We start from the raw sequence: 115,343 nt of genomic DNA, 5'->3' as shown, positions 1-115,343 counted from the left end.
TTGCCCAGAAAAACAAACATGAACAATTAGGATTTTACACAAAAGAACTGCAGCGATTTAAGGACAGCTTAAAAAGCAATTAGCATACATTACCGAACAAACTCAGCCATCTCAATAATATGGGATGGCTTTTTATATGCCTTCCAAGGAGTTAAAACTATAATAACAATACCATTCCGGCTATATCCCTTGGCTCGTATAAACCTATAAATATCACTATTACAACCTCAATCCCATAAACAGCACATCATCAACCTGCTCCAGTTCACCCATCCAATTCATGAAGTTATCCCTAACCAATTCCCCTTGTTTTTCCATTGGCTTTTGATGGATTTCTTCAAGCAACCTTTTCACACCAACCTTCATCATTTTCTTTCCTTTCGCACCTCCAAACTGATCTGGATAGCCATCAGAAAACAAATAGATAGAATCACCTTTTGAACATTCATACTCATAATTTACAAACGTTGTTTCTGAGGCCAGCTCATCGTCGCCAATACTCCTACGAGTTCCATTATAAACTGTCAGTTCATTATTAATAAACAAATAAACCGGACGCTTAGCTGAAGCGAGCACCACTTTCCCGGTAGACATATTAATCTGGATCACCGAAATATCCATACCATCTTTAGCTTGATCATCACCTTCGGTTTGAAGCAAAATACGAATATCATTATCAAGCCTTTCTAGTATATCGGCAGGTGTGTTAACATCCTCAAGTTTATAAATATCATTTAATAAAGTAGATCCAATCATTGACATAAATGCCCCAGGAACCCCATGTCCTGTACAATCTGCACAACATAAGGTAAACAAATCTTTGCTCCGGTTAAACCAATAAAAATCACCACTTACAATGTCCCGCGGTGCAAAAAATATAAACGACTCAGGAAACGTGGTTTTTAAGGTATCAACCTGTGGCAATATTGATTTCTGGATACGTTTAGCATAATTAATACTAGCGGTAATATCCTGGTTTTTCTTTTCCAATTCATTCTTTTGCGATCGAATTTCAACAGTTTGGGCAGCAACCTCCCTGGCAAGAGCTTCATTTCTCTTTCTAAGAGCCCTCATCCTGAATTTCATTATCAGATAAAACAGGATTACACAAAGGACTATACAGACTAAAATGAACCAGGCTTTTCTCCAAAAAGGATACTTAATTTCAATTGACACAGAGATAGGCTTTGTATTTACAACCCCATCGGCATTAAACGCTCTCAACTGCAATTTATATTTACCCGAAGGAAGAAACTCATACTCACGATAATTAGTATACCCCAGATCAACCCATTCATTATTATCCTCTTCTCCCTCCTCAATCATCTTATATTGATAAGTAACCGCCAAAGGATCCTTAAAACTAATACCTGTAAACTCAAAACGGAACCTATAATTAGGAATTCGATATGGATAATCCAGAACAATTGGCTTGTTTAGAGGGTACTCTACACCAGCAATTTTAATGTTCGTGAAGTTTAACATAGGGGCAACATCATTCTTTCTATCCCTGTCAGGAAAATATTTTACCACCCCATGGCTGGATGCAAACCAGATGCTTTTCTCCTTATCCTCCCATAAACGGTAAAAATCTCCACCCATTTTATCTTTAAAACCCATATTCTTAATCTGCATGGTGTTCAGATCTATTGAGCTTATCCCTGGCTGATGACAAACCCATAGGCGGTTATTTTTATCACAAATAATATCGTAACAATAGTTTTTGGCTAATCCCTCACTAACATCAATCTGCTTGATAGAGTCAGTGTATTCAATAATTCCTTTTCCTACTGTTGATAGCCAAATATTCCCATCTGCATCTTCCGTCATCCCGGAGACATTGATAGGCGCACGAGAAATTTTGTGAACCTCAATATTTGCTGAATCAAGCATGCAAATACCACTGGATTTTGGACCGATCCAAACTTTATTATTTCGGTCTATATATACAAAATTAATATTGTTATGAGGCAACCTATCTTCTGTTGTATAACGAGTTACCTTATCTGTTTTTGAATCCAGCACATAAAAACCTCCACTAGTAGCAAGATATATTTTAGACTCCAATATGGCCATATCATTGATACGATTACCAATAATAGATTTTGAGTAATTATATCTTTTAAACCTTAAATCATTAGGTTTTCGATAATACAAACCCTTGTTTGCAGAAGCAACCCACAAAACACCATCATCATCATATTCAAAACTATTAATCCTGTCGGTTGGAATACCCAGCTCTTCATCATAAAACTCATGATCAGCAAAACAAAATTGATCTGTCCGTAAAATCCCGTTATCTAATCCAATCCAAAGATTATTATTAAGGGTTAATACAGAAACCGCCTTACTCTGTTTAAAGCCAATATTTTCAAGATCATAATGAATAAAGCACTCATTAAGCAAAACAGATACGCCCCCTCCATAAGTAGCAAACCAATAATTATTTTCCCTGTCGGCCAATATTTTTTTTATAAAATCATGGTTAAGGCCATTCTCTGTTGAAAAATTAAACGACTCCGTAAAGCTTTGCGTGGCATCATCCCAAAACAATTTGATTACCCCGCTCCCCCATGTTGCCAACATAAGGTTTCCGTCCCTCTCTTCAAAAATATCCAGGATATTTTCATGGTCTACATCAAACTGGATGCAAAGCTTGTTGTTGGCAAAATGCTTTGCTTCTTTACTATCATAGGTAAACAAATAAAAGCCCTCATCCTCAGTAGCAATCCAATACTCACCCTCAATAGCCCTGCGTTTTATAACTGAATTAATAGCAGTTGGTGGTACATCTTCGACTTCTGTCATAGAAACGGCTTCACTTTCAGGGCTCACCCTTAAAATAAACAACCCATCTGAAGTCCCCAACAACACATGAAACTGATCAATACTTTCAAGAGAATAATAATTCTTATCCCCAAACAAATCCCTGTCGAAAAACGTCGTAATCTTTTTGTTTTCTGATATTTTCAGCACCCCATTATTTTGTACTGTAGCCCATATATTACCAACTTCATCCTGGCATATATCCTTGATCCAACTAGTAGCTCTCTCCTCCGGTATCACCTTATGAAAACCGTCAGCATCGCGATAGGACAAAGTTCCATTTTCATGCCCCACCCACAAAGTACCTTGGGTATCTACGTAAAGAGAATGAACAAAATCAGATGCTAAAGAATCATTTTGGGTATAAGTAACAAAGTTAATCCCATCGTATCGAACAAGTCCTTCGCCAGTTCCAATCCACAAATATCCATTGTGATCCTGTGTTAAACAGTAAACAAAGTTCTGTGGCAGGCCCATGTCTGAGTCAAAACTCTTAAAATCGAAAGATTGCGCATTGACAAGGCTAAAAACTTGAAAAAATAATACTATGAATAATAAATGCAGGCGTTTAATTTTATCTAAAACCATAAAATATCAATAATTTGAGCTTCCGGTAAACTATTAACAGGGGGTTAAGCAATAAACAACTAAGGCTTTATACCTATACTATATTTATACTTTGGGATACCCCCAATAGGAACACTATAAAACGGCATCAGCTCGTCATATTGATTTTTCAAAAATATCACAACATTATTACTCTTGATCTTTGCTGTTTTCTTTTTAATTAACTGAATATCATACGACGTATTCTTTTCATTAGGATGCACTTCATGCAAACTTTCACTCCAGTCATTATCTCCAGAAACCTTTAGGAATTCCCCATTTTTTGCTACTGATATGATCCGGATAAAGCCATCGTTATCCCAGTCGAAATTAGTTTGCTTAATTGCCAAAACATTTTCATCTATAAAAGGATAGATATGCGAGATTTCATTTACATCATCATGCAACCTGAATTTATACCTGAAATAAAAGGCAAAAGCCCCTTCAACCTGTTGGTTTTCGGTAGGCAGCTGGCTCATGAACAGACGGTACAAATTCCCGTCATCACCATCAACGCCCTCTATAACTACCTTTATAATATAACCTCCATAATCCGGCAAATACTCGCCTTCAGTAGGATTGAACGGACCAAAAGTATACCATTTACCATCATACCTTTCGTTTTCGGTAAAAGATTTGGTTCCTAACAAAGTGCCACTTTTAAAATTACCACTTAGGTTAATCTTTTTGGCATCATCATTCGAACAAGCTCCTTCACCTCCATAAATACTGTATTTCATACGGCTGTCCCACTCTCCCTTTTGCTCATCAACAGTTCCGCCTACATCAGGATCAAATACCCTAATATAGATAGGTTCGGTATGATCTTTAGGTACAGAATAAAAAATAATTTGAGTAAAATCATTATCCCCCCAGGCCTTATCTCCTTCTTTTCCGAAAGTAACCAGGTGCGGAATATTTTCATCCACCGCAGGTACCGGTTGGGCAATTAATTTTAATGAAGACAGTACCAAAAAAAACAATAGAATGTTGCGTTGCATATAGTTCGTTTTATTTATTCTTTTACTACAATTTGACGTGTGGAAGCCATTTTTTCGGTATGATCATCTACAGAAATTACTCCACACTCAATATTATATATTCCCTTTTTTCGAAAAACATAGTTAATTGTTACACCTTTTGCCCGATTATTCTCACCTAAACTCCAATAATATTGCGCCGGCTTAAAATCTTTGAGTACAGAATTAGCTGCAGAAAAAGTAACCGGAGTATTAATCTGTACGGTGTCGGGGCAGGAAATATAAACTTGTTGTGTTTGTTTTAACTCTAGTTCATATTGGGCAACAGTAAATAAATCTACCTTTGCCAAGGTATCTACTACGCTTAAATGGACATTGTACATCCCGGCTCCGGGAAAACAGTGTCGCACTTCCAGACCATCAGCTGATTCTCCATCTCCAAAATACCATTTATACTTATAGGGCAAAGTGTCAGATTTAAACGGCCCATTCTCAAACAAAGTAAAGCAGTAATTATCATCCACCTGGGTTTTGGCATTCGGGAAAGTAGGATAGGGATTAGAGAATTGGAAGATATCATCTGTCCCATTTCTATCTGACGCAAAAAAACCTTCGGTTTCGCCCGGATAAATATAACAGGAAAAATCATTTTTGGTCGAATTTATAGGTTCATCGAGTTGAACCGGCTCCGACCATTCATTCCCATTCCATGAAGTATAGAAAATGTCTAAACCTCCAATTGAATTATGCTCATCTGATGAGAAATATAGTTTGCCAGAATGGTGATAAAAAGGAAATAGTTCATTTCCTGAAGTATTCACTTTTTCACCCAGGTTCACCGGTTCTGTCCACTCCCCATCCTTAAATGTTGACTGATATATATCTGTTTTTCCATATCCGCCATCCTGGTTTGACACATAAAAAATAGTGTTCCCATCAGGAGAGGCAGTTACTTGCCCATTGGAGAAACTCCTTCGTGAATTGTATGGAAATGATGAAGGCCGCCCCCATTTTCCATCATTATTTTCAATTACAAATATTCCCAACAGGTTTTCTCTTCCTTTACTACGCTGAATTGTTGTATACTGATTCTGCGTAATAAATATCCGGCTTTTATCTTCACTAAAGCAAATGGATGATGTGTTTAACTTGCACAGTTTTTCAGAATTAACGACTTCTTCTTTTCCAAAATCATCATTTAGCAGTACATCCGATTCATAGATACGATACAACCCTTCGTTGTTTTGGTCGAGATAAGTTTTAATTAATTCATGTTTTCTGTTACTTGCAAAATACAAACAGGAATCAATAACAAATGGCGCAAAATCATTTTTAAGCTCACTGTTAGTAGGAAGCGGTTTTACTTCAACTTGTTGTGCAGTTCCATTCTGCATTACAAACAAACTAACAAATGCTATTATAAAATTTGAAATCTGCTTCATATCCTAAAAGAATTTTGGGTTTGGAGAATTAATCTTATAACCAAAGTCGAACTGCAACGCTACCTCATGTGTGCCATTATTATAGGAACCAATTGACTCAACGCTATAATCCAGGCTATAGGTAAAACGGAACTGAGGAGTGATCTGATAACCCAATATTCCTACAATATCACCTACCGTTCTATAGGAAGCTCCAATCATTAAAGAACGTAACAAAATGGCTGTAGCACTAACATCAACAAAGGTTTCCTGGTCTAAATTAACCCTAAGCAAGGCAGAAGGCTGTACCGAAACATTTTCTGACAACTCAAACAAATACCCGGCAGTTACCAAATAATCTATTTTATTAAAATCAACTGAATTGTCTCCTGTTATAAACCTATCGTGATACAAAAAGGTAGGAACTGACACACCTGCAAAGAATTTTGAATCATAAAGTGCAGCCCCAAAACCAAATAGTGGAGCAGATGTTTGCTCGGTCGCAGCAAAGGCGGGATCCTGCATATCAACTACATCTGCCTCTCCCCAGTTTGACTTATAGTTTATATATCCAGCAGAAACACCTAACGCTAATTTCTTATTATTCTTTAAACCCAAACGATAAGCATACGAAATATTAAATCCTGTATTAGAAGCAATAGCATAACTCTCATTAAATATCTGCGCTCCCAATCCAACTTTTTCATTCTTCAAGGGAGAATGAATTGTAAACAACGCACTTGCCGGTGATTCTTCAAATCCCATCCATTGTTTTCTATAAGAGCCAAATACCGACATAACATCATGGGATCCTCCGAATGCAGGATTTATATTATAGCGATTATACATATACTGACTCATTATTATTTCCCGTTGTGCATCAATGGAAAATGTAACAAGTAAGCAAATTGCAATAAAAAAATACTTCATATATAGTGTGTGTTTAATACTTAATAACCAAATACTTTTTAACAGGCTCGCTCAATTCATCTGCATCGAAAATATAATAGTAAACCCCTTGTGTCAATTTCGAACCTCCTTTATCAATTCCATTCCAATTGTTCTGATAGTTTTCGACACTATAAACCTCTTTCCCGTACCTGTCAAACACTGTCAATTTTGTATTGGTTAAGTTTTCAGCACCAAGAATCTTAAAGGTTTCATTTAGGGCATCTCCATTAGGTGAAAATCCTGAAGTTTGAAACAACTCCCTCATTGTAATTTCAACCTCTTTTGTTTCTGGATCACAATTCCCTTCTGTAGGGGTTGCTGACCATAAAAACCTGTACAGCCCCGGTTTCATCCCCGAAACAACAGACTTCGGATCTTCCGGATTTTCAATATTAGCTTCTCCTTCCAACAAAGACCAAACCCCAGTACCTTCTGTTAAAGGAGTTGCATATAACTGCATATTATCCATAGCATATATGGTGGTATCACGACCTGCTTCTACTGGAAATGGGGAAGGCAATACCTCAAGCGAAACCTCATCTATAGAACTACATTGCCCATTTGTTTCAACCCATTTTAGGTTATATATTTTTGATTCATAAGCTGTAAAAGTGGTATAGGGATCAGCACTATCTAAAAATTCGCCATCCATATCAGGCTCCCAATTCCCAACACCTATTGACGGTTCTGCATCGAGCATAATTTCTCTTTCGCACAAATCAACAAGATCAATACCTGCATTTGGTGAAGGCATTTTGTCGATATAAACATTGTAAACCACATCAGAATAACTAGCTTCACAACCATAGGTTCCTGTTATCCGGGAAAATTTATATTCTGTAAGGCTTTGCAAATTGGAACCCGTATTAAACTCAGGAGATAATTCAAGAGTTTTATTTCCTTCAGCCAAACCTCCTTCCGTAAACAAATTTACTCCATCGTTGTAATCTACTATTAATGGTTCATTACCACTAACTTCATAATTCAATATAGTTGAACTACCTTCACAGATCACATCCTCTGTATCATTTAATAACAAGGCTGGAGGTTCTGCAAATCGAATTGTAACTTCAGCAGAACTTACACAACTCATTTCATTACTTGTTTCCGTCCATGTTAAATTAGCCACTTGAAAATCCGCAGAAGTTACAACTGCATTAGGGTTTATTTCTTGTCCATCACCAAAACTAACTCCGGGTGTAATAGTTGACCAGACCCCTGTTGCACCAACAGAAGCAGTAGCCTCAAGCGCAAAATCCTTACCACAAGCCACATCATTATCCCCGGCAAAGGTATTTGGTTTTAGGTCTGTAACTACTTGTTCTCCGCTTATACTACTTGCCTCACATCCATAAACATCAGTTACTTTTGTTAGCGCTAGTGTTTGTGTGGTGCTCACAGGATACTCAACTGCATAATCTGATACTGCAGAAGTTTTTTCTGCATCGCTATTTATCGTATAATCAAACGGGGCGTTACCAGTAAACTCAATAGTAAAACTGGCATTATCTTCTATGCCATCAGTTGAACAAAACTTATACTCACCCCCCGAAACAATAGCTGCCGTAGGACTCCCAAGAAAATCCACCACAACATCATCTGTGGCGATACAAGCTCCGTTTTGTTCTGTTAAGATAAAAGTTAATCGACCTTCTAATGTTTTTGTAAAAATAGGCGTTGGAGAAGTTATATCGTCATAAGTTCCCTCTCCTGACAATAGATTCCATGAAATATCGTGATTCACCTCATCGGACACAATCCCCTGTAATTGATATTCATACCCACAAATCCCGTTGTTATTTTCAATTATTTTATCAGGCCCTGCATTAGGAGAGGGCATTTGAAATATTTCAATATTCATTGAGCCAAATACTTGATCTGAACCAGAGTTTAACTTAGTGGAGTGATTCTGCGGATCTATCTGATAATTATTATCATAAACTCTTAAAATATTCACATCATCGGTTGTACTCTGAGTTACCGAGAAAGAATAATCATAAGTCGATATTGTCTGTAAACCCGTGCTTTCATTAAATCCCACAGGCTGGTAATCCCCTCCTATTTCATAATACAAGGCAAAAGGAGGTGTTCCTGTAAACTCAACCTCTACATTAGCTGTTCCACTCTCACAATACTCAGCATTCTCACTAACAATAGTAACTGTAGGAGGATCTTGAGCAAATACAAGGTTCGAAGAAAATAAGAACAAAAAGAGTACGACGTGAGGTAATATTTTCATAGACTATGGTATAGCAAAATTCAAACTATACAAACATAATCATTTTGCAGGAGAAAATTACGCCCTTACATCTACACAAAACACTAATTAACGCAATGATTTTACCCATTTATCAAAAAAAATAATACAGCTATTGATTTCAAGGCTTATTTACCAATACATATATTATGCTTCTGTATTACAAATCATAAATGGTACGAGCCTTAGGCTTGTCCTTCCTCATTTTTTTATAGCGCCACTCGTTGTACGTTTCAGAAAACATGGGCGCAAAGTTTTCTTCAGGGGCAGGAGCAGGTGCAAAAACCAGATTTCCTTCCGGATCGATAAGGTAGTAAGTAGGAAATGCTTTAATATCATAATCGAGCAGCACCTTGGCATTATGCGAAAAATGCAGGAATGTCCATTTGTACTTATTCTTCCTCACAAACTCATAAGCTTTATCAGGATCTTCATCCGTTAAAACCGTAACTATAACCATGTCACGCTTATACATCTCGGCAAACTGACTCAGGATCTGAAAATCTTTTTTACAGGCAAAATTCTCTGTATTTGCAAAATTCAGGTAGATAAACTTACCATTAAAATCTTTCAGCTCCCTACTTTTACCTGACAAGGTGGTTAAGGTAAACCCCGGAGCAAGTACCCCTACCCGCAGTTTGGTAAACTTATGAAATATATTTCCAGCAATTTCTTTATTCTCTTCACCTTCACATTCCTCTGTAGCCCTTTTCATCAGGGTAATAATTTTTTCTTTATTATAATTGCCTGAATAAAAGCTGTCATACAAGCCCTTAATAACCACAAGTTCAGTAAGCGTCCGGTTATAAAAAAGCGAATCTTTGCCAAAAGCTACAGCCAAACTATCAAAAGATTCCACATTGGGCCAGATTGCTTTTACATTCTCTCCTTGTTTGGAATTGAAATATGAATAAAAGAAATTGGAAAATACCTGGTTAAAAGCATCCCAGTAGGGATCTAAAGTATATTGTACAGGCTTGTTGCTGAAGTTCTCATCTATCAGTTTTCTTTTATTACTCGAATCAATAAAATTCCTAAGGTTAATATAGCTATAGTTTTTATATTTCTGAAACCAGCTATCTTCTGAAGCTGGAAACTGTTCTTCAGACTCTTCAATAATTTGATAGGCTAGTTTTTTATTATTGGTCAGTACAATCTTTTTTATATTATCGGCAAACTTCTGATTGTAATACAAATCAAAATTCTGCACATTTCTATTAATATCCACCCCACTATTATCTTTTACACCTAACAAAACCGGCTCTGGCATAAAAAACGGATTCATTTTATTCTCTTCTCGCAAAGGTTTATAATGTGGCAAAACAACATTATAGGCCTGTCCCGGCTCAACAAGCAGGTGCCCTTGCATTTCTCCCAGGTTGATATATATCCTGGTAACATCTTTAACTTCAAATGAAACAGAAAAATCCCCAGTCTTTTGAACCCTAAAAGTCCTTAAATCTTTAAAGTCACGTGTAATATAATTACTCTGATATTGTACAGTAAGGTTCATACTTGCGTACTCCGGAGCATTTCCATAAATAGTAACGCTATCTATTCTTTCTGCCCCAACCCACTGTGCAACCGCAAACAAAAAAAAGACAATTATATATCTCATTACTTATGATCCAACTTATAATTATCCATCTTTTCCCTGATCTTTTCAGGAATGAATTTACTGGCATCTCCATTATGCCTGATAATATCCCTCACAATAGATGAGTTAACGGGTGTATGCTCCGGTGTGGTCAGCAAAAAAACCGACTCAATACCACTCATTGCTTTATTCACCTGTGCTATGGCTCTTTCGTATTCAAAATCTGCAGCAGTACGTATCCCTCGCAAAATATAGCCTGCATCAAGCTTTTTAGCAAAGTCAACTGTCAGCCCCTCATATTTATCCACTTTTACTTTAGGTTCATCATTAAACAAATACTCAACCCATTCAACCCTTTTCTCAACAGGGTAAAAATCCTTTTTTTGAGCATTATATCCAATGCCAATAATAATTTCATCAAACAAGTCTACTGCCCTGTGGACAATATTTTCATGACCAATAGTAAACGGATCAAACGATCCAGGAAATATCGCAACACGCTTCATTCTCTCAAATATTATTTAGCCCAGGGCTAAAATTCAAATCAGGCCTTAAAGTTGTAAAAATACTTTCAGCACACAAAACCCAGACTACCAAAACTTAATTTTTAATGCCGCAAAAGATGCCATACGGAGTAATATCAGCCCATGCTTAAACCGGCTTATATTAGTGTCTCCATACTTTCGCTCCCGATATCGAATCGGCAAATCGATAATTTTCAGATTTAGCTTATAGGCTCCAAACAACAAATCAAAATCTCCAAAAGGATCAAACTCCCCAAAGAATTTCCTGTTGACAGCCAATTTTTCATAATCACGCCTAAACATAACCTTAGTTCCGCAAAGCGTATCCTTGATAGGCCGCTCAAGAATATAGCTGAACAATTTACTAAAAAAGTGATTCCCTATCATATTAAGAGGCCTCATGGCATTCTTCTCCATTGGATAAACCAGTCGAACACCATTTATAAATTCCCCCTTCCCGGTGGTTATGGCATTATAAAACTTAGGTAAGTCCTCAGGTGGCACTGTTAAATCCGCATCCAGGATCATCAAAATATCGCCAGTAGCAGCCGCATATCCCTTACGTACTGCATCCCCTTTCCCTTTGCCATCCTGCTGCATTATTTTAATATTGTGCGTATCCTTATATTTTTCCCGGATTTTTTGGATGGTTTCCCAGGTATCATCAGTCGAATTTCCCTCTACAAAAATTATTTCCAACCCTTTACCAAATTGGGGCATTCTTAATATGGCCTGTTCTATATTTCCGCTTTCATTCCTGGCAGGAATAACAACTGAAGTTGTATACTTTGAATCAGCTTGTTCCGGAGTTAATGTTTCAGGAATAGGACGGGCAAAAACGAAATGATTTAACCCAAGTCTGTTCAACAACGGCAACCTGCTTACAAAACGATTGACAAAGCCTGACACCATCGGAATATTATAGGGCAGAAACATATTCCTGTTCTCCTTATAGGTTTCAAAACCTGCCAGATAAAGTAAATTTTGTATATCCTGACTCGACAACCAGTTTTGCACTGGTGATTTTCGCTTGATCCTAATAAATTCGGCAAATCGTATAACAGGCTCCCACATTCTATTATAATAAGTTACAATAAGCCTCGTTTTCTCATGAGAAACACCATGTAACTTATTCAACACCTGCTCTATATCAGACAGCACCCCAATCAGGTTCGACATCACAATCACATCAAACTTCTGATCCAGCTCAATTTCTTCGGCTGCCATTTCAAAAAATGAAATATCTGGAAAACGTTTTTTCGCAAGCGCTATCATTGCAGGAGAAAAGTCGACCCCCGTTTTAGCCCTGCCCTTGATTGAGTCCAACAAATCACCACTCCCACACCCGACTTCCAGGATAGAACTTTCAGGATGAATAAAATAATTACAATACTTAGATATAAAATTCCAGTAGTAAGATCGTTTCTTTCTGTACTTAACCCACTTATGGGCAAATGCTTCCCAATATTCTTTTATTTCGGCACTATATAATTGCATGATCTATTTTCCTTCAACTGTTGAATTTAATTCCAACTGGTTATCTAATTGCGAATAATCAATTTTAAACAAATAACATGGTTCCTCATCTCCATACATTTTTTCTAATTTAAAAATTTCAGGGTACTCATTTACCACTACTGACATATATCTTTTTATGGTATTAATAGTCTCTCCTGTGTACTGCTGAGGAGTTTTTCGCAAACTCGCCATCATTATATGGGTAATTTTATTTCTTTTAAGGTGACGAACCAACTCCACAGCATCTCCCTCGGGTATCCGGTACACTCCATAAAACTTTCTACCCTTGCCATAAATTCTTGCAATATTAGGTTTCCGACAGGCTACATAGATACTATCCTCACCCAAATTTCTTTCCACATAATCAACCATCTGCAAATAACTTACCCAATCCGGAGTAAAACCGGCAAGCTTGTCTCCTCTAATATTTTTCGACAATGTTTCAAGATCAATTGTTTCAACTCCCCTCTTTAAACTGAATCCCAAAGAAACACATAAAAACAATGGCAATATCCAAATAATAATCTTGTTGTTTTTTTCTTTTGAAACCTGAAACACAACACTCACAAGAAACAACAAGACAAAGGGTACAAGGGGAATAATTAACCGGCACTGATCCCATAGCCGTTGGAGAGAAAAAAAGGTAATCCCCAACATTATTGCCAGATACACTGCTGTAAAAAACAAATATTTATTCCTCTTGGGAAACCAAAAAAACCCTAATAAGAAAACAACATACAACATGATGGTTATTGCGGGGTTTATGGTGTTTTTACTAATCGCCTTAAAACCAACAATACGCATAAAATGCTTCGATAGATAGAGGTTTGAATTATCCTTAAACCGTTGTACAAAACCTGCAACATCCTCTTTCCCCTTACTGCTATCATAAGGATTTTTATTAAGCAATTGAGCAGTTTGCATCCCTTTATTACTTGGCAAATCCCAAAAAACACTTTTTATCCCCACAAACAACATAACCAATAAAACAAAACCCAATAAAACAACAACAGCCCGTTTATATTGCCCATACACAAGAAAAAATATTACCAAGGCCAAAACTGCACCAAAACCGATTGTCCTTGTAATAAACATCAACCCGGCAAACAGAACAATTAACCCAACATCCTGTATTTCATGTTTTGAATACTTCAGATCAGCACCCTGATTCTTATCCACATACTTAAAAACCAATACAAAAAAGAAAGCCTGCAGCATCATAAAAAATGCCTCAGAAAATGTTTGACTGGAAAAGAAAAGAAAATAGTTGCTAACACTTAAAATCCCTAACGCATAAAACAAACTTGTATACGAAACCCGTCCCTTATACGCTTTAAAAAAAAGAACAAAAGCTATAAAATTAAATATGAGGCTAGATATTTTCAACACAATTAAATTCATCCCAAACAGCCCAACAAACAAAGAAAGAACCATAGGATATAAAGGCCCTTGGTACGTAGGGAATTTTCCTGTTTGCCAAAAGTTTAACGCCCTTGTGATATAAGTTGAATCATCGCCGGCAATACTCGCTCTCGCATTAAAATATAATAAACTAAAAATCAAGAATCCTGCTGCCAATACATAAAAGATGGCCCTTGCCCATTTCTCCAACCAACCTTCCAGGGATATGCCCTGTAATAATATTTTCTTTTGACTTTTGCCCTGTATCATCTACTAAAAATTATTCAATTTCCTTTTTACGATATGCATTTACAAACAAGATATTGCCCATATTATCATATTTTGTAAAACGTTCTGTTCCATTCTTGATATCTTCTGACGAAAAACCAATTATAGTTAAATCTGCATCATGACTCTGTTTTTTAATGATACTTTCTTTATTGTCCCCTTCACTAAAAGGAACCATCTGCACATTACCCGGAGCAATAGGCAACCTTCCGGACTTAATCCTGTCTAACCATTTCTTCCTCTCTTCATTGCCCTCTTTAGCAGGAACCAGGGAATAGATTTTAATAAACCCTTTTTGCCAATCGGGATGACCTAATATTATATATGCCAACAATACCATTAGGTTTGCATTATGAAAATCATGACGCCCAATCCATACATGAATCTCCTTTTTATAACCAAACCCTTTTATGGAAGTATTTAAAAAACAGACATCCATTTTACATGAATCAAACAACATATAATTATCCAGAGCATTTTTTAAGGACTCTGGTTTATCGCTCGGAAACTCAAACAATATCAAGTTACTGCCCTTACCTGAAATACCAGATAACTGTATTACCTGTGCAATTGCCGAAGTATAAGAAGGGCTTATTATTGTATCTATATACACACGGGTATTACTGCCCTTGGCACGGCTAATCAACCTCTCCAAAGTTTTTTTTGAATGATAATATGTTTGGGTATTCAAAAAACCTTCAACATAGTGAATGTAGGTGCCAAATCCATATTTATGTGATATCCATCCAAGTAAATCAAATGCACTCTGGCGTTCAAACGAATCTGCACTAACACAAACAGCAAAGGGCCGCCAGTTATATCCCTGCTCTTCTTTATTTGCCTGCTGAACAAATATTTGTATCTGTCTGCTTAATTGAAAAACCACACCTTTAAACAGTTTTTCCAAGCCTCTCTTCTCCGGCCTGTATTTACTTATAATCAAATAAATAACACCCATAATCACTACAGAAACAAAAGCATATGTCAAATTCATTTTAAACATCAGCCAAAAAGAAAGCACAGCACCAGCAAGGGAATAATACCATTTATTATGCTTAAAAGTAGGACGATAGGAAGGGTCTGCCGCAAAATTTTCCAAAAAACTTATTAAGCAAATAGCCCCATATGTCACCATAAAAAACATGGATATTATTTGCGCCACAAAGTTAACATCACCAATAATTACAAAAAAATAGGCAATTACAATGGTAACCAGACTTCCATTTACGGGATCATTATCCTTTTCTTTGCCCTTTGCAAACCATTTATTAATATGGGGATAAGGCAAAATATTATCGAAACCAATTGCCTGCAAAGTTCTAGGCGCTACTAAAATAGACCCTATGGCTGAAGATAACGTGGCAGCAGCCAAACCAATAGGAATAATTGGACCCCACAAAGCTATTCGCTGCATTATCAACTGGTCTCCAGCCAGTTCTTCAGGCGTAGCCGAAATGGTTAGTTTATATGCAATTCCAACATAAACAACCATTCCTATCAATGTTGCCCATAAGGTTCCCTTAGGTATAGATTTTTTGGGATCTTTTAAATCGCCGGACAAACCCAACCCCGCAGCTATACCTGTAAAAGCAGGAAAAATTATAGTAAACACATAAAAGAAACCTTCTGAATTTTCGGCTGTGTGATTCAATAACAATGTATGTGGTTCTGTATCTGCAGATCCCATAAAAAAGAGGATTATTGAAAGAAACAAAATGGCAACAACAACATACAAGGCTTTCATTCCAATGTTAGCTCCTCTGATTACTACAATAATGCTCAATAAGGTCATCATAATTAAGGTGACCACCTTTTTAAAAAGCAGAGGATCTATTTCATATGACAGGTAAGGCAACACAGCATCAAAAGCCTCTCCAAATGCAATAATATAAAAAGCCACACTAATTGCTTGCGACAAATACAAGGCTATACCAATTGCACCTCCGATATTAAGCCCAAAAGACCTGGATATAATATAATACGCTCCGCCCCCTTGTACTTTTTGATTAGTAGCAATTTCTGCAACAGCAAATGCGGTTGGTATGGTAACCAGATGCCCAACAATAATGATGGTTAACACACCCCAAAAACCAACATTACCAACAGCCCACCCAAAGCGAAGAAATAATATAGCCCCCAAAATGGTTGAAATAGCTGTCATAAAAACAGGCATTGAACCAAATGTTGCATTGGGGTTTGAAAGTGTTTTTTGCATTATTCTGATGTTATATTTAGATTCTCAAATGTATAAAATTATAACAAGAATTGCATTTCATTATTTATAACACCGGTACGGCCTTATCAAAAACTTGACAAAATTCATCTATTTCACCATTGATCAATTAATTAATAATCCTTATCTTGTAAATATTCTTAATAGGTTTAGATTTTACAGAAATCTTTGAGGAAGCCGGAAAAATAGGGGTGTTTTTCCGGCTTTTTTAATAATCTCCCATCCCCTATTTAAGCATTTGTTTTCCTAATTGTGAGTCGTAAAATTTACAGCCATGTATTATTTTACTATTTTTGCCCAAACCCAAATATTTTAACATGAATACAAGAACACAATTATCTAATTCCAAACAGATTCTGTTGGGAGTTCAGTTTCTCTTTGTGGCATTTGGAGCCACCGTATTAGTTCCTCTACTGGTTGGCATCAATCCGTCAATCGCACTATTTTCAGCAGGAGTAGGAACCTTAATATTCCACATGATTACCAAAGGAAAAGTCCCTGTCTTTTTAGGCAGTAGCTTTGCATTCATTGCCCCTATCACAGCCGCCACTGAAAAATTTGGTTTTGCGGGAACCCTATCTGGTATTATTGCGGTTGGAATAGTATACTCTGTTGTTTCATTTTTAATCAAACTCCGAGGAGTTAATTTTATTAAAACATTTTTTCCTTCAGTGGTTGTAGGCCCTGTAATCATGGTTATAGGTTTATCACTTGCTCCTGTAGCTGTAGACATGGCTAAGAACAACTGGATTATTGCCGGAATTTCTTTACTATCGGCAATCATTGCTGTTGTGTACTTTAAGGGAATAATAAGATTAATTCCTGTATTTATTGGCATAGTTGTTGGCTATTTATTGTCGCTTGCCATGGGCAAGGTTGACTTTTCACCGATAGCAGAAGCTGCATGGTTTCAACTGCCATCTTTTACCCTTCCTGAATTCAGTTGGGAAGCTGTATTATTTATGATTCCGGTTGCCATAGCCCCATTAATTGAACACGTTGGTGATATATATGCCATTGGTGCTGTTGCAGAAAAAGATTTTATGAAAGATCCCGGACTAAACAGGACCATGCTTGGAGACGGTATTGCCACAAGTTTTGCCGGTCTGGTGGGAAGTGTTCCCAACACTACTTATTCTGAAGTAACAGGAGCCATTGAACTTACCAAAGTAACAAACCCAAGGATACTTAGGATCTCAGCCATTACTGCAATTCTTTTTTCTGTTATCGGTAAAATCAGCGGCATACTTAAATCCATCCCCACAGAAGTCCTGGGAGGAATCATGCTTTTGCTTTTTGGAATGATTGCCAGTGTTGGTGTAAAAACACTTATTGAATCAAAGGCTGATTTTCATAAAACAAGGAACATGGTTATTGTTTCTGTTATTTTAACCATTGGAATAGGTGGAGCCTCTATCGACTTTGGATCTTTTTCGTTAGCAGGAATTGGTTTAGCTTCCGTAGTAGGTGTTATCTTAAATTTAATACTGCCTGGAAAGTCAAAAGAAGTACATATTGAAGGTTCAGAAGAAGAAACCGATGTAAATTAAAGCCATAACTTATAAGTTAAAATCCCCCAACAAACACGATGGGGGATTTTAACCTGGTATTATTTTAATTTTAAATTATCCAAATCTCTCAATGGTCTGATCCATATATCCTTAAAATAACCATCAGCCACTAACTTTTTCTTAATTTTCAGCGACTCCCGATAACCATTAAATTCTCCAAGTATATAACGGGTAAATCCATCAACACATTTCACCTCCACAACCCCATTAACTCCACGTCTGGTAAAGAAGCTCATATCTTTTAACGGCCCTTTTTCAAGTGCTAAAATCTGTATTGTATAGCCGGGACGTGTACTGATAACAAAATTATCATCCCTTTCAACTATCATAACCGGCACAACAGTTTTAGGTTTCACAACTGCATTAGAAACTGTAGAGGTATTGTTTTCTGTTTCCATTACTATTTCAACTTGTGATATACCAACATCCTCCCTCTCCGGTCTACGTTCAGCACCAACCCCCTTATCCTCTGCAACACCTTCAACAGACGGCTCATTTATTACCACATTTTCTCCCTCAACCACACCTTTCACCTCATGCTCAATTGCATCTTGTCCCGGGTCAGTTACAACTTCAACATCGGCCTTAGTAAGAGGCGCATCCATAGCCACATCAGTAAAAACAACCGGCGTCCGCTTATCCAAATAACTCATATCCGGGGTAGCATTTACATATGACACCTTCTCTTTCTCCTGCTGCGAATTTGTTTCTTTTATTTCATACTCATAACCAACCTCAAGAAACAACATATAATTTCCGTTAGTAGGATTTGGGCGATAATCTCCAACCAGCCTCTTATCCTTGCGCCTGGTTACCAAAATCCTCATATCATTCATATTAGTACCTAAGGTCTCGTCAATCCTACCCTCCACAACTGCCAGTTCGGTATTATCATCAGTTTCAAACTTCACATGATATATATCTGAACCTCCATAATTATCATCAAATTTAGAGGAAGCATAATATGCATGGCTTTTATTCACCGTTGGAACGAAAAAGAAATCATCATCCGGGGTATTAATTGGATACCCCAGGTTCACTGGTCGCCCCCATGTTGAATCAGCATTCATTTGGGCGTAAAAAACATCCAGCCTCCCCATTGAATTATGTCCTTCCGAAGAAAAATACAATGTTTTTCCATCATAATGAATCATCGGGGTTTCTTCATCATACTCAGTATTAATATTTGCACCAAGGTTGATAGGATTACCCCAAACCCCTTTGGCATTTTTTTTTGACATATAAATATCGATACCTCCAAAACCACCTTCCCTGTCTGAAGTAAAAAACAAGGTACTCTTATCTGCAGATAATGACCCATGCGTTTCCTGAGCAAAACTATTTATGGGAAATGGAAGCTTTTCGGGTTCCGACCAATTATCACCATCAAAATGGCTGATGTACAAACTCTTTCCATGCTCATCATTTCTAAACAAAACAATATCATCCCCATCGGGAGATAGAGAAGCTGCTGCTTCGTGCTCATTTTGACGGAAAAACACCTTTAGCAAACGGGCACTTTCCCAGTTCTTAGCAGATAACGGTACAGAGTAAATCTTTTCAGCATATTGTCCATCAGGAAGAAGCGATAGTTTAATCCAATTCCGGCGGGAAGTAAAAAACAATTGATTCTCGCTTACACCAACCAAGGGACTATGGTCATCGTACATTGAGTTTACTTCACTACCCATATTCTCTACAACTATATCAATGGGATGCTCCAGAAAAAAATTAGCATTATGGCAAACCTGTATCTCGCGTTCTAATTCTTTTTGCACCAAGGTATCCTCATCTCCAAGGTGCACCAACAGATCTTCATAAATCTCAACAGCTTTTAACGGCTTCAGCAAAACCTGATAGGCCTTACCAATAGACATCCCAAACTCCCGCCCAAAATAACCGGTCTTTTGTTCATCTGTAAGAACATCCATCCCTTTGTTAAAATATATCAAAGCAGTATCAGCCCCATCAGAAGTATTCAAATAACATAAACCAATATTAAACAGGGCATCTAAATCTTTGGGATCACTATGCAAAATAACCTTCAAACTACTGATTGCATCCTTATAATTACCCTCATCGGCAAGATGCAAAGCCCGCTTGAACAACTTAGCATTTCTTTTTCCATCTGAATTCTGGGAAAATGTAAGACAAAAAACAAAAAAGAAACATCCTAGGACAAACAACGCTTTGTTAAACACCATTTTCATGCGTAAAATTTTTAATTCAACATGAATTATATCAAAACCATCCTTTTTTTGTTAAACGAAATAAAAAGGATTCGATCTTTCCACCCGACTAAAATAAATACCAAACAACTGATTTAAAGTGCAATGTATAAATTTTAAGTAGCATTCTAAAAAACCACCATGCAGCAAAACAGCTAAAAAATCTCAAACCACTTATATTAACATAAAGTTACTTGTTTATAACCTCTCCAAAATCCCCATACTTAGCGGTATATCTGCACTTTATACATTTTCCATTTTTTGGAACAATATGTATAACTTTTGAATATTTTTTGAAACAAAACGCAGAAACAGACTACAAAAGCCATTAAACATCTTTTAGAACGAAGCCAACTGTAGGTACATTTTCAATATTGATACATGAATCTGCTTTTAAATATTTTCTCAGTTTTGCAATAAAAACATCGAGACTCCTGCTATTAAAATAATCATTATCGCCCCAAAGGCTATTTAAGATATCGTCACGCTTGACCAATTCATTTTTTGAAGCCGCCAACATTTTCAGCACTTCATTTTCCTTATAAGTGAGCCGCTTTGATTCTTCCTTAATTTTTAGAAGCTGGTTTTTATAATCAAATACAAATCCCCCTATTGTATATTCATCTGCACAATAAACCGGCTGAACCACGGGATCACATCGACTCATAATGGCCCTTATACGACACAGCAGCTCATCTTCATCAAAAGGCTTCACAACATAATCATCAACACCTAAGTTAAAACCCTTTATTTTATCTTCCTTAAACGTTTTCGCTGTTAAAAAAATTACAGGTATCTCCTTATCCTTTTCCCTTATTTTTTCAGCAATAGAAAATCCATCAAGGCCAGGCAACATCACATCCAATATGCAAAAATCAAATTTATAACTATTAAAAGCATTTAATCCCTGTAAACCATCCTTATACAGTTTAACATCAAAACCATTTGATTCTAAAAACTCAACCAAAAGGAAACCCATACTGGTATCATCTTCAACTAATAATATTTTCTTTGGATTCACGTCCATAATATCTCATTAACAAAATAAAAGGCACCAAACTAATTGTCTACTTTTTAACTGAACAATCCAGTTTCAACTCAATAATCACCATTGTACCTTTATTAACCTCACTTTTAATTTTCACTGCCCCTTTATACTTATCCACAACATTTTTAACAAAATTAAGCCCCAGGCCAAATCCTTTAATATCATGAATATTTCCGGTTGAAACACGATAGTATTTTTCAAAAACTTTATCGAGCTCAGCAGACGGTATTCCAACCCCGTTATCTTTTACTGAAACAACAAGTTTACCCCTTTTGTTTATGGTTTCTATTGTTATATATGGAGCCTGTTTGGTATATTTTATTGAATTATCAATAACATTACTAAAAACATGCTTAATATGTGTTGCATCCCCTTTCACCACAAAATCACCTGCACAAAAATCAACCTTTATCTCCCCATGTTTCCGTTCTACATCAGTACGGAATGACTCGACGCAGGCATTCAGAACTTGACGCACATCCACCTTTTCATTCCCTTTTTTATCTGAATATAAGGATACCACTTTAAGAATATCATCCACATGCCCCCTGAGTTTTTCGTTCTCATCCTGAATCAATTGCGTGTACTGAAGAACCTTTTCACGCTCATCGCTTGCGTTCACCTTTTTTTTGATCAGTCCTGAAGCAAACTTAACATTTGCCAAAGGCGTTTGAAACTCATGAACCATATTATCAATAAAATACTTTGTATTTGATAATATAGATTGCTCTTTGGTAAACAACCTATAAATGATAACAAAAGAAATCATGACAAATAATATAGATGCAATAGAGATGTAAAACAGCGTACCTAACTGAGCAAAAACAAACTTACTATTATCTGGAAATTCTATTAATAACTTAATACCATTTTGGGCAAGCAAACCATTTAATGACTGTTCGTAACAAGTAACACATATTTTATCTTTGACACTATCATTTTCATTGATGAACTCAAATTTATATTCCAGATGGATTTTATGTATGTATAAATTTGACTGTATAATACTATCTACCTTCTGAAAATTAATATACTGCATATCTGTAGAACACTGGTTGCCACAAACATAACTATGCATATTATTACACATATTGGCCTCCCGGGCAATTTCGTTTCGGGCTTCCCTAAGAGCCAGTACCACCCTATGGTTAAAATGCTTTTCCTCGAGCCTTGCGGACTTCACCAAAAACAAAACCTGAATGATCACCAGACATAAAAGCACCAAAAAAGTTACTATTGCCAGCCACCATTGTTTTACAATTTTTCTCCCCATTAAACTTTTTCCTTACAATCTATGTTACTATATTCGAAACCAATACAAAAATAGAAATAATAGGCAATGCCCAAATACAAATTAACAAGCTGTTAACACGGATTAACAGTACGATAACAAAAAGAATTGATTATTCATTTAATCTTTGTAAAAGACAACAATTAATAACAATTAAATTTACACATTATGAAAAAATCAATCGCAGTTTCATTCCTTTTTATGTTTATGGTAGCAATTGCTTCACCAATAGTAGCTAATGATGCTATTCAGGAACCACAAAAAACCGAAAAAAAATGCTGCAACAAAGAAGCGAAGAAAGAATGTTGCTCTAAAGAGAAAAAAGAATGCTGCTCTAAAGAGAAAAAGGCTGAGTGCAAAAAAGAATGTAGTAAAGGCGAAAAAAAATAACAAGCCCCAATACAAAACAATTTACCATAGCTGTACATACAACATGTACAGCTTTTTTTATACTACGCCCACAATAAAAAACAAAATTGCGTACTTTCTCACACCACTTTTAATCAATTAATCTTAATTTTGTTGTTTAAGAGATTATTATCGGACACACCGATAAAACTTTAAAAGAGTATTAATACTCTATACAGGAATAGATACACAACTATGCTTAAACAAAGTTTACAACAAAAGCTCCTACAAAAATTATCACCTCTGCAAATACAGGTAATAAAACTGCTTGAAATCCCGGCAGCACAACTGGAGCAACGCATAAAAAAAGAGATAGAGGAGAATCCTGTACTTGAACTTGACGGAGAAGGAAGAAACAACGATGACAACGATGAACCAGAAGTAAAAGAATCCGAGGTTGAGAAGGATGAACTTTCCATAGATGAATATATTCAAAACGAAGATATTCCAGCCTATAAGTTGCAAGCCAGAAATTTTTCGAAAGATGACAAACATGAAGACATCCCCTTTTCAGAAGGTACTACTTTTCATGAGTTTTTAACAGACCAGCTCGGACTCAGGATATTAGATGATCGCCAAAGATTGATGGCCGAACATATTGTTGGTAACATCGACGAAGATGGATATTTACGCCGCGAAATTGATGAAATAATTGATGACATTGCGTTTAGCCAGAATATTGAATTTGACGAACGTGAGGCACTGGATGTTCTGGATATTGTTCAGGACTTTGATCCTCCGGGAGTAGGGGCTCGTGACCTTCAGGAATGCCTCCTGCTGCAACTGGACAAAAAAGACCGTTCATTCCCGGCAATAAACGATGCCTTCAACATCATCAAGCATCACTTTGAAGAATTTACCAAAAAACATTATGAAAAGATAACCAAACGTCTTCACCTGGAAGAAGATGACGTTAGAGAGGCCCTGGAAGAGATTTTAAAGCTAAACCCTAAACCAGGAAGCTCATACAGCAACCCTATGACAAAAACAGTACAGCACATCATTCCTGATTTTATTCTGGAAATTAAAAACGGGAAACCGGAGCTGTCATTAAACACACGAAATGTTCCTGAGCTTAGAATCAGCCAAACATACTCAAATATGTTAGAAGATTATGCAGGCAACAAAAAAAACCAGACCAAGGACAAGAAAGATGCTGTAATATTTGTGAAACAAAAACTGGATTCAGCCAAATGGTTTATTGATGCCATCAAACAGCGCCAAAACACCTTGATGAATACCATGCATGCTATTTTGGAATACCAGAAAGAATATTTTGAAGAAGGTGATGAGACCAAGTTAAAACCAATGATCTTAAAAGACATTGCAGAAAAAACAAATCTTGATATATCAACTATATCAAGGGTTTCAAACAGCAAGTATATACAAACCCACTTTGGTATCTTCCCGTTAAAATCTTTCTTTTCTGAAGGAATGCAAACCGATTCCGGCGAAGAAGTTTCTACACGCGAAATTAAGAAGATACTATCAGAGTGCATTGAAAATGAAGACAAGCGCAAACCTTTAACCGATGATAAACTATCGCAAATATTAAAGGAAAAATCATACAACATTGCACGAAGAACGGTTGCTAAATACCGCGAACAGTTAAACATTCCTGTTGCCAGGCTAAGAAAAGAACTATAGCCATATTATTTTTATAACACAAAACCGAGTATCAGGATTCCATCATTCCTCAATTCGTGTAACTTATTATTTTGCCATGCTAAAAAAAATAGCTTCAATTATATCCACCATCCTTCACCCTTTATTGATGCCCACAATAGGCATTCTGGTAATTTTCAGCACAGAAAGTCATATTACTTTCATCCCTTTTGAGTTCAGAAGGTTAGTAACTATTATTGTTTTTGTGAGCACCTGCATCTTGCCTTTAAGTGCGATACCTATTTTTCTTCAAACGGGCATTATTAAATCCATACACATGGAAACCCCACGCGAAAGAATCTTGCCCTTGCTAACAACAGGTTTCTTCTTTATCCTGGGTTATTATTTCCTCAAAAAATTTCAGCTCCCTGCATTTATCCCTCTATTTTTTTTAGGGACACTGGTAGCAGTAATAATTTCAATGTGTATCTCATTTTTTTGGAAAATCAGTATTCACATGATTGGTGTAGGAGGTTTATTCGGCGCCTTAATTTCTATGACTTTGAAATATGGAGTGGACACCAATATATGGATCATGGTAACAATCGCCATTTCAGGATTACTTGGCTCAAGCAGACTGGGGGCTAATGCACATTCCCCAGCTCAAGTATACTCAGGCTTTTTTCTTGGCTGCGGAACTATTTGTTCAATTGTAATGATTTAACTAAAACCTTCGCCCTATAATTAATATATCATCTATTTGCTCCAATTCACCTTTCCATTCATCAAGTTCCAACGACAATAATTCCTTTTGCTCGTCGACTGGCAGAGAACTAATTTTTACCATAAGTTTTTTCAGGGCACTGGCTTTATATTTTTTCCCTTTAGGACCACCAAACTGATCTGCATACCCATCTGAAAACAGATATACCATATCACCTTTCTCCAACTGCACTTCATGATTGGTAAAAACCTTATCAACACCTGTAGTCCTTCCGATTGCAAAACGATTGGCCTTTATTTCAATCAGTTCCCCCAGGCGCACAATCCACACTGCATTATAAGCTCCGGCATATTCCATTATGCGCGTTGCACTATCATAACTAATCAACGACAAATCCATCCCATCATTCACTTCCTCTTCCTCTCGCTGATTCAGCCGCAAAATAATCTCCCTGTTCAACTGATCCAATATTTCAGCAGGTTTCATAATCCCCTTTTCAACAATAATTTTACTAAGAGAAGTATAACCAATTACCGACATAAATGCACCCGGAACCCCATGACCGGTGCAATCAATAGCTGAAAGATATTCTTTACCATTGTGGGTTGAAGCCCAATAAAAATCTCCACTCACCACATCTTTAGGTTTAAAAAACACAAATGTATCATCAAAAGGAATATCAATCTGGGTTATAGCAGATTGTATCCGCCTTGCATAACGGATACTATCCATAATATCATTATTACGATCCTCCAGTTTTATTTTGGCATTATTGAGTTCCTTTGTACGTTCCGCCACCTTTTCTGCCAATAGTTTTTTATCCCGCTTTAAATTCCTTTCCCTTAAACGTACAACAACAACAGTTACTCCAATTATAAAAACAACCATCAACATTATAAACCACGGACGCTTATAAAGAGGCGCCAGAATAATAAAACCAACAGACACTGGTTCTTTAGCAGACAGTCCGTGTGAATTAAAAGCCATAACCTTAAACTCATAACTGCCTGGCGGCAAGGCCCTATAATTAGCCGTCCTTTGCTGATCTGTGCTCTCCCAATCTTCATCGGCTCCCTCCAACATAATATGATAAGTAACCGAAGAAGGATCATATACAGAAATACTGCTATAGTGAAATAAAATATTGTTTTTATAAGATGGAAACACCTTCTTTCTATTCACATCTATTTCTTCACCATTAACCATAAAAGCAGTAATATGTGTTATTGGAATCTCGGGGGCAGATTGATCTATTGATGGATCATAACAGGTTAATCCGCCAACCGTTCCAAACCACAACCTCCCAACATTATCTTTGAAACACGCATTGGCTTTTGCTTCAATACCAACAAATCCATTCCGTTCAGAGTACGATAATACAACATCCTTACCATGCAATATCTTATTCAATCCAATCGTGGTTCCCACATAAATATTATCAAAGCCATCGGTTATCACAAACCTTGAGTTATTGGTATAAAGACCATCACTAATGGTATATTGACTTACTACACGATTTCCATCCAACACGTATACACCATGAGCTTCCGTACCCACTATTAAATGCCCTAGTGAATTTTCCGTAATTGAATTTGGCGTAATTTTATCGGGGAGGTCAATATTTCTGAAATATCCATCATTAAAAAAAGAGACCCCTCCATTTTGCGTCCCAACCCATAAAGTGCCTTTATGATCACAGAATAGGGACTTTATTTCATTTGCAGGCAGACTATCAATCCTGCCATACGTTTTTACATACTTTTTGCTAGTGATATCATAAGCACACAAACCAGCTGGGGTTCCCATCCATAATATATTATTCTTATCAATCTCCATAGCCCAAACAGCTTTTGAAAAACGCGGCAGATGCTGATTAACATATGGCTGACTAACAAAACGCTTTTTCCTGACATCATATAGTTCCACTCCCTGATCTTCTGTACCAATCCAAATATTATTGTTCAAATCGCGTTTAAAAAACCTGATCTGATTGCTGATCTGGTTATTGTCCTGATTGTATTTATTTAGATTTCCTTTTTCGACATTGCCATACGATATTCCCTTATTTGTACCAATCCAGAAATCACCACCGGTTAATTGCAGGACTGAGTTTATATGGTTGTCCGCCAATCCATTTTTAGAGGTAAATGACACAAAGCGTTCCCCTTTAAAAATATCCAACCCATGCTCTGTAGTTCCTATTAAAATATTTCCTTCAATATCCTCTGCAAGGCACCATATTTTATTGTCATGTAGCCCATTTTCTTTATCAAATACTTTTAAAGATCCATCCGGGGAAATCTTGGTAACACCACCTCGACTGCCCATATCCCAATGACTTATCCAGATGTTACTATTTCTATCTTCAATAATTCCTGTTATCCAATTAGAAGCCAACCCATCCTTGATGTCATAGTATTGTACCTCACCACTTAAAGCATCCTGTTTGTATAGCCCACCATTAAATGTGCCATACCACATATTGCCCTTACTATCCTCAAACAAAACCGAAAATTGAAAATAAGTATCAAGATTCCTGGGGTTATACCTTTTAAATTCAGCCTTATCAATATCATAAAACTGGATATCAACATCTGTTATCAAAAACACCCCCTGTTTTTTTGACATGTAGGAATTGAACACCACATTACTTACATTCTTGCTTGTAACAGGAACCACTTTTAAAAGGTCCAGGGGAGCATTAGTATTTTCAATCTTAAAAACACCGTTTCCAAGAGTTGTTACCCAAATCTCCTGCTCATTAACCTGACAAAACGAAGTAATATTATTAGAAATTCCGGGAACTTCAATTACTTCAAAATGATTGTTAAAATAACGGCTTATCTGGCCCCCTTCGTGCCCAATCCACAGTACATTGTTCACATCTCGAAACAACTCCCTGACTCCACCTTTCCCAAGGTTATTTTTTATGGTATAATTTTTAAACTGCAGCCCATCAAATCTCGACAAACCTATATCCGTCCCCAGCCATATAAACCCATCCTCCATTTGACAAATGGAATAAACCTTTGAAGATTCCATCCCATCTGTTGTTTTATAATTATCAAAAAAATAAGTTTGAGCAGAAACTACACCTATACAAAACCAACATGTGTATATAATAATCAGTATAACAATAGACTTGACACACCTCATAAAACCTATTCTTTATTAATAAAGAAGAAAGTTCCATCTTCATCCGACAAACCAGCAATTTTACCGAATTTAGGTTCCTGGGAATTATTTTGCGATACCACCTCTGTAACTTTTTTAACTATTGACTCGATAGGAATACAAGCGTCCGGATTATTGGCCAACATATTTGCAAAAGTTTTGGTGAACTGAGAATTATCAATTGCCAGCTCGTACCCTGCAGAAGTAAACACCTGAGAAGATTTTAACTTGGTAGCTTCCCAATCGCCACAATTTCGCTCCTCTACATTGCCCCTCATTGCCTGATAAAAAGTGGGCCCTGATTCACAGGCATCACTCACAACCAGGGTATGGCTAAGCAGGTCATTATACGATTGCAACGAAGCCTTTAGGTTATTAATACTAAAATAGCTAAACTCATCATCCCTGTTGGCATCGATTGGAATCCAGTATCCCATCTCGTTTACAAACTTACCATGTCCGGCATACCATATCAGTACTGACTTAATGTTATTGCCCCTGACAATATCCCTAAGTTCAATAGCAAAAAAGCGCTCAAGCTCCTGCTTCGAAAGGTTTCTTTTATGTAATATATTATGAATATCATATCCAGAAAGCGCACTTCGCATTAAATCCACATCTCGTGCTGGTCCATCCAGGCTGGGGAAACTTGTATAATCCGAGTTCTCAATAAAAATAGCCCAGGTTTTACCCATCGGGTTATTCTCTGATATTGAAATACCTTCCCGGTTTATATCAAAGGTCTGTACTGTTTGGTTTCCATAAACATCTGTAACACTCACGGAGAATTTACTTTTATTAGCAATATCTATTGTGGCCACAAACTTTGGATTGAGTTCATCGACTTTATAACTGGCAGTTACGCCATCAATAAAAATACTATTGATCAGGCTCTCGTCAGAAACACTCCCCTCAAGATACAAAGATGGAGATTCCTTATCCAAAAAAACCTCATTGTTATCTGAAGCATAAGGAGATAAAAGTTTTACAACAGGCAGGTTTATCTCAGTACGTTCAATATGGTAATGCATTTCCTTTTCATTATTATACACATCCTTTGCTATAACACTAAAAGAATCTATTCCATCAATATTTATCTTTGCTGAGAACTCTGCATTCTTCCCACTTTTCTCAAAAGGAACATCAACCGAGTTTACCTGAATAGATTGAATATCACTTTCATCAATTACTACTCCACTAATGTTAACTTCCTTTTTGTCCTTGGCAATAGGAACCGTATTCCCATTAATCGAGGCAGGATCTGCCACAACAATTTGAGGCTTATTACTTTCCCTGTTTAATTCATACAACCTATCATTTGCTTTGGCCAGTAACTCCTGGGCTTTCCCATCATATTCAGACAGTTTGTTTATCACGCAATAATCCTCAATAGCTTTCTCATAATTGGCAATTTGCTCAAATGAGTACGCCCTCTTATAAAACGCATGTACATACTCGGCATCGAGCATAATAGCCTTAGTAAAATCGTTTATGGCATTTTGGTGCTGCGTAAAATCCTGGTAGTACACCCCCCTTTGAAAAAAAAGTTCTTTATTTTCAGAGTCCAACATCAGGGCGCTTGACATATCATTAATAGCCTTGCCATACTCCATCTGCCCCACATATACCTTTGCTCTTAAAACAAATGCCCCGGCATTTCTCCTGTCAATATCGAGTAGTTTATTTGAATTAATCATTGCATCCGTATATTTCTGAGTACGAAGCAATAGTTTAACCAGTGAAGTCAGGGTTTCTACATCCGATGGATCTTTTTGGATAGCAATATAATACTCCTTTTCTGCGAGTTCATCATTATTCAAGTTTTCATATGCTTTCCCGTTTATAAAATGATGCAGGGCATGATCTTCTACAGACATAGCAACACTAACAGCATCAAGGGCATCAGAATATCTCTCCTGAGCCATAAATACCCTTCCCATCAAGGTAAATACCTCATACTTTTGCTTGGAAACATCTCTCAAGAGTTCCAAAAAGCTTAACGACTCATCATGTTTCTTTAATTTATAACATACGTTAGCAGCAGCATAGCAGTAATCCTCAACGTTTGCATTTAATGCTTTCAACTTATTATAATCGATTAAGGCCTTTTCCAACGCTCCCGTTTCAACATAACAGGCTGCCCTTGATATATATGCCTTTTGAAATTCTGGTTTTAATACAAGAGCCTGTGTATACTGGTCGATAGCACTCTCCCATTGCCCACCAACCTTAAACTTTTCTCCGGTTTTGTACATTTTACCAACCGACTGGGCATTTAACGAGCCATCAAAAACAAAAAACAGTATTAGAACAAGGGTGATATAATACTTCATAGACACATCTTTTATTTCAACTACCATACCTATAGGAGTAAACAAATTATTTTATACTTACAAAGAAATAAAAAGTTATGAAATTTTTACACCGCTACCTCAACTTAGATGCGTGATCATTCACAATTTTAGACAAATCAAGAGAATATCAAGACTAACGAACTCCCCATAACTGTAAGTTGATCTCCAAGCCATTTTTTTCATTAAAACATATTAACCTCAACGCCAACTACCCATAATTTTATTCTTTTTTCTTTGATAAACTACCTATAAAAAACCATCCAAAAAGCTAACTTTGCAAGTCTGCAGAGCAGCAATGGCAAATAATTATAAAGAATTGATTGATAATGTTTTTAGTATTTGATACCGAAACCACAGGATTACCAAAGAATTGGAAAGCACCCATTACCGACACCGACAACTGGCCCAGAATGGTTCAGCTGGCATGGCAGTGTCATGATATTGAAGGGAACTTCCTTTTTGCAAAAAACCATGTTATAACTCCCGATGGCTACACCATTCCGGATGACGTGGTTGCAGTCCATGGTATCACTACCGAAATAGCCCATGAAAAAGGTATCCCGCTAAAAGATGCGCTGGAAGACTTCATGAGTGATGTAGCTAAAAGTAAGTTCATTATCGGTCATAATGTAAACTTTGACATCAATATTGTTGGCTGCGAACTAGTGCGATGCGAAATGGACGAACAGGCACTGGTTCAGGCTTCCATGCTTGATACGATGACAGGGAGTAAGGAGTTTTGTGACCTACGAAAAAACGGCCAATTAAAGAACCCAACACTTACAGAACTTCACATTAAGTTATTTGGAGTTGCCTTTGAAGAAGCCCATAATGCTGCAGCCGATGTTGAATCTACAACAAGATGCTTCCTTGAACTAGTCAGGGTTGGAGGATTGTCCCTGGAAATGCTGCAAATGTCAGAGGCAGAAATACAGGCTTTCAGAATAAACAATCCGGATGTTATTGATCCTGTAGGTATTGAATTTGAATCTTTCAAAGAAGACACCCTGGGCCACATTTCCATTGAGGAAGAAGAAGCCAAGCTGAAAGAAGCGGCTCAAAATGCAGGCAAGACTCCTTTTGTTCACCTCCATGTTCATACTCAATACTCCATTCTCGATGGAGCCAATAAAACTGCAGTCATTGCCAACAAAGCCAAAGAAGATGGCATGACCGCACTGGCCATTACTGACCATGGCGGCATGTTTGGAGCAAAGGAATTCCATGTGGCTTGTTCTAAGGCAGGAATCAAGCCTATACTTGGCGTAGAAGCATATGTTGCAAGAAGAGGCCACCTCATTAAAGAAGATAAATCAGATGGCTCCGGTCATCACTTAATTATCCTGGCTAAAAACGAAACCGGATATGTAAACCTGCTAAAATTAACTTCAATTGCCCATACAGAAGGTTTCTACTACAAACCCCGTATCGATAAAGAACTTCTTGAAAAATACCATGAGGGGCTAATCATTAGTAGCGCCTGTCTTGGTGGTGAAGTTGCCCAACATATTATGAACGGCAACATGGACAAAGCCAAAGAAACTATCCTTTGGTATAAAGGTATATTTGGCGACGACTATTACCTTGAGGTCATGCGTCACCCAACAAATGATCCCATGTTGCGCAAGGATGTTTATGAAAACCAGGTTAAAGTAAACACGGTAATCTTTGAACTGGCTGAAGAACTGGAAGTAAAGGTTATTGCTACAAACGATACTCACTTTACCAACGAAGAGGACGCTGAGGCCCACGACTTATTGGTTTGTTTAAGTACAGGCAGGGATTATGACGATCCCACCCGTATGAGATATACTAAACAGGAATGGTTCAAATCTACAGAGGAAATGAACCAACTATTTGCTGATAAACCGGAAGCTTTGCGCAACACAGTTGAAATAGCAGATAAAGTTGAAGCCTTCAAATTGGATTCCAGTCCGATTATGCCTCCTTTTGAAATACCTTCTGATTTTGGAACCATTGAAGAATACAGGGAGAAGTTCTCAGAAGAGACACTGATTGAAGAGTTTACAGAGGATGGATTTCATAGAATCGGAGGATACGACAAAGTTATCCAAATTAAGCTGGAGGCAGATTACCTGGAACACCTAACCTTTGAAGGAGCCAGGGAACGATATGGTGATGTGCTTGAAGACCATGTGAAAGATCGGCTGGATTTTGAGTTGATGACTATCAAAACCATGGGTTTTCCGGGATATTTCCTTATAGTACAAGACTTTATCAACTGGGCAAAAGATAACGGGGTACTCGTAGGACCAGGAAGGGGTTCTGCTGCAGGAGCGGCTGTGGCCTACTGCGTAAAAATTACAGATGTCGATCCCATTAAATACGATTTGCTGTTTGAGCGTTTCCTGAATCCGGATCGTATTTCCATGCCCGATGTCGACATCGACTTTGATGATGACGGACGCCAGGATGTACTGGATTACGTAACACATAAATACGGACAAGAAAAGGTTGCCCACATATGCACCTTCGGAACCATGGCAACCAAGAGTTCCATTAAAGATGTGGCCAGGGTACTAAAACTCGATTTAGCCGAGGCCAACCGCCTGGCTAAGATGGTACCGGAGGCCCCAAAAATGAATTTTAAAAAGGCCTTTAAAGAAGTTCCTGAACTAGAAGAAGAAAAGAATTCACCCAACCCGCTTATCGCACAAACCATGAAGTTTGCCGAGGCTTTGGAAGGTGCTGTCAGGCAAACCGGGGTACACGCCTGTGGGGTTTTGATTGGTAAAAACCCGCTCGACCAGCACTTACCGGTTATGCCAACAAAAGGAGAGGAACTTTTAACCACACAGTACGATGGCCGCTTTGTTGAAGATATTGGTCTGCTAAAAATGGACTTCCTAGGACTGAAAACCCTGTCTATTTTTAAGGAAGTATTAGCAAACATCAAACTATCCAAAGGGATAGATGTGGATTTAGCAAATATTCCATTGGATGACGAAGTTGCTTTTAAATTATTTGGTAACGGCGAAACCACTGCGGTATTCCAGTTTGAGTCACCCGGTATGAAAAAGCACCTTAGAGCACTAAAACCAGACCGCTTTGAGGATTTGGTTGCCATGAATGCCTTGTATCGTCCAGGTCCGATGGAATACATCCCATCATTTATTGAACGTAAACACGGTAGAGAAGAAATCAAATACGACCACCCACTAATGGAACCTTACCTGAAGGACACCTATGGTATTACCGTATATCAGGAGCAGGTGATGCTCCAGTCCAGAGCATTAGGTGGTTTTACCCGAGGCGACTCCGACTCCCTCCGTAAAGCCATGGGTAAGAAAATTATGGCCATGATGGACAAACTTAAAACCAAGTTTATCGATGGCTGTTTATCCAGTGAAGAGTTTGTTAATGCCTGTAAAGAGGGAAAAACAGACATTGCCAAGCCAGAAGATTTGATTGACAAGATCTGGAGCGACTGGGAAGCCTTTGCCAGCTATGCTTTTAATAAATCCCACTCTGTATGCTATGCCTACGTAGCCTACCAGTCGGGTTACTTAAAAGCCCACTACCCTGCAGAATTTATGGCAGGTGTACTTTCACGTAACCTTAGCGACATCACTAAGATTACCACCTTTATGGAAGAGTGCAAGCGAATGGACATGCCTGTACTTGGACCCGATGTAAATGAAAGTTACAACAAGTTTACTGTAAACAAAAAAGGCGAAATCCGCTTTGGTATGGCCGGGGTAAAAGGCGTGGGAGCAGGAGCTGTGGAAGAGGTTATCCGTGTACGCGAGAAAGATGGTCCATACAAAGACGTCTATGATTTTGTTGAACGCGTTAACCTACAAACAGTAAATAAAAAGAACCTGGAAGCCTTAGCTGCTGCAGGAGGCTTCGATGGCTTTAAGGGAATTCACAGGGCACAGTATTTTACCTCTCACCCAGGAGAAGAAACAACCTTTATTGAAAATTTAATACGATATGGAAACCTATATCAAAACGATAAGGCCACAGCTGCAAATTCATTGTTTGGTGCAGCCGGTGCCGGAGCTGCTATTACCAAACCCGCACCACCGGTTAGCGAAGAATTCTCTATTCTTGAAAAACTAAATAGGGAGAAAGATTTAATCGGAATTTATTTATCTGCGCATCCTTTAGACGTATATAAATTAGAGATCACTCATTTTTGCAATACCCAATTATCAGCATTTGATGATTTAGAGAAAATGAAAGGCAGAGATGTTACCATTGGCGGTATGATAACAGCATCCCGATCAGGTACCACAAAAAAAGGCAATCCCTATGGAATCATGACCCTTCAGGATTATTCCGGCTCATACGAATTTGCTTTCTTTGGCAGGGACTATCCGGAATTTGCCAGATATTTGGTTGAAGGATACTACATCATGTGCAACGGCAAAGTACAAGAGAAACAATGGACAAAAAACGGTGAGCTGGAAGTAAAAATCCACAAAATTGAAATGCTTGATGGCATAAGGGAATCCAGGGTTTCCGGAATTAACATTTCCATTCCTCTACAAAGCATCAATGAAGAACTGGTTACAGAAATGGGTACATTAACACAGGAAGAGGATGGCAATGTAGCCTTGCGTTTCAGCATATACGATAAAGAAGACAACATGAACAAAGCGCAGTTCTTAGCACGTTCATCAAAAATAAAGTTAACAGATGAAATTGTTGAATACCTTGAAAATCACCCTGAGATATCATTTACATTAACATGATGGTCCAGGCCGGTTATAATAAACTATAAGTTGTTATGTATTTATATGCCAGATAATCTATCAATTACAACAACAATATTTTAATTAAACACTAATATTGCCTGCTGTAAAAACCTGATTTATATCTCATATCTAAAATCTAACCACCTATTAGCATTAGCATATCTAAAAAAATGAATATATTTGGTATCCATGAAAGTAGTTTTTACTTTTGCTAAGATTGAAAATCGAATTAAAGTATAAATCTTAAAATATTATTTTATGACTATAGATGTTACAGATGCAACCTTTGAGGAAGTTGTATTAAACTCAGACAAGCCTGTGTTAGTTGATTTTTGGGCAGAGTGGTGCGGACCTTGTAGAATGGTTACTCCAATTGTAAAAGAATTAGCCGAAGATTATGGAGACAAGGCAGTTATAACCAAAATGGATGTTGACAGCAACCCGGGAACATCAGTAAAATACGGCATCAGGAATATCCCTACTATCCTTTTCTTTAAAGGTGGAGAAGTAGTTGACAAACAGGTTGGTGCTGTACCCAAAACAATTCTGGCATCAAAACTCGATGCTCTAATGTAAGAAATTATCAATCTAATTACTAAAAGAGCAGTTACTTACGGTTTCTGCTCTTTTTTTGTAAGGTAACCAATACCCAAATGCGATTAAATACACTAATTAATATGGGAATTAAAGAAGTTTTGAGATAATTTTTTAACTTTAGGATTCTTATAAATAAACCATATGGACGATTTAGGAAATCTCTTATATATATTATTTGCCATCGTTGCAGTTGTTTTCAACATCTGGAAAAAAGGGAAGCAGGTAAAACCCAACACCCCACCACCAACAGATAATAACGATCCTTTTGAAGAGGTACTTCCCGACTTTGAGCAATTATTTGGCAGAAAGGAGAAAGTCAAAACAGAGCCAGATATACACCAAGAGGTTCCTGCTCCAAAAAAAGAAGTTATAAACAAAAGTCAGGACGAATGGAAAAAGAGGCTCCAACAAGCAGAAGACAGGCTGAAAAGAGTCGCAAAGAAAGAACCCATTTCCCTGCAGGTAGAATCAGAAAGCAAAAACAGTTCCGGATGGTTTGATGCCCGTAAAGCCATAATCTATTCTGAGATCTTAAAACGTCCTGATTTTTAGTTTCAATAAACACCGAAGTTTTTAAAATATTCACATATTTATTATATTTGTATCAAAGAGTTCCGGCTTCCGGGATTCTTTATTTTTTTATATAGTAACCATAAAGGAGGAAGAAAGATGTCAAACGTAAGTTATCTTACCGAAGAGGGTTTGAAAAAATTAAAAGAAGAACTACACCAGTTAGAATCGGTGGAAAGGCCAAGTATATCAGCACAGATTGCTGAAGCACGTGATAAGGGCGACTTATCTGAGAATGCAGAATATGATGCTGCCAAAGAAGCTCAGGGATTGCTTGAAATGAAGATTGCTAAACTCAAAAACATTTTAGCAAATTCAAGAATCATCGACGAATCAAAAATTGACACCTCAAAGGTTCAGCTTTTAAACAAAGTAAAGCTCAAAAACTTAAAAAACAATGCTGTAATGACATACACATTGGTTCCTGAAAGCGAAGCCAATTTAAAAGAAGGAAAGATCTCCATCTCCACACCTATTGCAAAAGGATTGCTTGGAAAAAAAGTTGGAGACCAGGCCGAGATAAAAGTTCCATCAGGAATCATGACTTTTGAAATTATAGAAATATCTATTTAACATCAAAATTTACAGATTATGCCAAGCATATTTTCAAAAATTGTAAACGGAGAAATTCCCTCATATAAAATTGCAGAGGATGAAAACTACTTTGCTTTTTTAGACATTAATCCTTTACAGGAAGGCCATACACTTGTCATTCCCAAAAAAGAAGTAGATTATATTTTTGATATTGAAGATGACCTACTTGCAGGGATGATGGTTTTTGCCAGGAAAATTGCAAAGGCACTAGACAAAGCAATTCCTTCAAAAAGGGTTGGAGTAGCGGTTTTAGGCTTGGAGGTTCCTCATGCTCACATTCACTTGATTCCTCTTCAAAGTGAGGGTGACATTAACTTTTCCAATCCCAAACTCAAGTTTACAAACGAAGAATTTATGGCAATTGCCGACAAAATAAAAAAGGAGCTTTAAGCTCCTTTTATTTTTTCACCCTACCAGGATTCTTATTTATAAACTCCTTCCAACTTTTTACGTTTTTCTGCTTAGTCACATTTTTATTTTGAAAAAAATGACACAAAGCTGCCGCCACACCATCTGTGGCATCCAAATATTTAGGCTCTGTTTCAATTTTTAAATACCTTGCCAAAAAGGCTGCAACCTGCTCTTTACTGGCCCCACCATTACCGGTTATGGCCATTTTTATCTTCAAGGGTGCATATTCGAACACCGGCAACTCTCTCGACAGGGCTGCCGCCATGGCAACTCCCTGAGCCCTTCCCAGCTTCAGCATCGACTGTACATTTTTACCAAAAAATGGTGCCTCAATGGCCAGCTCATCAGGATGGTAATGATCTACCAGGCGAACAACCGTATCAAATATCTTTTTCAGCTTTAAATAATGATCATTATACTTCTGCAACTCAAGAACCCCCATTGAAACCAAGGAAGGTTTATTTCCTGTCACTTTCAATATCCCATACCCCATAACGGTAGTTCCGGGGTCAATACCAAGTATAATGCGCTCCTTAACCAAAATTTACAACGATTTTAGGATGGAACTAAAATATAGGATTTCATTCCCAAAATCCGAACTCATCTGGCCCAAAACAACAGGAGACTGCCTGTTGATCACCTCCAGCTCTGTAGGCGTGGCCACTTTCCACTGAACAGAAATCGTTTTCTCCTCAGGATTCTCAGTAGACATTACTTCAAAGATCCCCACTTCGCTTGCAGGAACAATGTTTTTAATCAATGGAGTATAGGTGTTTTTTAACCACACCAGCCACTTATCAAATTTGGATTGACTAACAACAAAGGTTGTATTGAATATAAACATCAGAATACTTTTTATTTAAAACAATAAACCCTGCAAGGGTGCAGGGTTATATCTTACTTAATATAAAATTATCTATTTGATCATATCAAAACCACAATAAGGAACCAGCACATCAGGAATTCGAATTCCTTCAGGAGTTTGATTATTCTCCAACAAAGCAGCTAAAATACGCGGCAATGCCAAAGCACTACCATTTAAGGTATGAGCCAACTCCGGCTTTTTCATATCTTTGCCTTTATAACGACACTTCAGACGGTTAGCCTGATAACTTTCAAAGTTTGAAACAGAACTAACCTCTAACCAACGCTCCTGAGCAGCAGAATACACCTCAAAATCAAAAGTCAATGCCGAAGTAAAACTAATATCACCACCACAAAGACGTAAGATCCGATAAGGCAATCCCAGTTTATTAACGAGGCTCTCAACATGAGCTACCATACCATCAAGCACTTCATACGATTTTTCAGGATGTGCAATCTGCACAATTTCAACTTTATCAAACTGATGCAACCTGTTCAACCCACGCACATGAGCGCCCCACGATCCAGCTTCACGACGGAAACATGGAGTATAAGCCATATTTTTTAATGGAAGATCCTCTTCCTTAACCACCACATCGCGATAAATATTGGTAACAGGCACCTCAGCCGTTGGAATAAGATATAAATTATCAGCTGTAGCATGGTACATCATTCCTTCTTTATCGGGCAGCTGGCCCGTACCAAAACCGGAATCCTCATTCACTACAATCGGAGGCAACACCTCATTATACCCGGCTTTTTCACCTTCATCCAGAAAGAAATTAATCAAAGCACGCTGCAAACGTGCTCCTTTTCCTTTATAAACCGGAAATCCGGCACCGGTAATTTTAGTTCCCAGCTCAAAATCTATGATATCATACTTCTTAATCAATTCCCAATGAGGCAGCTTTTCTCCATCAATATCCTTAACCTCTCCTCCTTCTTTTACCATCTCATTATCTTCTTCGCTATTTCCTTCAGGAACAGATAGATGAGGAATGTTTGGCAATTTAACCACTTCACTGTCAAGCTGAGCCGTTATATCATTAAGCTGAACATTTAAGTCTTTAATTGTATCCTTTAGTTCAGCTGTTTTAGCTTTAGCCTCATTTGCTTCCTGAGCTTTACCTTGCTTAAACAACATGCCAATTTCTTTTGAAAGACTATTCATTTCAGCTTGCTTGCTATCAACTTCCGTTTGCGTCGATTTCCTTTTATTGTCAAGCTCTATAATAGTTTCAACAACTCCGGCAGCATCAAATCGCTTAACTTTCAAGCGCTCGATCACCTCTTCTTTATTTTCCTGAATAAATTTTAGCGTAAGCATTATATATGATATTCTAATTTGTTGATATATGGATAAAAAAAATCTCCTGATTTGTGCTACGAAAGTAACAAAAACAGGAGACTCTTAAAATCTTTTCAAATCTTTTTATTCAGCAGCAAAAGGCTCAACTGATACATAAGATTTGTCATTTCTTTTCTTACGGAAAGTTACAGTACCATCAATAAGAGCGAATAATGTATGATCTTTACCGATTCCTACATTTTCACCTGGATGATGCTGAGTTCCTCTCTGACGTACTAAGATGTTACCTGCTTTAGCAGCTTGTCCACCAAAAATTTTAACGCCTAATCGTTTACTTTCGGACTCTCTACCGTTTTTCGAACTACCGACTCCTTTTTTATGTGCCATCTTATTCTAATTTTTTTAATTATCCAACTAAAATGTCTTCTATCTGAATTTGAGAAAATTGTTGACGATGACCGTTTTTCTTCTTGTAACCTTTTCTTCTTTTCTTTTTGAAAATGATTACCTTGTCACCTTTTACATGAGAAAGTACTTTAGCAGTTACTTTAGCTCCTTCGATCAAAGGAGCACCTACTTGTACATTTCCTTCGTTGTCAACCAACATTACTTTTTCAAACTCAACAGCAGCTCCTTCTTCCTGAGCAAGACGATGAACATAAATTTTGCTGTCTTTTTCTACTTTAAACTGTTGTCCTGCAATATCTACAATCGCGTACATCACAATTATATTTTAAAATTATATCCAGGAGGCGGGCTTTCAATCTCATTATCAGCCACTTTACCTTGCCTCACAAGAAGTATCGGAGTGCAAAAGTATAAAATATTTCAATAACAGCAAAATAATCCGTGTTAATTCAATGAATTTCAATGATGTTGTACAAACAACGAATATATTCTGCTCTTCATATCATGCTGGTTTTAATTCCTAAATTTTAAGGTATTCATTAATTACCAACTGCAGGATAATACATCTAATAATGAATGTTGTTAAAAACAATTTGTTATATTTGTTCTATTGGAAATACATACAACTACTACTTCGAAACACGAAGAGATTTTATGAGCAAGAAAAAAGTAAAACTTAATATACTAGGTCTGTCATATAGCCAAACGCAATCAGGCGCTTATGCCTTGGTTTTGGCTGAAGAAGAAGGAGAGAGAAGAATCCCAATTATCATCGGTGGAGTTGAAGCTCAATCCATCGCAATAAAACTCGAAGGACTTGAACCACCCCGCCCCCTTACGCATGACCTATTCCTGAATTTTTCAAAAGCCTTTAATATTGATATCATTGAAGTTATTATATACAAGCTTGAGGAAGGCATATTTTATTCTGAATTGGTTTGCATTAAAGATGGCCAGGAACTAAGGATTGACTCCAGAACTTCGGATGCCGTGGCTTTATCGTTACGATTCAACTGCCCTATTTATACTTACGAAGCAATTATTGACAGTGCCGGAATTGTATTGGACACCAATACAGAAAACGAAGTAGAGATAGATACAGAAGAAAAATCGACAGAAGGTGGAGAATCAAAATATTCAACACTCCCTATTGAAGAACTAAATAAACTGCTCGAGGAAGCTATCAGTAAAGAGGACTACGAAAAAGCTTCTGAGATCAGAGATGAAATACAAAAAAGGAGTGCTTCATAACCCCTGCCTCCCCAAAACACCCATTATCCCCAATTCATGACAAAAAAGATTCCAGGTGCACTATTATTATTAGCACTATGCCCAGAAAACACGTTTGCCGCTTCAGGCATCATTGAACAAACTTCGGCCGGACTAACCTTTACTGGCTTATCAAGAGGCATAATTGGAATGGCTGTTTTAATTGGTATTGCATGGCTTTTTAGTGCAAACAAAAAGGCTATAAACTGGCGAGTTGTAGGGACCGGGTTGGCCATTCAACTTTTTTTGGCCATTTCAATATTAAACATACCATTTGTACAGGGCTTTTTTGAATTTATAAGTAAGCTTTTTGTGCAAGTTCTAAATTTTACTGAAGCTGGCACCTCATTTCTTTTTAAAAGCTTTGGTGCAGGAGAAATAGAATCGCCCCTGTTAAATTTTGCAGTCACTATTTTACCAACCATTATATTTTTCTCAGCTCTTACCAGCCTGCTTTTTTATTATGGCATCATCCAAAAAGTGGTATACATATTGGCGTTGGCCATGACAAAATTGATGAAGTTATCCGGTGCCGAGAGCTTATCTGTAGCTGGAAACATTTTTCTTGGACAAACAGAATCACCCTTAATGATTAAAGCATACCTTGAAAAAATGAACCGCTCCGAGATGCTATTGGTGATGTCAGGTGGCATGGCCACCCTTGCCGGAGGCGTGTTAGCTGTTTATATAAAGATTTTAGGAGGGGGAATCCCTTCGCAGGAAATACTATATGCAAAGCACTTATTGGCAGCCTCAATTATGGCGGCCCCTGGTGTTGTTGTTATCTCTAAAATCCTTTTACCCCAAACTGACAAGATCAACAATGAGGTTGTTATTACCAAAGAAAAAATTGGTAAAAATGCACTTGATGCTATTTCAAATGGCACTTCAGAAGGTTTAAAACTTGCAGTTAATGTAGGAGCCATGCTATTGGTGTTTATTTCTTTTATAGCTATGGCCAATTTTATTTTTTCAAAAGCGGGTCACTACTCCGGATTAAACAGTGTAATTGCAAGTGCCACTTCCGGCGAATACAAAGAACTAAACCTCCAGTTTATTTTAGGATATGCCTTTTCTCCACTAATGTGGCTAATTGGTGTGTGCAGTGAAGATATAGACCTGGTTGGCCGTGTGTTGGGAGAAAAAATAATAATGACAGAATTTATAGGTTATGTAAGTCTTGGTGAATTAAAAGAAGCAGGTGCTTTTGCCCAACAAAAATCTGCTATCATTGCAACCTACGTTTTATGCGGTTTTGCCAACTTTGCTTCTATTGGAATCCAGATTGGAGGCATTGGCGCCATTGCCCCCGGCCAAAGAATCACACTTACCCAACTCGGCATGAGAGCTCTGCTGGCCGGAACACTGGCATCCCTTCTTTCAGCAACTATTGTTGGAATGATATTAGGCTGAATATTATAATTTTAAGCCAGAAAAATTTCCTTACACCTGTAACTTTAAAACCGGAGTATGCGTCTCATCTTTGTGTTTAATTAAAATCCCAAAGAAGATGAAGACATTTTTATCGCTCACTCTGGCTGTATTTACACTAAATAGCTGTATCATCAACAATGCCACGGGTCAACAAACCATAATTGACAAGGCAGAAAAAAACTTTGACAACATTGCATCCATCGATGTTAAAGGAGCATTCTGCCATGTAGACATTACAAGTCATCCAGACTCAAATGTATCCTTTAAAGGAGAGATAAGAAGTAAAAAAGAGAGAGATGACATTAAAATCAAATATAAAATAAATGGAAACACCCTGGAAGTATGGATTGAACACCCAAACAACCTTTGGGGTTCTTTTAGCGGAGACCTAAACTTCCAGGTGCCAGAAAACACCAATATTAACGTAAGAAACTCGTCAGGCGGCATCGACATATCCAACATAGGACAAAGCACTGTTGATTTAGTTTCAAGCTCAGGAAGCATTACTGCTAAATACATTGATAGCAATCTGAAAGCAACAGCCAGCTCCGGGAGTTTAAATATTTCAGACATTGGTGGCAACGTTAAAGCCACATGCTCATCCGGAAGCCATAAAATTGAAAGGGTGAAAGGGAATGTAAGCGCAACAGCATCCTCAGGAACCATTAGAATCAGCGACATTAAGGGCTCTGTAAAAAGCACTTCCTCATCTGGATCGCAAATTCTAACCAACATTGAATCTGACATTCACGCCACAGGCAGCTCCGGCAGCATAAAGATGGAAAATATCAATGGCAGCATAACGGCAAGAGTGAGCTCTGGAAGCATAAGAATAACCAACGCAAAAGGGGTGCTTGACCTGATATCTTCAAGTGGTAGCCAAAGTGGCATTGGTATTACTCTTAACGGAAATTCATCATTCAAAAGCTCTTCTGGTAGCATTAAAATGGAACTAACCAATAGTGCCAAAGATTTATCATTTAACCTGGCTGCCTCCTCTGGAAGCTTAAACGCCAAGGGTGCTGAAGGGAAAAAGAAACTAATTATTGAAAAGGGCAATATCAAAGTTCACGGAATAAGTTCCTCAGGAAGTCAATCTTATAGATAAATTGACTATTAAAAAAGGGTGTCCCTACAACAGACACCCTTCTCTTAATTCCAGATATTTTATAATACAACCAGGATTATTTTTTAATAACCTTAATTGTTTGACTAATACCATTACCTCTAACCCGAAGAATATACACTCCTTCTTGCAAATCCGCCATATTTAATTCATACTCTGAACCCCGTGCCATTTGCTGACATACCATACGTCCACTCAAACTAAACAAAGCCAACTGACATTCAGCCTCTGGTAAATTTACTCTAAGAATATCCTTCACCGGATTAGGATAGACAAAAATATAACATCATTAACAATAATTTCGCATAGAGAAACCAAACCTTATACACATTTTGACCAACAGCACAAATTTCATGACACATTACTACTTCTATAAAGAAAAAACGTAGAACTTAGCCAAAACAAAAGAATATTTACACTCTTTATTTTTGGATAAATAAAAAGATATTTAATATCTTGTAATTAAGCTTCGGGAGAAACACACAATAACAAGTCACCACCAACTTCAAGTTAAACCTAAATTTTATACACGTATGGACTCATTCGATTATACCATAAATTATTTTATGCAATCTGACCTTGACAATGAAAATCCGGACAGGTATGTAAATAATTATGAAGCTGAGATAATGGTGTACAAGCCATCTGGAGAATATATAAAAATTGGGAGATTAGTTTTTAGCATTATACTCATAAATCAAATCATTGAACAAAATTATGACCTTTTCCATGTTTTTGATGCTTCAAAACCCATCCTTGATTTTGGGATGAAGTTTATTGATTTTGAAAATGGCGAATTCAACGAAAATTTTATGAATCTTGCCGATAAAGATATGTATCTGGACGACCTATGTATTATAACAGATTATGAATTGTTGCCCGGCTTTAGAGGGAAAAGACTCGGCTCAAAAATATTAAAGGACTTGTATACCAGATTTAACAATTGCACCGGTGCCATTATAATAAAGGCAATCCCTTTTCAGCAAACTATTAATGAAAAAGTAAAATCCGGGAATTATGAAGAAGATGCATTTACAAGGGCTATGAATTTTGAAGATGCTGAATTTGACGAAGAAACAGCCCAACTAAAACTAAATGCGTTTTTTCAGAGATCCGGATTTAAATACCTGGCAAATAATTACTTCTACATCAACACTCATTTTAAACAGCCTAAACTTATGGCCGCTGAGTGGTAGTAGCAAATATAGATGTCAATTCTCTAAGCTTAAAGCTTTCACCGGCAACAATGCCTTTGTCATTCATTTCAAGACAACAGCATTCATTATATAAATCATGTTCAAAAAACATGATGTAGTCATTTTCACAAGCTTCCTGAAGAAACATTCTTTTTTCAGACATAGATACCATTGGGTTGGTATCGTATGCTGAAACCCAGGCTTCAGGGATGCTTGCCTTAAGGGGAATGAAATCTGCCATATAAACTATGGTCTTCCCATTATTACTAATAAAAGGGATTATCTGCCCAAGAGTATGCCCGTTAAAAAGCCTTAGTTTAATACCAGGACACAATTCCATATCTTCTTTAACCAGCTTCAGCTTACCTGACTCTAAAACCGGCACAATATTCTCTTTAAAATACACACTCCCTTCCCGAACATTTGGCTGATGAAAATTTTCCCATTGAGATTCAGCAACCCAACAGGTTGCATTTGGAAAAGTTAACGATAAAACACCATCCTGATCCTTACTGACAACACCTCCACAATGATCAAAATGGAGGTGGGTAAGAACCACATCTGTAACCTGATCTAATGAAACCCCAGTATCATCAAACGACTTACAAAGAGAATCATCACCATTCAAGTGCTGGTACGAAAAAAACTTTTCACTTTGCTTATCCCCGGCCCCTGTATCAATCAACACAATTCTATCACCCGTTTTTACTAACAAGCACCGCATAGACAAGTTACAATAGTTATCATTATTACACGGATACTGCTTAACCCACATTACTTTAGGAACAACACCAAACACAGCTCCCCCATCGGCCATAAAATTGCCGGTTTCTATCTTAATTAATTCCATTAAAACTATCCATTATCAATCCTGAATTGCCTTCACAAAGTCCGTAACTTCCCATGTCGACCCATCGGCAATAACCTGCGCTTTAGAATAAAACGGCTCTCTTTCCTTAAGTTTTTCAGAGATAAAAGCCAACAACTCCTCCTTACTTTTATTTGCAACCAGCGGTCGCTGTGCCTTGGCACCCTTAAGCCGATCATTTAAAACCTCCGGAGTCAGCTTAATATATATCGTCACCCCTGTGGCATTCATCACATCCATATTATCAAAGTAACACGGGGTACCACCACCTGCACCAACAATTACCTTCTCAAAATCCCCAATTTCTCTCAGGCACCTGGCTTCCATCTCCCTAAATCCATCCTCACCTTTCTCCTCAAAAATCTGGGTTATGGTTTTGTGATACTTGTTTTCAATAAAATGGTCCATATCAACAAAGGTCCACCCCATTTCATCCGAAAGCCAACGCCCCATGGTCGACTTTCCACTTCCCATAAAACCGATTAAATAAACCCTTTTAACCATTAAAACAACGACATTTGATCCTTATCATTTTCTGTTTCCTCACTCTCTTGTTCAGGCTCTTCGGGCTCCTCCCTTTTTATAATGGGCTCCAGTTCATTGATTTTTGAAACCTGATAAGTAGTTAACCTCTTTCCTCTGGCTTTATAGCTTTTTACACCAATAAACTCATCCACTTCAACTATCATTTTGTCTTTCTCCTTATCCTCACCACCAAATTTCACCTCTAATCTAGGGTAATCAACGGTTGTTACCCTAACCAGATACGATTTCGAATGCTCTCCTATAAATCGCTGAGGCTTAGCTGATGGCTCAAGTTGAAAGCGTTTCAGGTAAAAATACTTTTGGTCACCATCATAATAAGCTACCGACCAAACCTTATCAGAAACATATTTTTCTATAATCAAAATATTATCTTCGTAATGATTGGCCAAATCAAAATTTGTGTGGTAAAAATTCCCGTCTTTTGTGATGACCAGGATCTGATCATCGGCATGGAATTCACCAAGATATTCTCCACGACCATCAGAGTTAAGCCTTAAAACATCTTTATCAAACCATATTTTTCTTCCCCCAAGTGTCGAAACACCTTTCTTACGCAGAGCTACTTTCTGCACCTCATATTTAGTAAGAATATTTCCCATGGCACCGCGACCTTTGATAGCAAGTGTAGCCATATCAAAATCAAAAATCAAATTACGCACACGAGCCTTTGGTCTCAACACAATTTTAAGCACCTCAGCCTCCCCGTTAGGATTGGCACTAAAATATAACACATCAGAACCTTTGGTTCCTTTGGTTACATCATATTCTTTATCTCTTGTAATTCCTGTTACTGCAAATCTTTTTACATAAACGGTTCCGGCTTTTCCATCCCTGTAAACCACATTATATATAGTTCTTGTATCAGACTTTTTAAATACCGCAAGATGAATTACCCCTTTGCCAATAAAAGCTTTATCCGATACTTTAGTTATCAGATACCTACCATCTTTATAAAAAATAATAATATCATCAATATCAGAACAGTCACAAACAAACTCATCCCTGCGAAGCGAAGTTCCCATAAAACCTTCGCTACGGTTGATATACAGTTTTTCGTTTTTAACAACTACTTTACTTGCTTCAATATTTTCAAAACTCCTGATTTCCGTTTGACGAGGGAAATTTTTGCCATACGACTTTTTGATATGCTTAAAATAGTTAATTGAATAAGGAATAATATTTTCAAGATTATAAGCAATCTGTTCCATTTCCTCTTCTAGAGAAGCAATATATTCATCAGCCTTATGAGCATCAAAACGAGAAATTCTCTTAATCTTAATCTCTGTTAGTTTCAGGATATCGTCCCTCGTTACTTCCCTGCGAAGGTTCTTTTTAAAAGGCTCAAGACCATGATCAATAGTTTGAATAATTGCCTCCATGGTCTCACATTCCTCGATTTTCTGATATATTTTATTCTCTATAAAAATCCTTTCCAGTGAAGCAAAATGCCATGCTTCTTCCAGTTCACCCCTCCTGATCTCTAATTCTCTGGTCAACAAGTGGACTGTATGCTCAGTATTCTTAACCAAAACCTCAGAAACCCCGATAAACCTCGGGATATTATCTTCAATCAAACAGCAGTTTGGCGAAATAGAAACCTCGCAATCGGTAAAAGCATAAAGTGCATCTATGGTTTTATCCGTAGACACACCGTTAGGCAGATGGATCAGGATTTCAACATTTTCGGCAGTATTATCATCAATCTTCTTTATCTTAATCTTTCCTTTTTCATTGGCTTTAAGGATAGAATCAATCAAAGAAGATGTGTTTTTACCATAAGGGATATCTGTAATATTTAGCGTCCTGTTATCCTGCTTAACAATTTTTGCCCTCACTTTTACAGCACCACCTCTTATCCCATCGTTATAACGGGATACATCCACCATTCCTCCTGCCGGAAAATCAGGAAATAATTCAAAATTCCTCCCTTCAAGATGCGCGATTGAAGCATCAATCAGTTCGTTAAAGTTATGGGGGAGAATTTTAGATGCCAGACCAACAGCAATACCCTCAACCCCTTGAGCAAGCAACAAGGGAAATTTAACCGGAAGTGTAATAGGTTCTTTATTACGCCCATCATAACTCATTTTCCACAGGGTGGTTTTTGGGTTAAATACTACTTCCTGAGCAAACTTTGTTAACCGGGCTTCAATATAACGCGGAGCAGCTGCACCATCACCCGTAGCTACATTACCCCAGTTTCCCTGGGTATCAATTAGCAAATTCTTTTGTCCCAGCTGAACCAATGCATCCCCAATTGATGCATCCCCATGTGGGTGAAATTGCATGGTAAAACCAATAATGTTAGCCACTTTATTATACCTACCATCATCCATTCTTCGCATGGCATGTAATATACGGCGCTGAACAGGCTTTAATCCATCATTAATATGCGGAACGGCACGCTCCAGGATAACATACGAAGCATAATCTAGAAACCACCCTTTGAACATACCTCCTAAGTGAGATATTTTCACATCTGAGGGTTGATTTTCAGCGGACTTGTTCTGATCCTCCATATTTTGATTATCTTCAGGGGTTAGGTTAGTTTCTTCTTCGCTTGGAGTGTTAATATCTTCGCTCATGCTTATTATGGCAATTAATAATGTTTATATTATGCAGGATCTTCCTCTACTACCAGATTATCAATAATAAAATTCTGACGGTCGGGTGTATTTTTACCCATATAAAAAGAAAGCAGTTGGGATACGGCGTCTTCTTTTCTCATCCTGACTGGTTCCAACCTTACATCCTTTCCGATAAAATGCTTGAACTCATCCGGGCTAATCTCTCCCAATCCTTTAAAGCGGGTAATTTCAGGATTTGCTCCCAAGGATTTTATCGCCTTATCTTTTTCCTCATCCGAATAACAGTATATAGTCTTCTTTTTATTACGCACCCTAAACAAAGGGGTTTGTAAAATATAAAGATGCCCGTTCTTTACCAATTCAGGAAAAAATTGTAAAAAGAAAGTAATTAAAAGTAACCGGATATGCATTCCATCAACATCAGCATCTGTAGCTATGATAACATGGTTGTATCTTAAGGTTTCTAAGCCGTCTTCAATATTTAATGCTGCCTGCAAAAGGTTAAACTCCTCGTTTTCATATACCACTTTACGGGTTAAACCATACGAATTCAGCGGCTTCCCTTTTAAACTAAATACCGCCTGCGTATTAACGCTACGAGCCTTTGTTATAGAGCCACTGGCAGAATCTCCCTCGGTAATAAAGATAGACGAATTTGGTGCATCCTCATTATTTGAACTATAGTGCACACGGCAATCACGCAATTTTTTATTGTGAAGGCTCACCTTTTTGGCCCTTTCTTTGGCCAACTTCTGAATTCCTGAAATGGCTTTCCTTTCCTTTTCAGATTCCAGAATTTTCCTCATCAACAATTCAGCAGTTTCTGTATTCCTATGAAGGAAATTATCTAATTCTTTTTTTATAAAGTCAGATACATAATTTCTTACGGAAGGACCATTGGGACCCATATCTTTTGATCCCAGCTTTGTTTTGGTTTGAGATTCAAAAACAGGTTCTTCAATTTTTATACTAATGGCAGCAATAACACCCGTCCTGATATCGGATACATCAAAGTTTTTATTATAAAACTCCCTGACTGTTTTAACCAATGCCTCACGAAAAGCAATTTGATGTGTACCCCCCTGAGTAGTATGCTGACCGTTTACAAAGGTGTAATACTCTTCTCCATACTGATTACCATGGGTTAACGCTACCTCAAAATCTTCAGCTTGTAAATGAATCAATGGGTAAATACCTGGCGAAGTCATGTTTTCATTTAACAAATCCAGCAATCCATTTTTCGACTTATATGTCTTCCCATTATAATTAATTGCCAAACCTGCATTCAGGTAGGTATAATTTCTTAAAAGAGGTTCAATATACTCGTCCCTGAAATTATATTTCTCAAAAATCTCCGCATCGGGACAAAAGGATACAAAGGTTCCATTTTCTTCCGAAGTAGGCTCAATCTCATAATCCTTGATAACATCCCCTTTTGAGAACTCAACTTTTTTACATTCACCATCACGAAATGCAGTAACAGTAAATATAGTTGAGAGCGCATTTACAGCTTTGATACCGACACCATTCAATCCCACAGATTTTTTAAACACTTTGGAATCGTATTTAGCGCCCGTATTCATTTTTGATGCAACATCAATCACTTTCCCCAATGGGATCCCTCTACCAAAATCCCTTATGGTAACCTGCCCATCTTGCACTGTTACATCAATCTTTTTTCCAAACCCCATCATGTACTCATCGATAGAATTATCCATTACTTCTTTTAGTAACACATAAATACCATCATCTTGATACGAACCATCACCAAGTTTCCCGATATACATCCCCGGCCTTCTTCGAATATGCTCTTTCCAGTCTAAGGTTCTGATGGCATCTTCTGAATACTGTTGCGACATAATATAAGCGTGTTTAAATATATTTTTATCCGGTAAGCCGATACATATAATATGCATCAAATGAACTCATAAAAATCCAACCCCAAATACAGTTGAAAAAATTCCCTCAAATATAACGAAAACCGTTTTTTTTTGGTAATCATTTTATCAACAATCTCCCAACCGCCACCACTTATAAATATAATTCACAGTATATAAAGCCCATAAATTTTCTTACAACAAAAAAAACGGACCCATTTTATGAATCCGTTTATTGCAAATTTGTGAACCAATTATTACTACATTCTTGACTTTTAGACTTAACAACTGCATCAGAGCAGCCCTAATACTCATAAAAGCCTGCATAAAAAAAATAAAAATTTTCTGAAAACATAGTGTTTATCAGGTTTTTTTGACTAAAAACACAAAAAAAATTACATTCAAATAAATCACCCATCGATAATTCCCATTTTTTTCATTAGGAACGATGCGTTGTGATTTTGCGTAACTCCCTTATAAAGTTTATAATCAAAATGGAGAACATCATTATCATTAGTCACTTCAAAGCACAAATTGCTAATCCTGCCCCCTGTTTCTTCCTCAAGTATCTCAAGCTCCAAATCGTGGGTTGCAATCATTCCAAACACATTATAATTTAACAGCTTCCTGAGTAAGGCCATACTGCCAAATGTTTTATCCTTTGAGTTAGTACCTTTCAATATCTCGTCAAGAATAATAAACAATTTCTCCCCCGCATATAGTTTATCTATTATAAATTTCAACCTTTTTAGCTCTGCAAAAAAATAAGACTCATTTTTCATCAGAGAATCAGTTGTACGCATATTAGTAACCAGTTTAATAGGAGAATACAACATTTTTTCGGCACAAACTACAGCACCACAATTTGCCAACACCAAATTCAATCCAACACTCCTCAAAAAGGTACTCTTACCAGACATATTTGCACCCGTAATTAAGGCAAAAACCGATTGATCGAAGTCAAAATCATTACATACCCTAACTTTTCTATCCAACAAAGGATGCCCAAGTTTTCTGGCCTCATAAACTGCACTATCTTGCAATTCAGGAAAAACAAAGTCAGGATGATTATATACATAACCTGCAAGACTATTCAAAGCATCCATTTCATGTACTACATCCATCCAGGCAAAAAGGTGGTGCAAGTGCTTTTCAAACCAGTTTTCAATTTTCAGAATATAGATATAATCCCAAAGAAAAAACCCATTCAATAAAACCCCTGCCAACATCCCATTACGCTGGTCAAAATGGTTCATATAAGTACTTAATTTTTTGATTGCTCCAGAGGCATTATGTTCTTTTGCCACCAGTAAATCTTTTAAAACATTTAATTTATCGGATGAAAACTGTTGTTTGGCTATTAAATCTGTTAATTCAGAATACTTTTGAAGTATATTGGAAAGGACAGAATAACGGGAATTTAACTTATTGATAGACTTAAAATTAACACCCACCACATTCAAATTTACCAGAAATATAAAAATGGGCAACCAAGCTAAATAACCAAACGAAGCAAGAACTACAGAAAGAACAAACAACAACCACATTCCCTTGATTAAATATTGAAAAACAATATTTTTATTTTTCAACCATGGAACATATTCTTTAAAGGAAGAAATCCTATTCAAATCCTCCTGAGACTCATCTAAAAACTTACCTTTAGCATAAAACAATTGCCGGAAAGACAACATCTTTGATAGTTCATTGAGCACTTCTTGCTGTGTCTTTATCCCACTAATCCCTTCTTCCAACTCGCCAAGGGTAAGCTTGTTCTTCAGGTTAATTTCCCCTGCAATAGTCACACAACGATTAATATACTGAAAGAAAGAACCTTGACCAAACAAATCAAGATCATGAGAAAAATTATGGAAAGGATCAATAAACTTTTCACCAGAAGCAAAGCAGCTCCAATTGCCATTCAATGCAGAAGATTCATTTTTATTTAGTTCCTGAAGATGTAAATTTTGTTCTTTAAAGCGCTTGTACCGGTTAAACTTTTTAATTATAAAAACAAAACCACCAACAGCCGTAAAAAAGGCGATTACAGAAACAAAGATAGATATATTAAGAAAGTAAACAGGCACTCCAATCGTCAAAACAAAAAGCAAAACCCTGGCCCATCCCGTTTTTATGATCTTTTGGGAGTAGAGTTTTGCCTCAGCACCATACTTATTTTGGAGCTTATCATACTCTGTTATCAGCTCATCATATCTTTGTTGGATTCCTCCAGTGCTTTCCATATCATATCCTTTAGTTCAGTAATGCCATTATTGGCCACCGAAGATATAAAAGTATATGGAATATCAGGAAGTTCGTGCTTTATTTCAGCAATCAATTCGTCATCAAGCAAATCACTTTTTGATATGGCCAACAAACGCTGTTTATCGAGCAATTCGGGGTTATAGCTTTTCAGCTCATTCAACAATACCTGATATTCTTTTGCAATATCATCAGCATCTGCAGGCACCAGGAACAACAGGATAGAGTTTCGCTCAATATGACGCAAAAACCTCAACCCAAGACCTTTACCTTCACTTGCTCCTTCAATAATGCCCGGAATATCAGCCATTACGAAAGATTTATATCCCCGATAATTCACAATCCCCAAATTGGGAACCAATGTGGTAAAAGGATAATCCGCAATCTCCGGTTTAGCAGCTGAAACCACTGAAAGCAATGTTGACTTACCTGCATTGGGAAAACCAACCAACCCAACATCTGCCAACACTTTTAACTCAAGTATTACAGCCAGCTCAATTCCTTCCTGACCAGGTTGGGCATATCGGGGAGTTTGATTCACAGAGGTTTTAAAATGCATATTGCCTCTTCCTCCCATACCACCTTTGGCCAAAACAAACTCCTGATCCTCCTCTGTAATTTCACAGATAACTTCTCCAGTCTCTGCGTTTTTGGCAACAGTTCCCAATGGCACAAAAATAGTTCTATCTTCACCTTGGGCACCAAAACTTCCCTGGCCACTCCCACTCATTCCATGCCCTGCAAATACATGCCGCTGAAATTTCAGGTGCAGAAGAGTCCAGTGGTTACGGCTTCCTTTCACAATCACATGTCCACCTCTACCGCCATCTCCACCATCAGGACCACCTTTAGGCACAAATTTCTCACGACGCATATGCATTGAACCTGCTCCTCCCTTACCAGAACGGCAAAATATCTTCACATAATCAACAAAATTGCTACTTGCCATAACCTTATATTATTAAAACAACAAGCCACGACAATACTTTATATTGTCGCGGCTCTATAATTTACAAATATTTTTTTACTTAACAGAATCAAGAACCTCAGTGATGGAACCAAAGATTTCATCAATACTTCCTACCCCTTTAATTGATTTATGAACTTTTTTTGCCTTATAAAAATCAATCACCGGCTTAGTCTGACTTTCATACACAGAAATTCTCTTTTCTATAGTCTCAAGATTATCATCCGAACGCCCTGAAGTTTCTCCTCTTTTTAAAAGTCTGTCAATCAACTCTTCTCTAGGAACCTCCAGATTAACCATCACACTAACTTTAGTGTTATACTCAGCCAATAACTCCTCTAATGCTTTTGCCTGCTCTACAGTACGTGGAAAACCATCAAAAATAACTCCTTCGTTTCCTACCAAAGATTCAATCTTATTATCTATCATACCGATAATTGTTTCATCAGGAACCAATTCCCCCTTATCGATAAAACTTTTTGCAATAGTACCTAATTGAGTATGACCGCTGATTTCAGCTCTTAACAGATCTCCGGTAGAGATATGAGCCAGGTTGTACTTCTTAATAATATTTTCACTTTGGGTACCTTTACCGGACCCTGGAGGGCCAAAAATGACTACGTTCAACATTTCGGTTATAATTTATTTATTTTACAACTGTATATATATTTGCAAGATTACGTCCATGACCATCATAATCAAGTCCATATCCCACAATAAAATCATTCGGAATATCCATCCCTTTATAATCAATAGTCAGATCAACCTTACATGCTTCAGGTTTATAAAGCATAGTGGCAATCTTCACTTCCGAAGGTTGGTATCCCTCAAGCTGCTTCTGGATTTTTTCAATGGTAAATCCAGTATCTATAATATCCTCAAGCACAACCACACATCTCCCTTCAATATTCTCATTCAATCCAATAAGTTCCTTTACTTTTCCGGTAGATGACGTCCCCTGGTATGAAGAAAGTTTCACAAAGCTAATCTCACACGGAAAGTTCAACTTCTTCATCAAATCAGCTGCAAACATGAAAGATCCGTTCAACACACAAATCATCAAGGGATCTTTATCCGCCAACTCTTCATTCATTTTCTGCGCAATACCCTCAATTGCCTTATCAATAGTTTCAAAAGGAATAGACAACTCAAACTCCTTGTCTAATAGCTTTATACGTTTCATTAATTGGGAAATTTTTTATTTCTGTGGCGCAAAAGTACAAAAAAATACAATCTTAAAGTCATTTTCTTTTTATAACTTATTAATTTTGCGCTAGTTTAAACATATTTATCACTTATTATTTGAAATTACTATGCAAGCAGTAGTTAGTATTATCATGGGAAGCACCTCTGATTTGCCAGTTATGGAAAAAGCAGCACAAGTGCTTAACGACTTAAAAATTCCATTTGAAATCAATGCATTATCTGCGCACAGAACACCAGAGGCAGTTGAGAAATTTGCAAAGGGAGCTGAAGAAAGGGGCATCAAGGTAATTATTGCAGCAGCTGGGATGGCAGCTCATCTACCAGGCGTTATTGCTTCTATGACAAAACTTCCAATAATTGGTGTACCTATCAAAGCATCACTTGATGGTTTGGATGCTCTTTTGGCAATTGTTCAGATGCCTCCAGGAATACCTGTAGCAACAGTAGGTATAAATGGAGCCCAAAACGCAGGTATCTTAGCTGCTCAAATGCTGGCTCTTGGCGATGCAGATTTAGCCTCAAGGGTTGCAGATTTTAAAGAAAACCTAAAAACAAAAATTGAGAAAGCCAACAAAGAGCTTAGCGAAATTAAGTATGATTTTAAAACCAACTGATTCATTGGTTAGAATAAATTATCATCCAACGAAAAATTAAAGTTGGACTTTTGACATAAATAAGGTAACTTTTCAATTATTTTTTAAAGTTGCCTTATTTTTTTTAATTAAACCATGAATCAACAAAACCTTAAACAAAGGGCTTTTTTTAAAGCAAGCTTACTACTTATTGTATTTCTAACTAACCCAATCCAAACAATTGCCCAACCCGGCTTCCAGTCTTCACCTTCGATACTGGGACAAGGAGACACGGGATCAACAACCTCTGGAATTTCTAGCATATTATCCAATCCGGCAGGAATACACACCATAAAATCAACAAGCGTTTCTGCAAATTATTACGCCCCATACATGATTTCCGAACTCAGCACCCAATCCTTGTCTGTTGCAGCTCCCTTATCATTTGGCACCACCTATGGATCAATTAAGAGGTTCGGGTTTGACAAATACAACGAAACTACATTTGCAGTTGGGCTAACCAGACAAATAGCCCCAACCTTAAGCATGAACTTTCAACTCAACCTTCAACACAATCAAATAGTTGAATCCGGAAATTCAACTCAAGTTTTTTCTTCATTTGGAGTTCAATTTGCACCTCACCAACAGGTTATTGCGGCCTTTCATATAACTAATCCTGAAAAAGCAACTATAAAAACAAGGGAAGAAACAGAAACTATCCCTTCCATATACACTTTAGGAATACGGTGGCAGTCAAACCCCAGGTTTTCTGTTGCCTACGAAATAATAAAGCAAACAAATTACAAAACAACCAACTGTTTTGGATGCGAATACCACACCAACAACTTTTTAATTGCCCGAATAGGCGCTTTTGGCAAGCCAATGAACTACACCCTTGGAGTCGGATTCATCCTTAACAACATTACAATTGACGCCTGCGCTGTTAACCATCAAACCCTTGGTATCTCATCAGGATTAGGATTAACATACAATTTTAACCAAAAACAATGAAACAAGCACTTTTGATATTCACCATTATTTATCCAATGGTGATCCCTGCCCAAAACCCAGTAACCAACAACGCTGTTACACAACAACTTTTAGAGTACCTTGCTGAGAACGACAATGACATTAGCGAAAACTCGCAAAGCATTGACGATCTAATCGATCAGGCCAACACACCCATCAACATTAACAACATTAACAAATCAAAACTTGAAAAACTCTGGTTCTTGTCTGATTTCCAAGCAAGAGAGCTACTGGACTTCATAGACAAATACCAACCCATATTCAGCAAATATCAATTACAATCACTCAATACATTCACTCCGGAAACTATTGAATTACTATCACTTTTTGTTACTTATGGCAAACCAGACATGATTCACAAAAACTACCTCAATGGCAATGTCATTATCAAAGACGCCTTTGACATACAAAAGGCAAAAGGATACCAAACCAATGACAGTTCTGCATACCTGGGAAACAACCACCAAATTTACTCCCGGGCTATTATTGAATATGGCAATCACTATTCGACAGGATTTGTAATAGAAAAAGACCCTGGAGAACAATTCCTGAACAAAAACAAAACCGATTTTTATTCAGGATTTCTGCAATACAAGGGCAATAAACTACTCAAAAAAGTAATCATAGGCGATTTCAAAGCTAACTTTGGCCAGGGACTTGCTTTATGGACAGGATCAAACATGAGTAAATCCGGATCTGTTTCGCATATAAGAAAAAAAGGGGAAGAATTAAAAAGATACTCCTCCACAAACGAAACGAATTTCTTTAGAGGAATAGCCTCCTCACTGGCTTACAAATCCATTCAACTACAAACTTTTATATCAACAAGAAACAAGGATGCCCGAATTGAATACGATTCCACACAGAACTTATCTTTAATAACTTCCATGCCACAAACAGGCTACCACAGAACCCTCAATGAACTTTCTACACGCAACACCCTAAAACAAACCACATATGGAGTTAATATTAATTACAGATGGAAAAATATCTCTGCCAGTGCAGGAACGGCTTTTACACAACTGGATGCGGATTCTATACAAACTACCCAAACTTACAAGCAGCTAAATCCTCCAACCACACACTCCCAAAACCACTGGCTTTCGTATAATTACGGAAATAACAACTTCATATACTTTGGAGAAATAGCTATCGACAAAGACAAACACATTGCCACTCTAAATGGATTCCTTATTAAACCTACAACAAACGTTACAGCATCTATCCTGTATAGAAACATCTCAACAAAATACTATTCCCCATACATTTGCACATTTTCAGAAAGCACCAATCCCTCAGGTGAAACAGGTTGTTTTATCGGATTACATATGTACCCCATAAAAAAACTTGAAACAGAAGCCCACATCGACATTTTTAAATTCAATTGGCTAAAATACAATATAGACAAACCTTCAAATGGCTATGAGATTTCTATCAGGTCAAATTATAAAATTACACCTACCTCGGAGCTATCAATTCAATACAAAGAAAAAGAAAAGCACCGAAACCTCACAACAGATGAGACTCCCGAATACACAACCAAAACCTATAATTTAAAAAAAATCAGGTTGAATATCAGTTGCCAGCCCACCGAAAATTGGAGGATACAATTACGAACCGAAAAATCAATATACCAATACGATCCATTACCCGGCTCAAGCGGCTTTCTGTCTTTTGCAGATTTACACTATGAATCTTCAAACAAGAGACTTTCCAGCTCTTTCCGTTATACTATTTTTGCAACGGACGACTACAACTCAAGAATTTATACCTACGAAAACGATGTATTGTACACGTTTAGCATTCCTGCATTTTATGATGAAGGCTCCAGGGTTTACTTTACAGGAAGATATCAGTTAACAGACAGAATAAAACTATGGATAAAGGCTGGACACACCTGGTATCCCAATAAAAAAGAAATTGGTTCAGGATTGCAAACTATCTCAGGCAATTCCAGAACCAATTTAAAAATTCAATTACAAATAAAACTATAATGGTTTATTAATTCCCAACCTCCGAAAGGAATTTAATTCGTACCAACCTAATGTTTTCTTCCGAATACTCATCTTCCCCTAATTCATCAAGGGCACTCCCTATATCATCTGTTTCAGCATCCTCTTTATAGTAATAGAAAATATCATCCCTATGGTCTTCATCCATCACCTGATCTATATAATAATCAATATTTACCCTGGTACCAGAATAAACAATTGATTCTATTTCCGACAACAATTCATCCATTTCCAGCCCCCTCGACTCAGCTATATCATCAAGAGGAACTTTCCTGTCAATACTCTGGATAATTGCGATCTTGTTTTTGGATTTATTGGCTACAGACTTAACCACCATGTCAACAGGACGGTCAATCTCATTTTCCACTACATGATTTTTAATCAGCTCAACAAACTCTTTTCCAAAACGATTTGCCTTACCCGACCCCACTCCAGGGATATTCATCAACTCTTCGGTAGAAATTGGATAATGAATAGCCATAGCCTCAAGTGAAGGATCCTGAAATATTACAAACGGAGGCAAATTTTTCCTTTTTGCAATTCTTCTTCTCAAATCCTTTAACATGGAGAACAATTCCGGATCAACAGCAGCAGTACCGCCGGCAGCTTTTTCTTCATCATCATCCAAATCAAAATCATGCTCCTTGGTGATCATAAATGAAACGGGATTTTCAATAAATTCCTTGCCTGCCTGGGTAACTTTCAGGATACCATAATTCTCTATCTCTTTAACCAAAAAACCGGCTATTGTTATTTGCCTGATAATGGCATTCCAATATTTCTCTTCTTTATCCTTTCCCGCCCCAAACAACTCATGTTCATGATGCTTATAGGACTTAATCGCAGAATTGCTATTGCCTGCAAGAAAAGGCACCAAATAATCTGCCTTAAACCTCTCCTTTAACTCCAATATTGCTTTTAGCATGAGAACAATATTATCCTTCCCTTCAGTTTGCTCTTTAGGATGAACACAATTATCACATGTACCACAACTCTCTTCTGTATACCTTTCCCCAAAATAATTCAGCAATATCTTTCTGCGGCAAATAGAAGATTCTGCATACGAAACCGTTTCAAGAAGCAACTGCTTACCAATTTCCTGCTCAGCAATTGGTTTTCCCTGCATAAACTTCTCCAGTTTTTGAATATCCTTATAACTATAAAATGTGATACACCTACCTTCTCCTCCATCACGTCCGGCCCGACCGGTCTCCTGATAATACCCCTCAAGACTTTTAGGTATATCATAGTGAATCACAATCCTGACATCAGGCTTATCAATACCCATTCCAAATGCAATAGTAGCCACAATTACATCTGTATCTTCCATCAAAAATGCATCCTGATTACCAGCTCTTGTAGCTGCATCCATCCCTGCATGATAGGGCCTTGCATTAATTCCATTCACTACAAGGTTTTCAGCAAGCTCTTCCACCTTCTTACGGCTCAGGCAGTAAATTATAGCCGATTTTCCGGCATTCTCTTTTAATATTTTAATAATCTGCTTAGTAGCATGTTTTTTTGCCCTAACATCGTAATATAAGTTTGGTCGGTTAAATGATGATTTAAAAACCATCGCCTTATCCATTCCCAAACTCTTTTGAATATCACTCTGAACTTTTGGCGTTGCTGTTGCAGTAAGTGCCATCACCGGCCTTCTTGAAATCTCTTCAACGATTGGTCGGATCCTTCTGTACTCAGGTCTGAAATCATGCCCCCATTCGGATATACAATGGGCCTCATCAACAGCATAAAAAGAGATTTCAACCTGTTTTAAAAATTCAATATTTTCTTCCTTAGTAAGGGATTCGGGTGCCACATATAATAACTTTGTTTTACCCGACAGCATATCTTCTTTAACTTTAGTTATGGCAGCTTTGGTAAGCGATGAATTTAAAAAGTGGGCAATCCCGTCATCTTCGCTAAACCCCCTCATTGCATCCACCTGGTTTTTCATTAAAGCAATCAAAGGTGAAATAATAATAGCCGTACCCGGTAAAATTAATGCCGGTAATTGGTAGCATAACGATTTACCTCCTCCTGTTGGCATTAACACAAAAGTATCATTACCCTTTAATATGTTTTCTATTACCTCCTGTTGATTTCCTTTAAACGTATCAAACCCAAAATGCTTTTTCAAATCAGCAATTAGATCAATCTTTTTTCCCATAACAATAAAATTATCCTCAAAACCACTAAACTCAACTGCACCGAGGTCTAAAACCTCTTTTTTCCACCTTATCACCTCAAACAAAAATACTTTTTATTCAAACAAAAACACATTTTTACCTAAAAAAAATATCTATTTATCAATTTATTATCTATAATTATTCTACACTTTCGCAAGCCTAAATCCGCATGAATAAAGCCAGATGAAGCCATTAAACCTCTTCCTGCTAATTTGTTTGTGCAGACTGAATTTAAGTAATTAATCCATCATTGTCAATTATTGCCATATTGAATTTACTATACTATCTTCGCAACATCAATAATAAAACACCTTATAGTTTTAAAAAGCAAACATCACAAAACAAAACACTCGCATAATCCGGTTAAATAAATGGCAAAAGAAGAAATGACTTTTTTAGAACACCTCGAGGAATTAAGATGGCATCTTGTTCGCTCGTTCATTTCAGTATTAGCAATAGCAATTCTGGCATTTTTATATAAGGAATTTTTATTTGACGTTATTATATTTGGCCCAAGCACACCTGAATTCTATACCAATTCAAAATTATGCCTCTTAGCCCGCGAACTTAATTTACCGGCTTTATGCATCAATCAAAATAAATATGAATTTCAGAACATTGCAATGGCAGGTCAATTCACAACTCACCTGCGCGTATCGTTCATTGCCGGAATCATTGTGGCATTCCCTTACATTTTTTGGGAATTCTGGCGATTTATAAAACCTGCCTTGTATCAAGAAGAAATCAAACACTCAAGGGGAGCTATTTTCTTTGCCTCTACATTATTCACTTTGGGCGTTTTGTTTGCCTATTATATCATTTGTCCTTTATCAGTACATTTTTTGGCAAATTACCAGGTCAGTTCAATGGTAAAAAACGACCTAAACCTGGGTTCTTACATTTCAACAATAAGTTCTATAGTACTTGCAGGAGGGGTAATTTTCGAACTCCCGATACTCATTTACTTTTTAGCAAAAGTTGGCATTGTTTCTGCAAGGTCGCTGCGAAAATACAGGAGGCATGCTGTTGTGGCCAGTTTATTATTAGCAGCAATAATCACCCCTCCTGATGTTATCAGTCAAATACTGGTGTGCTTTCCGTTGATATTTTTATATGAAGCCGGAATAATGATTGCCGCCAGAATTGAAAGAAAAAGAAAAAAACAAGAAAATTAAATTAATACCGGTTATAACATGTCTGAGAACAATCTTGTATTACACACCGATAAATTAATCAAGAAATATAAAAACAGGACAGTCGTAAAAGGCGTTTCTGTAAAAGTTGAGCAAGGCGAGATAGTTGGATTACTAGGGCCAAACGGAGCTGGTAAAACAACAACTTTTTATATGACAGTAGGTCTGGTTACTCCAAATGAAGGTGAAATCTACCTGAACGATAGAGTCATTACAAAAGAACCTGTTTACAGGAGGGCACAATTAGGAATTGGCTATCTGGCACAGGAAGCCTCTGTTTTCAGAAAACTTAGTGTCGAAGACAACATTAAAGCGGTGCTTGAAATGACTGATTTTTCAAAAGAATACCAAAAACAACGACTGGAGGAGCTGCTGGAAGAATTCAGCCTGGGACATATCAGAAAAAGCCTGGGAATACAGCTTTCCGGGGGAGAAAGGAGGAGAACCGAAATTGCCAGGGCGCTTTCGATCAACCCTAAATTTATTTTACTTGACGAACCTTTTGCAGGTGTTGACCCAATTGCAGTAGCCGACATACAAGAGATTGTGGCCAAACTAAAGTATAAAAACATCGGTATACTCATCACCGACCATAATGTTCACGAAACCCTTTCGATTACCGACAGGGCATATTTATTGTTTGAAGGAAACATTTTAAAGGCAGGCACAGCTGAAGAATTGGCAGAAGATTCAGAAGTAAGACGCCTGTACTTAGGTAACGACTTTGAATTAAAAAGAAGAACCTTTAATTTAGAGAGCTGATTATCTGCGCATTGTAATTTTTTTTATTTTTTTCTTGAATTTTATTTGCAAATTAGATCAAAAAGAAGTTATCTTTGCATCGCAAAAAAAATAACGCGGATGTGGCGTAATTGGTAGCCGCGCTAGACTTAGGATCTAGTGCCGAGAGGCGTGGGGGTTCGAGTCCCTTCATCCGCACAAAGAAAGAGATATGAAAAACCGTCTTACTTACGATCTAAATCGGCAGTTTGACGGTTTTTTTAAGTTTAACAGGTATAGGATAAAATTTTAAATAATCCTGGTTCATTAATTTAACATCAGGCTTTCAAGTACTTGAAAGTTCACTAACAATTTTAGCAGATGAACATCTCAAAAGAAAACATTGATGATTTAAATGCAGTAATAAAACTTACTGTTGAGAAAAACGACTACGAGACACGTGTTGATACGATACTTAAAGATTATCGTAAGAAAGCAAACATGCCAGGTTTCCGTCCGGGGAAAGTGCCTTTTGGTATGATTAAGAAAATGTACGGAAAACATGTTTTAGCTGATGAAGTAAATAAAATTGTTTCTGAAGAAATTTCGAAGTATTTAAGCGAAAGCGAACTTAATATTTTAGGAGAACCTCTTCCAAGTGAAAACCAGGAAACAATTGATTTTGAAACTCAGGATAGCTTCTCTTTCAATTTCGATATTGCAGTTGCACCGGAGTTTGAGGTTAAGCTTTCAAAAAGAGAAAAGTTAAACTACTTCTCTATTGAAGTGACTGACGAAATGCTTGAACAACAAGTAAAGCAGGCGACCGGTCGTTTCGGAACAACAGAGACTGTAGAAGAAGCTGGTGAAGAGTCTATGATTAAAGGCGACTTTGTTCAGTTGGATCAGGAAGGCAACGTACTTGAAGACGGCATCAAAGCAGAAGATGTGGTTATTTCAGCAACCAACGTTCAGGAAGACGCAAAAGCAACTTTAATTGGTATGAAATCTGATGCTACAGTTACAGTAAATCCTAAAAATGTATTTACTGACGCTACTCAAACATCATACATGCTAAAAGTTACAAAAGAAGTAGCCGAGCAAATTGATGGTGATTTCCAGTTCACTGTAAAAGAAATTTCGAATTACGTACCTGCTGAATTAAACCAGCAATTGTTTGATCAGGTATTAGGAGAAGGAAAAGCTACCACTGAAGAGGAATTCAAGGCACAAATCAAAGCTGATTTGGAAAAAACATTAGCTTTTGAGAGCGAATACAAGTTTACCATTGATGCAAAAGAAAAGTTAATGGGCAAGATCAACATTGATCTTCCTGAAGCATTCTTAAAGCGTTGGATTTTAACTATTAACCACGACAATAAAGACATCACTCCGGAATCTCTTGAAAACGACATGCCAAAATATGTTGAAGACTTAAAATGGCAGTTGATCAAGAATGAAATCTTAAAAGTTAACGAAATTAAGATTGAGGAAGCTGATGTACTGGAAGTGGCAAAAAAATCTGCTAAGATGCAGTTTATGCAATATGGTTTAACAAACATTCCTGAAGAGCATTTAGAAAACTATGCCAAGGATATGATGAACCAGCAAGAGCAGCGCAGAAACATGGCTGAAACAGCAGCTCAGGATAAAGCAATTGAGTTTATCAAAAACGCTGTTAAGCTTGAAGAAAAAACTATTAGCAGAGACGATTTCAACAAACTATTTGAAAAAAACTAGGCTAATCAATTAGTGCAAGGTTATTTTTGTTAATTTAGCTTTTCGTTTTAGAAAAGAAAAGTAAATAAAATAGAATATGATAGATCCAAAAGACTTTCAAAAATATGCTACCAAGCATGTTGGCATTAATAGCCTTGCATTAGATAAATACACCTCCATCTCAAGCGGATATATTTCTCCAACAATTATTGAGGAGCGCCAGTTGAACGTGGCTTCAATGGATGTATTTTCTCGTTTGATGATGGACCGTATTATATTTTTAGGTCTGCCAATTGATGATACCGTAGCCAACATCATTCAGGCTCAGTTATTATATCTTGAATCAGCAGATCCTCAAAAAGACATTTCAATCTATTTCAACTCTCCGGGAGGTTCGGTATATGCAGGATTGGGTATTTATGATACCATGCAGTATATATCTTCTGATGTAGCAACAATTTGTACAGGAATGGCTGCCTCAATGGCTGCGGTGTTATTAACTGCAGGTACTAAAGGAAAACGTTCGGCACTGACCCACTCCAGGGTGATGATTCATCAGCCAATGGGTGGAGCTCAAGGACAAGCCAGTGATATTGAAATTACAGCCAGGGAGATTCAAAAATTGAAAAAAGAATTATATACCATTATTTCAGACCACTCAGGAAATACCTACAAAAAAGTAGAAAAAGATTCTGACCGTGATTACTGGATGACAGCAACAGAAGCTAAGGAATATGGTATGATTGATGAAGTGTTGACAAGAGAAAAATAAAAAATTAATTTGATATAAATTTGTGCAGAATACCTCATTAGTGAGGTATTCTGCATTGTTGTTATATATACTTTCAACAATTATTTTATGGATAAGTGTTCATTTTGCGGCAGGGAAAGAAAAGATACCAACTTGTTGATTGCAGGTGTTTCAGGGCATATTTGCGATAGTTGTATTGAACAGGCTCATGGGATCTTAGAAGAGGAGTTCAAGAAAAAGGGCGGTTTTAATGTTGATGAAATAACGTTATTAAAACCTAAGGAAATAAAACTTTTCCTTGATCAGTATGTAATAGGACAGGACGAGGCGAAGCGATACCTATCTGTGGCAGTTTACAATCACTACAAAAGACTACAACAAAGAAGCACATCTGATGATGTTGAAATTGAAAAGTCAAACATTATACTGGTAGGCGAAACCGGTACAGGAAAAACGCTTTTGGCCCGTACCATTGCACGTATGCTTCATGTACCTTTTACCATTGTTGATGCAACAGTATTAACTGAAGCCGGTTATGTTGGTGAAGATATTGAAAGTATCCTGACCCGGCTATTACAAGCTGCTGACTACAATGTTGAGGCAGCCGAAAAAGGGATTGTGTTTATTGACGAGATTGACAAGATTGCCAGGAAAAGCGACAACCCCAGCATTACCCGTGACGTTTCGGGCGAAGGCGTTCAGCAAGGTTTATTAAAGCTTTTAGAGGGATCTATAGTAAACGTTCCACCTCAGGGAGGACGTAAACATCCAGAGCAAAAGATGATTCCTGTTGATACAAAGAACATCCTATTTGTTTGTGGTGGTGCTTTTGATGGCATCGAAAGAAAAATAGGCCAAAGGTTAAATACTAAGGTTGTTGGTTATACTGCCAGCAAAGCCAAAGATAAGATCGACCAAAAGAATTTATTGCAATATGTTGCTCCCCAAGATTTAAAATCCTTTGGTTTAATTCCTGAAATCATTGGTCGTTTACCAGTACTTACCTACCTGAATCCTCTTGACAAAGAAATTTTGAGAAGGATTTTACAAGAGCCTAAAAACTCTATCATCAAGCAATACGAGAAACTTTTTGGTATTGATGATATTAACTTAACTTTTACCGATGAAGTTTTGGATTACATTGTTGATAAAGCTGTTGAGTTTAAACTTGGGGCGCGTGGATTAAGGTCCATTTGCGAAACCATTATGATGGATATGATGTTTGAAGCACCATCAGAAAAAGAAAAAGAATTAGTTATTACTTTAGAGTATGCTAAATCAAAAATAGACAAAGAGAGCTTAGCCCGTTTAAAAGCGAGCTAATCAAAATAGAAGTATTTAAAAAAGCGAGCCTCATGGAGACTCGCTTTTTTTTAATGCTTTTTCAAAAACTCATCCAGCACACCTGTTAAATCAGGCTTGCCTATTTCTTGCAGGCTGTAATGCACCCTTGTATGCGGCTTATTCATCTTAACCACACGTGACAGATCAATGGGCGTACCAATAATAACAACATCGCAGGGTGTATTATTAATAGTTGCCTCCAGATCCTTTACTTGTTGTTCACCATATCCCATAGCTGGCAAAACGGCGGGTATATCCGGATATTTTTCATATGTAGAGTTTATACTCCCTACTGCATATGGTCGTGGATCAACGATTTCGGCAGCTCCAAACTTTTGGGCAGCCAGATAGGCGGCACCCAGGTTCATTTCGCCATGGGTTAAAGTTGGTCCATCCTCAACAACCAATACCTTTGCCCCTCTTATCAATTCTTCATCATCAACTTCAATAGGCGAAGCAGCATCTATTACAATAGCCTTTGGGTTTATTTCCCTGATATTCTGACGCAATTGCAGAACATCATTTCCATTGGCACTATCAATTTTATTGATGATTACCACATCCGACATACGCACATTCACTTCGCTGGGATAATAGTTTTTTTCATGTCCTACCCTATGCGGATCGGCAACTGTAATCATCAGGTCAGGATTATAAAATGGCATATCATTGTTACCCCCATCCCAAACAATAATATCACAGCCTTCTTCATCGTCTTCTGCTTCCTTTAAAATATCATGATAATCCACCCCGGAATAGATCACATTACCTCTTACAATATGGGGTTCATATTCCTCCATTTCCTCGATGGTACATTTATGCATCTGTAAATCCGAAAGCTTTGAAAACCTTTGCACAATCTGATCCTTGAGGTTCCCATACGGCATAGGGTGACGGATGGCCACCACTTTCTTCCCCTTGCTCATCAGATATTCAATCACTTTTCTCGAAGTCTGGCTCTTGCCGCACCCCGTACGCGTAGCACAAACAGCCACAACAGGCTTCAAGCTTTTCAACATGGTATTATCCGGTCCCAACATCTTAAAATCTGCTCCGGCAGCCTGCACTATGGATGCAAGGCTCATTACACGCTGATAAGAAACATCACTATATGAGAAAACACATTCATCAACATTTAATCTTTTAATAATAAACGGGAGGTCTTCCTCGGGCAAAATAGGGATACCGTAAGGATAATGCTTTCCTGTAAGCTGAATGGGATAATTGCGTCCTTCAATATCTGGAATTTGAGTAGCCGTAAAAGCCACTACTTTATAATCAAAATTATTTTTAAAATAAACATTGAAATTATGAAAATCTCTTCCGGCGGCTCCTAAGATGACTACGTTCTTCATAAAGTTTTGATTAGAAATATAAACGATAGGTTTCAAGAAATAAATATAGCTGAATTTATTAAATCAGGAGATGTAAATTGATCATATTTTACTAAATGATTAATAACTTTGAAACATGAATTTTTTGGCCCATTTATATCTGTCCGGGGGTGTTAACAAAGTGATGCTCGGGAATTTTATTGGCGACTTTGTAAAAGGGAACAAATACCGGTCTTTTTCTCCCGAAATACAGAAAGGTATCCTCTTACACAGAAAAATAGATGCATTTACTGATAAACATAGTATTGTAAAACAAAGCAGTTCAAGGTTTAAACCATGCTACCAAAGGTATTCATCGGTGGTTATTGATGTAATTTACGACCACTTTTTGGCCAAAAACTGGAATCAGTACTCAACTGAACCTCTAAACAAATATGTTGACCATGTGCACTCCTATCTGTTGCGTCACTATTTCAGCCTCCCTCCAAGGGTAAAAGGCTTTTTGCCCTTTTTAATTAAAAGCCGGCGATTAGAAAACTATCAACACCTGTGGGGCATAGAAAAATCATTGACCATAATGGCCAACTACAGCTCATTGCCCAACAAAAGTGAATGTGCCATAAAAATCATAAGAGAACAATACCATGAACTAGATTTGGAATTCAATTTATATTTTACGGAACTCAGGCAGATGGTGAATCTGGAGATCAACGCAGCTTTACTCCCCTAACCATACGATATTTATCAAACAAATCTTTTCTCAACTCAACATTTTTAAAGCCTAGATGCTCCATCATCTCAACGGTCTCTTTTCCGTATGCTTCATTAATTTCAAAATATAGCTTACCCCCTGGTTTTAAATTTTTAATGGCAAACGCACTAATTGACTTGTAAAACAACAGAGGCTCTGCATCCGGGACAAAAAGAGCCAGGTGTGGCTCATTATCCAACACATTTTGTTTCATCAACACTTTTTCCTTATTTAAAACATATGGAGGATTACTCACTATCACATCAAACTGTTGATCTATTTCGGGAATATTCAGCGCATCCTGTTTATAAAAAGCAACTTTTACCTGGTTCAGTTCAGCATTTTCTTTAGCCATCAGCAAAGCCTCGTCAGAAATATCCCAGCCTTCCACTTGCGCCCCCAATATATTTTTCTTTAAAGTTATGGGTATACACCCGGTACCGGTCCCTATATCAAGAACAGACAATGGTTCTGCGTTTGCTTCTTCAATAATCCAATGAACCAGCTCCTCTGTTTCAGGACGTGGAATCAGAACCGAATTGCTCACCTTAAACCTGAGCCCATAAAACTCAGTCTCACCCAAAATATACTGGATTGGAACATGCTGTCTCAATTTACCCAATGCATCCTGACAAAAGCCTAGTGTTCCCGCACTCAGTTCTTCTTCACCTTTCATAAGCATATCCACCTTTGAATATCCCAGCAGGTATTCCATGATAAAGAAAACGAAATTCCTGATCTCTTCAGCCGGATAAATATCCGATAATGCTTCCTGAAAGGCAGCTGACAGTTGATTTATTGTTTTAAACTCCATTTTTTATTTTTGTTATGCCGCAAAATTAACCATTTTTGTGATTATGAGTATCAACGAAAAATATATGTTCCGCTGCCTTGAATTAGCAGCAAACGGACTTGGGAATACATACTCCAACCCCATGGTTGGATCAGTTATAGTTTACAACGACAGGATTATCGGCGAGGGGTATCATCATAAAGCAGGAGAACCCCATGCAGAAGTAAATGCCATAAACTCGGTTAAGAACAAAGAACTACTAAAAGAATCAACTCTATACGTTAACCTTGAACCCTGTGCTCATTATGGAAAAACACCACCTTGCTCATTACTCATTAAAGAAATGCTGATTCCCCGTGTGGTAATTGGCTGTACCGACACCTTTTCTGAAGTAGCGGGAAAGGGAATAGAAATGCTGGAGAAAGCGGGTACTGATGTTATTGTTGGGGTAATGGAAAAAGAAAGCCGGGAACTAAACAAGCGCTTTTTTACTTACCACGAAAAACAAAGACCGTATATCATTTTAAAATGGGCAGAAACCCTTGATGGATTTATAGATATTGACAGGGAGCAAGAGAATTTTGGAGAACCAACCTGGATTACAAACACCCTTGCAAAAAAACTGGTACACAAATGGCGAAGACAGGAGCAATCAATATTAGTGGGCACAAACACCGCTATTAAGGATAATCCTTCGCTAACCGTAAGGGAATGGAGCGGCAACCATCCGGTAAGGGTATTAATTGACAGGACAGGAAGGGTTCCATCCTCAAACAACCTTTTGGATAATTCTGTAAAAACCATCGTATTTACAGAAAATCCAAAAGAGGACAAAACCAATATTATGTATTGTAAAACAGATTCCAACACTGATATTATTCCACAGATAAGCTTATTTTTACATCAGCAAAAGCTTCAATCACTAATTATTGAAGGTGGAAAAGAAATTCTTCAACACTTTATTCAATCGGGTTATTGGGATGAAGCAAGACGCTTTGTGGGCAACAAATGGTTTAAAAATGGCGTAAAAGCACCTGTAATAAACAACAAACCCATTGCGGAAGATATAGTTGGCAATAGCCAGCTGTTTTATTACCGTAATTTTAATGCCAGATAATTTTACGAGAAACATTAAAACCATACTAATAAACTAACCATATGTGGTGGAGCGAAAACCTTGAATCAATAATATATATTTTTATAGTTACGGCATATGCCATTTCCATTTTCATGGTTATGGGCGTTATGATTCTGGAGAACAGAAATCCCTTAAAATCCCTGTCCTGGATACTCGTATTGTTGTTATTGCCGGGCCTGGGTATTGTTTTGTATGTGTTTTTTGGACAAAACTTCCGTAAAGAAAAGATTATTAAACGCAAAGGGCTAAAGAATCACGACTATATAAGCAAGATTGCCCATGCACAAACCCAAGCCCTTAGCGAAAACGAATGGTCCTCAGACGATGTTATCCAGGATAAAGCCAGTATCATCCAGCTTCAGCTAAATAACAGCGATTCGGTTGTTACCACCGGAAACAGTGTGACCCTGCTTAACAATGGTGACCAAAAATTTGATTCATTAATAGAAGAACTCAAAAAGGCTAAGCATTTTATTCATCTGCAATACTATATTTTTGCCCGGGATACTATCGGGAATATCATCAAAGATATTTTGCTTGAAAAAGTTAAAGAAGGCGTAAAAGTAAGAATGATAGTGGATGATGTGGGTTCCTGGGAACTAAAAAAGGACTATTTTAAGATGATGCGTGCAGCGGGTATCGAAATATATTCATTCCTTGAAGTTAGGTTCCCGATTTTCACCAGCAAGGTAAACTACAGAAATCACAGGAAAATTGTGGTAATTGATGGCTATGTAGGTTTTGTAGGTGGAATCAACGTTGCTGACAGGTATATACATGGAAAGGAAGGATTAGGCAAGTGGAGAGATACCCATATTAAAATAGAGGGCGATGCTGTTAACAGTCTGCAATACATCTTCTCGCTTGACTGGTATTTTGTTAGTCAGCAAGAACTTGCCAACGAAGAATATTTCCCTATTAAGAAACCGCAAGACAATAAAATGGTACAGATCAGTGCCAGTGGGCCGGACACTGATTGGCCCGGTATTATGATGGGTTTCTTTAAAATAATTACCACTGCAAAAAAATATGTGTACCTCGCAACGCCGTATTTTATGCCCAACGAAAGTGTTTTAATGGCATTAAAAACTGCAGCCATGGGAGGTGTTGATGTAAAAATACTGATCCCGGAAAAGTCGGACGCTTTAATTACCAAGCTTTCAACCATGTCTTATTTAAAAGAAATGATGCTGTCCGGGGTAAAGATTTATTTTTACAAGAAAGGCTTTATACATAGCAAGGTCATTGTTTCTGATGATATTGTAAGCTCAATTGGATCGGCCAATATAGATTTCAGGAGCTTTGAGCAGAACTTTGAAGTAACATCCTTTATTTACGATGAAGACTTTGCCAGGGAAGTGAAACAAACCTTTAAAGACGATTTTGCAGATAGCGACAGGTTAATCTATGCAGAATGGAGAAAACGTCCCTTGAAGCAAAAAGCGAAAGAGTCGCTTGCCCGGTTATTAAGTCCGTTGTTGTAAACATCAGACCGGTAAATGTTATATAATTTTAGCAAGATAACTCCTGTTTTATAGAGAAACCTCATTGTTCGTCAAGCATTCAATTTAAAACGGCAACTTCCCCAAATCCACATTTCCCCCCGTTAAAATTACCCCTACTCTTTTCCCTTTAAATACATTTTTGTGTTTAAGGATTATGGCAAGTGCCACTGCTGCTGATGGCTCCACAACAATCTTCATCCTTTCCCAGATCAACCACATGGCTTCAATAATATCAGGATCCGTGCATGTATAGATCCGGTCAACATTTTTTCTGATTATTGTCCACGTCAATTCTCCTAAAGAGGTTAATAATCCATCAGCAATAGTATTGGTGGAAGTAACCGGAATCCGTTCACCTTTTTGAAATGAGCGGAAAGCATCATCAGCCCCTTCTGGTTCAGCTGCTATAACTTCAATTTCAGGGTTAAGATATTTTGCAGTCATCGAGGTCCCGCTCAAAAGTCCCCCACCCCCAACAGGAGCAACAATAGCATCTAAACAATCACATTGCTGTAGCAATTCCAAGGCACAAGTCCCTTGTCCTGCAATAACTTCATTTTGGTTGTAAGGGTGCACCATAATAGCACCAGTGCTTTTTAATATGGCATCTAAAGTATCTTCTCTGGCCTGAAGTGTTGGTTTGCAGAACGTAATCTTCCCCCCATAGCCCTTAACAGCCATTTTCTTTATTTCAGGTGCATTTTCCGGCATTACTATATAAGCATCTATTGCTCTTATTTGGGCAGCCAGCGCCAAGGCTGCTGCATGATTACCTGAGGAATGGGTACCAACTCCTTTTGATGCCTGTTGATCTGTTAATGAAAAAACAGCATTACAGGCTCCCCTGAACTTAAAAGCTCCAACCTTTTGAAAGTTCTCACATTTAAAAAATATCTCACACCCTGCTATTTGATTAATGGCTGAGCTTGATAATACAGGTGTAAAATGGATGTATTGATGAATCCTGTTGTAAGCAGACTCTACATCCTGGAATTGAGGAATATTGGTCATGACATAACTAAAACACAAACACTGAAATACAGAGCTTTTTAATTTATATTAAAGACAAAGCCCAGACATATATATCCGGGCTTTGAATCTTATCTGTTTTTTTTGATTTTAGAATATTGCAAAAGCAACAGTCAATCCACTCATTACAACACTTACCATAGTCATAAGCTTGATAAGAATATTTAATGAAGGACCTGATGTGTCTTTAAATGGGTCTCCTACCGTATCACCAACAACACCTGCCTTATGGGCTTCGCTACCTTTACCACCATAATTTCCTTTTTCGATGTATTTTTTAGCGTTATCCCAGGCACCTCCTGCATTGTTAAGGAAGATAGCCAAAGTAAAGCCGGTAGTTAAACCACCCATCAACAAGCCTACAACTCCTGCCACACCAAAAATAATACCTACCACAATAGGTACAATAATAGCCAACAGCGAAGGCAACAACATTTCCTTTTGAGCTCCTTTAGTTGATATGGCCACACATTTGGCATATTCAGGCGTCCCTTTACCTTCAAGGATTCCAGGAATTTCTCTAAACTGACGACGAACCTCATCAACCATGGCTCCTGCTGCACGACCTACGGCTTTCATTGTCATGGCACAGAACACGAACGCCATCATGGCACCGATAAACAATCCGGCCAATAGCATCGGATTAAACAGAGACAAGTCATAAAAAGTAGAAAAGTCTTTTAACGAGGCTTCTGAAATAACTACGGCTTTGGTACCTTCTGTAACCTGAACCGAAGAATCCAACACAAACTGAATAGAGTTTTGAACCACTGTTTCGCCATCAACAAGAGCCCTTTTCAACCATATTTTAACCTCTTCCATATAAGCAGCCATAAGTGCCATAGCGGTTAACGCAGCCGATCCAATGGCAAATCCTTTACCAGTAGCTGCAGTAGTGTTACCCAACATATCCAGGGCATCTGTTCTTTCACGAACTTCTGCAGGCAACTCACTCATCTCGGCATTACCACCGGCATTATCAGCAATAGGTCCAAAAGCATCCGTTGCCAAAGTAATACCTAAAGTAGAAAGCATTCCCACTGCAGCAAACCCAATACCATAAACACCTTCAGCAAAATCATCAAATCCTCCTGCAAAACCAAATGCAGCTATAATACCAGCCACAATGGTAATAACAGGGATCCATGTTGAGTACATTCCCACTGCCACACCATCAATAATGGTTGTTGCAGGTCCTTGCTGTGCTTGTTTTGAAATACCCTGGGTTGGTTTATAACCATCCGAAGTATAATACTCAGTACCCTGTCCAATAATTACCCCAGCTACAAGACCTGCGATTACGGAACCAAAAATACCCCAACTAATCCAACCCAATGCAGCCATACCAGCTATAGCACCCAGAATTAGAACAGAACTACCCCCTGTACCAATTAACAGTGAGTTCAACAAGCTTTTTGCGGTGGCATCTTCTTTGGTTTGCACCATAAAAATACCCACTATAGAAAGTATGATACCGATAGCGGCAACCAACATTGGTGCAATTACTTTTCCTGCAGCATCATCTCCGCCATTAATAGACAACGCGGCTCCCAAAGCTGCTGTGGCAAGGATAGATCCACAATACGACTCGTAAAGGTCGGCTCCCATACCGGCAACATCACCTACATTATCACCCACATTATCGGCAATGGTAGCAGGATTTCGAGGATCATCCTCCGGAATACCGGCTTCAACCTTACCAACCAAATCAGCACCCACATCGGCAGCCTTGGTGTAAATACCACCACCCACACGGGCAAATAACGCCTGAGTAGAAGCACCCATACCAAAGGTTAGCATGGTAGCTGTAACTTCCATTAGTTTTTGAGACTCATCCATTCCGGCATGAACAAAATCCAAGCCTAAAAAGTGCAAGCCAGTACTCATATGTTCTGCAGTATAAATGACTTTTGTAAGCAACAAATACCAAAGTGAAATATCCAACAGTCCAAAACCAACCACAACCAGTCCCATCACGGCACCTGAACGGAAGGCCACCTTAAGGCCTTTATTCAAAGACTCTGAAGCCCCCTGTGCGGTACGGCCGGAAGCAAACGTAGCTGTTTTCATCCCTAAAAATCCACACAGCCCCGAGAAAAAACCTCCGGTTAAAAACGCAATAGGAACAAAGGGGTTTTGAACACCCATGTAAGCTAAAATGGTAAGAATAACCAAAAGAACAACAAATACAATCCCTACAACTTTGTACTGCCGTGATAAATAAGCCATAGCTCCATCGCGCACGTGCTGGGCTATTTCCTTCATTTTATCCGTTCCTTCGGAATTTTTCATCATGCTTTTAAAAAAAAGCCAGGCAAACACCAATGCAACAACAGATGCAACTGGTATGATCCAAAATAATTGTGTCACCATAATTAAAATAGATTAATTTGTTTTTGATTTATTGAGATTAACTGATTTCATTTTTTTTAAGGTTACCCCAAGATAATAAAAATTGAATGCTATCAATACCCTAACCTACATTTTATTACGGAATGTGCTATAAAACAGGGAACAAAAACATAGTTCAACGACAAGTAAATACCAACCTTTATTTATCTTCGCGCCCTCAAAAAAAAGAAGAAGGATTTTTTTAAAACTTTTTGCGAACGTTGGTGTTTGTTGATAGCGTAATGAACTTTTGAGGTAATCAGGTTCAGCTTTTAGTCTAATATCATCAAACATCCCAAAATTACTTATAACTGTATCATTTTAGGGCCGCATACGTATTTAATTATAAAGGAAAACTATGTCAATGGACAAAGGGGGAAACAAAATCACAAACTCTACTGAAGGCAAACTTCAGGCCTTCAGTGAAAAAATCACAGATTTAGCAATATATGCTATGATCGTGTTAACCATGCCTTTGATTATATACATCAATATATTAAGCGGAGAAGCCCACCATTACCATCCCATATCAATTTACTCCAACTACGTGCTATTGGGCACATCTCTCCTCTTTTTCATTTTTTATAAAAAAATAGCCTATAGATATAAACGCATCGTGTTTTATATGGCCCTTATCTTTTTTGGAACAAAAGAGTCTATGTTCATGAACCTTGAGTTTATGACAGTTATAGCCATTATTCTAATAAGCTACACGCTGCTCACATCAACGGTTAAAACTTCGATATATACAGTAGCTTTAACTATACTGGGCTTTATTTCAATACCCATTCTTTTCCATTTTAAGGCCATCTCTTTCTATTATGATCCCGATATGTTCCATAATAACATCAGCACTATTATTATAAGGATATTTGAACTTATAATGGGGGTTAGTTTTGTGGCTGCGCTAATATTTTTTGTTTTTAAAAACAACCGCCAGAATATAATCTTGCTAGAAAAACAAGTTGCAGAGCTTGATATATTGAACAAAGAATTATTGATTCAGGTTGCAGAAAGAAAAAAGGCAGAAGTAGTGGCACATGACCATGCACACAGATTTAGAACTTTATACAACAGCAGTTATGACGGCTATATGGTTTTATCATCTGATTATACCATAACCGATGTTAACCCATCTGTTTTAAAAATATACGGATACAACAGGGATGAAATGATTGGTTTAAACAGCCTTTTACTTTTAGGAAATGATTACAAAAGCGCTATAAATATACCAGAAGAACAATCACGAAAGCAAGAGGCATTATCAGATTTACTTATCAATACAACAAAAAAAACCGGAGAAAGGCTGGTGATGAAAAGCCAAACAGTTGATATCAGCTATGATGAAAAGCACCAGTATCTGGTCGTTTTAAAAGATGTTACAGAGGAAACCATTGCCAATGAAGCGCTAACCAAAAACGAAAAACTATACCGTACCATATTTGAAGAAACCAGCGATGCCATTTTATTAATGAGAGGACCTAAGGTAATTGAGCACAACAGGGTTGCAAAAGAGCTATATCCGGATTTAATCAAAGGAAAAAATGACAGCATTCCTTTTACAAACCTAAACCAGATTATGCACAAGCAAAACGAATCTGTAAACTTTGCTGAAAAAATTAGTATGGCTCTTAAAGGGCAACCCCAGGTTTTTGAATGGATACACACAAACAATTCCAAAGCTCCCATACACACATTAATCAGTATAAAAGCCATCAAAGAGCTTGGCATGAGCTATTATACTATTGTAGAAAGGAACATTACTGACCGAAAAAGAAGTCAGAACCTGGTGCTTAATTCAGTAATACAGACTGAAGAGAATGAGAGAAAACGCATTTCATCTGATTTACATGATGGCATAGGGCCCATTTTAACAACCATAAAACTGTATGCACAAGCCCTGGTTGATGCGCCCAACACTGACAAGCAACTGGTAATAAAAAGCAGATTAATAGACACTGTGGAAGAAGCCGTAAACAGTATCTCTGAAATATCATTCAACATCAGCCCGCATATATTGGTAAACCATGGTATTGTGGCGGCAGTTGAGGCATTCATCAGCAAATTTAACCTACGGCAGGAATTCGACTTTGCCTTTACTCACAATGGAATAGGCAGATTTGACGAAAACAAAGAAATTACCATATACAGGTTATTTACAGAGTTAGTAAATAACACGATAAAGCACGCAGAAGCAAGCAGGGTAGAATTTAACATCTTTGAAACCGATGCGGAAATAGACTTGCATTATAAAGATAACGGGAAAGGTTTTAACACCCAAAACATTTCTCCGGACACCTTGCGCATGGGATTAGGAAATTTAAAGAACCGTATTCAGTCCTTCAACGGACAGTTTGCCATAAAAAGTCAACCTAACAAAGGGGTAAAAGTTTTTATTAAGTTACCAAAAACCGAAAATGTATGATTAATGTAGCTATTGTTGACGACCACGAATTGTTTAGGGAAGGGCTGGTACTGGTACTCGACCAAATTGATGAAATTAATATTGTAAAGGACTATTGTTCAGGCAATGAGTTTTTAAGCGACCTCGATAACCTGAACATCGACATTGTGCTTATGGATATAAAAATGGAAGGCTTGAACGGCATTGAAACCACGCAAAAGGCCAAGGCCATAAAACCTGATTTAAAAGTAATTGCCGTTACTATGTTTGTTGAAGATTCGTACTATATGCAAATGATTCAGGCAGGGGCACATGGCTTCGTGCTAAAAAAGGCAGGCAAATATGAATTGGGTCAAGCTATTATGGAGGTATACAAAGGGGGTAACTACTTTTCGCAGGAGATTTTACAAAAAATGGCCCTGAGTGCAATTGGAGGAACCAACAGTAAAGAAAACCAGTTGTCGAACCGGGAAATTGAAGTACTGCAATTAATATGCAAAGGCTTATCCACAAAAGAAATAGCCGAATCGTTATTCCTTAGTCAAAAAACCGTTGAGGTACACCGCTCAAACATCCTACGCAAGTCGGAACAAAAAAACATTGCACAACTGGTAATATGGGCCGTAAAAAACAACTATACTTCAATATAGTCATAAACAGCTTCCAGCCTTAAACTGCCTATTTCTCCCTGTATATTAGAGATTTACTAACAGCAACAACTATTCATTTTAGAAGTTTCTTTTATTAAAGAACATTTATATTCATAACATTACTAAGGGTTTTCCCCTATTGCAATTAAGTAGACCACTACTTCAATTTACCAAATCCCCCCATTTCAAAATCCCTTCTTGAGGTGCAACTTTGCACTGTAAACAAAACTATGATGAAGGACAATTTGAAAATTGCGATTGTTGATGACAACAAAATATTTAGGGCAGGACTAAGGTTTTTTATTGAAACCAATACCAATTGGGAAATATCTTGCGAAGCTTCCTCTGGTAATGAGTTCATTGAAAAGAGGTGCATGAACATTCCCAACATCGTTTTTATGGATATAAATATGCCGGGTCTGGATGGGCTGCAAACGGCGTCACATTATATATCCAAATATCCTCATCATAACATTAAAGTAATTGCCATAACCATGCACTGCAGCCAATTATTGCTTCAATCATTGAAAGAGCATGGCTTCATGGATTGTGTGCTTAAAAAGGATGTTTACACAGAACTGATCCCAACCGTAGAAAAGGCTATTGCCGGTTAACGATGCATTTTAGGTAGAGCTTGCAAGAAAACTGCTGAAATTTTTGCTAGCCCACCCACACCCCTTTAGGGAATCAAAGGGGTGAGCGCAGGAATCATGAGTTTTCTTGCAGAAACCAGGTATAAATAAGACATTATTTAATTTATAGAGAGATGAAGAGAAGAATAATTACTATTGCATGGGTATTGATGCTGTTGTCTGCAGCTTTTAACGTAAAAGCTCAGGACAACTGGGAACCACAAAAAAGGATTACCGGGTATATTTCAACGGAATTTAATGCTTTTGACGATTTAAAGGGATACGACAATAACTATGGTGTTACCCTGGCCGAAGCCGGATTATTGACCACATACCAACCTACAGAAAACCTCACTTTCAAGGCGGTATTTGTGTACCGTCCTGATTTTTCATTTAACCAAATGTTAAATGAAGCTAACATACAATACAAGCTTGGCGAAAAAACAAACATTAAGGCTGGTCGCTTTTTAACACCCCTAAGCCCTATGAACACTTATTACTATGCTCCTGTGAATTCGAGTGCCACTTTACCGGTATTGGTTTCGAACCACGAGTTTTTCCCACTAAATATGGATGCCGTTTCACTTAACGGACATATTGGGAGCAACCTTACATTTAGTTATGAGGTATTTGCCGGAGGGTACAGAAACACTACCTGGATGAAAACAGGAGCCGTAGGCTTTTTTGGAGATGAAGTGGCCTATTATAAAAACATTATTCAAAGCGACTACACTATACACCAAGGCTACAACAACTCTTATAATGTGGCATTAGGTGGAAATATCAGGTTGGCCTATCAGGATTATATAAAAGTTGGTTTTAATGTTTTTAAACCCAAAAATGAATACATACCGGTGTATTTAACCAAATTTGATATGGTAAAAGAACTGGAGACTGATAAACTTACATATGGTCTGGACTTTAAACTTGCATTAAACAACACCAAAGTAATTGGTGAATTCTGGAATTCTGATTTTTCGATTGGGCCGGATGAAGTAGATTTAAAAGGTTCGTTTATTGAACTAAGCCAAATGATTAATAAGTTCACTCCATATGCGCGCTACGAATACCAAACAACAAACGACATTGAGTTTGAACGTTACACGGCAGGATTAATGTTTAAACCAACATTTGAAAGCAGCTTTAAACTGGAGTACTTACACTACGAGCATAAAGTACAAGATATTGATGGCATGGTACTATCATTTATTTATTCATTTTAACGAAGCGGGTAATCATTTAAAAAAGAACAAAATGAAAAAACTCATACTACTTATAATATTATCCATTACAGCACTAAGCACTGAAGTAATGGCCACATCATTCAAAGTAATTGTTAACACATCAAACAATACCAACAGCATTTCGCAAAAAGAACTGGCACTGGTATTTTTGAAGAAACACAAAAAATGGGACAACGGAATTGAGATAACCCCAATAGATCAAAAAGCCAATGCCAACGTAAGGGAAACCTTTTCAACAGAAGTTTTCAACAAAAAAGTGGCAGCCATTAGAAGCTATTGGCAAAAGGCTATATTCTCCGGAATGACTACTGCTCCGATTGAAAAGGATTCCGACAAGGAAGTTGTAGACTACGTAAAAAACAATAAAGGCGCCATTGGCTATGTATCTGATGATGCCAATTTAAGCGGTGTTAAAGTAATCACAATAATAGAGTAAATTTTACCCAATCAACATTTACTCATCCTCCTGGGTTCGGTTACAATAATTGGACCCGGATCAAATAGTTAGTTGCAAACACCACCTTAGGACAGGAGTCTTTTGGTGGTGTTTTTTTATTTTATTCAAAATAGAAATATTGGACCAGTAACTAAAGTACAGTCGGAAGAAAAAAAGATTTATTTACATGCTGTATCGAAACCTATGGTTGAAAAACCTCTTTTCTAAAAAGTATATCTGACCATAAAATTTCCTGCCCCAACACTATAACTCAAATAGTCGTTCCGTTTTTCTTTTTTATGCATTGAAGGAACAATAAACCCAATAGCACTTCCTACCAATGCCCCAACCAGAATATCGGTAGGATAATGGTTTCCCGACTTATAGCGCAGATAGCCTGTAGTTGAAGCCAATGCCAGGCTTGATCCCCATATCACTTTGCTGAAAGTATTTTTTCCATATATATCGCTGTAGGTTTTAGATAGGAATACGGCCGATGCAAATGCCATGGCCGTATGACCCGACCAAAACGAATCGAAACCATTATTATACTTCATCTGGTTTTGCTTATCTTCCATACTAACATCAGGATTATATAAGTATGGTCTGATTCTTTGCGCCATGGTTTTGGATAAATCAGTTAATCCAAAGGTAAGCATGGCCACTTCAAGGTACATAGCCCCATAAATAAAGCTGTGCCCAAACTGGGTTTGTACCCCGCTGTTTACCACCATAAGCGAGGGTGCAAAAAGCAACAGTCCCCGGGTAAAGTCGCTTCCTTTGTGCAATCCCTGGTTCCAGTTATAGGTTGCCCCCCGGTTTAAACTGCTAATATCAGTCCTTTGCAAGCTACTGATTTCATCATAGGACATTGGTGTGGCACTTTCCCTGCTGTCAGCCACAAGTTTGGCAGATACGCCCATGCCTAAAATAAAGAAATCGGACTTTTTAAGTTTGTAAGGAAACTTGGCCAATTGACAACATAGTAAAGAAGGTAAGCAAATTAATGTAATTAAAAAGATTGATCTCATCGCCGCTCTGCACTCCATATCAAAAAATCTTTTGTTATTAATTCCCTGAACGTTATCCTTGTGTGATAACTGCTTGATTTAACGCAAAAAGATCGACAAAGGTTATAGCTTGGATGAAATTTTTCTTGACTAATTTCGGGATGAACTGTATTTTGTAGCGTTTCAACCGACATTATTACGGGTTCAACTGTATCACAAGGGAAAAAGTATGTGACATACACTGTACTTTCTTCAGTCCATATAAATATGCCATATTCAGGCATAAAAAAACCGGGATTGAAAAATCAATCCCGGCTTTATATTTCGATTTCCGTTAAGAATCTGTTTTAATGCCTAATTCCTTGAGTTCCTGTGTGGAAACTGCAGGAGGCATTTCTTTGTTTTCTATTTTTTTCACAACCAATTTAGCAGCTTTTTCTGCGTCTTGTTGGCTATAAAAGGCCTTTTTGCCTTGAACTCCAGGGATCACATCCTGATGGATAAAAACCTTACCATTTACAGAGATGTCATAACCCCAACCATTATCTACTTCAATAATGGTATATTCAATATGATACTTCTTTTTGTTTTTACAACTAAAACCAGTAAAGCAAATAACAAAAAGAATAAGAATAGAAACAAACTTAGTCTTTGTTCTCATATTCTTCATCTGGCTCAAAATACCACATGTCGTCAAAAGAGTAACTTCCGTTACCACCTGTTGCTACCCAACCTACGTTGTTCACAGTAAAAGCAATAGCTCCTGAACGTGCAGCACCTTCAAAATCGGTTTTTTGATCCCATGTATCTGTCATTGGATCCCATTCCCATGTTTGGTTTGTTAAACCACCTTGACTTCCTGTTGCTAAATAAGCTTTTCCATCCATGGTAAACACAACAGCACTATATCTTTGAATATCGTAGTCATAATCATCATCGTAACCAGAATCTGTATAATCAGAGATTCTTCTTTTTGCAACCCATGCGTTGTTAGCTACATCGTACTCATAAAAATCGTCGTGTGATGTACCATTATCGAATCCACTCAATAAATAAGCTTTTCCATCAAGTACAAAACTCATTGCAAACCTTCTTTTCTTAGGTACATTTGAAATTGCTGTCCATGTATCTGTTGAAGGGTTGTATGAAAAGAAGTCACTCTTGTTTTCATCATCATCTTCTCCGGTACCCACATAACCAATATTATCCAGGCAGAAAGCAGTAGCACCTCTTCGTGCTGTTCCTTTGAAATCTGATTTTTGAGTCCAACCTGTTGCAGGGTCGTACTCATAAAAATCTTTTAATTTAGCATCATCTTCATCACTTCCTGTACCAACATAACCCTTAGTATCAGTTGCAAAAGCTACCGCTCTGTTTCTTGCTACCCCAGGAAGGTCCTCAATTTGAGTCCATTGTATTGAAATTTGGGTTTCAGGAGTTCCGGAGATTCGTAATTTCCAAAAGTCATTGAACTTTTCGTCATCATCATAATCGTATCCTGTACCAACATATACATCATCGCCTATAGTAAACGAAACTGCATCTGACCGTACTTTACCACTAAAGTCACCATATTCTACCCAGTTTCCTAAATAATCATCGTCATCATCAGAACAACTGGTAAAACATAAGCTACCCATCAAAAGAGCTGAGATAAAAAATATTGACTGCTTTAACATTGTGTTTAAATTCAAAATTATTATTATAAATTTTCTCTTGCGATTATATAACTAATAAACCACTTTGACCAACTCCTTAAAAACTTTAACCTGAAATTAACTTTTTAAAAATTTATCAAACTGGTTTGTTGCATTAACCCTTAAAAATCTGCGCTAATATAGACATATTATCTTAAAGTTATAAACTACATCTTAAATTAATTCTATTATAACAACGACATTGAAACGGGTTCATTGTTGGCAGATACAATTTTTTTTGCACCTTTGTCGTTGTTTTTACAATACAGGCGGTAACGCAGTATATTAAAGCATTTGTTTACGAATTTTTATTAAAAAAAGCATGCATAAATATCTATTTATATGTAGTGTAATTTTAATTGCCATTTGTTTTGCTTGTGGCGATCAAAGTTTAGATGAAATATCTACTCCGATGGGAGAAGAGTATATTGATAATAGTGCAGGGATTGTAATGATCGATACATTCTCTATCAGTATGAGTACGGCAATCCTTGATTCGGTTGGCACATCTCAAACAGGAACGGCATTGGTTGGGAGTTTCTCTCATCCTCAGTTAGGCAATGTTCATTCCGATGCTATTTTCAGGATGACAACACCCGGCAAACAGGTATTGGATGAAGATGATATATATGACAGTATTGAATTTTGCATTAAGTATGATGGCTATTATTTGGGCGATACAATTAGTGAACATTCATTTACTGTTAACGAGGTTGCATCTGATCTTATTGATATGAAAAAAGACCAAGAGGTTAATAATGTAAAATATAACTTCTACAACACAACCAGAGTCTTGGCAAAACGCGAACTGGGTTCTTTTTCTACCAGCTTCAGCAAAGTGTCGGATACTGATACAATCAAAATTCCTTTAGACAAAGAGTTTGGAAGGGATTTATTTGAAATGTTTAAAAGGCGTACAGATACTATTGAACAGTCATCATTGTTTTTAGATTTCTTTAGAGGAATTGTTCTAAAAAGTAACCGGGAAACAAACAATACTATAATTGGTTATGATGCATCCGAATCCATCTGCATGAAGATTTTCTACCACAGAACAATGGATCAAAGAGTGGACAAGGAAATTGTATTTAAAGCAGAAAGTTCGGCCTATCAATTTAACAGCATTGAAACAGAAGATGCTTCAGATGGTTCTGGTATTTATACTCTTTTGGATAATGAAAACATTGATATTGATATAAATAGTAAAGATTTAAATGATATTTGCTATGTTCAGGGCGGAACCGGTATTTTAACCAAATTTGAATTCCCCGGCCTCAAGCGGGCTGAGATGTTACCTGCCTTAAATCAGATCATTAAAGCGGAGTTAATTTTGGTACCTACAGCTAATGTGGAAGATGATTTTAACACCCTGCTATCAAATCTTGCTGTATATGAATCGGACACAAAAAATGCAAGAAAGGACCAATTGACAACTAATTCGGGCGATGTTGTATATATGCAATTAAACGACAACTTTTTGGATGAAGAAGAGAACCCATATTATTCTATAGATATTACCAGACAATTTGTTACCGAGCTTTTAGACGGCGTTTATGATGATGACTTCTCGTTTTTGGTTGGTCTGCCTGGTACACTTGAAGGATCTACGGTAACTACTCTTTCTTTTGGAGGACATAATAATCAGGATAAAGATTTTGAACCTAAGTTAAGACTATATACATATTATTATAAAGACAGCTATGATGATTAAGACAAAGCTATTATATATAATTTTAATAATTTCCCTTCCTGCAGCGCTGTTAGGACAAACAGGTGCGCCTTCGGCATACACTAATTTTGGAATAGGGTCAATAAATAATTCAGGCCTGGTTAAAAACCAGGGTATGGGTGGTACTGGTATGGCTATTCAAACAGATAACTTTATCAATGCCTTAAACCCCGCTTCATTAACTGGCATCGATAGTTTGAATATGCTTATCGATATGGGATTACGCGTTAATTTCACTAACTATAAAACCAATGAAGGTAACGGCGATGCTATTTCCGGTGGATTGCACAATATTTCACTGGCATTCCGTTCTGCCAAAAATTTGTATACCAGCTTCGGGTTATCGCAAGTGTCTTCTGTAGGATATAATGTAGCAACTACATCTACCATTGAGGGCTCTATGGACATCATTGGCAAAGAGTACAAAGGCACCGGAGGTGTTAATGAAGTTTATTTAAGTAATGCTGTTGGCATAGGAAAGAATTTTGCCCTGGGTTTGAAACTGTCATACCTGTTTGGAGGTATCGAAAAAACTGAAGTATTTTCTTCAAGCGTTATTGGAGGTGCACTTAGTGTTGAATACACCGACTATGTGCAACAGTTTAAGTTTGAACCGGGATTTCAATACAGGGTTAACGTATTTGATCAGGAAATTAGTGTGGGAGCAACTTATAGCCCGGAAGTGGATTTTGCAACCAATCGTTCAGTAACAACATCATCGTCGAGCGGTGCAGGGATCAATGAAGATATTGATGATGGCACAGACTATAAGATACCCGTTAATATGGCAGGGGGTGTTGCCTGGGCAAATAAAAGAGGTTTAAAGATTGCAGCCGATTATAGGTTTCAGGAATGGAGCAGCGTAAGCTATAAAAGCAGGGCTGCCGATTTAAAAGACAGCCACCGTTTTAGTATGGGAGCTGAGTTTAGAAACCGTGAAACAAAAAGAGCTAACCCGTTTTTGTACCAACTTGGCGGATATGTTGAAGATTCGTATATAAAAGTTGAAGGGAATTCTATTATTGATACAGGAATCAGTGCAGGAATTGGTATCCCGATGAGAAATAGCCGTTCGTACTTCAATATTAATCTAAACTATGGCCGCAGAGGACCACGGGGAGGTGATTTGATTAAAGAAAACTATTTTGGAATTAACCTGAGCTTATCGATGGTTGAATTCTGGTTTATGAAGCGTCAGTTCGACTAGAAGAAGATATTTAAGCTGAGAAAATAGATTATTAGACTATTAAATATATAATCGCATTTAGGGATCATTTTCCTGAATGCGATTTTTTTTGAAATATATCTTTTTTAAATTCGTTGGATTTTAAAATACAGAATTATGTCGATCAAAAAACATATCCCAAACACCATTACCAGTCTAAATTTATTCTGTGGCGCGTTGGCAGCTTTCTTTGCCTTTAACGGAAAAATTGATGTGGCCGCATTCTTTGTTTTTGCCGGGGCTCTATTTGATTTCTCGGATGGTTTTGCTGCCCGTATGTTAAAAGCCTACTCTCCAATAGGAAAAGAGTTGGATTCTTTAGCAGATATGATAAGCTTTGGTTTTGCACCCATGGCTATTTTACATGCCATGCTAAAACAAATTGTTATGGGCGATATGGAAGGGGATATGTTTCAGTATGATTTGATTTCAATAGCCTTTGTTTTGTCGCCTTTTATCGTAACTGTATTTTCCGGATTAAGGTTGGCAAAGTTTAACGTTGATACGCGCCAGACAGAAAGTTTTATTGGTCTTACCACAACAGCTACAGGAATGTTTCTTTCTTCGTTGGGATATGTATTTGTTCACGACAATGGTATGTTCAGCGGACTTGTTCATAACCAATGGCTGCTACTGTCTTTTGTTCCGATCTTCTGCTTCCTTTTAGTTTCCGAAATCCCCATGTTTTCATTAAAGTTTAAAAACTTCAAACTGCTGGAAAACATCGACAGGTATATCCTTTTGCTATGCAGCCTTGCCTTTATAGTTTATTTTGGCATTGGAGGTATTGCTTTGGTTATTGCCTTGTATGTAGCATTCTCTATAGTGAAGTTAATAGTGAAGTGAGCATGCTTACTTTATTGCAATTTGGTTTGTCCCCCTATGGTATGACAAGCATATGTCGTCGTACTTACTATGGTATTATATTTTTGTCGTTTTTTGCGTTTTTTTGTGAATATCGGCTCTATTTTACACCTTTGGGGCTCGATCCTGATTATACCTAAAAATCATTCCACCTCATAAACAACATGTTACAAGCGAAAAAGTTACTATAAAATTACAGTATTTTATTTGCATACCCTGTTTTGGGAACAAAGGAGTTAACACTGGGGGCTCACTACAAACCAGGAATTTCCTTGCTGATTTTGTATAAAAAATGCCCTGAGACATTTTCTCCCAGGGCATAGTATATTATTGCGTCATATAAACCGCCATCTGCTAAAGTGTAGCGTCCCATATGCTTTGAGCTATCTAAATATCAAAATTATCCTTTGATTCTTCCAGTTGAGCTTCCTGTTTCTCAAATTTATTGATAAACCATTTTACAGCCTGGTAACTTATTACTATTAATAAAGGCCAGCTCAAATACCATAATATCTCACTTAAGTATTTCATGTTTTTTTGTAAGATTAGAGATATTAGATTAGAGATAACAGACTACTCGTTAAAGTCTTTTGTCTATTATCTTTACTCTAAAAATCTAATTAGTAAATATGTATATCGTCCGATTCTATTTCTTCCTGATCTATTTTTCTGTTGTTAATTGCCCTCCAGGCATACCATATATATGCCAGCACAAAAGGAATAAACAATGATACATAGCTCATTGCCGTTAGGGTAAAATGGCTTGAGCTGGCATTTTCAATGGTTAAAGAACTCTGCAGGTTCGATACCGAAGGATAAAACGAAGTATTGTTATATCCTGCCAGCAGAAGAAGCATCAATACGGTAACCACAGTTCCTGAGCCTGCAAACCAAATGCCTTTTGTGTTATCCTTTATCAGGCTTGAAATGATTCCCCAAAGAACCAATACTACCCCAACTAAAAAGCCTATTAATACCACTGGCATTTCAATAAGGTTGTTAAAGTATTTATAAGACTGCATATAAACTTCCTTAGATTCAGGGTTTACTGCAAAACCATCTCTAAACAATAACCAAATGGTAAAGGTTAAAAAGAATATGACAAAAGGAACACCGTTGATCATGAGTTGCTTTTTGCTTCTTTCAAGAATTTCTTTATGGTCAACAGCATTCATAAAATATAGAATAGCTAATACCCGGGCCAAAAAGAAAACAGTTAAACCAAGCGAAAGGTTATGAACATTTAAAGCAGCCTCTAAACCATGAAAAGAGGTATCCCACTTTGATTGGTTAAAATCGTTTACCGAAAAATTGGAGCCGGTAAAAAAAGTAGCTACTGCCGTGCCAATAAATATAGTTCCCACCAAACCGTTGATAAACAAAAACGTTTCGTAGGTTTTAGGACCATAAACATTACTGGGTCTATTTCGGAATTCATATGCAATAGCCTGAATTACAAAAGCAAACAGAATGATCATCCATACCCAGTAGGCACCACCAAAACTGGTACTGTAAAACAATGGGAATGAAGCAAAAAATGCCCCACCAAAAGTAACCAGGGTAGTAAACGTAAATTCCCATTTCCGTCCCAGGGCATTGACCAATATCGTTTTTTCATCTTTAGTTTTTCCTAAGGTGCTAATCAGCGTTTGCCCTCCTTGTACAAACATCAGGAATACCAGTATAGCCCCCAACAGGGATACTAAAAACCACCAATACTGCTGTAGTGCTAAATGTGATAAATTTTCAAACATTATATTTTCCCTCCTTCTTTTTTAGGTCCGATTTTAATTTGCTTGGTAAGAATTTTCACCTCTGCTATCAATAGCGAAGTAAAAGTCAGGGCAAAAAGCCAGAATGTAACCATAACCGATCCACTGTCAATTTGTGATACGGCCCTTGAGGTAGTCATCAAATCCTGTATTACCCAGGGCTGGCGTCCTACTTCGGCAACAATCCATCCGGCTTGAGATGCTATATAAACCAGGGGAATTGACCATACTGCAGTCCATAACACTATCTTATTATCTGCCAGTTTGTTTTTAAATATCAACCATAAAAGTATAATGAATAATAGCAGGAAGTGCCCTCCTAATATTACCATAATATGGAATGAATAAAATGAAATGGATATCGGAGGGATAATTTTAAATGCATTCTTCTCCAACTGAGCCTCGTCTTCGGCATAATAGGCACCATATCCAAAATACTGAAAATAGTTATCCATCCAGTTTTGGTCATTAAACTTAGCTTTTAATGATGCCAGTTCGGGCAAGCCTTCTTTCTGCGCTTTTTTATAGGCAGCCAGGGTTTGCTGGGCTTCATAACCTCTTTGTATCTTTTCTTTGTACGACATAATGCCATGTTTCTCGTTGCCAAGGATAAGATCCTTTATACCGGGCACAAAGGCGTCAGCTTTTAAAAAAGCCATGTACGAAAGCATATTGGGGATTTCAATCTTGATCTTAAAATCTTCTTTGGCAGTTTTATCCATAGGGTCATCCTGCGGATCACCAATAAGTCCAATGGCAACTAAGGGGGCATTGGTTTTTCCTTCATAAAGGGCTTCCATGGCAGCAAATTTCATAGGCTGCTTTTCAGCCATCTCACGGGCAGAACTATCCCCGCTGGCAATGAGCATAATTGATGCAATAATCCCAAAAGTGGAGGCTATAACAATACTTTTCTTGGCAAATAGTATCTCGCGCTTTTTAAGAAGGTACCAGGAGCTTACTCCTACAACAAATATGGCGGCCAAAACAAAACCAGAAGTTGTGGTGTGTAAAAACTTGGTAACGGCGCTGGGCGACAAAAACACATCCCAGAAGTTAACCATCTCCATGCGGGCAGTATCCGGATTGAATTTCATTCCCACAGGATCCTGCATCCAGGCATTAGCCACCAGAATCCAGACAGCGGAAAGATTGGCCCCTATGGCAGTTAACCATGTGGATGTTAAGTGGAACTTTTTGCTCACCTTTCCCCAGCCAAAAAACATAACGGCAATAAAGGTGCTCTCCATAAAAAAGGCCATGATACCTTCAATGGCCAGTGGAGCCCCAAAGATGTCTCCTACAAACCAGGAGTAGTTGCTCCAGTTGGTTCCAAACTCAAATTCGAGGATAATTCCCGTTGCCACACCAATAGCAAAGTTTATCCCGAAAAGTTTCATCCAATATTTGGTAATCCGTTTCCATTCCGGGTTTCCGGTTTTAACGTAGAGTGTTTCCATAAAGGCTACAATAAAGCCCAGGCCGAGAGTCAACGGCACAAAAATCCAGTGATACATAGCCGTAAGCGCAAATTGTGCACGGGACCAGTTCACCAGAGTAAGATCAATAGATTCGAACATTTATTTATTGTTTTATGGGTTTGTTAATTGCTCAATTACATAATCGGCCCTTTCATTGTCCGATGAAAAATCCTTTTTTAATTTATTCTGGAAAAAGAATATTTTGAAAATAACAAATATGATGAAAAGCTTTAACAGGATAATAAACCATATTGACCTGGCCCATTGGGGCAGGTTTTTAAATCCATCCATATAAAAATCAATTATCCTTTTCAATGTGTGTTTTTCTTATTTGTTAGTTTTTGTTCTGATATAGGTAACAAGTATAATAGAAAATTGTTGATGTTGATATTAAAATTAACAAATGTTTTTATCAGTCGATTCAAAAAGTTGCCCTTATTTTGATGATGCATTTATGGATACAATAAGAACATTTCAACATTCAATTTGTATCTTTGCGCATAGCTTTTTAGGTGATAAAATAAATGATAGATCAGAGTACGGTAGATAGGATTGTAGAAACATCACAGGCTCAAATTGTTGATGTGGTTTCTGAATTTGTTTCCTTAAAGAAACGGGGGATCAATTATATTGGCAATTGCCCTTTTCATAATGAAAAAACACCTTCATTTATTGTGTCGCCTCACAAAGGGATATACAAATGTTTCGGTTGTGGCAAAGGAGGAAATGCGGTCAACTTTTTAATGGATGTTGAGCAGGTATCGTTTATTGATGCCATTAAACAGTTGGGTAAGAAATTCCATATCCATATAGAAGAAAAGGAACTTAGCCCGGCACAGCAGCAAGTAAAAAACGACAGGGAAAGTATGATGGCCGTGTCGGCTTTTGCACAAAAGTACTTTTCGTATATGTTGCACAAATCCGATGAAGGACGCTCTGTGGGGCTTTCCTATTTGCGCGACAGGGGTTTCAGGGATGATATCATTGCCAAGTTTGAACTGGGGTATTCTCCTGAAAACAGGACGGCACTGACGGATGAAGCGCTGAAAAACAGTTATAAACTGGAGTTCCTGGAAAAAACAGGATTAACAATAGTAAGGGACAATTATAAAGCTGACCGATTCAGGGGCAGGGTAATTTTCCCCATTCATAGTATCTCAGGTAAGCCAACCGCTTTTGGAGGCAGGGTTTTAAAAACGGATGCTAAAACCGCTAAATACCTGAACTCCCCGGAATCGGAGATTTACCACAAAAGCAAAATTTTATATGGTATTTACCAGGCCAAGCAGGAAATAACCAGAAAGGACAGGTGTTTTCTGGTGGAGGGATATACTGATGTTATCTCTTTTCACCAGGCCGGCATCATCAATGTGGTAGCCTCATCTGGTACAGCCTTAACGGTTGACCAGATACGCCTGATTGCCCGCTTTACACCGAATATAACCATTATTTATGATGGCGACCCGGCAGGTATTAAAGCCTCGTTACGGGGGATTGACCTCGTGCTGGAACAAGGCATGAATGTTAAGGTTCTTCTTTTACCCGAAGGTGAAGACCCGGATTCCTTCTCAAAAAACCGCAATACAGAACAGCTGCAAAAATATATTGATGAGAACGAAGGGGATTTTATTAAGTTTAAAACAGGAATCCTATTAAAGGATGCCCAAAACGACCCGGTAAAACGAGCCCAGTTGGTACAAGATATTGTAAGATCTATATCTGTAATACCGGAACCCTTTATCAGGGGTGAATATATAAAGGAATGTAGTTCCCTTCTTCAGGTTCGCGAACAGGTATTGTATGATGAGATTGGGAAGCTGACACGAAAAAAGCGTGAAGAAGGATATAAAAACCAGATGCAGGCCAATGAGCCACCACCTGAAGCACTATATCCTGAATTAGCAAATGCTGCTTTGTCAACGCAAAATCCGTACGAGTTGGAAGAGCGTGAAATTGTCCGGTATGTTATCATGTATGGCGAACGTATGTTGCTCAATGAGGAAGAGTTTCCAAATGAGGAAAACATACGGGTGGGTGATTTTATTATTTCCCAATTAAAGGCAGATGACCTGGAAAGCGTAAATCCCATGTACAATAAAATCCTTAAACTCTATGAGGATAATTGTAATAATCAAGGATTTGTGGCAGCAGATTTCTTTGTCAGGCATTTGGAGAAAGAGGTGAGCCAACTAGCTTCTGATTTTTTGAGTCAGGAAAAAGTGCTGAGCAAAATCCACCAAAAGCGGGGTGCTGTAAATGTTGAAGAAGAGCATGTTTTAGGTGTGGTAGTACCCAAAAATGTATATGAACTAAAGTTGAAAAAAACACAAAAGCTTTTGGAAACCTGCCTGAAGAAGATGAAAGATATAAAGAGCGATGATATTGAAGGGCAGACAGAGCTGATGCAAAAAATAGCATTACTAAATAAAGTAAAGTCCTTACTGGCAAAAGAGCTGGGCAACAGGGCAATAGTATAGAATACTAATGTATTGAGTAAATCTCATACCCTCCTGTCTGATCATACAACAGACAGGTTATCAGGTATCTGAAAATCTATAAAAAACAATATATTTATAACATGAAGACTGTAGAACATTTAGATCAGGAAAGAATAGAAGCCATTATTAGAAAGTGTGATGTGTGTTTTGTTGGTGTTGTTGATGGTGATGTTCCCTATGTATTGCCAATGAACTTTGGGTATAAAGATAACGTGATATACATACACTCAGCTCCTGAGGGTAGGATTATCGATATTTTAAAGAAGAACAATAATGTTTGTGTCACTTTCAGCACCGATCATGAACTGGCCTTTCAGCACCCTGAAGTAGCCTGTAGCTACCGGATGAAATCGAAAAGCGTTGTGGCATGGGGTAAAGTGAAATTTCAGGATAATTTTGGCAAGAAAGAAGAGGCTCTAAATATATTGATGGAACAGTATTGCGATAAGAAATTTAAATACTCAAACCCGGCCATCAGGAATGTAAAAATATGGGAAATTGCTATTGATAAGGTTTCGTGTAAGGAGTTTGGTGCCCCACATGAAAAGTATAAAGGCGATGATTCGGTAAAAAGGACTTTTTAATAAAAGTAAGCATAACAGTTAACTGATAATTGTTAATTGCTAGTTGTTAATTGATAATTGTAAAACATGGTTCTGAATTATATCTGGATTGCTTTTTTTTTAATTGCCTTTGTAGTAGCCCTCATCCGGTTAATATTTTTCGGGGATATGGATATATTCCCCGAATTGATGAACTCCACTTTTTCGAATGCAAAAACCGGTTTTGAAATTTCCCTCTGGCTAACCGGGGTGCTTTCTCTTTGGCTGGGATTTATGAAAATTGGAGAACAAGGGGGTGTGGTCAGGGTGCTTTCCCGTATCATTAGTCCATTATTCAACCGTTTGTTCCCTTCATTACCTAAAAACCACCCGGTTTTTGGAACTATAATGATGAACCTTTCGGCCAATATGCTGGGTTTGGACAATGCCGCCACCCCTATGGGACTTAAGGCCATGAGTCAATTACAGCAAGAAAATGACTCAAAGGAAACTGCCAGCAATGCACAAATCATGTTCCTGGTATTAAACACATCAGGACTTACTATCATCCCTGTGAGTATAATGGTATACCGTTCGCTCGAAGGTGCGGCAAACCCTGCCGATATTTTTATACCCATATTGTTGGCTACATTCTTTTCAACTCTGGCTGGCATACTATCAGTTGCCTTTGTGCAGAAAATAAAATTATTCGACAAAGTAATTATGGGTTATCTGGGTGGGCTGACCGCAGTTATTTGCGGATTAATTTATTGGTTATCTACTTTGCCTAAGGAGCAAATAAAAACATTATCCCTGGTAGGATCCAATGTAATTCTCTTTTCTATAATTATTTTGTTTCTGCTTGCGGCTATCCGAAAACGGGTTAACGTATACGAAGCCTTTATCGAAGGGGCAAAGGAAGGCTTTCAGATAGCCGTTAAAATCATCCCCTATTTGGTAGCCATATTGGTTGCCATTGGTTTGTTCAGGACTTCCGGAGCTATGGATTTTATTATTGATGGCATTAAGGAGTTTTGTTTGTTTATAAATATTGACACCAGGTTTGTTGATGCTTTGCCTACAGCATTAATGAAACCCTTGAGCGGAAGTGGGGCAAGAGGTATGATGCTGGAACTGTTTAGCAACCCAGATTTTGGGGTGGATTCTTTTGCTGCTAAACTGGCTTCAACCGTGCAGGGTGCAACGGATACCACATTTTATATCATTGCTGTGTATTTTGGCTCGGTGGGTATTAAGAAAACCCGTCATGCTATTAGTTGCGGATTGATAGCCGATTTTGCAGGGATAGTTGCCTCCATTATTATTGGATATATGTTTTTTGGTTAACAGATGAATTCAGCTAAGTATCATAGTGCAATACAATTTTATAAAACGAGGGCAAAAACAGTTTGTCTGTTCGTTCTGCTATTTTTTGCTCAGTCTGTTTTTACCCAAAACACTTTGGATGCAAATTTTTCTTCCCTGATGGTTGGTGCTGATTATTGTACCAACAATAGTTTAAACGGCAATACCAGCATATATGCAACCCAGCCTGTATCAACTGTATATTCAAGCTATTATCACAAATCCGGTTTTAATGCTTCGTTTGTATTTTCTAACATTGCCAATTCGGATGAGAGCAATGAAAAAGCGACTCAGGAATATGGGCTTTCTTTAGGTTATGATATAGTTTTTACTGAATGGTTAATGGCATCAGCAAGTTATCATCATTATTTTTACAGTAAAAACTCCTATTCCTTAAAGTCAAATTATAAAGATCTTTATCATTTAGGGATGACAACTCAAGTGGGATGGTGGTTATCCGGATTAGACCTTGGCTACTTTAGTGGCAAGGCTAACGACATGTTTGTATCATTAGAAACAGGAGTAGAAATAAATATTAATAACGTTTTAAAAAAAGACAACACTTTAACCTTACAACCCACTGTTTCCCTGTATGCAAGTAGTATTAATTATTACAATGAGGATGCATATAAAAACTACTATTTTTTGTACAGTTACTCCCAATCCAATCCGGAACTAACTATAGAAGAGTTGTTATCTTATATGGAAAACCCCCAATCGCCCGAACAAAGGATTGTTAAAAGAATCCTGACAAACCGCCCCTATTATTATACAAAGGTGAAGGAGTTGCCCCTTGACCTGGTAATTTCCGACTTATTTAAAGAACAAAGCTCATTTGCAATTAGTAGCATAGGCTTTTCGTTACCCGTTTTTTACCAATGGGGCAATATGTTAATTAATTTGGGATTCTCTGTTTATAAACCGCTTAACCAGCCATCTTATACTGAGGATTCATGGACTGCATTTTCAAATGTAGGCCTTACCTACTTGTTGCCCTGGTAAAATCAATTGCAAAACTCTATTAAATACATATCCACATTTTCATCACCCAATTCTGCTGCTTTGTTTAAATCCGCACATCCGGAATCCCTGTTTTCAATGTTAAAGTGCGCAACACCCCTGTTAAAATAGAAATCGGCTATTTTGCTGTTCAATTCAATAGCAGTGGTATAATCAGCTATGGCCTCAACATAGTTCCCTAGTTGAAACCAGGCGTTCCCCCTATCGTAAAATGCAAATTCATAATGCGGATTAATCTGTAGCCCCTTGTTAAATTCAGCAATAGCACTTTTGTACTCTCCTAATTCATAAAGCGCATTCCCTTTGTCAAAGTAGGCATCAAAATACGTAGGGTCAATCTCTGTTAATTGATTAAAAATAGAGATTGCCTTTTTCAGGTCGCCAAGTTCATAATTGGCATTGGCCATATTGTAGTAGGCATCTTTATATCCTTTATCAATTTGTATGCATGCATCATAATTGTTTATGGCATTGGAATAATCCTCAGCATCAAAATAACTGTTGGCTAAATAAAAATATAGCTCCGGGTTTTCTTTATCTATGTTAATGGCAGAGGAAAAGCTTTTGATAGCAGACTGGCAATCTCCATTGTCGAGTGCCTTGTTGCCTTGTTTTATCAATTGTTCAATATTTGTTTGGGCATATGATAGTATCGAAACACACAACCCTACAAGGATAAATTTTGATTTCATCTTATTAAGCATAATTAGGGTCTAACGTATTCTTCTTTGTTTCATTTGCTGCCTTTGACGCTGCAGCTGCTTTCTTTGTATGGCCTTTTGTTGTATGGCTTTCTTTTGCATGTTCACACCATCGCGGTTCTTTCTTGCTTGCGATATATAATACGCTTTCATCTGGCGCTTGGTAAATCGCATCTTTTTATTCATATGAAGAAACCTCAAATCACGCCTTCTGTGGTAATTGTCTCTAACTACCGCAATTTGAGTCCTGCTGTTAGCCCTGATTTCAATTCGGGGAGGTTTCTCTTCCTTGTTTTGTGCATTTGAGTTCTGAGCAGGTATGCTTACAGAAACAAATGCCAATATAAATATTATAAAAATCCAGGTTTTCATATACTCTATTTTTTTCTTCTACTCTTTTGATAGTAAAAATAGTAAAAGGTTTAATGGCAGGATTATTTTTTTTGTACCAAAAAAGTCTTTAAACTATGCTTCACTTAATGGGCTCAGGTTTATCACCACTCCATAATTACATTAATTCGTTAAGTCTTTGTAAGTGTTTAATCTTTAGAATTTGAATATCAATAAAGAATTTTATATAGGATATTGAATTCTAGGCTATTTGCAAATAAACTAATGACCAATGACTAAAAACTAACAAACTATCGTAATTAGGTATAGAAAGGAAAATGAAGCTAAAAATGAAAATAATTATTAAAAACATGTTAAAAAATCAAAAATATAGTCTATATTAGCACTCGGAAAATAAAACCCTTTTCCCTTAAATCAGATAAAAAAAATCCAAAAGAAAAAAGACTTGTTGCCCACAGGTCTTTTTCTTTTTTATGAAATCTGCAAACATTGACAGCGAAATCCTGTTGCTGTAGTATAACATTAATACTTATTATATGAAGGAATTCTGGAATGAAAGGTTTTCGTCAGAGGAGTATGTGTATGGCACTAGCCCAGAGGTAAGACTAAAGGATTTTATTGACAGGAGCACTCCGGGATTGGTCCTTTTTCCTGGCGAAGGAGAGGGTAGAAATGCGGTTTATGCGGCAAAAAAAGGCTGGACTGTAAAGGCCATCGATCAAAGTAAAGAGGCCTGTAAAAAGGCTAATTTGTTAGCCCGCAATAAAGGTGTAGCAATTGATTATGCTGTAGCCGATATATTAACATTTGATTACAAACCCGGGAGTTTCGACTTTATAGCACTTGTATTTTTTCATTTGCCGGAAGAATTACGAAAAAAAATACATCAACACTTAATTTCATTACTGAAGCCAGGAGGCAGAATTTTCATTGTTGGATTTTCTCAGGAACAGCTGCAATATAACAGTGGCGGACCAAGACAAATAGAGATGCTTTACTCTGAAGAGCTTTTGAAAAACGATTTCAGGGATTTGAAATTAATAAAATGCAAAACACTGCTTGATGAACTTGATGAAGGACCAGGGCACTCAGGCCAGGCCTCTATAATAGAATTTGAAGCGGTTAAAATGTAAGAATTACACCATGAAAACAGAAAAACTGGAGCGCTTTAAAAAGCAACTCGACTTTATCACAGAACTCGATAAGGTAAAAAAGATCATCCGTCAAACACTATTGCTGGACCAGTCTAAACAGGAAAACGATGCAGAGCATTCGTGGCATATGGCTATGGCTATTATTGTGTTCCAGGAGTTTTCAAACTTCAGGGATCTTGACCTGTTGAAAACCATAAAGATGGCGCTGATTCATGATGTAGTTGAAATTGATGCCGGTGATACTTTTGCTTATGATAGCAAAGGAAACGCAGATAAGTTTGAAAGGGAGAAAATAAGTGCCGCGCGAATATATGGTTTATTGCCTGATGAAATGGGTATGGAACTTAAAGAGCTTTGGCTTGAGTTTGAGAAAGGCGAAACCCCAGAGGCAAAATTTGCCGGGGCAATTGATAAGTTTATGCCAATGCTACATAACTATAAAACCAAAGGCAAACAATGGCAAAAACATGGCGTAACTGCCCAAATGGTTGAAAACCGGAATAAACCGATGATTGAAGGATCTGTGTTTTTGTGGGACCGGATTATGGAACTGGTTAATGATGCGGTTGCAAAAGGATATTTAAAAGAATAACCTGCTTTCAACTGCAGGTTATTCTCTGTTGTATTTTTATTTATAAATTTTCTTTATCATGAATTTTCCTAATTCTTTACCACATTTTGCATAGGCTTCCTTGATACGAATTCCAGTATCTAAATCACTGTCGCCAAAGGTTCTGCCAGGGTTGTTTTTAGAGATAATTTCACAAATAACATTAGATGGGTTTGCTGTTTCAACCACTTTAAATATTACATGAATCATGGCTGGTTTTTTAGTAATGTAAATGTTAAACCCCGGTTCAATAAAAGTGGTTTTTAAAACCATAGTATATTTTGAGTCTGTGTTCTCTTCCCCAACATATATTTCATTGGATTCTAATGTTTTATTAAGCAACTCTTCAAAGCTTACCTGATAGCGGGCTTTCCTGTCGCCAATCCATGCTTCTTTCCATCTGTCACCTCTACCTGGTTCTTTAGTATTGTATTCAGACACTTTTTTATTGATGTAGTCTTCTTCGTTTTCAAACTTTCCTACGGATACATCGTTGTAATCGTATGTGATATTAAAAAACTTTTCTGATTTTATCGGATCCAGTGATCCTGATTTGATTACAATCTTTTGAGCTTGAACAGCTCCACAAGTTAAAAGTAACAAGGTAAGGCAAATAACAATGTTTTTCATAATTAGATAAATTTGTTTTGAATTAGATAATTAAGTGCATAGTTATACAATAATGTTCGTTTTTTTGTCATTCATAGTCTGTTTTTTTATAAACAATATGAATAAAATGATGAAAGATTTACGGTTTATATAATCACATAATTGCTGTTTTATTTCTAAAAATTGGAAAATTAAATTTCACAGCGTCGTTTTAGAGTATTAAATTTGAGATTTTTATAAAATAGGTGTAATGAGTAGTTCGGAGAATTGGGAAGAACTTTTACTAAGAGTTAGTAAGAAATTTAAGGTGCTGGCAGATTTTGACTTTGTGCTGTTTTTAATTGGAATTCAGGAAAGGGGTTTGGGATATAAAAAATACTCCAAAGAAGAAAAGATGGATTTGATTAACCTGGCCCGTTGCAAAATGTTTGAAAAAGCAGGTTTTTATACCGAGGCAGGTAAAGATGAGGAGGGATGGCCCAGATTTGAAGTGGTAAAAACACTGGAAGATATGCTCCCCTCAGAAAGAGAAAAAGTACTTAAACAGGAAATGATAAATTACTTAGACGAAAACATATAAACTCATGTACAGAAAAATAGCTTTGCCATTAGCTTTGGCATTAATACTAGTTTTGGGATCTTGCTCTCCTAAAACCAGCGGAACGGTAGTTAAAATAAAGACCGGACTGGGAGATATTAAAATCAGATTATATGATGAAACACCCCTGCATCGTGATAACTTTGTGAAAATGGCAAAAGAGGGATACCTGGATAGTACACTTTTTCACAGGGTTATCAATGAATTTATGATACAGGGGGGAGACCCGGATTCTAAAAATGCTGAAGCAGGAGTTGCCCTGGGCGAGGGTGGCCCGGAGTATACCATTCCGGCCGAGTTTGATTTCCCGCAATATTACCATAAAAAAGGGGCACTGGCAGCAGCTCGCATGGGCGACCAGGTAAACCCGGAGAAACGGTCATCCGGTTCACAGTTTTATATTGTACAAGGTAAGGTTTTTAACGATGAGGATATTGTTAAAGTAGAAAACCGTATCCGCGAAGGCAGAAGAAAAGCTGTGTTTAATGAGTTGATTGTTCAATATGAGGATTCGTTGAATACGCTTCAGGAAAAGGGGGAACAGGAAAAGATTTCGCAGATGCAACAGAGAATTATGGCAAAGGTCAATGAAGTTTACGGAGAGCAGCCCGAATTCTCCTATCCTGACGATATTAAAGAAGTATATAAAACCATTGGCGGAACCCCTCATTTAGATACTAATTATACTGTTTTTGGTGAGGTGATAACAGAAAAAAGCCTGTTGGAAAAAATCCGTTCTTTATTTGGAAAAAAGTATGGCCTGGAGGTTGTGGATGCCATAGCTGCACAAGAAACCGATTCCCGCGACCGACCTTTAAAAGATATCAGGATGGAAATAAAACTTATTAAGGAATAGCTCGTTTATGCAAAGATTATTTTTTCTGTTTACCATTCTGATATTCGCAAGTTCAATTGCATCGCAAAGCAGGCATGTGGTTATTTCTACCAACATGGGTGATATAAAAATTATGCTTTATGATGACACCCCAAAACATCGCGATAGCTTTATCCAGCTTGCCAATGAAGGTCATTATGATGGCACCTTGTTTTATAGGGTAATCAAAAACTTTGTGATCCAGGGAGGGTCTTCTGATTCAAAAAATGCACCTGCAGGAAAACATATTGGCTACGGGAGTTCTAAACTGGTGATTGATTCAGAGTTTACTGAAAACAGGTTCCATAAAAAAGGGGCAATCTGCGCCCCCCGCCAACCCGAAAATATCAACCATTTTAAAATGTCGGATATTAGTCAGTTTTATATTGTTCAGGGTAAGGTATATACTACCGGGGAGTTGGATCTGATTGAGAAAGCAACCAATAATCCAATAAAAATTGCGTTGAAGAAGGAATATTATCTTCCCCATCAGGATGAACTAAAGAAATTGAAAAGTGAAAATCCTAAAGAATTTAACCGGAGACTGAGAGAGATCAAGGAAAAGATTAATGTAGAATATGCTGTTTCTGATAAAATAGAGTTTACAGAGAAACAACGGGAAGTTTATACTACAAAAGGCGGATTGCCAGAACTGGATGGTGATTATACTGTTTTTGGCGAAGTGGTTAGTGGACTGGCCGTGCTCAATAAAATTGCAGCCTTAAAAACAGATAAAAATAACCGTCCTTACACTGATGTGAAATTGGTGGTTCGGGTACTTTAAAATTTTAACATTATGCGTGTTGTTCTAGTGATATTTATGGTACTGAGCCTTGCTATGGGTTCATGCAAACAGGATTCCGGTAAATCAAATATTTCAAAAGAAGAATATTCTCGTCCTAAGGGCTCCTACCAAAGGAATGTTAAAGGGATCGTATCCATTGAGACCTATGATCACTACTCACGTATTCTAAAAAAAGGATATGGATTTTATGTATCCTCTAAAACATTGGTTACCAACCTCGATTTGATTAAAGGCAGCTTTAAAGTAAAAGTAGCTCCGGTGGGTACTGATGATTTCAGTGAAGTGGCAGGATATACGGCTTATAGTTTAGATAAAAATCTGGTTGTTTTGAAAACGTGGACTGAAAACCTGAACTATCTGGACCTGAATTCGGCTATATCGGACATACCTGATTCTATTGCAGGACTATTCAGGAAATCAAAAAAGATTTTTGCACCAAAGTTTGCCGTTGGCAAAAAAACAGAATCTGATTCGCTCACCTGCTACCAGCTGAGTCGAAACAGTGTATCTGGCCAACCTGCTTTTACCTTTATGCACCATTTGGTTGGGATAGTGCAAACCCATAAGGAGTCAGGCACCAGCGTGTCGAGGCTACTACCAGCTTCCGAGATAAGAGAAGTAATGCTTGAGCAAACAAAACAACCTCTATCGGTATATGAGTTGAGAACAAAAACCAATAAAGTATACCCCTCGTACACAACCATCAAAGGTTTCAGGATGGTTACTACAATGGGAAACATAGAGCTAATGCTGTATAACGAAACCCCTGTTTTTAGAGATAATTTTATAAAGTTGGTGAGCGACCAGTTTTATGACAGCCTTTTAGTGCATCGGGTACTAAAGGATTTCTTAATTCAGACGGGAGCTGCGGATAGCAAATATGCCAAAAAAGATGATGTAGTGGGATGGCAGGGACCTGGGTATATGCTAAAAACTAAAATTGCCAAGGGTAAATTCCATAAGCGCGGGGCAATTGCCATGTCTAAATTGCCCGAAACCAGGAACCCTAAAGATTTAACAGACGGGTCACAGTTTTATATTGTTTCCGGTCGGGTTTTTAACAACGAAGAGCTGAATGATATAGAAAAAGAAAGGGGTATAAGGTTTTCGCCTCAACAACGAAAGGTGTATACAACGGTTGGTGGCGCACCCCACCTTGATGGTGAATACGTGGTTTTTGGTGAAGTAACCAAAGGCCTGGATGTAGTTGACAGGATTGCCTCAGTAAAAACTTATGCTGTTGACAGGCCGGTTGAAGATATTCGGGTGTTGAAAATTGAGATTTTAAAATAATCTTTTATTAAATTTGCAGATTCAAAATAAACGATAAAAAGATCAACAATGCTTGATAAGATAAAGGCTTTAAGAGAAGAAATCAATCAACTTACTGCTTCAACTGCCGAAGAAGCTGAACATTTAAGAATCAAATACCTGAGTAAAAAAGGTATCATCTCTGAACTGTTTAATGATTTTAAAACTATTCCAAATGAGCAAAAACGTGAGGTTGGACAAGTTATTAATGTGTTAAAACAGGAAGCACAGGAGTTTATCAATAATTTAAAAGAACAATTCACCAATACGCAATCAAAGGAAAGCGGTGTGGATTTAACCCTGCCCGGTACCATTATGAAACTGGGGAGCCGTCACCCGTTATCCATTGTTCGTAACGAGATTGTAGATATATTTGCCCGTTTAGGTTTTAATGTAGCAGAAGGCCCGGAGATAGAGGATGATTTCCATGTATTTACGGCCTTGAATTTCCCGGAAGAGCACCCTGCGCGCGACATGCAGGATACTTTTTTTATTGAAAAGGATCCGGATGTATTGTTACGCACACACACCTCTTCGGTACAAGTACGTGTAATGGAAAAAAATGAGCCGCCAATCCGATCGATCTTCCCGGGTCGTGTTTTCCGGAATGAGGCTATTTCTGCACGCGCTCACTGTATTTTCCACCAGGTTGAAGGCTTGTACATTGATGAAAATGTTTCATTTGCCGACTTGAAGCAAACCTTATTATATTTTGCAAAGGAAATGTTTGGAGAAAAAACACAAATCCGTTTGCGCCCTTCTTATTTCCCATTTACTGAACCATCAGCAGAGATGGATATTTCTTGTTCGCTTTGTGGGGGAAAAGGTTGTAATGTTTGTAAATACACTGGTTGGGTTGAAATATTGGGATGTGGTATGGTTGACCCGCATGTTTTGGAGTATTCAAATATTGACAGCGAAAAGTACACAGGTTTTGCCTTTGGTATGGGTATTGAAAGGATTACCATGCTAAAATATCAAATCAAAGATATCAGACTATTCTTTGAGAATGATGTCAGATTCCTGGAACAGTTTAAGTCTACGATATAGAAAAGAACTTAATGAGATATGAAGCCGGTTTCTACTTAGAGACCGGCTTTCTTTTTTTTATTTGTACTCCATAAATCGAGCTTACAGAAAACCCTGCAATGGCACATAATTGCACTGGATAATCTTAATATAAAATACGACCAATTATATCCCTCACTCATTCTACAATATTTTATTACTTTTGGCTTTAATTATTTGAGGAACACATTTATGGCTCCTAATTTCACGATCTGACTTATGCCAAAAATAAAACATCTTCCTGCAGTTTTGCTATCCTTGTTACTGCTCACTTTTTCTATGAACAGTATATTATATGCAAAAACAAATCCCTGCGATGCCGATAGTACACGAAACACTGCCAAAATTCAGTTGCTGTTAGCAGACAGTATTATTGCAGCAATAAACAGTTATACCAATAAGGATACTCTATGCAGCTTTTTATCTCAAATCAGAAAGAAAAGACAGATGCTTGGGGACCATTATATTCCGGTACTTAAAGAATATGCCACCTATTCCCATAAAATAGGATATCTATGGGGAGAGATGAAGGCCAGTGATTTTATTGGGCTGCAATATCGTTACGGTGAGAAATACGACAAAGCTTATGAATTTCATTTACGTTCGTTGGAATTGGCCAGGGAATTAAACGACAGCAACCAGATGTTTTACAATTACAATAACCTTGGTCAGGTTTTCCGTATGCAAGACAACAACTCGCTGGCCATAGATTATTTCCATAAAGCGCTGGATGTTTCAAATGCTGTTGGCAATTTAAGATCGTCTTCCTTTACCATGAACACCATAGGGGCAACTCTGGTTGTTCAGAAAGAATATGATCGGGCCATGACCTATTTTCAGAAGTCATCGGATATAGCACGCCAAAGAAACGATAAAAGAACGCTGGCCTATAACTATGGCAGTGTTGGTGAAATCTTCCTATTGACCAACCGTCCGGATTCTGCTATGCGGTATTTTCAGATATCGCGCAATTGGTTACTGGAGTTGAATTCGAGCAAAGGTATGGGCGTGGCTGAACATTTAATTGGCCAGGCTTACATGGCATTAAAAGACTATGAAAGAGCCAAAGGCAAATTTAAGGAAGCCATTGAATATCACATCAATGACAACAGCAAGCGTTATCAGAGCTTATGTAATTGCAACCTGGCTAAAATAGCCGGCTTGCAAGGCAATTATTTTCAGGCTTTAAATTTTCTGAAACTTGCAAAAGAGCAGGCAGAAAGCATTAATTCATTAATAAACCTGGTAAATATTTATGACACTTATGCCGAAGTATATAAAATGAATAACGACTGGAAAAAGGCTTACCAGGCACAGCAACAAAATTATATCTATCAGGAAAAAATATTAAATGAAAAAAACAGCAACTCAATTCATGCGCTTGAAATAGGGTTTGAAACCAAAGAAAAAGAACAGCAAATAAAATTATTGCAATCTGAGAACCGATTAAAGAACCAGCGGATATATCTGTTTGTTGCCCTTTCTGTATTGTTGTTTTCACTATTTGTAATAGGTTCGTTGCTCTATTACAGAAACAAGAAAAAGAATGCCCACCAAAAAGAAACGCTTCGTCAACAGTTATTGAGATCGCAGATGAACCCACATTTTTTATTTAATGCTTTGGGAAGCATACAGAACTACATGTTTAAAAACAGCGCTAAAGAGGCGGCCTCTTACCTTAATAACTTTGCTTCACTCACCAGGTCAATTCTTGATCATTCGGCAGCAGAAACTGTAACCTTAAGCCAGGAAATTGACGCTCTTGACAACTATATTAAGCTGGAGCAAATGCGTTTACAGCATAGTTTTGATTATTGCCTGAATTGTGATGAGGAAGTTGATGCAGAGTTTATCAATGTCCCTCCCATGTTAATTCAGCCTTTTGTTGAAAATGCCATAAAACATGGACTTAGAAACATTAAAAGCGGAGGAAAACTTGAAGTAATTTTTGAAGATCAGGATGATGTGCTGCTGGTAAGGATCTGTGATAATGGTATAGGGTTCGAAGGTGCCTCAAGTCATACAAAAGAACATAAATCAATGGCCATGAGCATTTTCAAGGAACGGATAAGGCTATTGAAAAAAGCCCATAGCAAAAAGGCAGGTCTCCATATTCAAAGTGAATTAAACAAAGGAACCAGTGTAAGCATTAACGTTCCTATTTTAAATTGATACTCGTTATTATTCATTGATAAAGATTGCTTGATTCCAGTCATAAAAAAGCCCAATGAAATCAATCATCGGGCTAAATATTATTTAAGAAACAAAAGTCTAATGACTATTACCTCATCTATTATCTATATTATAGTTTTGCTTTAATAGCAGCAGTTTCAGCTTCAAAACCAGGCTTTTCTAACAAGGCAAACATATTTTTCTTGTAAGCCTCAACTCCTGGCTGGTCGAATGGGTTAACTCCAAGGATATAACCACTGATACCACATGCAATTTCGAAGAAATATAATAGCTGCCCTAAATAGTATGCATTTAACTCAGGAATTTCCACTTTAATATTTGGTACACCACCATCAACGTGGGCCAATAAAGTACCTAATTCAGCCATTTTATTCACTTCGTCCACTCTTTTACCCGCTAAGAAATTTAATCCGTCGAGATTAGCCGAGTCAGTTGGGATTTCAACTTTTCTGTTAGGAGTTGAAATAGTAAGAATTGTTTCGAAGATGTTACGAACACCTTCCTGAATCCATTGCCCCATTGAGTGAAGATCTGTTGAAAAATCACAAGCAGCAGGGAAAATACCTTTATTCTCTTTTCCTTCGCTCTCTCCATAAAGTTGCTTCCACCACTCAGCAACAAAGTGAAGCTTTGGTTGGTAGTTTACTAAAATTTCAGTACCCTTACCGCTATTGTAAAGTTCGTTACGAACAGCCGCATAAGTAGCGGCAGCACTGTTTTCTGCTTCTTCTGTTGTAATTTTTTCCATATCCTGGGCACCTTTAACTAATGCGCGGATATCAACACCAGCAACAGCGATAGGTAGTAACCCTACAGGAGTCAATACCGAAAAACGCCCCCCTACATCATCAGGAATAACATAAGTTTTGTAACCTTCCTGATCCGCTAAAGTACGTAAGGCACCTTTTTTTGCATCGGTAATGGCAACAATGCGCTCTTTAGATTCCTCTTTAGAATATTTGCTTTCTAACATTTCTTTCAACAAACGGAAAGCAATGGCTGGCTCAGTGGTAGTACCTGATTTTGAAATTACCACAAGTGCAAATGACTTATCTTTCAATAGATCAAGCAATTCAGCAGTATAATCTTCGCCAATATTTTGACCTGCATAAACAACTACAGGATTTTTTCTGTCAGTCATCAGGTGGTCAAAGCTGTTTGATAAGGCATCAATCACTGCCCTGGCACCTAAATAGCTTCCGCCGATACCGATTACAACTACCACATCAGCTTTAGCCTTTAAGTTTGCAGCTGTTGCTTCAATGTCTGCAAGTTGGGCATCATCAATGCTTGAAGGAAGGTTAACCCAACCTAAAAAGTCATTTCCTTTGCCTGTTTTTTCTTGCAAAGCTTTAATGTGTGATGCAATCTCGTTTTTGTATCCCGCCACTTTTTCTTCAGAAACGAAGCTTAAAGTTTTTGAGATATCAATTTTTAAGTTTTCCATCGTAATAGAATTTTATGAATAAGGATTGTGAATTATCGCAAATGTTCTGTTAGTAACCTGATTTCAATACTAGGAGATATTTTTTCGTAAATAATATTGTAAACAGCATCTGTTATTGGCATGTTTACCTTGTATTTCTCGTTGATCTCCTTGATACTCTTTACTGCGTAATACCCTTCGGCAATCATCAGCATTTCCATTTGAGCATATTTAACCGAGTAGCCTTTGCCAATCATGGTTCCAAAGGTCCTGTTCCGGCTAAACTGTGAGTATCCGGTTACCAAAAGGTCGCCCAGATATGCCGAGCTTTTGATATCACGGGTTATGGGATGTACGGTATCAACAAACCTTTTGATTTCCTGAATACCGTTCGACATTAATACGGCCTGAAAGTTATCGCCATAGCCCATGCCATGACAAATACCCGATGCTATGGCCATGATATTTTTCAGAACGGCAGAAAATTCAGTGCCGTAAATATCATCCGATACACTGGTTTTTATATAACCACATTGAATAAATGAGGCAAAAGCCCTGGCCTTTTTTACATCCTGACATGCAATGGTTAAGTACGACAGTCTTTCGAGAGCGACCTCCTCTGCATGACAAGGGCCGGAGATCACACCAATATTATCAAGAGGGACATTGTAAACTTTGTTTAAAAATGTCCCTATAATCATATTTTCGTCTGGTATCAGTCCTTTTACAGCTGATACCACAAATTTATCTTCCAGCGAAACAGATAGCTCACTAAATGCATTTTTTAAAAATGCAGAAGGAATCGCGATGATAAGCACGTCACTTTCTTCAATTATTTGATTGATATCAGAGTAAAAGTGAATTTTATCTGTATCAAAATCTATACTTGTCAAATAATTGGGATTGTGGCCGTGTTTTCTAAACTTTTTTATGTGTTTAGGATTTCGGAAATACCAATTCAGCTCCAGAACATTGTTCATGAGCATTTTGGCAATAGCTGTTGCCCAGCTACCACTTCCAATTATTCCTACTCTTGACGATTCGTCCATATAGTTAGTGATTGTCCTCTTAATTAAATGAGTTCTACCTGCATGGTTATGCTAACCACTCTTTTACTTCATCCTGAGCCGGGTTTTTGTATCCCAACTTGTTCTTTTTGTTATAGCCACACATCTCCTGATGCAGTTTTGTTGGCTTAACCTCTTTTAGCTGGTCAACTTTTTTATAGCCTAGTTTCTGGATTACTTCAACCCACTCCTTAGGAATCCCTAATTCCATATATTTTTCTTCTCCATCGTTTTCGGCCTTTTTCTCAGGCTTCATTTGCGGGAAGAACAATACTTCCTGAATCGATTGTTGGTTGGTCATCAACATGGCCAAACGGTCAACACCAATACCCATACCTGATGTAGGAGGCATTCCGTACTCAAGAGAACGAACAAAATCCATATCAATAAACATGGCTTCGTCATCTCCTTTTTCTGATAGTTTAAGCTGATCCTGAAAACGCCCCAACTGGTCAATAGGGTCGTTAAGCTCAGAGTATGCATTAGCAAGCTCTTTACCATTTACCATCAACTCAAAACGTTCTGTCAACTCAGGATTTTCACGGTGCTTTTTACATAGCGGCGACATTTCTACCGGGTAATCGGTGATGAAAGTAGGCTGAATGTAATTTCCTTCACATTTTTCGCCAAATATTTCGTCAATCAATTTTCCTTTACCCATGGATGGATCTGTTTCAACACCAAGATCTTCACATACCTCGAACAATTGTTTCTCGTTCATCCCGGAAATATCAACTCCTGTAAACTCTTTGATGGAGTCAATCATTGAAATGCGTTTGAAAGGGCGTTTGAAATCGATTTCTTTGTCTCCTACCTGTACTTTTGTTGTTCCATGAAGCGCCAAAGCAACTTTTTCAATCATCTCCTCCGTAAAGTTCATCATCCATTTGTAGTCCTTATAGGCCACATAAATCTCCATTACGGTAAACTCAGGATTGTGGGTGCGGTCCATACCTTCGTTACGGAAATCTTTTGCAAACTCATATACCCCGTCAAATCCACCAACAATAAGCCTTTTTAAATAAAGCTCGTTTGCAATACGCAGGTACAAGGGAATATTTAAGGCATTATGATGTGTAATAAAAGGACGCGCCGCTGCACCTCCCGGAATTGATTGTAAAATTGGGGTTTCAACCTCAAGGTAACCCTTCTCATTAAAGAAGTTACGCATGGTGTTGATAATTTTTGTTCTTTTTAGGAAAGTATCTTTTACCTGGTCGTTTACAATTAAATCAACATAACGCTGACGGTACCTTTGTTCCGGATCGGTAAAAGCATCATATTGTTTTCCATCTTTTTCCTTAACTATAGGAAGTGGTTTTAAAGATTTTGTAAGAACCTTAAATTCTTTTACATAAACAGAAATTTCTCCCATTTGTGTTTTAAAAACATAACCTTTAACTCCTATGATATCACCAATGTCCAATAGTTTTTTAAATACGGTATTGTACATGGTTTTGTCATCGCCTTCGCAAATATCGTCTCTCCTGAAATATACCTGAATTCGCCCTTGTTGATCCTTAAGCTCAGCAAAAGATGCATTACCCATGATTCGGCGGCTCATAATACGACCGGCAATAGATATCTGTTTTAACCCTTCATTTTCTTCGTCCTCTTCAAATAATTTCTTGATATCCTCCGAGTAGTGGGTGATTTCGTACTCATCAGCAGGGAATGCATTAATTCCTAATTTGTTTAATTCTTCAAGACTATTACGTCTTATTAATTCCTGTTCGCTTAATTCAACGGTACTCATTCTTATATTTTCAATATGAATATTTAAAATATCCTCCTAATATCTACAATGTGCCAAAAACACATTATCAAGGAGATAGCAATTGTTTTTCCTTAAAAAACATAAAGAAAAATCGATGCAAAGATAATGATTAACCTTTAATTAAAAAGTGCTAAAACGCTGAGGTTTGTGAACTTTAACTTATTTTTTATTGTTTCTTGTGTTGTAATAGTCCAAAAGCTAATATAATTCATAGCGTAAGGGGCGTAAAATTGCTATCATTGTATTCTGAAAAGAAGAGTTTAATTACTATGAAACGACCCATATGCAAAAGTTCTCACACATGAGAATGATTGTTTTTTTCGGCGAGTTCCCCCTCAATTCAGCGGGGCAGGCAATGTGGCAAAAAAAAGAAAAAATATAAAGATGAAAATAAAAGCAAGGAAGCCGGACTGGCTAAAGATACAACTGCCCAACACTTCTGATTACAAATGGATGAACCAGGTAATCAGAGACAATAAACTGCATACCATTTGTACCAGCGGGAAATGTCCAAATGCTGCAGAATGCTGGGGAGCCGGTACTGCAACATTTATGATTTTAGGAGACATTTGTACACGGGCATGCAAATTTTGTAATGTAAAAACAGGTAAACCATTGGCTGTAGATGTGAAAGAACCTTTCCGGATTGCCAGGTCGATACAGATCATGAAGCTGAAACACGCTGTAATTACTTCGGTTGACAGGGATGACCTGGAAGATGGTGGTGCAGACATATGGCAGCAAACCATTTTAAAGGTTAAGGAAATGAATCCTGAAACCACACAGGAAGTACTGATTCCGGATTTTAATGGCCTGCACCATTTAATTAAAAAAGTAATCGATGCAGGGCCTGAAGTGGTTTCACATAATTTAGAAACAGTAAGACGAATTACTCCCTTGGTTCGGACTCGTGCCAAATATGATTTGAGCCTTGAAGTTTTAAAATACATTGCCCAAAACGGAGTGGTAGCCAAAACAGGCATCATGGTTGGGCTGGGCGAAACGGAAGAGGAAGTAATTGAAACAATGCAGGATGCATTTAATGCCGGAGTGAAAGTGTTTACCATTGGGCAATATCTTCAACCTTCAAAAGAACATATGGAAGTTTCGGAGTATGTTACACCAGAACAGTTTGCCAGGTATGAGCAATTAAGCCTTGAGATCGGCTTGAAGTTCGTGGAGAGCGGTCCTATGGTACGTTCCTCCTATCATGCCGAAAAGCATATTAATGCATTGAAATAATAATATAGTTTAAACTACCAGTAAGCTTTTTATGAATACAGATACAATATTTGAAGATCTAAATACAATAGAATACAAAAAGGCATGGGATTATCAGGAAAACAAGTTTAATCTAATTGTCAATGCAAAACTGTTTAACCGGGAACATCCTGATGCCCCTAAAGAAATAAAGCACTATTTGTTATTCTGTGAACACCCTCATGTTTACACCCTAGGAAAAAGTGGTGCGGTAAATAATTTGTTGATAAATGATGCCTTTCTAAAACAGATTAATGCCACCTATTATAAAAGTAACCGGGGTGGCGACATCACTTATCATGGTCCGGGTCAGATTGTGGGATACCCAATATTTGATCTGGAGGAGATGGGACTGACAGTAAAAAGTTACATACATCAGTTAGAAGAAGCAATTATTAATTGTATTGCAGATTATGGTATCAAAGGTGAGCGACTGGATGGAGCTACCGGTGTTTGGATTGACAAAGAAGTACCTGGAAAAGCAAGAAAAATCTGTGCTATAGGGGTTAAAGCAAGTCGCTATGTGAGTATGCATGGTTTTGCATTGAACGTAAATACCGATCTTTCATACTTTAACCATATCAATCCATGTGGATTTGTTGATAAAGGGGTTACTTCATTACAAAAAGAATTAGGGGTAGAACAAGATTTTGAGGCAGTAAAAACCAATTTAAAAGGCCACCTGCAAAAAGTATTTAAATTAAATATACTTTAAGAATTTGAAGCTAAACAGCTGATATTGACTTTCATTTATAAAATAGAAAGCCATATTTTCTTATTGTTTTTAACTATTAAAGGATATTGGGTTTTGAAATTCCATTTTTTTTAGGAAAATTTATCCTTTCAAAATTAAATTTGGGCTCATTATACACATGGAGAAAACTTGGAATATAAAAGAAAGTGGCGACGATGAAAAGATAGAGCACCTATCGAACGTTTTGAATATCGATAGGTTTTTATCTAATTTGTTGGTACAAAGAGGTGTGGAGACATTTGATGAGGCTAAGGCATTTTTCCGTCCTGATTTTGAGCATTTGCATGATCCTTTTTTAATGAAGGATATGGACAAGGCCATTGACCGGCTTGATACAGCTGTTGAAAACAAAGAAAAGGTTTTTGTATACGGTGACTATGATGTTGATGGAACAACCTCGGTAGCTCTTGTATTTTCTTTTCTGAGGCCTTTTTTCGACAACATCCAGTTTTACATCCCCAACCGGTATGAAGAAGGATACGGTATATCATATAAAGGGATTGACCACTTTGCTGAGGAAAACTGTTCACTGGTTATTGCACTGGATTGCGGTATTAAAGCAGTAGAGAAAATTGAATATGCCAAAGAAAAAGGCATCGATTTTATTATTTGCGACCACCATACTCCAGGAGATGTATTGCCGGCTGCGGCAGCATGTCTTGATCCCAAAAGAAAAGACTGTAACTATCCCGATGAAAATTTATCGGGCTGTGGTGTCGGTTTTAAATTCATCCAGGCTTATTGCAAAAGGCATAAATTAGATTACCATAAGGTATATGAATATCTCGACCTTGTAGCCGTAAGTATTGCATCCGATATTGTACCAATTGTAGGAGAAAACAGGGTACTGGCTTATTATGGCCTCCAAAAACTGAACACCAATCCCTGCATCGGCTTAAAGCATATTATTAAAGTATCCGGGATGCAGGGGCGCGAAATAGGCATTAGTGATATTGTGTTTAAGATTGGACCACGCATTAATGCAGCAGGGAGGATTGATTCGGGAGGCGATGCAGTTGACCTGTTAATTGCAGAGAATGAAGAGATGGCCGGAAGCATGAGTATTGATATAGATAAGTGTAACGATACCCGTAAGGGGTTCGACAGGGATATCACCCAACAAGCCCTTGATCTGATTTCATCCAACGAGAAGCTAAAGAACAAAAAGACAACGGTGCTTTTTGAACCCGAATGGCATAAGGGAGTAATTGGTATTGTGGCATCCCGATTAACCGAGTACTATTACCGTCCTACCGTGATACTCACAGAGTCAAAAGGCCTTGCTACCGGTTCTGCACGTTCTGTTGAGGGGTTTGACTTATATAAGGCCATTGATCACTGTAGCGATTTGCTTGAAAATTTCGGGGGGCATATGTATGCTGCAGGCCTTACCTTAAAGATCGAGAACATTCCTGAGTTTCAGCGAAGGTTTGAAGCTTTTGTGGAAAAGAATATCACCCCTGACCAATTGATACCACAGATTGATGTGGATGAAGAGATTGGACTCAGGGATATCAATGAAAAGTTTTTCAGGATACTGAAACAGTTCCGTCCCTTTGGACCAGGCAATCTAAAACCTGTTTTTGTTACCAAAAGGGTGTTTGATTACGGAACAAGCAAAAAGGTTGGAAAAGACCAGGACCATTTAAAAGTGGAACTTATTGAAGAGAAATCGGGCTCCATAAAACAAGGTATCGGTTTTTCCATGGGTCCTGATCTTGACAACTTACAGACAGGAAACCCTTTTGATGTTTGCTATACCATTGAAGAAAATGTATATAACGGGAGGTCGACCATCCAAATGATGCTAAAGGACATGAAGTTTCCTTATGCAGAAGGGAATTGAGGAATAAGGTTCAAAAAATTACAATTTCCGGTTTCAGAATGATCTTCAGTCATTTGAAGTTATGGACATAAAATATAAAGAG

General features: G+C 37.6%; 95 protein-coding genes and 1 tRNA gene (1 of these 96 running past the window's edge). 49 read left to right on the top strand and 47 right to left on the bottom strand.

What is annotated here, in order from left to right:
- Positions 1 to 83: the final stretch of a thioredoxin family protein gene (locus OM074_RS06025; RefSeq protein WP_301198462.1), read on the top strand. Its footprint begins 1,120 nt before the window's first position; only the last 83 of its 1,203 coding nucleotides appear in the window; its start codon lies beyond the left edge, outside the window; its stop codon occupies positions 81 to 83.
- 136 nt (positions 84 to 219) lie between these two features.
- Here the strand turns inward: OM074_RS06025 and OM074_RS06020 are convergent, their stop codons facing one another.
- From OM074_RS06020 to OM074_RS05975, 10 genes are all read right to left on the bottom strand, one after another.
- Positions 220 to 3,414 (bottom strand): two-component regulator propeller domain-containing protein, encoded by a 3,195-nt coding sequence (locus OM074_RS06020; RefSeq protein WP_301198461.1) that lies wholly within the window; start codon positions 3,412 to 3,414, stop codon positions 220 to 222.
- A 59-nt stretch (positions 3,415 to 3,473) separates the two neighbouring features.
- Positions 3,474 to 4,433, bottom strand: coding sequence for a hypothetical protein (locus OM074_RS06015; protein ID WP_301198460.1), 960 nt, complete (start codon positions 4,431 to 4,433; stop codon positions 3,474 to 3,476).
- A gap of 14 nt (positions 4,434 to 4,447) precedes the next feature.
- Complete coding sequence (locus OM074_RS06010) at positions 4,448 to 5,854, bottom strand: PKD domain-containing protein (protein ID WP_301198459.1); 1,407 nt, start codon at positions 5,852 to 5,854, stop codon at positions 4,448 to 4,450.
- A 3-nt stretch (positions 5,855 to 5,857) separates the two neighbouring features.
- Positions 5,858 to 6,763, bottom strand: a complete 906-nt coding sequence (locus OM074_RS06005; protein ID WP_301198458.1) for a PorP/SprF family type IX secretion system membrane protein — start codon at positions 6,761 to 6,763, stop codon at positions 5,858 to 5,860.
- A 13-nt stretch (positions 6,764 to 6,776) separates the two neighbouring features.
- A complete protein-coding gene (locus OM074_RS06000; protein WP_301198457.1) occupies positions 6,777 to 9,023 on the bottom strand; it encodes a T9SS type B sorting domain-containing protein in 2,247 nt (748 codons plus the stop codon).
- 178 nt (positions 9,024 to 9,201) lie between these two features.
- Positions 9,202 to 10,659 (bottom strand): TlpA family protein disulfide reductase, encoded by a 1,458-nt coding sequence (locus OM074_RS05995; protein ID WP_301198455.1) that lies wholly within the window; start codon positions 10,657 to 10,659, stop codon positions 9,202 to 9,204.
- Positions 10,659 to 11,144, bottom strand: a complete 486-nt coding sequence (coaD, locus tag OM074_RS05990; RefSeq protein WP_301198454.1) for a pantetheine-phosphate adenylyltransferase — start codon at positions 11,142 to 11,144, stop codon at positions 10,659 to 10,661. Before coaD ends, OM074_RS05995 begins: the two co-directional genes overlap by 1 nt.
- A gap of 84 nt (positions 11,145 to 11,228) precedes the next feature.
- A complete protein-coding gene (locus OM074_RS05985) occupies positions 11,229 to 12,659 on the bottom strand; it encodes a glycosyltransferase (RefSeq protein WP_301198452.1) in 1,431 nt (476 codons plus the stop codon).
- 3 nt (positions 12,660 to 12,662) lie between these two features.
- A complete protein-coding gene (locus tag OM074_RS05980) occupies positions 12,663 to 14,351 on the bottom strand; it encodes an ArnT family glycosyltransferase (RefSeq protein ID WP_301198450.1) in 1,689 nt (562 codons plus the stop codon).
- A 10-nt stretch (positions 14,352 to 14,361) separates the two neighbouring features.
- Positions 14,362 to 16,584, bottom strand: a complete 2,223-nt coding sequence (locus tag OM074_RS05975) for an amino acid permease (protein WP_301198448.1) — start codon at positions 16,582 to 16,584, stop codon at positions 14,362 to 14,364.
- 335 nt (positions 16,585 to 16,919) lie between these two features.
- Between OM074_RS05975 and OM074_RS05970 the strand changes: the two genes are divergently transcribed.
- On the top strand, positions 16,920 to 18,152 hold the full coding sequence (locus OM074_RS05970) for a uracil-xanthine permease family protein (protein ID WP_301198446.1): 1,233 nt from the start codon (positions 16,920 to 16,922) through the stop codon (positions 18,150 to 18,152).
- A 59-nt stretch (positions 18,153 to 18,211) separates the two neighbouring features.
- Here the strand turns inward: OM074_RS05970 and OM074_RS05965 are convergent, their stop codons facing one another.
- From OM074_RS05965 to OM074_RS05955, 3 genes are all read right to left on the bottom strand, one after another.
- Complete coding sequence (locus OM074_RS05965; RefSeq protein ID WP_301198444.1) at positions 18,212 to 20,383, bottom strand: hypothetical protein; 2,172 nt, start codon at positions 20,381 to 20,383, stop codon at positions 18,212 to 18,214.
- Between the two features lie 346 nt (positions 20,384 to 20,729).
- The gene (locus OM074_RS05960) at positions 20,730 to 21,428 is read right to left on the bottom strand and encodes a response regulator transcription factor (RefSeq protein WP_301198441.1); all 699 of its coding nucleotides are present in this window, start codon (positions 21,426 to 21,428) and stop codon (positions 20,730 to 20,732) included.
- Between the two features lie 40 nt (positions 21,429 to 21,468).
- Positions 21,469 to 22,722 (bottom strand): sensor histidine kinase, encoded by a 1,254-nt coding sequence (locus OM074_RS05955; RefSeq protein ID WP_301198439.1) that lies wholly within the window; start codon positions 22,720 to 22,722, stop codon positions 21,469 to 21,471.
- Between the two features lie 186 nt (positions 22,723 to 22,908).
- On the opposite strand from OM074_RS05955, the gene OM074_RS05950 reads away from it, so the two are divergent.
- From OM074_RS05950 to OM074_RS05940, 3 genes are all read left to right on the top strand, one after another.
- Positions 22,909 to 23,130 (top strand): hypothetical protein, encoded by a 222-nt coding sequence (locus OM074_RS05950; protein WP_301198437.1) that lies wholly within the window; start codon positions 22,909 to 22,911, stop codon positions 23,128 to 23,130.
- 213 nt (positions 23,131 to 23,343) lie between these two features.
- Entirely contained in the window at positions 23,344 to 24,795 is a 1,452-nt protein-coding gene (rpoN, locus tag OM074_RS05945; RefSeq protein WP_301198435.1) for an RNA polymerase factor sigma-54, read from the top strand.
- A 76-nt stretch (positions 24,796 to 24,871) separates the two neighbouring features.
- Positions 24,872 to 25,477: a PAP2 family protein gene (locus OM074_RS05940; RefSeq protein WP_301198433.1), complete on the top strand. Its 606-nt coding sequence runs from the start codon at positions 24,872 to 24,874 to the stop codon at positions 25,475 to 25,477.
- Here OM074_RS05940 and OM074_RS05935 read toward each other — a convergent pair whose 3' ends face one another.
- Entirely contained in the window at positions 25,478 to 28,519 is a 3,042-nt protein-coding gene (locus OM074_RS05935) for a two-component regulator propeller domain-containing protein (protein WP_301198431.1), read from the bottom strand.
- A gap of 119 nt (positions 28,520 to 28,638) precedes the next feature.
- The gene (locus tag OM074_RS05930; RefSeq protein WP_301198429.1) at positions 28,639 to 30,984 is read right to left on the bottom strand and encodes a tetratricopeptide repeat protein; all 2,346 of its coding nucleotides are present in this window, start codon (positions 30,982 to 30,984) and stop codon (positions 28,639 to 28,641) included.
- 347 nt (positions 30,985 to 31,331) lie between these two features.
- Here OM074_RS05930 and dnaE point away from each other — a divergent pair, with 347 nt between their 5' ends.
- The 5 genes from dnaE (at position 31,332) to OM074_RS05905 (ending at position 37,880) form a co-directional block, all read left to right on the top strand.
- A complete protein-coding gene (gene dnaE / locus OM074_RS05925) occupies positions 31,332 to 35,726 on the top strand; it encodes a DNA polymerase III subunit alpha (RefSeq protein WP_301198427.1) in 4,395 nt (1,464 codons plus the stop codon).
- A 261-nt stretch (positions 35,727 to 35,987) separates the two neighbouring features.
- Positions 35,988 to 36,305: a thioredoxin gene (gene trxA, locus OM074_RS05920; RefSeq protein ID WP_301198425.1), complete on the top strand. Its 318-nt coding sequence runs from the start codon at positions 35,988 to 35,990 to the stop codon at positions 36,303 to 36,305.
- Between the two features lie 162 nt (positions 36,306 to 36,467).
- Positions 36,468 to 36,878: a hypothetical protein gene (locus OM074_RS05915; RefSeq protein WP_301198423.1), complete on the top strand. Its 411-nt coding sequence runs from the start codon at positions 36,468 to 36,470 to the stop codon at positions 36,876 to 36,878.
- A 117-nt stretch (positions 36,879 to 36,995) separates the two neighbouring features.
- On the top strand, positions 36,996 to 37,469 hold the full coding sequence (gene greA, locus OM074_RS05910; protein ID WP_301198421.1) for a transcription elongation factor GreA: 474 nt from the start codon (positions 36,996 to 36,998) through the stop codon (positions 37,467 to 37,469).
- An 18-nt stretch (positions 37,470 to 37,487) separates the two neighbouring features.
- Positions 37,488 to 37,880 carry an HIT family protein gene (locus tag OM074_RS05905; protein ID WP_301198419.1) on the top strand — a complete coding sequence of 131 codons (393 nt, stop codon included), beginning with the start codon at positions 37,488 to 37,490 and terminating at the stop codon, positions 37,878 to 37,880.
- A gap of 7 nt (positions 37,881 to 37,887) precedes the next feature.
- On the opposite strand, the gene ruvC is transcribed toward OM074_RS05905, so the two are convergent.
- The 5 genes from ruvC to rplU form a co-directional block, all read right to left on the bottom strand.
- Complete coding sequence (ruvC, locus tag OM074_RS05900; RefSeq protein WP_301198417.1) at positions 37,888 to 38,442, bottom strand: crossover junction endodeoxyribonuclease RuvC; 555 nt, start codon at positions 38,440 to 38,442, stop codon at positions 37,888 to 37,890.
- Between the two features lie 3 nt (positions 38,443 to 38,445).
- Positions 38,446 to 38,745 (bottom strand): DUF4286 family protein, encoded by a 300-nt coding sequence (locus OM074_RS05895; protein WP_301198415.1) that lies wholly within the window; start codon positions 38,743 to 38,745, stop codon positions 38,446 to 38,448.
- A gap of 72 nt (positions 38,746 to 38,817) precedes the next feature.
- Positions 38,818 to 40,092 carry a serine--tRNA ligase gene (serS, locus tag OM074_RS05890; protein ID WP_301198412.1) on the bottom strand — a complete coding sequence of 425 codons (1,275 nt, stop codon included), beginning with the start codon at positions 40,090 to 40,092 and terminating at the stop codon, positions 38,818 to 38,820.
- Positions 40,093 to 40,197: 105 nt separating this feature from the next.
- Positions 40,198 to 40,461: a 50S ribosomal protein L27 gene (gene rpmA / locus OM074_RS05885; RefSeq protein ID WP_301198410.1), complete on the bottom strand. Its 264-nt coding sequence runs from the start codon at positions 40,459 to 40,461 to the stop codon at positions 40,198 to 40,200.
- 19 nt (positions 40,462 to 40,480) lie between these two features.
- Positions 40,481 to 40,795 carry a 50S ribosomal protein L21 gene (rplU, locus tag OM074_RS05880; RefSeq protein WP_301198407.1) on the bottom strand — a complete coding sequence of 105 codons (315 nt, stop codon included), beginning with the start codon at positions 40,793 to 40,795 and terminating at the stop codon, positions 40,481 to 40,483.
- A 341-nt stretch (positions 40,796 to 41,136) separates the two neighbouring features.
- Between rplU and OM074_RS05875 the strand changes: the two genes are divergently transcribed.
- The 3 genes from OM074_RS05875 (at position 41,137) to OM074_RS05865 (ending at position 44,293) form a co-directional block, all read left to right on the top strand.
- On the top strand, positions 41,137 to 41,733 hold the full coding sequence (locus tag OM074_RS05875) for a bifunctional nuclease family protein (protein WP_301198404.1): 597 nt from the start codon (positions 41,137 to 41,139) through the stop codon (positions 41,731 to 41,733).
- Positions 41,734 to 41,769: 36 nt separating this feature from the next.
- Entirely contained in the window at positions 41,770 to 43,164 is a 1,395-nt protein-coding gene (locus OM074_RS05870; RefSeq protein WP_301198402.1) for a NupC/NupG family nucleoside CNT transporter, read from the top strand.
- 97 nt (positions 43,165 to 43,261) lie between these two features.
- Entirely contained in the window at positions 43,262 to 44,293 is a 1,032-nt protein-coding gene (locus OM074_RS05865) for a DUF4097 family beta strand repeat-containing protein (protein ID WP_301198400.1), read from the top strand.
- A 76-nt stretch (positions 44,294 to 44,369) separates the two neighbouring features.
- Here the strand turns inward: OM074_RS05865 and OM074_RS05860 are convergent, their stop codons facing one another.
- Positions 44,370 to 44,591 carry a T9SS type A sorting domain-containing protein gene (locus OM074_RS05860; protein ID WP_301198498.1) on the bottom strand — a complete coding sequence of 74 codons (222 nt, stop codon included), beginning with the start codon at positions 44,589 to 44,591 and terminating at the stop codon, positions 44,370 to 44,372.
- Positions 44,592 to 44,844: 253 nt separating this feature from the next.
- On the opposite strand from OM074_RS05860, the gene OM074_RS05855 reads away from it, so the two are divergent.
- Entirely contained in the window at positions 44,845 to 45,507 is a 663-nt protein-coding gene (locus tag OM074_RS05855; protein ID WP_301198398.1) for a hypothetical protein, read from the top strand.
- Here OM074_RS05855 and OM074_RS05850 read toward each other — a convergent pair.
- The 8 genes from OM074_RS05850 to hpt all read right to left on the bottom strand — a co-directional run bounded on the left by OM074_RS05850 (position 45,488) and on the right by hpt (position 55,795).
- The gene (locus tag OM074_RS05850; RefSeq protein ID WP_301198397.1) at positions 45,488 to 46,357 is read right to left on the bottom strand and encodes an MBL fold metallo-hydrolase; all 870 of its coding nucleotides are present in this window, start codon (positions 46,355 to 46,357) and stop codon (positions 45,488 to 45,490) included. The genes OM074_RS05855 and OM074_RS05850 overlap by 20 nt on opposite strands.
- A 15-nt stretch (positions 46,358 to 46,372) precedes the next feature.
- The gene (locus OM074_RS05845; protein WP_301198396.1) at positions 46,373 to 46,879 is read right to left on the bottom strand and encodes a shikimate kinase; all 507 of its coding nucleotides are present in this window, start codon (positions 46,877 to 46,879) and stop codon (positions 46,373 to 46,375) included.
- Complete coding sequence (locus tag OM074_RS05840) at positions 46,879 to 49,506, bottom strand: DNA gyrase/topoisomerase IV subunit A (RefSeq protein ID WP_301198394.1); 2,628 nt, start codon at positions 49,504 to 49,506, stop codon at positions 46,879 to 46,881. Before OM074_RS05840 ends, OM074_RS05845 begins: the two co-directional genes overlap by 1 nt.
- A 29-nt stretch (positions 49,507 to 49,535) precedes the next feature.
- Complete coding sequence (locus OM074_RS05835) at positions 49,536 to 51,368, bottom strand: DNA topoisomerase IV subunit B (RefSeq protein WP_301198393.1); 1,833 nt, start codon at positions 51,366 to 51,368, stop codon at positions 49,536 to 49,538.
- A 428-nt stretch (positions 51,369 to 51,796) separates the two neighbouring features.
- Positions 51,797 to 53,626, bottom strand: coding sequence for a MutS-related protein (locus OM074_RS05830; protein ID WP_301198391.1), 1,830 nt, complete (start codon positions 53,624 to 53,626; stop codon positions 51,797 to 51,799).
- Positions 53,584 to 54,594, bottom strand: a complete 1,011-nt coding sequence (gene obgE, locus OM074_RS05825) for a GTPase ObgE (RefSeq protein ID WP_301198389.1) — start codon at positions 54,592 to 54,594, stop codon at positions 53,584 to 53,586. The genes OM074_RS05830 and obgE overlap by 43 nt, the downstream gene beginning before the upstream one ends.
- Positions 54,595 to 54,669: 75 nt before the next feature.
- A complete protein-coding gene (locus tag OM074_RS05820) occupies positions 54,670 to 55,242 on the bottom strand; it encodes an adenylate kinase (protein ID WP_301198387.1) in 573 nt (190 codons plus the stop codon).
- A gap of 16 nt (positions 55,243 to 55,258) precedes the next feature.
- Positions 55,259 to 55,795 carry a hypoxanthine phosphoribosyltransferase gene (gene hpt / locus OM074_RS05815; protein WP_301198386.1) on the bottom strand — a complete coding sequence of 179 codons (537 nt, stop codon included), beginning with the start codon at positions 55,793 to 55,795 and terminating at the stop codon, positions 55,259 to 55,261.
- Positions 55,796 to 55,925: 130 nt separating this feature from the next.
- Between hpt and purE the strand changes: the two genes are divergently transcribed.
- The 3 genes from purE (at position 55,926) to OM074_RS05800 (ending at position 59,413) form a co-directional block, all read left to right on the top strand.
- Positions 55,926 to 56,432, top strand: a complete 507-nt coding sequence (gene purE / locus OM074_RS05810) for a 5-(carboxyamino)imidazole ribonucleotide mutase (RefSeq protein WP_301198384.1) — start codon at positions 55,926 to 55,928, stop codon at positions 56,430 to 56,432.
- A 114-nt stretch (positions 56,433 to 56,546) separates the two neighbouring features.
- A complete protein-coding gene (locus OM074_RS05805; protein ID WP_301198383.1) occupies positions 56,547 to 57,401 on the top strand; it encodes a hypothetical protein in 855 nt (284 codons plus the stop codon).
- Entirely contained in the window at positions 57,398 to 59,413 is a 2,016-nt protein-coding gene (locus tag OM074_RS05800; RefSeq protein WP_301198382.1) for a helix-hairpin-helix domain-containing protein, read from the top strand. Before OM074_RS05805 ends, OM074_RS05800 begins: the two co-directional genes overlap by 4 nt.
- Before the next feature lie 7 nt (positions 59,414 to 59,420).
- On the opposite strand, the gene recQ is transcribed toward OM074_RS05800, so the two are convergent.
- Positions 59,421 to 61,676, bottom strand: coding sequence for a DNA helicase RecQ (recQ, locus tag OM074_RS05795; RefSeq protein WP_301198381.1), 2,256 nt, complete (start codon positions 61,674 to 61,676; stop codon positions 59,421 to 59,423).
- A 315-nt stretch (positions 61,677 to 61,991) separates the two neighbouring features.
- On the opposite strand from recQ, the gene tatC reads away from it, so the two are divergent.
- The 6 genes from tatC (at position 61,992) to clpX (ending at position 67,326) form a co-directional block, all read left to right on the top strand.
- Positions 61,992 to 62,795, top strand: coding sequence for a twin-arginine translocase subunit TatC (gene tatC, locus OM074_RS05790; RefSeq protein ID WP_301198380.1), 804 nt, complete (start codon positions 61,992 to 61,994; stop codon positions 62,793 to 62,795).
- An 18-nt stretch (positions 62,796 to 62,813) separates the two neighbouring features.
- Entirely contained in the window at positions 62,814 to 63,575 is a 762-nt protein-coding gene (gene lptB / locus OM074_RS05785; RefSeq protein WP_301198379.1) for an LPS export ABC transporter ATP-binding protein, read from the top strand.
- Between the two features lie 95 nt (positions 63,576 to 63,670).
- A tRNA-Leu gene (locus OM074_RS05780) sits at positions 63,671 to 63,752 on the top strand.
- A 162-nt stretch (positions 63,753 to 63,914) separates the two neighbouring features.
- Positions 63,915 to 65,273 (top strand): trigger factor, encoded by a 1,359-nt coding sequence (gene tig, locus OM074_RS05775; RefSeq protein WP_301198378.1) that lies wholly within the window; start codon positions 63,915 to 63,917, stop codon positions 65,271 to 65,273.
- Positions 65,274 to 65,349: 76 nt separating this feature from the next.
- Positions 65,350 to 66,024, top strand: coding sequence for an ATP-dependent Clp endopeptidase proteolytic subunit ClpP (gene clpP, locus OM074_RS05770; RefSeq protein ID WP_301198377.1), 675 nt, complete (start codon positions 65,350 to 65,352; stop codon positions 66,022 to 66,024).
- Between the two features lie 87 nt (positions 66,025 to 66,111).
- Positions 66,112 to 67,326 carry an ATP-dependent Clp protease ATP-binding subunit ClpX gene (gene clpX / locus OM074_RS05765; protein ID WP_301198375.1) on the top strand — a complete coding sequence of 405 codons (1,215 nt, stop codon included), beginning with the start codon at positions 66,112 to 66,114 and terminating at the stop codon, positions 67,324 to 67,326.
- Positions 67,327 to 67,376: 50 nt separating this feature from the next.
- On the opposite strand, the gene OM074_RS05760 is transcribed toward clpX, so the two are convergent.
- The gene (locus OM074_RS05760) at positions 67,377 to 68,702 is read right to left on the bottom strand and encodes a cyclic 2,3-diphosphoglycerate synthase (protein ID WP_301198374.1); all 1,326 of its coding nucleotides are present in this window, start codon (positions 68,700 to 68,702) and stop codon (positions 67,377 to 67,379) included.
- A 115-nt stretch (positions 68,703 to 68,817) separates the two neighbouring features.
- On the opposite strand from OM074_RS05760, the gene OM074_RS05755 reads away from it, so the two are divergent.
- Entirely contained in the window at positions 68,818 to 69,411 is a 594-nt protein-coding gene (locus OM074_RS05755) for an acyl carrier protein phosphodiesterase (RefSeq protein WP_301198373.1), read from the top strand.
- Here OM074_RS05755 and prmC read toward each other — a convergent pair.
- A complete protein-coding gene (gene prmC / locus OM074_RS05750; RefSeq protein ID WP_301198371.1) occupies positions 69,389 to 70,246 on the bottom strand; it encodes a peptide chain release factor N(5)-glutamine methyltransferase in 858 nt (285 codons plus the stop codon). The two genes, OM074_RS05755 and prmC, sit on opposite strands and share 23 nt — an antisense overlap.
- Before the next feature lie 43 nt (positions 70,247 to 70,289).
- On the opposite strand from prmC, the gene ribD reads away from it, so the two are divergent.
- Together ribD and cls are read left to right on the top strand one after the other, a co-directional pair.
- Positions 70,290 to 71,342 carry a bifunctional diaminohydroxyphosphoribosylaminopyrimidine deaminase/5-amino-6-(5-phosphoribosylamino)uracil reductase RibD gene (gene ribD, locus OM074_RS05745; protein WP_301198370.1) on the top strand — a complete coding sequence of 351 codons (1,053 nt, stop codon included), beginning with the start codon at positions 70,290 to 70,292 and terminating at the stop codon, positions 71,340 to 71,342.
- Positions 71,343 to 71,383: 41 nt separating this feature from the next.
- The gene (gene cls, locus OM074_RS05740; RefSeq protein ID WP_301198369.1) at positions 71,384 to 72,847 is read left to right on the top strand and encodes a cardiolipin synthase; all 1,464 of its coding nucleotides are present in this window, start codon (positions 71,384 to 71,386) and stop codon (positions 72,845 to 72,847) included.
- 84 nt (positions 72,848 to 72,931) lie between these two features.
- Here cls and OM074_RS05735 read toward each other — a convergent pair whose 3' ends face one another.
- A complete protein-coding gene (locus OM074_RS05735; protein WP_301198367.1) occupies positions 72,932 to 73,879 on the bottom strand; it encodes a pyridoxal-phosphate dependent enzyme in 948 nt (315 codons plus the stop codon).
- Between the two features lie 108 nt (positions 73,880 to 73,987).
- Entirely contained in the window at positions 73,988 to 76,270 is a 2,283-nt protein-coding gene (locus OM074_RS05730) for a sodium-translocating pyrophosphatase (RefSeq protein WP_301198365.1), read from the bottom strand.
- Between the two features lie 376 nt (positions 76,271 to 76,646).
- Here OM074_RS05730 and OM074_RS05725 point away from each other — a divergent pair, with 376 nt between their 5' ends.
- The 5 genes from OM074_RS05725 (at position 76,647) to OM074_RS05705 (ending at position 81,654) form a co-directional block, all read left to right on the top strand.
- A complete protein-coding gene (locus tag OM074_RS05725) occupies positions 76,647 to 78,713 on the top strand; it encodes a PAS domain-containing sensor histidine kinase (RefSeq protein WP_301198364.1) in 2,067 nt (688 codons plus the stop codon).
- Complete coding sequence (locus tag OM074_RS05720; RefSeq protein WP_301198363.1) at positions 78,710 to 79,342, top strand: response regulator; 633 nt, start codon at positions 78,710 to 78,712, stop codon at positions 79,340 to 79,342. The genes OM074_RS05725 and OM074_RS05720 overlap by 4 nt, the downstream gene beginning before the upstream one ends.
- A gap of 230 nt (positions 79,343 to 79,572) precedes the next feature.
- A complete protein-coding gene (locus OM074_RS05715; protein WP_301198362.1) occupies positions 79,573 to 79,956 on the top strand; it encodes a response regulator in 384 nt (127 codons plus the stop codon).
- A gap of 152 nt (positions 79,957 to 80,108) precedes the next feature.
- A complete protein-coding gene (locus OM074_RS05710) occupies positions 80,109 to 81,197 on the top strand; it encodes a hypothetical protein (protein WP_301198361.1) in 1,089 nt (362 codons plus the stop codon).
- Between the two features lie 31 nt (positions 81,198 to 81,228).
- A complete protein-coding gene (locus OM074_RS05705; RefSeq protein WP_301198359.1) occupies positions 81,229 to 81,654 on the top strand; it encodes a substrate-binding domain-containing protein in 426 nt (141 codons plus the stop codon).
- 224 nt (positions 81,655 to 81,878) lie between these two features.
- Here the strand turns inward: OM074_RS05705 and OM074_RS05700 are convergent, their stop codons facing one another.
- The 3 genes from OM074_RS05700 to OM074_RS05690 form a co-directional block, all read right to left on the bottom strand.
- A complete protein-coding gene (locus OM074_RS05700) occupies positions 81,879 to 82,628 on the bottom strand; it encodes a phosphatase PAP2 family protein (protein WP_301198357.1) in 750 nt (249 codons plus the stop codon).
- Between the two features lie 370 nt (positions 82,629 to 82,998).
- Positions 82,999 to 83,325, bottom strand: coding sequence for a DUF4907 domain-containing protein (locus OM074_RS05695; protein ID WP_301198355.1), 327 nt, complete (start codon positions 83,323 to 83,325; stop codon positions 82,999 to 83,001).
- Complete coding sequence (locus OM074_RS05690; RefSeq protein WP_301198353.1) at positions 83,309 to 84,343, bottom strand: Kelch repeat-containing protein; 1,035 nt, start codon at positions 84,341 to 84,343, stop codon at positions 83,309 to 83,311. Before OM074_RS05690 ends, OM074_RS05695 begins: the two co-directional genes overlap by 17 nt.
- A 340-nt stretch (positions 84,344 to 84,683) precedes the next feature.
- On the opposite strand from OM074_RS05690, the gene OM074_RS05685 reads away from it, so the two are divergent.
- From OM074_RS05685 to OM074_RS05675, 3 genes are all read left to right on the top strand, one after another.
- A complete protein-coding gene (locus tag OM074_RS05685) occupies positions 84,684 to 86,072 on the top strand; it encodes a DUF4270 family protein (RefSeq protein WP_301198351.1) in 1,389 nt (462 codons plus the stop codon).
- The gene (gene bamG / locus OM074_RS05680) at positions 86,062 to 87,297 is read left to right on the top strand and encodes a BamG family beta-barrel-assembly machinery protein (RefSeq protein WP_301198349.1); all 1,236 of its coding nucleotides are present in this window, start codon (positions 86,062 to 86,064) and stop codon (positions 87,295 to 87,297) included. Before OM074_RS05685 ends, bamG begins: the two co-directional genes overlap by 11 nt.
- A 135-nt stretch (positions 87,298 to 87,432) precedes the next feature.
- Positions 87,433 to 88,161 (top strand): CDP-alcohol phosphatidyltransferase family protein, encoded by a 729-nt coding sequence (locus tag OM074_RS05675; RefSeq protein WP_301198348.1) that lies wholly within the window; start codon positions 87,433 to 87,435, stop codon positions 88,159 to 88,161.
- 405 nt (positions 88,162 to 88,566) lie between these two features.
- Here OM074_RS05675 and OM074_RS05670 read toward each other — a convergent pair whose 3' ends face one another.
- The 4 genes from OM074_RS05670 to OM074_RS05655 form a co-directional block, all read right to left on the bottom strand.
- Complete coding sequence (locus OM074_RS05670) at positions 88,567 to 88,710, bottom strand: hypothetical protein (RefSeq protein ID WP_301198347.1); 144 nt, start codon at positions 88,708 to 88,710, stop codon at positions 88,567 to 88,569.
- 89 nt (positions 88,711 to 88,799) lie between these two features.
- Entirely contained in the window at positions 88,800 to 89,933 is a 1,134-nt protein-coding gene (gene cydB, locus OM074_RS05665; protein ID WP_301198346.1) for a cytochrome d ubiquinol oxidase subunit II, read from the bottom strand.
- Complete coding sequence (locus OM074_RS05660; RefSeq protein ID WP_301198345.1) at positions 89,933 to 91,531, bottom strand: cytochrome ubiquinol oxidase subunit I; 1,599 nt, start codon at positions 91,529 to 91,531, stop codon at positions 89,933 to 89,935. The genes cydB and OM074_RS05660 overlap by 1 nt, the downstream gene beginning before the upstream one ends.
- 12 nt (positions 91,532 to 91,543) lie before the next feature.
- The gene (locus tag OM074_RS05655; RefSeq protein WP_301198344.1) at positions 91,544 to 91,747 is read right to left on the bottom strand and encodes a DUF4492 domain-containing protein; all 204 of its coding nucleotides are present in this window, start codon (positions 91,745 to 91,747) and stop codon (positions 91,544 to 91,546) included.
- Positions 91,748 to 91,956: 209 nt separating this feature from the next.
- Between OM074_RS05655 and dnaG the strand changes: the two genes are divergently transcribed.
- The 4 genes from dnaG to OM074_RS05635 all read left to right on the top strand — a co-directional run bounded on the left by dnaG (position 91,957) and on the right by OM074_RS05635 (position 96,839).
- Entirely contained in the window at positions 91,957 to 93,909 is a 1,953-nt protein-coding gene (gene dnaG, locus OM074_RS05650) for a DNA primase (protein WP_301198343.1), read from the top strand.
- Positions 93,910 to 94,010: 101 nt separating this feature from the next.
- Positions 94,011 to 94,514, top strand: coding sequence for a pyridoxamine 5'-phosphate oxidase family protein (locus OM074_RS05645; protein WP_301198342.1), 504 nt, complete (start codon positions 94,011 to 94,013; stop codon positions 94,512 to 94,514).
- A gap of 66 nt (positions 94,515 to 94,580) precedes the next feature.
- Positions 94,581 to 95,819 carry a nucleoside recognition domain-containing protein gene (locus OM074_RS05640; protein ID WP_301198341.1) on the top strand — a complete coding sequence of 413 codons (1,239 nt, stop codon included), beginning with the start codon at positions 94,581 to 94,583 and terminating at the stop codon, positions 95,817 to 95,819.
- 3 nt (positions 95,820 to 95,822) lie between these two features.
- On the top strand, positions 95,823 to 96,839 hold the full coding sequence (locus OM074_RS05635) for a hypothetical protein (RefSeq protein WP_301198340.1): 1,017 nt from the start codon (positions 95,823 to 95,825) through the stop codon (positions 96,837 to 96,839).
- A gap of 2 nt (positions 96,840 to 96,841) precedes the next feature.
- Here OM074_RS05635 and OM074_RS05630 read toward each other — a convergent pair whose 3' ends face one another.
- Positions 96,842 to 97,549 (bottom strand): tetratricopeptide repeat protein, encoded by a 708-nt coding sequence (locus tag OM074_RS05630; RefSeq protein ID WP_301198339.1) that lies wholly within the window; start codon positions 97,547 to 97,549, stop codon positions 96,842 to 96,844.
- Positions 97,550 to 97,570: 21 nt separating this feature from the next.
- Entirely contained in the window at positions 97,571 to 97,930 is a 360-nt protein-coding gene (locus OM074_RS05625; protein WP_301198338.1) for a hypothetical protein, read from the bottom strand.
- A gap of 515 nt (positions 97,931 to 98,445) precedes the next feature.
- Between OM074_RS05625 and OM074_RS05620 the strand changes: the two genes are divergently transcribed.
- Together OM074_RS05620 and OM074_RS05615 are read left to right on the top strand one after the other, a co-directional pair.
- Positions 98,446 to 99,042, top strand: a complete 597-nt coding sequence (locus tag OM074_RS05620; protein ID WP_301198337.1) for a class I SAM-dependent methyltransferase — start codon at positions 98,446 to 98,448, stop codon at positions 99,040 to 99,042.
- 10 nt (positions 99,043 to 99,052) lie between these two features.
- On the top strand, positions 99,053 to 99,655 hold the full coding sequence (locus OM074_RS05615) for an HD domain-containing protein (protein ID WP_301198336.1): 603 nt from the start codon (positions 99,053 to 99,055) through the stop codon (positions 99,653 to 99,655).
- 36 nt (positions 99,656 to 99,691) lie between these two features.
- On the opposite strand, the gene OM074_RS05610 is transcribed toward OM074_RS05615, so the two are convergent.
- Positions 99,692 to 100,303 carry a hypothetical protein gene (locus OM074_RS05610; protein WP_301198335.1) on the bottom strand — a complete coding sequence of 204 codons (612 nt, stop codon included), beginning with the start codon at positions 100,301 to 100,303 and terminating at the stop codon, positions 99,692 to 99,694.
- 229 nt (positions 100,304 to 100,532) lie between these two features.
- On the opposite strand from OM074_RS05610, the gene OM074_RS05605 reads away from it, so the two are divergent.
- The 6 genes from OM074_RS05605 to OM074_RS05580 all read left to right on the top strand — a co-directional run bounded on the left by OM074_RS05605 (position 100,533) and on the right by OM074_RS05580 (position 107,110).
- Positions 100,533 to 100,862 carry a hypothetical protein gene (locus OM074_RS05605; RefSeq protein ID WP_301198334.1) on the top strand — a complete coding sequence of 110 codons (330 nt, stop codon included), beginning with the start codon at positions 100,533 to 100,535 and terminating at the stop codon, positions 100,860 to 100,862.
- A gap of 4 nt (positions 100,863 to 100,866) precedes the next feature.
- Positions 100,867 to 101,736 (top strand): peptidylprolyl isomerase, encoded by an 870-nt coding sequence (locus OM074_RS05600; protein ID WP_301198333.1) that lies wholly within the window; start codon positions 100,867 to 100,869, stop codon positions 101,734 to 101,736.
- A 7-nt stretch (positions 101,737 to 101,743) separates the two neighbouring features.
- Positions 101,744 to 102,538, top strand: coding sequence for a peptidylprolyl isomerase (locus OM074_RS05595; protein WP_301198332.1), 795 nt, complete (start codon positions 101,744 to 101,746; stop codon positions 102,536 to 102,538).
- 12 nt (positions 102,539 to 102,550) lie between these two features.
- Positions 102,551 to 103,852: a peptidylprolyl isomerase gene (locus OM074_RS05590; protein ID WP_301198331.1), complete on the top strand. Its 1,302-nt coding sequence runs from the start codon at positions 102,551 to 102,553 to the stop codon at positions 103,850 to 103,852.
- 48 nt (positions 103,853 to 103,900) lie between these two features.
- Positions 103,901 to 104,920 (top strand): phenylalanine--tRNA ligase subunit alpha, encoded by a 1,020-nt coding sequence (gene pheS, locus OM074_RS05585; RefSeq protein ID WP_301198330.1) that lies wholly within the window; start codon positions 103,901 to 103,903, stop codon positions 104,918 to 104,920.
- Positions 104,921 to 105,157: 237 nt separating this feature from the next.
- Positions 105,158 to 107,110, top strand: a complete 1,953-nt coding sequence (locus OM074_RS05580; protein ID WP_301198329.1) for a tetratricopeptide repeat-containing sensor histidine kinase — start codon at positions 105,158 to 105,160, stop codon at positions 107,108 to 107,110.
- A gap of 130 nt (positions 107,111 to 107,240) precedes the next feature.
- Here the strand turns inward: OM074_RS05580 and OM074_RS05575 are convergent, their stop codons facing one another.
- From OM074_RS05575 to lysS, 3 genes are read right to left on the bottom strand one after another with little or no spacing between them, the layout of a single operon-like run.
- Positions 107,241 to 108,578: a glucose-6-phosphate isomerase gene (locus tag OM074_RS05575; RefSeq protein ID WP_301198327.1), complete on the bottom strand. Its 1,338-nt coding sequence runs from the start codon at positions 108,576 to 108,578 to the stop codon at positions 107,241 to 107,243.
- Between the two features lie 32 nt (positions 108,579 to 108,610).
- On the bottom strand, positions 108,611 to 109,606 hold the full coding sequence (locus tag OM074_RS05570) for an NAD(P)H-dependent glycerol-3-phosphate dehydrogenase (protein ID WP_301198326.1): 996 nt from the start codon (positions 109,604 to 109,606) through the stop codon (positions 108,611 to 108,613).
- 46 nt (positions 109,607 to 109,652) lie between these two features.
- Positions 109,653 to 111,380: a lysine--tRNA ligase gene (gene lysS / locus OM074_RS05565; protein ID WP_301198325.1), complete on the bottom strand. Its 1,728-nt coding sequence runs from the start codon at positions 111,378 to 111,380 to the stop codon at positions 109,653 to 109,655.
- A gap of 378 nt (positions 111,381 to 111,758) precedes the next feature.
- On the opposite strand from lysS, the gene lipA reads away from it, so the two are divergent.
- The 3 genes from lipA to recJ all read left to right on the top strand — a co-directional run bounded on the left by lipA (position 111,759) and on the right by recJ (position 115,261).
- Complete coding sequence (gene lipA, locus OM074_RS05560; protein WP_301198324.1) at positions 111,759 to 112,643, top strand: lipoyl synthase; 885 nt, start codon at positions 111,759 to 111,761, stop codon at positions 112,641 to 112,643.
- Positions 112,644 to 112,674: 31 nt separating this feature from the next.
- Positions 112,675 to 113,376: a lipoyl(octanoyl) transferase LipB gene (gene lipB / locus OM074_RS05555; RefSeq protein WP_301198323.1), complete on the top strand. Its 702-nt coding sequence runs from the start codon at positions 112,675 to 112,677 to the stop codon at positions 113,374 to 113,376.
- A gap of 157 nt (positions 113,377 to 113,533) precedes the next feature.
- Positions 113,534 to 115,261 carry a single-stranded-DNA-specific exonuclease RecJ gene (recJ, locus tag OM074_RS05550; RefSeq protein WP_301198322.1) on the top strand — a complete coding sequence of 576 codons (1,728 nt, stop codon included), beginning with the start codon at positions 113,534 to 113,536 and terminating at the stop codon, positions 115,259 to 115,261.
- Positions 115,262 to 115,343: the final 82 nt, after the last annotated feature.

It is taken from the genome of Plebeiibacterium marinum, assembly GCF_026013615.1.
In the GTDB taxonomy this organism is placed as follows: Bacteria; Bacteroidota; Bacteroidia; order Bacteroidales; family Marinilabiliaceae; genus Saccharicrinis; species Saccharicrinis marinus_A.
Note: the sequence above shows the minus strand (reverse complement) of the source record. Positions and strands in the feature narration are given on the sequence as shown.

Excerpts from the sequence above, each read along its gene's own strand:
- OM074_RS05940 (WP_301198433.1), top strand. The coding sequence starts at position 24,872 with ATGCTAAAAAAAATAGCTTCAATTATATCCACCATCCTTCACCCTTTA.
- OM074_RS05820 (WP_301198387.1), bottom strand. The coding sequence starts at position 55,242 with ATGTTGAACGTAGTCATTTTTGGCCCTCCAGGGTCCGGTAAAGGTACC.
- OM074_RS05620 (WP_301198337.1), top strand. The coding sequence starts at position 98,446 with ATGAAGGAATTCTGGAATGAAAGGTTTTCGTCAGAGGAGTATGTGTAT.
- OM074_RS05580 (WP_301198329.1), top strand. The coding sequence starts at position 105,158 with ATGCCAAAAATAAAACATCTTCCTGCAGTTTTGCTATCCTTGTTACTG.
- hpt (WP_301198386.1), bottom strand. The coding sequence starts at position 55,795 with ATGAAACGTATAAAGCTATTAGACAAGGAGTTTGAGTTGTCTATTCCT.
- OM074_RS05595 (WP_301198332.1), top strand. The coding sequence starts at position 101,744 with ATGCAAAGATTATTTTTTCTGTTTACCATTCTGATATTCGCAAGTTCA.
- OM074_RS05625 (WP_301198338.1), bottom strand. The coding sequence starts at position 97,930 with ATGAAAACCTGGATTTTTATAATATTTATATTGGCATTTGTTTCTGTA.
- OM074_RS05845 (WP_301198396.1), bottom strand. The coding sequence starts at position 46,879 with ATGGTTAAAAGGGTTTATTTAATCGGTTTTATGGGAAGTGGAAAGTCG.
- OM074_RS05720 (WP_301198363.1), top strand. The coding sequence starts at position 78,710 with ATGATTAATGTAGCTATTGTTGACGACCACGAATTGTTTAGGGAAGGG.
- OM074_RS05805 (WP_301198383.1), top strand. The coding sequence starts at position 56,547 with ATGAATCAACAAAACCTTAAACAAAGGGCTTTTTTTAAAGCAAGCTTA.
- OM074_RS06020 (WP_301198461.1), bottom strand. The coding sequence starts at position 3,414 with ATGGTTTTAGATAAAATTAAACGCCTGCATTTATTATTCATAGTATTA.
- recJ (WP_301198322.1), top strand. The coding sequence starts at position 113,534 with ATGGAGAAAACTTGGAATATAAAAGAAAGTGGCGACGATGAAAAGATA.
- OM074_RS05985 (WP_301198452.1), bottom strand. The coding sequence starts at position 12,659 with ATGCAATTATATAGTGCCGAAATAAAAGAATATTGGGAAGCATTTGCC.
- OM074_RS05850 (WP_301198397.1), bottom strand. The coding sequence starts at position 46,357 with ATGGAATTAATTAAGATAGAAACCGGCAATTTTATGGCCGATGGGGGA.
- OM074_RS05645 (WP_301198342.1), top strand. The coding sequence starts at position 94,011 with ATGAAGACTGTAGAACATTTAGATCAGGAAAGAATAGAAGCCATTATT.
- OM074_RS05685 (WP_301198351.1), top strand. The coding sequence starts at position 84,684 with ATGCATAAATATCTATTTATATGTAGTGTAATTTTAATTGCCATTTGT.
- prmC (WP_301198371.1), bottom strand. The coding sequence starts at position 70,246 with ATGGAGTTTAAAACAATAAATCAACTGTCAGCTGCCTTTCAGGAAGCA.
- OM074_RS05570 (WP_301198326.1), bottom strand. The coding sequence starts at position 109,606 with ATGGACGAATCGTCAAGAGTAGGAATAATTGGAAGTGGTAGCTGGGCA.
- greA (WP_301198421.1), top strand. The coding sequence starts at position 36,996 with ATGTCAAACGTAAGTTATCTTACCGAAGAGGGTTTGAAAAAATTAAAA.
- OM074_RS06015 (WP_301198460.1), bottom strand. The coding sequence starts at position 4,433 with ATGCAACGCAACATTCTATTGTTTTTTTTGGTACTGTCTTCATTAAAA.
- OM074_RS05875 (WP_301198404.1), top strand. The coding sequence starts at position 41,137 with ATGAGCAAGAAAAAAGTAAAACTTAATATACTAGGTCTGTCATATAGC.
- OM074_RS05955 (WP_301198439.1), bottom strand. The coding sequence starts at position 22,722 with ATGGGGAGAAAAATTGTAAAACAATGGTGGCTGGCAATAGTAACTTTT.
- dnaE (WP_301198427.1), top strand. The coding sequence starts at position 31,332 with ATGTTTTTAGTATTTGATACCGAAACCACAGGATTACCAAAGAATTGG.
- rpoN (WP_301198435.1), top strand. The coding sequence starts at position 23,344 with ATGCTTAAACAAAGTTTACAACAAAAGCTCCTACAAAAATTATCACCT.
- OM074_RS05960 (WP_301198441.1), bottom strand. The coding sequence starts at position 21,428 with ATGGACGTGAATCCAAAGAAAATATTATTAGTTGAAGATGATACCAGT.
- OM074_RS05830 (WP_301198391.1), bottom strand. The coding sequence starts at position 53,626 with ATGGAAAGCACTGGAGGAATCCAACAAAGATATGATGAGCTGATAACA.
- OM074_RS05605 (WP_301198334.1), top strand. The coding sequence starts at position 100,533 with ATGAGTAGTTCGGAGAATTGGGAAGAACTTTTACTAAGAGTTAGTAAG.
- OM074_RS05895 (WP_301198415.1), bottom strand. The coding sequence starts at position 38,745 with ATGTTTATATTCAATACAACCTTTGTTGTTAGTCAATCCAAATTTGAT.
- OM074_RS05690 (WP_301198353.1), bottom strand. The coding sequence starts at position 84,343 with ATGTTAAAGCAGTCAATATTTTTTATCTCAGCTCTTTTGATGGGTAGC.
- OM074_RS05970 (WP_301198446.1), top strand. The coding sequence starts at position 16,920 with ATGAATACAAGAACACAATTATCTAATTCCAAACAGATTCTGTTGGGA.
- OM074_RS05695 (WP_301198355.1), bottom strand. The coding sequence starts at position 83,325 with ATGAGAACAAAGACTAAGTTTGTTTCTATTCTTATTCTTTTTGTTATT.
- rplU (WP_301198407.1), bottom strand. The coding sequence starts at position 40,795 with ATGTACGCGATTGTAGATATTGCAGGACAACAGTTTAAAGTAGAAAAA.
- pheS (WP_301198330.1), top strand. The coding sequence starts at position 103,901 with ATGCTTGATAAGATAAAGGCTTTAAGAGAAGAAATCAATCAACTTACT.
- OM074_RS05995 (WP_301198455.1), bottom strand. The coding sequence starts at position 10,659 with ATGAGATATATAATTGTCTTTTTTTTGTTTGCGGTTGCACAGTGGGTT.
- OM074_RS05675 (WP_301198348.1), top strand. The coding sequence starts at position 87,433 with ATGTCGATCAAAAAACATATCCCAAACACCATTACCAGTCTAAATTTA.
- trxA (WP_301198425.1), top strand. The coding sequence starts at position 35,988 with ATGACTATAGATGTTACAGATGCAACCTTTGAGGAAGTTGTATTAAAC.
- OM074_RS06000 (WP_301198457.1), bottom strand. The coding sequence starts at position 9,023 with ATGAAAATATTACCTCACGTCGTACTCTTTTTGTTCTTATTTTCTTCG.
- OM074_RS05670 (WP_301198347.1), bottom strand. The coding sequence starts at position 88,710 with ATGAAATACTTAAGTGAGATATTATGGTATTTGAGCTGGCCTTTATTA.
- OM074_RS05980 (WP_301198450.1), bottom strand. The coding sequence starts at position 14,351 with ATGATACAGGGCAAAAGTCAAAAGAAAATATTATTACAGGGCATATCC.
- OM074_RS05835 (WP_301198393.1), bottom strand. The coding sequence starts at position 51,368 with ATGTCGCAACAGTATTCAGAAGATGCCATCAGAACCTTAGACTGGAAA.
- OM074_RS05630 (WP_301198339.1), bottom strand. The coding sequence starts at position 97,549 with ATGAAATCAAAATTTATCCTTGTAGGGTTGTGTGTTTCGATACTATCA.
- OM074_RS05760 (WP_301198374.1), bottom strand. The coding sequence starts at position 68,702 with ATGAAGAACGTAGTCATCTTAGGAGCCGCCGGAAGAGATTTTCATAAT.
- clpP (WP_301198377.1), top strand. The coding sequence starts at position 65,350 with ATGATAGATCCAAAAGACTTTCAAAAATATGCTACCAAGCATGTTGGC.
- OM074_RS05950 (WP_301198437.1), top strand. The coding sequence starts at position 22,909 with ATGAAAAAATCAATCGCAGTTTCATTCCTTTTTATGTTTATGGTAGCA.
- tig (WP_301198378.1), top strand. The coding sequence starts at position 63,915 with ATGAACATCTCAAAAGAAAACATTGATGATTTAAATGCAGTAATAAAA.
- OM074_RS05715 (WP_301198362.1), top strand. The coding sequence starts at position 79,573 with ATGATGAAGGACAATTTGAAAATTGCGATTGTTGATGACAACAAAATA.
- OM074_RS05975 (WP_301198448.1), bottom strand. The coding sequence starts at position 16,584 with ATGCAAAAAACACTTTCAAACCCCAATGCAACATTTGGTTCAATGCCT.
- rpmA (WP_301198410.1), bottom strand. The coding sequence starts at position 40,461 with ATGGCACATAAAAAAGGAGTCGGTAGTTCGAAAAACGGTAGAGAGTCC.
- OM074_RS05935 (WP_301198431.1), bottom strand. The coding sequence starts at position 28,519 with ATGGAATCTTCAAAGGTTTATTCCATTTGTCAAATGGAGGATGGGTTT.
- purE (WP_301198384.1), top strand. The coding sequence starts at position 55,926 with ATGCAAGCAGTAGTTAGTATTATCATGGGAAGCACCTCTGATTTGCCA.
- OM074_RS05590 (WP_301198331.1), top strand. The coding sequence starts at position 102,551 with ATGCGTGTTGTTCTAGTGATATTTATGGTACTGAGCCTTGCTATGGGT.
- OM074_RS05615 (WP_301198336.1), top strand. The coding sequence starts at position 99,053 with ATGAAAACAGAAAAACTGGAGCGCTTTAAAAAGCAACTCGACTTTATC.
- ribD (WP_301198370.1), top strand. The coding sequence starts at position 70,290 with ATGAGTATCAACGAAAAATATATGTTCCGCTGCCTTGAATTAGCAGCA.
- cydB (WP_301198346.1), bottom strand. The coding sequence starts at position 89,933 with ATGTTTGAAAATTTATCACATTTAGCACTACAGCAGTATTGGTGGTTT.
- tatC (WP_301198380.1), top strand. The coding sequence starts at position 61,992 with ATGGCAAAAGAAGAAATGACTTTTTTAGAACACCTCGAGGAATTAAGA.
- bamG (WP_301198349.1), top strand. The coding sequence starts at position 86,062 with ATGATGATTAAGACAAAGCTATTATATATAATTTTAATAATTTCCCTT.
- lptB (WP_301198379.1), top strand. The coding sequence starts at position 62,814 with ATGTCTGAGAACAATCTTGTATTACACACCGATAAATTAATCAAGAAA.
- OM074_RS05905 (WP_301198419.1), top strand. The coding sequence starts at position 37,488 with ATGCCAAGCATATTTTCAAAAATTGTAAACGGAGAAATTCCCTCATAT.
- OM074_RS05915 (WP_301198423.1), top strand. The coding sequence starts at position 36,468 with ATGGACGATTTAGGAAATCTCTTATATATATTATTTGCCATCGTTGCA.
- serS (WP_301198412.1), bottom strand. The coding sequence starts at position 40,092 with ATGCTTACGCTAAAATTTATTCAGGAAAATAAAGAAGAGGTGATCGAG.
- OM074_RS05600 (WP_301198333.1), top strand. The coding sequence starts at position 100,867 with ATGTACAGAAAAATAGCTTTGCCATTAGCTTTGGCATTAATACTAGTT.
- OM074_RS06005 (WP_301198458.1), bottom strand. The coding sequence starts at position 6,763 with ATGAAGTATTTTTTTATTGCAATTTGCTTACTTGTTACATTTTCCATT.
- OM074_RS05725 (WP_301198364.1), top strand. The coding sequence starts at position 76,647 with ATGTCAATGGACAAAGGGGGAAACAAAATCACAAACTCTACTGAAGGC.
- cls (WP_301198369.1), top strand. The coding sequence starts at position 71,384 with ATGTGGTGGAGCGAAAACCTTGAATCAATAATATATATTTTTATAGTT.
- OM074_RS05965 (WP_301198444.1), bottom strand. The coding sequence starts at position 20,383 with ATGAAAATGGTGTTTAACAAAGCGTTGTTTGTCCTAGGATGTTTCTTT.
- lipB (WP_301198323.1), top strand. The coding sequence starts at position 112,675 with ATGAATACAGATACAATATTTGAAGATCTAAATACAATAGAATACAAA.
- OM074_RS05660 (WP_301198345.1), bottom strand. The coding sequence starts at position 91,531 with ATGTTCGAATCTATTGATCTTACTCTGGTGAACTGGTCCCGTGCACAA.
- OM074_RS05800 (WP_301198382.1), top strand. The coding sequence starts at position 57,398 with ATGAAACAAGCACTTTTGATATTCACCATTATTTATCCAATGGTGATC.
- coaD (WP_301198454.1), bottom strand. The coding sequence starts at position 11,144 with ATGAAGCGTGTTGCGATATTTCCTGGATCGTTTGATCCGTTTACTATT.
- OM074_RS05735 (WP_301198367.1), bottom strand. The coding sequence starts at position 73,879 with ATGACCAATATTCCTCAATTCCAGGATGTAGAGTCTGCTTACAACAGG.
- clpX (WP_301198375.1), top strand. The coding sequence starts at position 66,112 with ATGGATAAGTGTTCATTTTGCGGCAGGGAAAGAAAAGATACCAACTTG.
- OM074_RS05870 (WP_301198402.1), top strand. The coding sequence starts at position 41,770 with ATGACAAAAAAGATTCCAGGTGCACTATTATTATTAGCACTATGCCCA.
- obgE (WP_301198389.1), bottom strand. The coding sequence starts at position 54,594 with ATGGCAAGTAGCAATTTTGTTGATTATGTGAAGATATTTTGCCGTTCT.
- dnaG (WP_301198343.1), top strand. The coding sequence starts at position 91,957 with ATGATAGATCAGAGTACGGTAGATAGGATTGTAGAAACATCACAGGCT.
- OM074_RS05865 (WP_301198400.1), top strand. The coding sequence starts at position 43,262 with ATGAAGACATTTTTATCGCTCACTCTGGCTGTATTTACACTAAATAGC.
- OM074_RS05705 (WP_301198359.1), top strand. The coding sequence starts at position 81,229 with ATGAAAAAACTCATACTACTTATAATATTATCCATTACAGCACTAAGC.
- OM074_RS05730 (WP_301198365.1), bottom strand. The coding sequence starts at position 76,270 with ATGGTGACACAATTATTTTGGATCATACCAGTTGCATCTGTTGTTGCA.
- OM074_RS05855 (WP_301198398.1), top strand. The coding sequence starts at position 44,845 with ATGGACTCATTCGATTATACCATAAATTATTTTATGCAATCTGACCTT.
- lysS (WP_301198325.1), bottom strand. The coding sequence starts at position 111,380 with ATGAGTACCGTTGAATTAAGCGAACAGGAATTAATAAGACGTAATAGT.
- OM074_RS05635 (WP_301198340.1), top strand. The coding sequence starts at position 95,823 with ATGAATTCAGCTAAGTATCATAGTGCAATACAATTTTATAAAACGAGG.
- OM074_RS05840 (WP_301198394.1), bottom strand. The coding sequence starts at position 49,506 with ATGAGCGAAGATATTAACACTCCAAGCGAAGAAGAAACTAACCTAACC.
- OM074_RS05755 (WP_301198373.1), top strand. The coding sequence starts at position 68,818 with ATGAATTTTTTGGCCCATTTATATCTGTCCGGGGGTGTTAACAAAGTG.
- OM074_RS05710 (WP_301198361.1), top strand. The coding sequence starts at position 80,109 with ATGAAGAGAAGAATAATTACTATTGCATGGGTATTGATGCTGTTGTCT.
- OM074_RS05575 (WP_301198327.1), bottom strand. The coding sequence starts at position 108,578 with ATGGAAAACTTAAAAATTGATATCTCAAAAACTTTAAGCTTCGTTTCT.
- OM074_RS05640 (WP_301198341.1), top strand. The coding sequence starts at position 94,581 with ATGGTTCTGAATTATATCTGGATTGCTTTTTTTTTAATTGCCTTTGTA.
- OM074_RS06010 (WP_301198459.1), bottom strand. The coding sequence starts at position 5,854 with ATGAAGCAGATTTCAAATTTTATAATAGCATTTGTTAGTTTGTTTGTA.
- OM074_RS05610 (WP_301198335.1), bottom strand. The coding sequence starts at position 100,303 with ATGAAAAACATTGTTATTTGCCTTACCTTGTTACTTTTAACTTGTGGA.
- OM074_RS05930 (WP_301198429.1), bottom strand. The coding sequence starts at position 30,984 with ATGAAGTATTATATCACCCTTGTTCTAATACTGTTTTTTGTTTTTGAT.